Raw genomic sequence first — 115,343 nt, 5'->3', positions numbered from 1 at the left:
ACCTCGGCGCCAGGCCACGCCAGACCTTCATGCAGGTGATCCTGCCGCTGTCGATCCCGGGCATCGCCGCCGGCTCGATCTTCACCTTTTCCCTGACCCTGGGGGATTTCATCGTGCCCCAACTGGTGGGCCCGCCGGGCTACTTCGTCGGCAGCATGGTCTACGCCCAGCAAGGCGCCATCGGCAACATGCCGATGGCGGCGGCGTTCACGCTGGTGCCCATCGTGCTGATCGCCATCTATCTATCTGTCGTCAAGCGCCTGGGGGCTTTCGATGCACTCTGACTCCAAGGCTTCGTGGGGCTTGCGGATCGCGGCATGGGGCGGGCTGGTGTTCCTGCATTTCCCGATCCTGATCATTTTCCTCTATGCCTTCAACACCGAAGACGCTGCGTTCAGCTTCCCACCCAAGGGCCTGACCCTGAAGTGGTTCAGCGTCGCCTTCTCGCGCCCGGACGTGCTGGAGGCGATCAAGTTGTCATTGCAGATCGCAGCCGTCGCCACCCTGATTGCCATGGTGCTCGGCACACTCGCGTCGGCGGCACTGTACCGCCGTGATTTTTTCGGCAAGCAGGGTATTTCGCTGATGCTGATCCTGCCGATTGCGCTGCCGGGGATCATCACCGGCATCGCGCTGTTGGCGACCTTCAAGACCCTGGGCATCGAACCCGGTATGTTCACCATCATCGTCGGCCACGCGACCTTCTGCGTGGTGATCGTCTACAACAACGTCATCGCCCGCCTGCGCCGCACCTCCCACAGCCTGATCGAAGCGTCGATGGACCTGGGCGCCGACGGCTGGCAGACCTTTCGCTACATCATCCTGCCTAATCTGGGGTCGGCCCTGCTGGCCGGCGGAATGCTGGCGTTTGCCTTGTCGTTCGATGAAATCATCGTCACCACGTTCACCGCCGGTCATGAGCGCACGCTGCCGCTCTGGCTGCTCAACCAGCTCAGCCGCCCTCGCGATGTGCCAGTGACCAATGTGGTGGCGATGCTGGTGATGTTGGTAACGATGCTGCCGATACTCGGCGCGTATTACCTGACGCGCGGTGGGGAGAGCGTGGCGGGGAGTGGTGGGAAGTAACCCAGGCCCCAATGAAAACTATCCCATGTGGGAGCGAGCCTGCTCGCGATGACAGATCAGCATTCAACAGAGATGTCGACTGTTGCACCGCCATCGCGAGCAGGCTCGCTCCCACAGGAAAACAACAGCGTTCAAGAGGACACGGACATGCAAACCAAACTGTTGATCAACGGCCATCTGGTGAACGGCGACGGCCCTGGCCAGGCCGTTTTTAATCCGGCGCTGGGCCGGGTCCTGGTGGAAATCAATGAAGCCAGCGAGGCCCAGGTCGATGCCGCCGTGCGCGCCGCCGACAGCGCCTTCGATGCCTGGTCGCAAGTGCCGCCCAAGGACCGCTCCTTGCTGTTGCTCAAGCTGGCCGATGCCATCGAGGCCAATGGCGAAGAACTGGCCAGGCTCGAATCGGATAACTGCGGCAAGCCATTGAGCGCCGCGCTGAACGATGAAATCCCGGCGATCGCCGACGTGTTCCGTTTCTTCGCCGGCGCCAGCCGTTGCATGAACGGATCGGCGGGCGGCGAGTACCTGCCGGGGCACACCTCGATGATCCGTCGCGACCCGGTGGGCGTGATCGCTTCCATCGCCCCGTGGAACTACCCGTTGATGATGGTCGCCTGGAAAATCGCCCCGGCCCTGGCCGCCGGTAATACGGTGGTGCTCAAGCCGTCGGAACAGACGCCACTGACCGCGTTGCGCCTGGCGGAACTGGCGTCGGAAATTTTCCCGGCAGGTGTGCTCAACGTCGTCTTCGGTCGCGGGCAAACCGTCGGCCAGCCGCTCGTCACGCACCCGAAAGTCCGCATGGTCTCCCTGACCGGCTCCATCGCCACCGGTTCGAACATCATTTCGAGCACCGCCGAGAGCGTCAAGCGCACGCACATGGAGCTGGGCGGCAAGGCCCCGGTGATCATCTTCGATGACGCCGACATCGACGCTGCGGTGGAAGGCATCCGCACCTTCGGCTTCTACAACGCCGGCCAGGACTGCACGGCCGCCTGCCGCATCTATGCCCAGCAAGGCATCTACGACAAATTTGTCGAAAAACTCGGCGCCGCCGTCGCCAGCATCAAGTACGGCCTGCAGAACGAGCCCGATACCGAGATGGGACCGTTGATCACCGCCCAGCACCGCGACCGCGTGGCCGGCTTCGTCGAGCGCGCCATCGCCCAACCCCATATCCGCCTGGTCACCGGTGGCAAGGCCGTGGACGGCAACGGCTTTTTCTTCGAACCGACGGTGCTGGCCGACGTCCAGCAGGATGACGAAATCGTCCGCCGCGAGGTGTTCGGCCCGGTGGTGTCCGTCACGCCATTCCTCGACGAAGCACAAGTGCTGGCCTGGGCCAACGATTCGGACTACGGCCTGGCCTCATCGGTGTGGACCGCCGACATCGGCCGCGCCCATCGCTTGTCGGCGCGCCTGCAATACGGCTGCACCTGGGTGAATACGCACTTCATGCTCGTCAGCGAAATGCCCCATGGCGGTCAGAAACGTTCTGGCTATGGCAAGGACATGTCGATGTATGGGCTGGAGGATTACACGGTGGTGCGGCATGTGATGTTCAAGCATTGACACAAGACAATGTTGGCAACACATGCCAACGCCTGCCCTGCGTTCGTCCTGCTAAGGTTTTCGTCGATCGGTGCACGCTCGCCGGTTGACGGAAAACCTGGTACCGCCTAGGGTGTCTACAACGTATACATCTTGGAGATTCCCCATGGCCTCGCCCGTTTTGTCCTTCCGCGTGGAGGAAGGTTTGGCCCAACAGCTGGACTTGCTGGCTGCCGCCACCGACCGCGACCGTCAATATCACCTGAAGCGTGCATTGGTTCGATACGTAGAGGCCGAGTCCTGGCACCTGCAAGCGATCAGCGAAGGCATAGCGGATGCCGACGCCGGGAATCTGACCGATCTGGATGCCGTGAAGGCTAAGTGGGCAAAGCGTGCCGAGCATCGTACTGACCAACAAAGCACAGAGTGACCTCGACTCGATCCACGAACGTTACCAAAGCGCACTCGGCGCCGAAGGCGCTGACGATGTCATCGCCACGATTCTGGAATCGCTGCGGCAATTGCAACGTTTTCCCGGCTCGGGGCGTCCTTCGGTGGTCCCCGATATTCGGGAGCTGGTGCTGACGCGCTACCCGTTCGTTGCCCCCTATCGGCTCAAGGGCGGACAATTACAGGTCCTTCGGATACTGCATCAACGCAGCGAACGCCCTCAAGACTGGTCAGTGCAATAAGGGCGGGCGGCTGCTAACCCCGTTGCGACGACTTTCAAAACCGCGAAACACGGCCCAACGCATCCATCAGATAACGCATGGCGATCCGGTCGCTTTCCGACAACTCTCGATAACGCTCGACCAGCCTCGCTTCCTCCAGGCTGAGCGGGCGCTTGCTCCGTGTTCTGGTCAGGCCAGGAGAGATCCCCAGCATTTCGGTAATGCTCTGTATTCTGGTCATGGGTTGTCCTTCGTTACGTCGATTCAGGGCATGGAAAGACAGTCTTAAGGTAATTGATCAAAAAATTCCCGAATTCTCACAAAAACAGAAATAACTGTAAGAATTTTTAACCAAGCCACGCTTTCCCATCTCTCCAAGCGGGCATTTCCCCTATGATTTTGCGTTTCGGTGAACCGATCCAGCTCTCAGGCATCTGTTCTAACGTTCGTCGCGTTTGGCCAAAGGCATGTCCGAACTCCTTTACCAGTCTCTGTTGCCAGGATCGGCTCGGGATTGTCTTCAGATAAGGTTGTATTTATGCACCGCAGGAATCTGCTCAAGGCCTCCATGGCCTTCGCCGCCTACACCGGACTGTCGGCCTCCGGGCTCATGGCCGCACGTGCCTGGGCTGCCGATCAGACCGCCGACGGCGAAGCCCGTCCCTTCGATTTCAACCAATTGAAAGACCAGGCCCTGCGACTGGCCGCAAGCCGCTACGTCGACACCAAGCAAGTCCTGCCGCCGACGCTGGCCCAGATGTCCCCCTTGCAGTTCAATGCCATTCAGTACGATGCCAATCATTCGCTGTGGAATGACCTGGACGGCAAGCTGGACGTGCAGTTCTTCCATGTAGGCATGGGCTTCAAGCAGCCGGTGCGCATGTACAGCGTCGACCCGAAGACCCGCATGGCGCGTGAAGTGCACTTTCGCCCGGAACTGTTCAACTACGAGAAGACCACGGTCAATACCTCGCAGCTCACCGGCGACCTCGGTTTCGCAGGCTTCCGGGTGTTCAAGGCACCGGAGCTGGACCGGCACGACATCGTTTCGTTTCTCGGCGCCAGCTACTTCCGCGCGGTGGACGCCACCGGCCAGTACGGCTTGTCTGCCCGCGGCCTGGCCATCGACACGTATGCGAAAAAACGCGAGGAATTCCCCGACTTCACCAAGTTCTGGTTCGAAACGCCGGACAAGAACAGCACCCGCTTCGTGGTCTATGCCCTGCTCGACTCACCGAGCGCCACCGGTGCCTACCGCTTTGACATCGACTGCCAACCTACCCGGGTGGTGATGGAAGTCGATGCGCACGTCAACGCGCGTACCGCCATCGAGCAGCTGGGCATCGCGCCGATGACCAGCATGTTCAGTTGCGGCACCGTCGAGCGACGCATGTGCGACACCATTCACCCGCAGATCCACGACTCCGATCGCCTGGCCATGTGGCGCGGCAACGGCGAATGGGTCTGCCGTCCGCTGAACAACCCCGCCACCCTGCAGTTCAATGCGTTCGCCGACAACAACCCGAAAGGTTTCGGCCTGGTGCAGACCGACCATGATTTCGAGAGTTACCAGGACACCGTGGACTGGTACAGCAAACGGCCAAGCCTGTGGGTCGAACCAACGACCGCTTGGGGCGAAGGCTCGGTCGACCTGCTGGAAATTCCTACTACCGGCGAGACCCTGGATAACATCGTTGCGTTCTGGACGCCGAAAAAACCGGTCGCTGCCGGCGATTCGTTGAACTATGGCTACAAACTCTACTGGAGCGCCCTGCCACCAGTCAGCACGGACCTGGCCCGCGTCGACGCCACCCGTTCCGGCATGGGCGGCTTCATCGAAGGCTGGGCTCCCGGCGAACACTACCCCACCGTCTGGGCACGGCGCTTCGCGGTGGACTTCACCGGGGGCGGTCTCGATCAATTGCCACCGGGCACCGGCATCGAACCGGTGGTGACCTGCTCCCACGGCGAGGTCAAGGATTTCAACGTGCTGGTGCTGGACGCGATCAAGGGTTATCGCATCACCTTCGACTGGTACCCGACCGACGACCGCGTGGATCCGGTGGAGATGCGTCTGTTCATTCGCTCCAAGGACCGGACGTTGAGCGAGACCTGGTTGTACCAGTACTTCCCGCCTGCGCCGGATAAGCGTAAGTACCCCTGAGCCCTGCTGCGTCAGAAATGACGCCTTCGCGAGCAGGCTCGCTCCCACAAATGAATCACAGGGCATTCTACTGTGGGAGCGAGCCTGCTCGCGATGAGGCCGGTACAAGCACCAATTTTTTCCAATCAGACAAACAAACAGCCCCGGCCAATCGACCGGGGCTGTTTGTTTTATCAGCCGCTCAGTCGCGCAGATCCGATTCATGGATCGGCTGGTCCCGATGCGTCGCCCGCTGGTACTGCGCCGGCCAGGTGGCCTTGCGTCCGCCCAGGTCATCATCGGCATGCAGCGCCCAGTACGGATCGCGCAACAGCTCGCGAGCGAGGAAGATGATGTCGGCCTGGCAGGTGCGCAGGATGTGTTCGGCCTGGGCCGGCTCGGTGATCATGCCGACCGTGCCGGTGGCGATTTCCGACTCCTTGCGCACCCGCTCGGCGAAGCGCGTCTGGTAGCCCGGGCCGGTGGGAATCTCGGCGTTGGCGGCGGTACCGCCCGACGACACATCAATCAAGTCCACCCCCAGCGCCCGGAATCGCCGCGCCAGTTCCACGGTTTCATCGGGGTTCCAGCCGTCTTCGACCCAGTCGGTGGCGGATACCCGAACAAAAACCGGCAGCTCCTCCGGCCATACGGCCCGGACCGCTTCGGTCACTTGCAGTACCAGGCGGATACGATTTTCAAACGACCCACCGTATTGATCCCGACGCTGGTTGCTCAACGGCGACAGGAACTGGTGCAGCAGGTAGCCGTGGGCTGCATGGACCTCGACGACCTTGAAACCTGCCGTCAGGGCGCGTTTGGCCGCGTCGACGAACGCCTGGATGACATCGGCGATCTGTCCTTCATCGAGCTGCTTCGGTTGAGTGTGCTGGGGGTCGAAGGCGATCGGCGAAGGGCCGACCGGAACCCAGCCGCCCTCTTCCGGCTTGACGCTGCCATGCTTGCCCAGCCAGGGCCGCCAGGTGCTTGCCTTGCGCCCGGCGTGGGCCAGCTGGATGCCGGGCACGGCGCCTTGGGCGGTTATGAACCGGGTGATGCGTTGCAAAGGCTCGATCTGTTCATCGTTCCACAACCCGAGGTCCTCGGCGGTAATCCGGCCATCAGCCGTGACGGCGGTGGCTTCGGTGAACACCAGGCCGGCACCGCCCACGGCACGACTGCCGAGATGCACCAGATGCCAGTCGTTGGCCAGGCCATCGGCGCTCGAGTACTGGCACATCGGCGAAACCGCGATGCGATTGGGCAGGGTCAGTTGGCGAAGGGTATAAGGTTCCAGCAGCAGACTCATGGGGCACCTCTCGAATCAGTGGGCAGGCTCCAGGGTTCTGTTTGAAAAGTCGACGAGTGACAAACGGTGCAACACCCGCCCCCGCGGGCAAAATAATCGACAAGACGTCACAAGGCCTATCAAGCAGTGCTTAGAGACTAGTCGACAACCAGGGAGGAGGAAGGGTTCAGAGTCAAAAACCGCCCTGGTGAAACCAGGCTGCGGCTTCAAGGCTTGTGTGAACTCCCGTGGCGAGGGAGCTTGCTCCCTCGCCACGGGGTTCGCCTGGGGGGACGGTAAGGCTACCGCGGCTCGATATGGGCAATCATCAACTGCACCGTTTCCTGGCCACGGAACTCGTTGAGGTCGAGCTTGTAGGCCAGCTCTACCCAGCGCACGGTGGGGTTGGGCCAGATTTCCCGATCGATGCCGAAGGCTATGCCATCGAGTTTCACCGAACCACACTCAGTCTTGAGAATGACCTTCAGGTGCCGTTCACCCACCACTCGCTGCTCGACCAGCTGGAACACGCCGTGGAACACCGGCTCCGGAAAATGCTGTCCCCACGGCCCGGCATGACGCAGTGCCCGGACCAGTTCCAGGTGGAACTCTTCCACCGCCAGGGAGCCATCCGACAACAGCCGCCCCGTCAGGTCTTCTTCACGCAGTTGCCGGCGCACCTCCGCGTCAAAAGCCTCGGCAAACAAGGCAAAGTTCGCCTCCGGCAACGTCAGCCCCGCCGCCATGGCGTGACCGCCGTATTTGCTGATCAGGGTCGGATGCTGCGCCGCGACGACGCTCAACGCATCGCGGATATGAAATCCCGGCACCGAGCGGCCCGACCCTTTGAGCAGGCCGTCCCCGGCATCGGCAAAAGCAATGGTCGGACGGAAATAGCGCTCTTTCATGCGTGACGCCAGGATCCCGATGACGCCCTGGTGCCACTGCGGATCGAACAGGCACAAGCCGAACGGCATCGACTCCACCGGCAGATCCTTGAGCTGGGCCATGGCTTCACGTTGCATGCCCTGTTCGATGGATTTGCGGTCCTGGTTCATGCCATCCAGCTGCGCCGCCATGTCCCGCGCCAGCGCCGGGTCGTCGGTGAGCAGGCACTCGATGCCCAGGCTCATGTCGTCCAACCGCCCCGCCGCATTCAGGCGCGGCCCGAGGATGAATCCGAGGTCGGTGGACGTGATGCGCGAGTGATCGCGCTTGGCTACTTCGAGGATGGCCTTGATGCCGGGCCGGGCGCGTCCGGCGCGAATACGCTCCAGGCCCTGGTGCACCAGGATCCGGTTGTTGGCATCCAGCGGCACCACGTCGGCGACGCTGCCCAGCGCCACCAGGTCGAGCAGTTCGCCGATGTTCGGTTGCGGCTTGCTGGCATACCAACCGAGGCTGCGCAGACGGGCCCGCAGCGCCATCAGCACATAAAAGATCACCCCGACGCCCGCCAGTGCCTTGCTCGGGAACTCACAACCGGGCTGGTTCGGGTTGACGATGGCATCGGCCGCCGGCAATTCGAGCCCCGGCAAGTGGTGGTCGGTGACCAGCACCTTGAGGCCGGCCGCTTTCGCCGCTGCCACGCCTTCCACGCTGGAGATGCCGTTGTCCACGGTGACCAACAATTGCGGCGCGCGTGTCAGGGCGACTTCGACGATTTCCGGCGTGAGGCCATAGCCATACTCAAAGCGATTGGGCACCAGGTAGTCGACATGGGCCGCACCGAGCAGGCGCAGACCAAGCATGCCCACGGTAGTGGCGGTCGCGCCATCGGCATCAAAATCGCCGACGATGAGGATGCGCTGGCGTTGCTCCAGCGCCACCACCAGCAGGTCCACCGCGGCATCAATCCCCTTGAGTTGCTGATAAGGAATCAGGCGCGCCAGGCTCTTGTCCAGCTCCGCTTCGGACTGCACGCCACGTGCTGCGTAAAGACGGGTCAACAACGGCGGCAGGTCACCGAGAAACGGCAGGGTGGCGGGTAACTGGCGGGGTTCTATGCGCATGGGGTAACGGTGTTTTCTCTATCAATCATGAAAGTGTGGCGAGCCCTTGTGGGAGCGAGCTTGCTCGCGATGACTGATGTACTGCCAACAGAGATGTCGACTATAAGATTGCCATCGCGAGCAAGCTCGCTCCCACAGGGTTCACTCAATATCTGGTCAACGGCTCAACCACGCTCGCCCAGCAGCCATTGCAACTGAACCTCATGCTGGCCACGGTCGTCGGTCACGAAAATCGTCCCTTCGCTGATCATCACGTCCCACTTGATCACCCGTGGCATGTCCTTGGCCAGGGTTTCGAGCACTTCCTGGGGGACGGCGGCGATGTTGACGTTCTTCAGGTTCTTCACCGCGGGGATCACCTTGCCTTCCCACACCCGCAGGCTGCCGTAGGCCAGCAGGCTGGTGCGCTCGGTGCGGCGCGAGCACCAGGTCAGGCGATCGGCATCCGGCTGGCCGACTTCGATCCAGTGCAGCACACGGTCATCCAGACTTTTTTCCCACAGCGCGGGTTCGTCGACATCCGACAGCCCACGACCAAACGCCAGCAGCTCGTTGTACCAGAACGCGTAGGCCAACAGGCGTACGGTCATGCGCTCTTCGGTTTCCGAAGGATGACGGGCAATGGTCTGCTTCACATTCTCGTACACGCTGCGGTCGAGGTCAGTGAGGTTCAGTTCAAACTTGTAGGTCGTGGACGGCTGGGCCATGAACGGGCTTCTTGATACGAGGAAAGGCGGCAAGTCTAACCGATGCGACGGCTAATCCACGAATTGCCGACCATCAACCTGCGGCGACGACGGTCGGCCTATGATAAAACGCTCTATTCGTTCTGCCTTTGTCCTACAGGATCCGTCATGTCGCTTACTGCCAAACCTCTTGCCGGCGTCAAGGTCATCGAACTCGGCACACTGATCGCCGGCCCTTTTGCCTCGCGGATCTGCGGTGAATTCGGTGCCGAGGTCATCAAGGTCGAATCGCCGGACGGCGGCGATCCGCTGCGCAAGTGGCGCAAATTGTATGAAGGCACGTCCTTGTGGTGGTTCGTCCAGGCACGCAACAAAAAGTCCGTGACGCTGAACCTCAAGCACCCCGAAGGCCTGGCGATCCTGAAAAAACTGCTTGGCGAAGCCGACATCCTGATCGAAAACTTTCGCCCCGGCGTGCTGGAAAAGCTCGGCCTGGGCTGGGACGTGTTGCACGCACTGAATCCGAAGCTGGTCATGGTCCGGCTATCAGGCTTCGGCCAGACCGGGCCGATGAAGGATCAGCCCGGGTTCGGCGCCGTCGGTGAGTCGATGGGCGGACTGCGCTACATCACCGGCTTCGAGGATCGCCCACCGGTGCGCACCGGTATCTCCATCGGCGACTCGATCGCCGCGCTCTGGGGGGTGATCGGCGCGCTGATGGCCTTGCGTCACCGGGAGGTCAACGGCGGAACCGGCCAGGTGGTGGACGTGGCGCTATACGAAGCGATTTTTGCCATGATGGAAAGCATGGTGCCGGAGTTCGACGTGTTCGGTTTCATCCGCGAACGCACCGGCAACATCATGCCCGGTATCACGCCGTCGTCCATCCACACCAGCGCCGACGGCAAGCATGTACAGATCGGCGCCAACGGTGACGCCATCTTCAAGCGTTTCATGCAGGTCATTGGCCGGGACGACCTGGCGAACGACCCGCAGCTCGCCAGCAACGATGGCCGTGACGAACGCCGCGACGAGTTGTATGGGGTCATTGATCGCTGGGTTAACTCGCTGCCGTTGGATGCCGTCATCGACCAGTTGAACCAGGCCGGCGTGCCGGCGAGCCGGATCTTCAGTGCCGAGGACATGTTCAGCGACCCGCAATTTCTCGCCCGCGAGATGTTCCTGCAAGCCAGGCTGCCGGATGGCAAGGCGTTCAAGATGCCGGGGATCGTACCGAAGCTTTCCGACACACCAGGGACAGCCGAATGGGTCGGGCCAGCATTGGGCGAGCACACGGCACAGGTGCTCGGTGAGCTTGGCTACGATGCGCAGCAGGTCGCCAGGCTGCGCACCGATGGTGCCGTCTAAGGAGCAAATCTTCGGATAGAGGAAGATCCACGCTGGGAGCGAGCCTGCTCGCGAAGGCATCGGACCAGTCGACATGCTATCGACCGACAAACCGCTTTCGCGAGCAGGCTCGCTCCCACAAGGATTCTGTCTTGGCTGACGCAGAGCATCCTGGCCATAAACACCAGGCAAAAAGAAACCCCGAGAAGTGGGGAGACAACTCGGGGTTAAACGTGACCCTTAAAGGTCCGTACAACAAGCTACAAGCACCGGAGCACAATGCTTGCTCTTGTTGGTAAAAAGTCTGACTCGCTAGAACGTAGGAAGGTTCCCGCGGGATGTCGCTCAATTAGCAGCAAGCATGACCTTGTCGCGCGCCACATTACGTAACGCCGCGATGACACACGGCTCCAGGCGCCCCTCGGCAATCAGCACATCGCGATGCAGGCCGTCGACCACGTCGGTCAGCTGGCGTTTGTCGGTCAGCTGGGCCTGGTTGAACAGCCGTTCGACCATGATGGCCCCCGAGGAATTCTTCAGCGTTACCAGGCATTCGCCTTTGGTACCGGAGGGCGTGAGCGTAACCTGATACGGGCTCAAGGCTTCATTGAGCAACAGGCTGATACTTTCCATTCGATCACCCTTCAATAGTCCGAAAAAAAACAACTGCACATTAAGTGACCCCGCGGCCCGGCAGAAAGTTCGCCAGCGCAACGAACCGGCACAACGGCGACCTGTTCAACCGAGCATGCGCGTTCAATATGACAGCTGGATATCAGCCTCAGCGGATGCCATCGATCAAACCGGCAGCCGCTTGGAACGATCCCTCCGGCGTCCAACCTCGATCCAACCGCCCAGGACACCGCGCAACCGACCATCGGCGGCATAAAAGGGCACCGACCAGTGATAGATGTCCTGCAATCCACCGCGCAACATCAGCTGGCGGTCGACAAACCGAGGCTGACGGGTTCGCAGCTGCTCCATCAGCTCCCCGTGCAACAGTTCGGCAGTTGCAGACGGCATCGCCGCGGACTCTGTCAGACGCGTGCCTCGCAGCGTCTCGAAGCGAGTCGCAAACCGCTCCTCATAACTTTTGTTGCACATGATCAGCCGCCCTTCGAGATCTCGAATGAAGATCGGATCGGGAATGGCATCCATCAAGGCGCGCTGGAACGTCAATTGGTCGTTGAGTACGGTCTCGGCCTTGAGGCGCTGTCCGATCTGGCCCTGCAAGCGGCGGTTCCAGAGCAGCGACAACAGGCCGAACACCCCTGCCGCGATCACACACCAATAGCCCTGCAGGGGGATGCGCGACCAGAACGACGGTTCCTGATCAGGTGTTTTCTCGGCGAACCACTTGAAACGTAGCGCGCGCATGTCTTCGGCGGGAAACGCTTCCAGCGCCTTGTTGAGGATCTCCAGCAATGTTTGGGAATCCTGCCGTACAGCGAGATAGTCGGGTTCCCACATGCCTTCGAGACTGCCTCCCACTTGCAGCTGCCCTGAAGGATAGAGGTGCACGGCGGTTTCGCTTTCGATGGTGGCATGGGCTTCGCGATTTTCCACTAACGCCCTGGCCTCGGCAGGGGTCATCACCGTGCGCAGCGCTATGGTCGGATGCTCACGGCGGATTTCCGCTTCCAGGGCATGCCGCGCCGGCAACGCCAGCACCTTGCCCGCCAACTGATCCAGCGAACGAAGCGCGGGCTCCCCCTCACGGCCAACGAATACCCAGTCGAAACCGCCGAACGCATGGCTGAAATTCAGCACAGCCCGGCGCTCGTCATTCATCGCCAGGACGCTAGACATGTCGGCTTCGCCGTTTTCCAGCATCTCTATCAATTGATCGGCAGAGAACGACTCCCGATGGATGAATTCAAGTCCGGTCATTTGCTCGATGGCATGGAGCATGTCAGCGTTCAGGCCGCTCCATTCTCCCTGTGCATTCTTGAACAGATACAGCGGGATTTGCATCGACGCCACAACGACACGCGGGTTCTGCCTGATCCAGTCCAGCTCCCGGGCGTCGAGCACCAGTCTTTCGCCCGCTTCGAGCGGTGACTGCCCGGGAGTCGTCGACGGGTCAGCGCCGCCCCATTGGCTCCAGTACATCAGGGCCAGGCCCATCATCAAACAAAACGTCGGTTTGCATCGGTTAACGAACAGCATCTGCACTTCCTTCGAGATAACTCACCCGTCCTTCCTTGGGCGAAACCCGGCCATTTTGGCATGCAGAAACCAAGAAGCCCGTCAGGAGACGGGCTTCAAGATGTGACAGTTTCCAGCGATCAGAGCGGCTTGCCGCGGTTGCCATGCTGGCTGACAAAGGCCTGCACGGCCTTCAGATCATTAGGCAATACGGTGCAACGCTCATCTCGCTCAAACAAATCAGAAAGATGTGCAGGCAGCTCAAGCGCTTTTCCTACGCCAGCTTTCTCCACTGCTTCTGGAAACTTCACCGGGTGAGCGGTGCCCAGGATGACCATCGGAATATCCAGGCTGCGGCGGCACTCGCGCGCCGCTCGCACCCCGATGGCGGTGTGCGGATCGAGCAACTCCCCGCTCTGCTCGAACACCTCGGCGATGGTTTCGCAGGTCTGCGCGTCATCCACCGCCAGGGAATCGAACAGCTTGCGGGCTTCGGTCCAGCGCTCGGCCTCGACGCTGAAACCACCGCCCTGGCGGAAGCTGTCCATCAGGCCGGCAATCGCCGCGCCATTGCGACCGTGCAGGTCGAACAGCAAACGCTCGAAGTTCGACGACACCATGATGTCCATCGACGGCGACAACGTCGCGTGCAGGGTTTCCTTCACGTACTGGTTACCGCTCATGAAGCGGTGCAGGATGTCGTTGCGGTTGGTGGCGACGATCAGCTGGTTGATCGGCAGCCCCATGTTGCGTGCCAGGTAACCGGCGAAGATATCGCCGAAATTGCCGGTGGGTACCGAGAATGCCACCGAACGGGCCGGGCCGCCCAACTGCAGGGCCGCGTGGAAGTAATAGACGATCTGGGCCATGATCCGGGCCCAGTTGATCGAGTTCACCGCCACCAGCCGGGTGCCCTTGAGGAAGCTCTGGTCGGCGAAGCTGGCCTTGACCATTTCCTGGCAGTCATCGAAGTTGCCTTCGATGGCGATGTTATGGATGTTATCGCCGAAAATCGTCGTCATCTGCCGACGCTGCACTTCCGAGACACGGTTGTGCGGATGCAGGATGAAAATGTCGACATTCTCGCAATGCTTGCAGCCTTCGATGGCAGCCGAACCGGTGTCGCCGGAGGTAGCACCGACAATCACCACGCGCTCGCCACGTTTTTGCAGCACATAGTCCAGCAGGCGACCGAGTAATTGCAGGGCGAAGTCCTTGAAGGCCAGGGTCGGACCGTGGAACAGTTCCATCACCCATTCGTTACCGTTGAGCTGGCGCAACGGCGCAATGGCGTTGTGGGAAAAGACGCCGTAGGTCTCTTCCAGGATCTTCTTGAAATCGGCGTCCGGAATGCTCCCGGTGACGAACGGGCGCATCACTCGGAAGGCCAGCTCGTGATACGGCAGGCCGGCCCAGGAAGCGATTTCTTCCTGGGTGAAGCGCGGCAGGTTCTCCGGCACATAGAGGCCGCCGTCCGTGGCCAGGCCGGCCAGCAGGACATCTTCGAAATTCAGGGCCGGTGCCTGGCCGCGGGTACTGATATAGCGCATAGGGGCAAACCTTCGGTTTGAGCTTCAAGCCTCAAGCCACAAGCGACAAGTGGAAAGCGCCGGGCTTTCACTTGCAGCTTGCAGCTTGCCGCTCGCCGCTGCTTAGTTCAAATGCTCGACGCGGATACGGACCACCGGGCCAACGACTCCCTGAAGCGCCTCCAACGCCGCGATCGCATCGTTGATGCGTTGCTCGACCACGCGGTGGGTCAGCAGGATCATCGGTACCAGGCCGTCGTGTTCCTCGACTTCCTTCTGCATGATCGACTCGATGTTGATGCCGCGTTCCGAAAGAATGCTGGCAACCTGGGCCAACACCCCTGGATGGTCCTTCGCCTGGATACGCAGGTAGTAGGCACTTTCGCACGCTTCGATCGGAAGAATCGGATGGTCCGACAGCGAGTCCGGCTGGAACGCCAGGTGCGGCACGCGATTCTCCGGGTCGGATGTCATGGCGCGAACCACGTCTACCAGGTCGGCCACCACCGAGGAAGCGGTCGGCTCCATGCCAGCGCCAGCGCCATAGAACAAGGTCGAGCCCGCGGCGTCGCCGTTGACCATCACCGCGTTCATCACACCGTTGACGTTGGCGATCAGGCGATCGGCCGGGATCAGCGTCGGATGCACACGCAGCTCGATGCCGCTGGCGGTGCTGCGCGCCACACCCAGGTGCTTGATGCGATAGCCCAGGGCCTCGGCGTAGTTCACGTCGGCGGTGGTCAGCTTGGTGATGCCTTCGGTGTAGGCCTTGTCGAACTGCAGCGGAATACCGAAGGCGATCGACGCCAGGATCGTCAGCTTGTGCGCCGCATCAATGCCTTCGACGTCGAACGTCGGGTCCGCCTCGGCGTAGCCCAGTGCCTGGGCTTCGGCCAGCACGTCTTCAAAAGTGCGGCCCTTCTCGCGCATCTCGGTGAGGATGAAGTTGCCGGTGCCGTTGATGATCCCGGCCACCCAGTTGATCCGGTTGGCCGACAGCCCTTCGCGAATCGCCTTGATCACCGGAATACCACCGGCCACGGCGGCCTCGAAAGCCACGATCACGCCCTTCTCGCGGGCCTTGGCGAAAATTTCATTGCCGTGAACGGCGATAAGCGCCTTGTTCGCGGTGACCACATGCTTGCCATTCTCGATGGCCTTGAGTACCAGCTCGCGGGCAACGGTATAGCCGCCCATCAGCTCTATCACGATGTCGATCTCAGGGTTCGTGGCCACTTCGAAGACATCGTTGGTAATCGCAATACCGGTCGTCTGGAACTGAGGCTTTGGCGTGCGCATGGCAATTTGTGCCACTTCGATTCCACGCCCGGCACGACGAGCAATTTCCTCGGCGTTGCGCTGAAGTACGTTGAAGGTGCCGCCACCGACGGTACCTAACCCACAGATGCCTACTTTGACCGGATTCACTCTTGACTCCCCATGAAACGGCCGACACAAGGTCGGCCGTGAATACAGCCGCGCAGCAACGCGACTTTGTGTTTAACGGCCCGGCGAAGGTTTTCGCCAGGCCGTGATCTTCTGCAGCGCACTGGCCACGATCATTTCGCCCCAAGGGCCAGTTTGGCGACTTGCGGCGCCGGCTGGTAGCCCGGAATCACCTGGCCATCGGCCAAAACGATGGCCGGCGTGCCGTTCACACCAATGGACTGGCCGAGGGCGAATTGCTTGGAGACCGGGTTCTCGCACTTGGCGGCCTTGATTTCCTTGCCGTCGACCATTTTGTCCATGGCCGCTTTCTTGTCCTTGGAGCACCAGACTGCCTGCAATTGCTCATCACCCGGCGAGCCGAGGCCCTGACGCGGGAACGCCACGTAGCGCACCTCGATGCCGCGCTTGTTCAGCTCTGGCACTTCGGCGTGCAGTTTGTGGCAGTACGGGCAGGTGGTGTCGGTGAACACGGTAATGTGCGACTTGGTTTCGCCCACCGCCGGGTAGACCACGGTTTCGGCAACCGGGATACCGTTGATCAATTTGGAGATGCCTTGGCGCTCGGTGATCTCGGTGAGATTCACCGGCTTGCCGTCCTTGAGCGCGAACAGGTTGCCCTGGACGATGTACTGACCGTCGGCGCTGGCATACAGCACACGGCTGCCCTGGAGCTTGACTTCATACAGGCCGGACATCGGGCTGGCGGAAATGGCCTCGATCGGCACTTCAAGCTCGAGGTTGGCGAGGCTTTTGCGGATCGCCTGGTCGGCCGCGTCATCGGCGATGGCAAAGGTACTGGCCAACGCAATGGCGGCGGCGGTGAACATCTGGATCAAACGCATGAGGACTCCTGAGGCGGACAAATAGGCGGGGACACCGAGGCATGGATTCGGGTTCCAGCCGCCCACTGTGCAAACCGGGAAAGCCTACCACATAAGGCCCGCATGGCCGAATGCCGGTGATACGAGGTATTGCTGATTGCTTTCTGTAGGAGCGAGCCTGCTCGCGAATGCGGTACATCAGTGGAATCAAGGATAACTGACACACTGCCTTCGCGAGCAGGCTCGCTCCCACAGGGTTCTTTATTCAGCCGCGCGGATGGTGCCGGGCATGCAACTCCTGCAACCGCGCCCGGGCCACATGGGTATAGATCTGGGTGGTGGACAGGTCGCTATGCCCCAGCAGCATCTGCACCACCCGCAGGTCGGCGCCGTGATTGAGCAGGTGCGTGGCGAAGGCATGGCGCAGCGTGTGGGGCGAAAGCGATTTGTTGATCCCGGCCACCTTGGCCTGGTGCTTGATGCGGTGCCAGAAAGTCTGGCGGGTCATCTGCTCGCCGCGCAGGCTGGGAAACAGCACGTCGCTGGGACGCCCGCCCAGCAAGTCATGACGGGCATCGCGCATGTAGCGTTCGACCCAGACGATCGCTTCTTCGCCCATCGGCACCAGGCGCTCCTTGCTGCCCTTGCCCATCACCCGCAGCACGCCCTGGCGCAGGTTCACTTGTTCCAGCGTCAGGCTGATCAGTTCAGTGACCCGCAAGCCACAGGCGTACAACACTTCCAGCATGGCCCGGTCGCGCTGACCGATGGGATCGCTGAGGTCCGGTGCCGCCAACAGCGCCTCGACGTCCGCTTCCGACAGGGATTTGGGCAGCGGACGCCCCAGTTGCGGCATTTCCACGCGCAAGGTCGGGTCCACCGCGATCAGCTTTTCCCGCAGCAAATAGCGATAGAACCCACGCAAGCCAGAGAGAAACCGGGCAGTCGAGCGTGGCTTGTAGTTTTGCTCCAGGCGCCACGCCAGGTGATCGAGGATCAACTCGCGTCCGGCATTGGCCAGCTCCAGGTTGTTTTCCTGGAGCCAGCCGTTGAACAGGGCAAGATCGCTGCGATAGGCATTGCGGGTGTTATCGGACAGCCCCTTCTCCAGCCACAGGGCATCGAGAAACTGGTCTATCAGCGGGTGATCGATGGCTGGCATAAAGACTCTTGAAAATACGGGCGTACACGGATTCAACGGGAATGAAGCCATGCAGGGTGCGCAAAGACCAAATCGCAGGCAACAAAAAAGCAGCCCGCAGGCTGCTTTTTTTGCATCGGAAGCTGGACTTAAGCCAGTTTTTCCTTGATGCGAGCTGCTTTACCGGACAGGTCACGCAGGTAGTACAGCTTGGCTTTACGCACGTCACCGCGACGCTTCACAGCCATGCTGTCGATTTGCGGGCTGTAGGTCTGGAAAGTACGCTCTACGCCGACACCGTTGGAGATTTTACGAACGGTGAATGCACTGTTTACGCCGCGGTTACGCTTGGCGATAACAACGCCTTCGAACGCTTGCAGACGTGCACGGTCGCCTTCCTTCACTTTCACCTGAACGACAATGGTGTCGCCCGGGGCAAAGGGAGGGATTTCTTTGGTCATCTGCTCTGCTTCGAGTGCAAGGATGATTTTGTTAGTCATGCTGTGCTCCTAAGGCAAGTCATCGGACTTACCATCGATACGTTGTTAACTATCGTCCCGCTCGCGGATGTATTCCTCGAGCAGCTTCTTCTCTTCTCCAGAAAGCGAGCGGCTTTCCAGAAGATCGGCGCGTCGTTCATAGGTCCGACCAAGGGACTGCTGTAAACGCCAACGCCGGATGTGCGCGTGGTTGCCACTTAGCAACACGTCGGGAACACGCTGATCCGCATACACCTCCGGTCGGGTGTAGTGCGGGCAATCCAGCAGACCATCCGTAAAGGAATCTTCCTCGGCGGAATCCGCATGCCCTAAAGCTCCAGGCAGCAGTCGTGTAACCGCATCGATCAGGACCATCGCCGGCAGCTCACCGCCAGACAGTACATAGTCGCCAATCGACCACTCTTCATCGACATGAGCTTCAATGAAACGCTCGTCAATGCCTTCGTAACGGCCGGCAATCAGGATCAATGCATCCGATTTCGCCAGCTCGCGTACCGCCGACTGAGTCAGCTGACGGCCTTGGGGCGACAGGTAGATCACCTTCGCACCCTCCCCGGCTGCCGTCCTGGCCTGAACCAGCGCATCCTCCAGGGGCTTGATCTTCATCACCATGCCCGGACCACCGCCAAACGGGCGATCGTCCACAGTGTGATGTCGATCCGTGGTGTAGTCCCGCGGATTCCAACAAGTGAGCTGCAACAGCTCCTGTTTCACCGCGCGGCTGGTTATGCCGTACTCGCTGATGGCGGAAAACATCTCGGGAAACAACGTGATGACTTCAACGCGCAGATTAGCCACGTCTAGAAGTCCGCATCCCATTCCACCTTCATCTCGCCTGCTGCAAGGTCAACGGCCAACACGCATTGCTCGGTATAGGGCAACAGGCGTTCGCGATCATCCAGGCTGCCGACGCAAGGCTTTACCACCATGACATCGTTCGAACCGGTCTCGAGCAGGTGATCGATCTTCCCGAGCAGTTGCCCGAGGTGGTCGATGACCTTCAGACCTACAAGCTGGTACCAGTAGTACTCGCCGTCGGTCAGTTCAGGGAACAGGTTGCGCGGCACGCAGATCTCATAACCGGCCAGAAGACGCGCTTCTTCACGATCATCGAGACCCTTGAGCTTTGCGACCAGGAACTTGTCGTTCCCACGTCCGCTGACCAGCTCAACCTGTTTCACGCTACCTTCGCGCTTGAGCGTCCAGGTTTTGTAGTCCAACAGGTTTTTGATCGGATCAGTAAAGGAGTAAACCTTCACTTCGCCGCGAACGCCATGAACAGAATAGATCTTGCCGACAACGATCAGATCATCAGCATCTTTTGGCGTCGCGTTCATATTGCTCAGGCCGCAGCCTTAGCCGATTCCTTCAACAACTGAGCAACACGCTCAGAAGGCTGTGCACCAACGCTCAGCCAGTAGGCTACGCGCTCTTGGTTCACGGACAGACGGATTTCCTGACCACGGGCAACAGGGTTGAAGAAACCAACCTGTTCCTTGTGGGAACCGTCACGCGGATTGCGGCTGTCGGTTACGGTCAGGTGGTAAAACGGGCGCTTTTTGGAGCCGCCAAGGGCAAGACGGATTGTTAGCATGTGAACATCGTTCCTGTAGTCGGTGCTGCAAATCTAAATGCACAGCGGGCATAGGTGCCCGAAAGGCCGCATATTCTAAGGAATATCCGGACTTTTGCAAATGACTTTTTCCGGCGCATGGCGCCGTGCAATCAAGATTTGCCGTAGAGCCGTCATAAAAAACGGCAGGTAGCTCCCGCATAGCACGGGTTTGCTGAAGATCCCCGCATCCGTGCGGGGCAACGCCGACATGACAGCCGGCGCAGATTCTTTACATTTTCGGCATACCGCCGCCGGGCAACATACCGCCCATGCCGCGCATCATCTTGGCCATCCCGCCTTTGGCGGAGAACTTCTTCATCATCTTCTGCATCTGCTTGTGCTGCTTGATCAAGCGGCCGATGTCCTGCACCTGCGTGCCGGAACCCATGGCGATACGACGTTTGCGCGAACCGCTGATCAGGTCAGGGTCGCGGCGCTCGGCCGGGGTCATGGAGTTGATGATGGCCTCCATCTGCTTGAACTGCTTCTCGGCCGCGCCCTGTGCATTGCCCATTTGCGCCAGGTTCACGCCACCGATGTTCGGCAGTTTGTCCATGAGGCCGCCGAGGCCGCCCATGTTCTTCATCTGTTGCAGCTGGTCGCGGAAGTCTTCGAGGTCGAAGCCCTTGCCCTTCTTCAGCTTCTTGGCGAGTTTGTCGGCCTTATCCTTGTCGAGGGTCTGTTCGGCCTGCTCGATCAGGCTGAGCACGTCGCCCATGCCGAGGATACGCGAGGCGATACGCTCGGGGTGGAACGGCTCGAGCGCCTCGCTCTTCTCGCCCATACCGATGAACTTGATCGGCTTGCCGGTAATCGCGCGGACCGACAGCGCGGCACCGCCACGGGCGTCGCCGTCGACCTTGGTCAGGATCACGCCGGTCAGCGGCAGTGCGTCGCCGAAGGCCTTGGCGGTGTTGGCCGCGTCCTGGCCGGTCATGGCGTCAACCACGAACAGGGTTTCCACCGGGTTGATCGCGGCGTGCAGCGCCTTGATCTCGCCCATCATCTCTTCATCGATGTGCAGGCGACCGGCGGTGTCGACGATAACCACGTCGATGAACTTGAGCTTCGCTTCCTTTATAGCAGCCTGGGCGATGTCCACCGGCTTCTGGCTCAGGTCGGACGGGAAGAACGTCACGCCGATGTCGTTGGCCAGGGTTTCCAGCTGCTTAATCGCCGCCGGGCGGTAGATGTCCGCGGACACCACCATCACCGACTTCTTCTTGCGCTCTTTAAGGAAGCGCGCCAGCTTGCCGGCAGTGGTGGTCTTGCCCGCGCCCTGCAGGCCGGCCATCAGCACGACCGCCGGAGGCACGGCGCTCAGGTTGAGGTCTTCGTTGGCGGCGCCCATCAGGCTTTCGAGTTCGGCCTGGACAATCTTCACGAAGGCCTGGCCCGGCGTCAGGCTGCGCGACACTTCGGTGCCGACGGCGCGTTCCTTCACCGAATTGACGAAGTCCTTGACCACCGGCAGGGCGACGTCGGCTTCGAGCAACGCCATGCGCACTTCGCGCAGGGTGTCTTTGATGTTGTCTTCGGTCAGTTTCGCCTTGCCGGTGACATGGCGCAGCGTCTGCGAGAGACGGTCGGTTAGGTTTTCAAACATGCGCGATCCTTTCAGGCCCAGATAAGACCGGGATAATGGCGGCCCAGACCGTGAAATATGTGCTCGGCGAGCCTGCGGCGTGGGCAGGTCGCGGATTATAGCGAAGAAGCGTGCGACGTACACCTCGCCGTCGGTTGCGGTGGTCTTTCGTGCGGTGGGGGTTCTATGCCAAACTCAGCGCCTTTCGGGCTTGCCTAACAGGATTTATGCTCCCCTTGTCACCCAGTTTGCTTGCTTCCCTCGCCGCCGCTTGTCTTTATGCCGCTGCGACCTTCTATCAGGGCACCCGCCTGGCCTCCGGCGCCAAGGCGAACAAGCGCCTGCTGGTCACGCTCGGCGTGCTGGCGGTGCTCGTCCACGCGGCCAGTCTTGTCACCCACCTGATGACGCCGATCGGCCTGGGCCTGGACTTCTTCAATGCCGCCAGCCTGATTGCCGTGGCCGTGATTGCCCTGACGCTGCTGGCCTGCTCGCGCATCCCCGTGGAAAACCTGCTGGTGCTGCTGTTCCCGCTGGGACTGGCCACGGTGCTGCTGGCGCAGTTCGCGCCGTCGGGTACCGTGCAGATCATCGACGAAGAGCCAGGCATCCTCGCTCATATCCTGTTGTCGATCCTCGCCTACGGCCTGTTCACCATCGCGGTGTTCCAGGCCTTGCTGTTGCTGGTACAGGACCATCAGCTCAAGCACAAGCACCCGTCCGGGCTGATCCGCAATTTTCCGCCGCTGCAAACCATGGAAAGCCTGCTGTTCGGTTTCCTCTGGGCCGGCTGGACGCTGCTGTCGCTGTCGCTGATTTCCGGCTGGCTGTTCGTCGAAAACCTGTTCGCCCAACACCTGGTGCACAAGACATTGTTGGCGTGCCTGGCGTGGATCGTGTTCAGCGTGCTGCTGTGGGGGCGTAATCGTCTCGGCTGGCGGGGCCACAAGGCAATTCGCTGGACCCTGGCCGGATTCTGCCTGCTGATGCTCGCCTACTTCGGCAGCAAGCTGGTCCGCGAATACATCCTGCATGTCTGACGGACGACACTGATGGATAGGCTGCCCTTGGGGCCATTGTTTGCGGTCATGGTCGTACTGATCCTCTGGTCGGCGCTGTTCACGGCCATCGAAGCGGCCCAACAGTGTCTGCTCGCGCAGCGCAGAGCGTCGCGCGTTGGCGACAAGCCACTGGCGAAGCTGAAGTTCCCTATCGCCAGTCTGATCCTGACTAACACCCTCTGTCGTGCCCTGGCCGTGGTGATCGGCACCTGGCTGGCAATTTTTACCTGGCTGGAAAACGGCCCATGGCTGGCATGGCTTGGCAGCAGCGCAACCTTGCTGGTTTTTGCCGACTACCTGCCTCGCACCGTGGCGGCCCGCCACCCTGACGCCGTGCTGGGCCTGGGTAACAGCCTGCTCGCCCTGCCGCTGAAGATTGTCTACCCGGCCGCCTGGCTGCTCGATGGTTTCAGCCAGTTGCTGCTGCGCCCCTTTGCCCGCAAGACCGGCACCGTCCAGCACAGCGACGATGAGATGCCCGCACCGGCCCGTGCTGAACATGAACAGGAACACAGCGGCCGGGTTCATCCGGTATCCGGTATCCATGCGCTGGACAACATCACCGTGAACGACATCCTCGTGCCCCGCAGCGAGGTGGACGGGATCAACCTCGACGACCCCATCGGCGAGATCATCGAACAGCTGCGCCTGAATCGTCGGACCCGACTGCCGGTGTTCCACAGCGATATCAACCAGGTCGAAGCGGTGCTCAATACTCGCCAGATCCGCCACCTGCTGGCGGACGCGAGCCTGACCAAGGAAGCGCTGCTGGCGGCCTGCCACGAGCCGTACTTCGTCCCCGAGAGCACGCCGCTGCAACTGCAGTTGCTCAACTTCCACAAGCAGCAGCGACGCCTGGGCATGGTGGTGGATGAATACGGTGAAGTGCTGGGCATCGTGACTCTGGAAGACATTCTCGAGGAAATCGTCGGCGAGTTCGAAAGCGAGCACAGCCTCGACAACCCCCATGTCCATCCCCAGCCCGATGGCCGTCTGATGATCGAAGGCGCGGCGTCGATCCGCGAGTTGAACAAGACCCTCGGCTGGCACTTGCCTTGCGATGGCCCGAAGACGCTCAACGGCCTGGTCACCGAAGCGCTGGAAACCATTCCCGAAAGCCCGGTCTGCCTGAAAATCGGCCGCTACCGGCTGGAAATCATCGAGACCGTCGACAACCGCGTCAGCCAGGTGCTGGTGTGGCATAACAGCTCGGTGCCCGCTGCTATCTAACCGCCGTACCCGTGGCGAGGGAGCTTGCTCCCGCTGGGCGGCGCAGCAGCCCCAAAGCATCCACCCCAACCTGCCTGACACACCGAGTGCTCAGGTTTCAGGGCCGCTCCGCGCCCCAGCGGGAGCAAGCTCCCTCGCCACAAAAGCCAAGCACACGCTTCGATATTGTTTGCAGGCTCTCTTGTCGATTCGTTAGCCCCCTTCCTATACTCAACCCGCTTACCCAGCCCCGCCCGAACCCAGTGCCTACCCGGCACTCAGACCGTTCCGGGCAGTCCACCGGCAATATCCGCTGCAACCCTGCGACTGTTCCTACCCGAAACAGCGACAGCGCCCCAACCCACATCCCTGGGTGTTCGACCATAATAATTCGCTCCAACGGAGCACATGACTGTCAGGGATAACCGCATGACCACCACCACTTGCAATGACGCCGTGGCGAACCAACCGACCAACTCGGCCACCCGCGTGGCAACCGCGAGTTTCATCGGCACCGCCATCGAGTTCTACGATTTCTACGTCTACGCGACCGCTGCCGCCCTGGTGATCGGGCCGGTATTCTTTCCGCAAACCTCGGGCACGGCACAGATGCTGTCGTCCTTCCTGACGTTCGGCATCGCCTTCCTCGCCCGCCCGCTGGGCTCGGCGCTGTTCGGCCATTTCGGCGACCGGATCGGGCGCAAGTCCACCCTGGTGGCGTCGCTGCTGTTGATGGGCGTGTGCACCACCCTCATCGGCGTGCTGCCCGGCTACGCCAGCATTGGCGCGTGGGCGCCGATTCTCCTGTGCCTGCTGCGTTTCGGCCAGGGCCTGGGGCTGGGCGGCGAATGGGGCGGCGCGGCGCTGCTTGCCACCGAGAACGCCCCGAAAGGCAAGCGCGCCTGGTTCGGCATGTTCCCCCAACTGGGCCCCTCCATCGGCTTCCTGGCGGCCAACGGCCTGTTCCTGACCCTGGCCATGACCCTCGACGACGAGCAGTTCCGCTCCTGGGGCTGGCGGATTCCGTTCCTGCTGAGCGCCGCCCTGGTCATCGTTGGCCTTTATGTGCGTCTCAAGCTCCATGAAACGCCGGTCTTCGCCAATGCCGTGGCCCGTCAGGAACGGGTGAAGATCCCGCTGGTCGAGCTGTTCGGCCAGTATTGGGCGCCAACATTGCTCGGCGCGGCCGCGATGGTGGTGTGTTACGCCCTGTTCTACATCTCGACGGTATTTTCCCTGAGCTATGGCGTGTCCACCCTCGGCTACAGCCGCGAGACCTTCCTCGGCCTGCTGTGCTTTGCCGTGCTGTTCATGGCCGCCGCCACCCCGCTATCGGCCTGGGCCAGCGATCGCTACGGGCGCAAACCGGTACTGGTTATCGGCGGCGTCCTGGCGATTGCCTCGGGCTTCCTCATGGAACCGTTGCTGACCCACGGCTCCACTGCTGGCGTGGCATTGTTCCTGTGCATCGAACTGTTCCTGATGGGCGTGACTTTCGCCCCCATGGGTGCGCTGCTGCCGGAGCTGTTTCCGACACACGTGCGCTACACCGGCGCGTCGGCGGCCTACAACCTGGGCGGCATCGTCGGTGCGTCGGCGGCACCGTTCTTTGCCCAGAAACTGGTGGCGATGGGCGGCTTGAGCTACGTCGGTGGATACGTTTCCGCAGCGGCGGTGCTCAGCGTGATCGCGGTGCTATGCCTGAAGGAAACGCGCCATAACGACTTGAATCGCATCGGTTGAAGGGGGTGGCGAGGGATGATTCCCTCGCTACATCAACCTGTCGCCAGCCTGAACGCAGGCCATTGAAATAACCCCTGACAATTATCCAGCATTGAAACAACCCCTCACCTGCCCCATCTAAGACCCATACTCCATTGCGCAGGTGCCCCATGAGCGACCAGCACTCGACCGAAGCCAACAACGAATACGCAGATTCAGAACACATCGAACACACCGTTTCCGGTACGGGCCTGGCCCTGCCCGGCCAGAGCCTGCCGGACAAGGTCTACATCATCCCGATCCACAATCGTCCGTTCTTCCCGGCCCAGGTACTGCCGGTCATCGTCAACGAAGAACCGTGGGCCGAGACCCTGGAGCTGGTGGCCAAGTCCGATCATCATTCCCTGGCGTTGTTCTTCATGGACACGCCTCAGGAAGACCCGCGCCACTTCGACACCTCGAAACTGCCGCTGTACGGCACGCTGGTGAAGGTCCACCACGCCAGCCGTGAAGGCGGCAAATTGCAGTTCGTTGCCCAGGGCCTGACCCGCGTACGCATTCGCACCTGGCTCAAGCACCATCGCCCGCCGTACCTGGTGGAAGTCGAATACCCGCATCAGCCAAGTGAGCCGACCGACGAGGTCAAGGCCTACGGCATGGCGCTGATCAATGCGATCAAGGAACTGCTGCCGCTCAACCCGCTGTACAGCGAAGAGCTGAAGAACTACCTCAACCGCTTCAGCCCCAACGACCCTTCGCCGTTGACCGACTTTGCCGCCGCGCTCACCTCCGCCACCGGCAGTGAATTGCAGGAAGTGCTCGATTGCGTGCCGATGCTCAAGCGCATGGAAAAAGTCCTGCCGATGCTGCGCAAGGAAGTCGAAGTGGCGCGACTGCAGAAAGAGATTTCCGCCGAGGTCAACAGCAAGATCGGCGAACATCAGCGCCAGTTCTTCCTCAAGGAGCAACTCAAGGTCATCCAGCAGGAGCTGGGATTGACCAAGGACGATCGCAGCGCCGACCTGGAACAATTCGAGCAGCGCCTGGAAGGCAAGGTACTGCCGGCCCAGGCACAGAAACGCATCGAAGAGGAAATGAACAAGCTCTCGATCCTGGAAACCGGCTCGCCGGAATACGCCGTCACCCGTAACTACCTCGATTGGGCAACATCGGTGCCGTGGGGGGTGTATGGCCAGGACAAACTTGACCTCAAGCACGCCCGCAAGATTCTCGACCAGCACCACGCTGGCCTGGACGACATCAAGGACCGCATCCTGGAGTTCCTCGCGGTGGGCGCCTACAAAGGCGAGATCAGCGGTTCGATCGTCTTGCTGGTCGGTCCACCGGGCGTGGGCAAGACCAGCGTCGGCAAGTCCATCGCCGAATCCCTCGGACGGCCGTTCTATCGTTTCAGTGTCGGCGGCATGCGCGACGAGGCCGAGATCAAGGGCCACCGACGCACCTACATCGGCGCCCAGCCGGGCAAGCTGGTGCAGGCGCTCAAGGACGTCGAAGTGATGAACCCGGTGATCATGCTCGACGAAATCGACAAGATGGGCCAGAGCTACCAGGGCGACCCGGCTTCCGCGCTGCTGGAAACCCTCGACCCGGAACAGAACGTCGAATTCCTCGACCACTACCTGGACATGCGCCTGGACCTGTCGAAAGTGCTCTTCGTGTGCACTGCCAACACTTTGGACTCGATTCCCGGCCCGCTGCTGGACCGCATGGAAGTGATTCGCCTGTCGGGCTATATCACCGAAGAAAAAGTCGCCATCGCCAAGCGCCACTTGTGGCCCAAGCAACTGGCCAAGGCCGGCGTATCCAAGGGCAGCCTGAGCATCAACGAAAGCGCCCTCAAGGCACTGATCGACGGCTATGCACGGGAGGCCGGCGTCCGTCAGTTGGAAAAACAGCTGGGCAAACTGGTGCGCAAGGCGGTGATGAAGCTGATCGACGAGCCGAAAGCCGTGATCAAACTCGGGCCGAAAGATCTCGAGGCCTCGTTGGGCAAACCGGTGTTCCGCAACGAGCAGGTGCTGTCCGGCATTGGCGTGATCACCGGCCTGGCCTGGACCAGCATGGGCGGCGCGACCCTGCCGATCGAGGCAACGCGTATCCATACGCTCAATCGCGGCTTCAAACTCACCGGGCAACTGGGCGAAGTGATGAAGGAATCGGCTGAAATTGCCCACAGCTACGTCAGTTCGCACCTGAAGCAATTCGGCGGTGATCCGAAGTTCTTCGACGAGGCTTTCGTTCACCTGCACGTACCGGAAGGCGCCACGCCCAAGGACGGCCCGAGTGCCGGCGTGACCATGGCCAGCGCCCTGCTGTCCCTGGCGCGCAACCAGCCGCCGAAGAAAGGCGTGGCCATGACCGGCGAGCTGACCCTGACCGGGCATGTCCTGCCGATTGGCGGCGTACGCGAAAAAGTCATTGCGGCGCGCCGGCAGAAGATCAATGAACTGATCCTGCCGGAGGCCAACCGGGGTAACTTCGAGGAACTGCCGGACTACCTCAAGGAAGGCGTCACGGTGCATTTTGCCAAGCGGTTTGCGGATGTGGCGAAGGTGTTGTTCTGACGGTCCTGTAGCGCCTATACCGGCGCCTTCGCGAGCAGGCTCGCTCCCACAGGGAAATCGGTGTGGATCACGAATCAAGTGAACGACACAAATCCACTGTGGGAGCGAGCCTGCTCGCGAATGGCCTTCAGCATCAACACACCCTCATCTGACACACCCGGTAGCATCTTCGGTTATGCTCGCCGTTCGTCGTGAACGCCGGAGCCCTTATGTCTCTCACCCGCCTGCTCGTACCCGTCAGCCTCGCCTTGTTGAGCGCCTGTGCCATGCAACCGAAACACAACGTGACGGTGGAGAAAACGGGCCAGTGCCCGGTTCGGCTCAATAATGGGCAGACCTTGATCCTGAGCCTGCCGACCAACCCCAGCACCGGCTACCGGTGGACGGTCCAGGATTCAGCCGGCGGCGTGTTGAAGGCATTGGGCCCGGAGGTCTATCGCAACCCGGAAGACGCCGGCATCGTCGGCGCCGCCGGGGTGTCAACCTGGCGCTTCCAGGCGTTCAACGCCGGCACCGGGCGGTTGCGCCTGACTTATCAACAGCCCTGGGCGCCCGAAGTACCGCCCGTGGAAACCTTCGACTGCGCCATTTCGGTGAATTGAACGTGGGTTGGCTGATACTCGTGCTGATGGGTGCGGCCACCTTTCTCCATCAAAAACATCACTAGACAGAGATTGAATGTGCGAGCGAGCCTGCTCGCGACAGCAATCTGTCAGCCAACCGAACGACTGGCTGAACCATCGCCATCGCGAGCAAGCTCGCTCCCACAGGTTTTTTGGTTAAAATGCCGGCCTTTTCACTATCCCTGCCGCCGGAACCGTCGTGAGCAAAGAACCCGATCGCCTATTCGCCCAGCCCTTGGCCCAGGTGCCCGACTTCGCCTTCAATGAAGACGTGGTGCGAGTGTTCCCGGACATGATCAAGCGCTCGGTGCCAGGCTACCCGACCATCGTCGAGAACCTCGGCGTGCTCGCCGCACAGTTCGCCCAGCCCAACAGCGTGCTGTATGACCTCGGTTCGTCCCTGGGCGCGGTGACCCAGGCGCTGCGCCGTCATGTGCGCACCGACGGTTGCCGGGTGATCGCGGTGGATAACTCGGCGGCCATGGTCGAGCGCTGCCGCGAATACCTCAACGGCCAGGACTCGATGTTCCAGGAGCTGTTGCCGGTGGAAGTGATCGAAGGCGACATCCTTGCGCTGGCGTTCCAGCCGGCCTCGGTGGTGGCGTTGAACTTCACCCTGCAATTCATCGCACCCGAACAACGCACCGCGTTGCTGACCCGTATCCGTCAGTCCTTGCTGCCCGGCGGCGCCTTGATCCTCTCGGAAAAACTGCGCTTCAACGATGCCGAGGAACATGCCCTGCTGACCGACCTGCACGTGGCGTTCAAGCGCGCCAACGGCTACAGCGAACTGGAAATTGCCCAGAAACGCAGCGCCATCGAAAACGTCATGAAGCCCGACAGCCTCGAAGAACACCGCGAGCGCCTGCTGGCGGCCGGCTTTTCGAAAGTCGTGCCGTGGTTCCAGTGTCTTAACTTCGCCTCGTTGATTGCCTTGCCATGATTGATCTGTCCCCCCTCGCCCGCCATCTGGCCGGCACGCCCCTGGCCGACTGGGCCGCGACACTGCAAACGCAGCTCGATATCAAGATGGAAAAGGGCCACGGCGACCTGGAGCGTTGGCAAAGCGCCCTCGATGCGCTGCCAGCCTTGCAGCCCACCACCGTGGATCTGCTGAACGGGCTGACGCTGGACGCGGATTGCCCTGACGAAACCCGCGCCCAGATGCGTACCGCGCTGATGGGTCTTTCTCCGTGGCGCAAGGGCCCGTTCGATCTGTTTGGCGTGCACGTGGACACCGAATGGCGCTCGGACTGGAAATGGTCACGCGTCGCCCCGCACCTGGACCTCAAGGGCAAGCGCATCCTCGATGTCGGCTGCGGCAACGGCTACTACATGTGGCGGATGCTCGGTGCCGGCGCGGACACGGTGATTGGCGTCGACCCGAACTGGCTGTTCTTCTGCCAGTTCCAGGCGGTGCAGCGCTACCTGTCACAGCCCAACGCCTGGCACCTGCCGTTCCCATTCGAAGCTCTGCCGCCGGAGCTGGAAGGTTTTGACACGGTGTTCTCCATGGGCGTGTTCTACCACCGCCGTTCGCCGATCGAGCATCTGTTGGCCTTGAAGGACTGCCTGGTAAAAGGTGGTGAGCTGGTGCTGGAAACCCTGGTGATCGAAGGCGACGAACACCAGGTGCTGGTGCCCGAGGACCGCTACGCGCAGATGCGCAACGTCTGGTTCCTGCCGTCGGTCCCGGCCCTGGAACGCTGGCTACGCCGTGCCGGGTTCAGCGATGTGCGCTGCGTGGACGTCAGCCTGACGACCGTGGAGGAACAGCGCGGCACCGAGTGGATGAAGTACCAGTCGCTGAGTGATTTCCTCGATCCTGCCGACCACAGTAAAACCATCGAAGGAATGCCGGCGCCGATGCGGGCGGTGATTGTGGCGCGTAAGTAACCCAAATCTTTCAAGCACCGGAAATCCTTGTGGGAGCGAGCTTGCTCGCGATGACGGCGGCACATCCAACATGAATGCAAGCTGACCCAACGCCATCGCGAGCAAGCTCGCTCCCACAGGGGCAGTGTTCAGTCTGAAGGCTTTGCTCGCCTGGCCTTGAAAAACTCGCTCAACACCGCGCTGCATTCCCCCGCCAATACCCCACCCTCGAACATCACCCGATGATTCAGAAAACCTTGGCTGAAAAACTGCCCCTGGCTCTGCACGATCCCAGCCTTGGGTTCCAGCGCCCCGTAGACGACCCGCGCGATGCGTGAGTGGACGATGAGGCCGGCGCACATGCTGCACGGTTCCAGCGTCACGTACAGCGTGCTGCCAGGCAGGCGATAGTTGCTCACCGCCTGGGCCGCGGCGCGGATGGCGACCATCTCCGCGTGGGCGCTGGGGTCGTGGCCGCTGATCGGGCAGTTGAAGCCACGCCCGATGATCTCACCGTCGTGCACCAGCACCGCGCCCACCGGGACCTCGCCCAGCGCAGCACCTTGCGCGGCGAGGGCCAGGGCTTCACGCATGAAATCCTGGTCGCGGCTGCGGTCGATGATCCGCGCGGGACGAATCTGGCGCATCACGCCACCTCGATGGCGGCCATCAGGCCGGTTTCCATGTGATCGATCACATGGCAGTGGAACATCCACACGCCGGGGTTATCCGCCACCAGCGCCACCTGCGCCCGCTCGTTCTTGCCCAGCAGGTAGGTGTCGGTGAAATACGGAATGACCTTGTGCCGGTTCGACGCAATCACCTTGAAGCTCATGCCATGCAAATGGATCGGGTGTTGGTACTGGGTCATGTTCTTCAATTCGAAAATATAGCTCTGGCCTTTCTTCAGCGTGGCAATCGGTCGATCGGCGCAGGTCTTGTCGGTGATATCCCAGGCCTTGCCATTGATTTGCCACAGGCTCGGCGGCTTGCCATTGTCGATATTGACCGAGACCGAACCGACCCATTCGAAATTGAAGTTGAGTTTCTCCGCATTGGCCAGGTCCGGCTCGGCCACCGGGTTAGCCGGCAGCGCCGGCGGCCACTGGGTCGGTGCGTCATTGTTGGGCACCGAACGCAGAGTCCCCAGGCGCACCGGGCCATTGCGCAACGACAACTCTTCACCGGCCGGCGGCGCCTTGATCGCCAGGCAGATGCGCATACCCGGGCCCAGCCAGTACTCCTTGCCCAACGGGCGCGGCGCGACGGGATTGCCGTCGAGCGCATAGATCTGCGCCTCGACGCCGGGGATATTGATGCGGTAAGTCAGCGTGTTGTCGAGGTTGAGCAAACGCACCCGGGTAATCTGCCCGGCCGGCAAATCAATCACCGCCTGGGGCACGCCGTTGATCGTCGACAGCCGCCCGGCGGTGCCGCCACGCGCCGCCTCGCGAGGGATGCTGAACGCGACGAACTCGCCCTGCTCATCCACATGCCAACTCTTGAGGCTCAACGTCTGCTCGTATTTGAAGCCGGTAGGCTCACGCTCTTCGATGATCAACGGCCCTACCAGCCCGCGTCCGAGCTCCTCGCTGCTGTTGACGTGCGGGTGATACCAATAACTGCCGGCGTCCGGCACGCGGAATTTGTAATCGAAGTACTCGCCTGGCAACACCGGCAGTTGCGAGACATACGGTACGCCGTCCATCTCCAGCGGCAAGCGGATGCCGTGCCAGTGAATGGTCGTCGCGACCGGCAAATGGTTGATGAATCGCACCCGCAACCACTCGCCCTGGCGCACCCGCAACTCGGTGCCCGGCGCCGACGGACCAAAGGCCCAGGCCTGGGTCTTGTGTCCGGCCACCAGCTCCACATCCAGCGGCGCCGCGATCAGCTCATAGTCGTGACCGGCCTCGGCATCGGCCATCTTGCCCAACCAATACCGCGACGCGCCTCCCGCACCTACGCCAACGACAACAAGACCGGCCAGGCCACCGAGTATTTGGCGACGGGTAAAGGACATGAACGCGACTACCTCTTGAATCTGCGACGGGCCGGTGGGGCCCGGAAAAGGCGAATACGATACACCTGCAATTGAGAAAGATTAAGTGAAGGATTGTCGCGGGCCGCGCTCGGACGATGACCGCTGTCACCCAACCAGCGCTTCCAACTCCTTGGAACCCACCTCGGCTAGCCGTCGGCCTTCCTTCGCAACGTTGACCTGCAAGGCCACCCGGGCCACATCCAACACACCCGAGGCAAACGAATAACTGCCCCGGGCCTGCAGCCAGGTCAGAATGTCCGCCAGATGCCAGATCGATGCAGTGCCCTCATGCACGGGCGTCGGAAAGCTGCCCGGGTGAGTCAACATCAGCTTGCGCATGTTCTGCCGAGACACCCCTATGATCTCGGCGACATCGGTCAGCCCGACCAGATCAGGCGCAACCTCGATCAGTCTGGCCGACGGTACCGCGCGACGAACGTCCTCTAGCGCGCCAAGCACCGCGTCAGCGGCATCAGGCGCATCGCGAGTGAACTCAAGCGCCAGCCGCCCTGGCTGTCCGATACCTACCAGGGCATCGTCACACCCCGCTTCGCCCAACCGCTCAACCAGTTCCTCCATGGCACAGCCGTCGTCGGCAAGCTGATATTTCAAGGTAAAGATGAATTCCATTGTTCTATTCCTGCCTGAGCGCTTCTTCGAGCTCTTTCTTCGGGTGCGAGGGACGAATCATCCGTGATCTCCAGTATTCGCGCGGCCGGAAAGGTTGTCAACCGACAACCTCGTTCACTTCGAGTGGCTGCGATACCCGCACGGCCATAACGCCCGATGATAAGCGCGTCTCGGCGCTCACTGAGACGGCAATCGTAGCGAAACGTGACGGGGAAACTGCATGGCAGAGGCCTTCGACGGGCTTTCCCGGGCGATATCGACCAATCACACCAATACCCACGCCCGCGTGAAGGCATCGATGATGCTGTGCCTGATCCTGGCAGCTAACGATTAGGGAGGGATAAAAACGATTAGATAACAAGAGCTGTGCGCAAAAACGATTATTTCAACAACCGGCTCGTCAGAGCTGAGAAAGAGGCTGAACCCGCCCCTTTCTCCCTCCGATCACAAAATCGACGTTGCATCGACTCAGGACAACAGGGGGGTTACCCCTGTTGAGGTTCGGTTATTCCCACTCAATCGTCGCCGGTGGCTTGCTCGACACGTCATACGTGACGCGGGAGATGCCTTCGATTTCGTTGATGATGCGCCCGGACACGGTTTCCAGCAGTTCATACGGCAGGTGTGCCCAGCGAGCGGTCATGAAGTCGATGGTTTCCACGGCGCGCAGGGCCACGACCCAGGCGTAGCGACGGCCATCGCCGACCACGCCGACCGATTTCACTGGCTGGAATACCACGAATGCCTGGCTGACCTTGTGGTACCAGTCGGCCTTGCGCAGTTCTTCGATGAAGATGTGGTCAGCGCGACGCAGCAGGTCGGCGTATTCCTTCTTCACTTCGCCGAGGATCCGCACGCCCAGGCCCGGGCCGGGGAATGGGTGGCGGTAGACCATGTCGTAGGGCAGGCCCAGTTCCAGGCCGAGGCGACGCACTTCGTCCTTGAACAGTTCGCGCAGCGGCTCGACCAGTTTCAGGTTCATCTCTTCCGGCAGGCCACCGACGTTGTGGTGGGACTTGATCACGTGGGCCTTGCCGCTCTTGGCGCCGGCCGACTCGATCACGTCGGGGTAGATGGTGCCCTGGGCCAGGTACTTGATGTTGTCCAGCTTGCAGGATTCGGCATCGAACACGTCGATGAAGGTGCGACCGATGATCTTGCGCTTCTTTTCCGGGTCGGACTCGCCGGCCAGGTTATTCAGGAACTGCTCTTCGGCGTTGGCGCGGATCACCTTGACGCCCATGTTCTCGGCGAACATGGCCATCACTTGCTCGCCTTCGTGCAGGCGCAGCAGGCCGTTGTCGACAAAGACGCAGGTCAGCTGGTCGCCGATGGCCTTGTGCAGCAGCGCGGCAACCACCGAGGAATCGACACCGCCGGACAGGCCGAGCAATACGTTGTCGGTGCCGACCTGGGCGCGAACCTGGGCGATGGCATCTTCAGCGATCTTGGAAGGCGTCCACAGGGCTTCGCATTCGCAGATGTCGAGGATGAAGCGCGACAGGATGCGGCCGCCCTGCTTGGTGTGGGTCACTTCCGGGTGGAACTGTACGCCGTAGTAGCGGCGATCGTCGTTGAACATGCCGGCGATCGGGCAGCTCGGGGTGCTGGCGAGGATGTGGAAATCTTCCGGCATCTTCGTGACCTTGTCACCGTGGCTCATCCACACGTCGAGGCCGAACAGGCCGTCGGCGTCGATGTGGTCTTCGATGCCGTCCAGCAGGCGGCTCTTGCCGACCACGTCGACGCGGGCATAACCGAACTCACGCAGGTCGGAACCTTCGACCTTGCCGCCCAGTTGCTCAGCCATGGTCTGCATGCCGTAGCAGATGCCGAACACCGGTACGCCGAGGTCGAACACCGCTTGCGGGCAGCGCGGGCTGTCGGCTTCGTGCACGGACTCGGGGCCGCCGGCGAGGATGACGCCTTTGGGAGCGAACTCGCGAATCGCTTCTTCATCCATGTCGAACGGATGCAGCTCGCAGTACACGCCGATTTCACGCACGCGGCGGGCGATCAGCTGGGTGTACTGGGAACCGAAGTCGAGGATCAGGATGCGGTGAGCGTGAATGTCGAGGGCCATGACTCATTCTCATGTAGTGAATCAGAAACAACTCGGGGCTGAATGAACAGCCCCGGTGATTAACGTTTTGCTGGAAGCCTTAACCTACACGGTAGTTCGGCGCTTCCTTGGTGATCTGTACGTCGTGGACATGGGACTCGGCCATGCCGGCGCCGGTGATGCGCACGAATTCCGGCTTGGTGCGCATCTCTTCGATGTCCGCGCTGCCGGTGTAGCCCATGGAAGAACGCAGGCCGCCCATCAGTTGATGGATGATCGCGCTCAGAGTGCCCTTGTACGGCACGCGACCTTCGATGCCTTCCGGCACCAGCTTCTCGGCACCCGCGGAGGAGTCCTGGAAGTAACGGTCGGAAGAGCCCTGGGCCTGGGACATGGCGCCCAGCGAACCCATGCCGCGATAAGCCTTGTAGCTACGGCCCTGGAACAGTTCGATCTCGCCCGGCGCCTCTTCGGTACCGGCGAACATCGAACCCATCATCACGCAGTAGGCACCGGCGACGATGGCCTTGGACAGGTCGCCGGAGAAGCGGATACCGCCGTCGGCGATCAGCGGCACGCCAGTGCCTTCAAGGGCGGCGGCGACGTTGGCGATGGCGCTGATCTGCGGCACGCCGACACCGGCAACGATGCGGGTAGTGCAGATCGAGCCTGGGCCGATACCGACCTTGACCGCGTCGGCGCCAGCTTCGGCCAGGGCCTTGGCGGCTTCGCCGGTGGCGATGTTGCCGCCGATCACCTGTACGTCAGGGAAGTTCTGCTTGACCCAGCGAACGCGGTCGATCACGCCTTTGGAATGACCGTGGGCAGTGTCGACCACCACCACGTCAACGCCTGCATTGACCAGGGCGGCGACGCGATCGCCGGTGTCCTTGCCGGTGCCGACCGCCGCGCCAACGCGCAGACGACCCTGGTCGTCCTTGCTCGCCAGCGGATAAGCCTTGGCTTTTTCGATATCGTTGACGGTCATCATGCCTTTGAGGGCGAACTTGTCATCGACGATCAGCACGCGCTCGATGCGGTGCTTGTGCAGCAATTCACGGACTTCGTCCTTGCTGGTGCCTTCCTTGACCGTGACCAGACGCTCTTTCGGCGTCATCACCTGGCGAACGCTGGCGTCCAGGCGATTCTCGAAACGCACGTCACGGGAGGTGACGATGCCGACCAGGTCGCCATCGTGCAGCACCGGAACGCCGGAGATGTTGTGCATGCGGGTCAGTTCGAACAGATCCCGGACCGTGGCGTCAGCCTCGATGGTGATCGGATCCTTGACCACGCCAGCCTCGAACCGCTTGACCTTGCGCACTTCGGCGGCCTGCTGTTCGATGGTCATGTTCTTGTGGATGATACCGATACCGCCTTCCTGGGCCATGGCAATGGCCAGACGGGCTTCGGTCACGGTGTCCATGGCGGCGGAAACCAGCGGGATATTCAGTTCGATGCCACGGGTGAGACGGGTTTTGAGACTGACTTCGTTAGGCAGTACCTCGGAATAACCGGGCACTAGGAGAATGTCGTCGAAGGTCAGAGCTTCTTGGCTGATACGCAGCATCGCGGGGGCTCCCGAGCGGGAAAATGGAAGCGCGCCATTATACTCATGGACCCCGTCTGGCTCAATGTAAAACTCTGTCTATTATTGGCGGGGTGATTGAGGGGCTGAAACCACAGTCCTTGTGGTACACCAAACCCTGTGGCGAGGGGATTTATCCCCGCTGGGGCGCGAAGCGGCCCTAAACCCAGGCCCTGCGGGACATCGGGCAGATTGAGTCGACTGCTTTGGGACTGCTGCGCAGTCCAGCGGGGATAAATCCCCTCGCCACAAAAGCATCCTGTGATGTACCTATCTACAACTCCACCCTCACCCAACTCACCGGCTGGTCCAGCCAATCGGCGAACTCATCGATGAACTCCTGCCTGAACCCCGCCTCCAGCCAGTTATTGAAGATGAAGCCCAGGTTGGAGAAGGCGCAGGGCTGCAGGAACAGGAACCCGTTGATGTCATCCTCATGCCCGCATTCAGGGCAGGTGAAGTTGTCGGTGCGACCCGGCATCCACTCCTCCAGGCTTTCGAACAGCGCTTCGCCAATTTCCTTGCGGCACTCGGCGCAGCCGGCCTCTTCAAGAAAACCCTTGGCCGGCGTGTAGATGCAGCGCTTGGTGATGATCTCCAGGCCGTTGACCGGCTCGCCGAACGGCAACGCGTCGGGATGCAGGACCACCTGGCGGGCGCCGGGAGCGATGGCGTGGGCCATGCGATTGCCAGTGCGACCGCAAGTGGTCAATTGCTCTTCGACGATGTTCTTGCGCACCAACCAGCGCACGATCGCCCGAGCCCGGGGCTCGTGAACCGGCAAGGTGGAAATTTTCGGGACGATGATGCTTTGCGAATTCATGGCGAGGCCTGGCTGTTTCCCTGGCGGGTCTTGTAAAAGGCCGGCAGCTTAATCTCTGGCCCGGCCAGGTCAAGCACTCAGATAGCGCCCGATCAATGCCAGGCCGCTGGCGAGCACCAGCCAGGTGACCAGTCGCACAAACGCCTCTCGCGACATCTTCATGGTCAAGCGGCGCCCAACCCACAGCCCTAGCGCCATGGCCGGCAACAAACACAGCGCCAGTACCAGCAAGGGTAGCTCGGCATACACCCCGGCGACGACGAACAGGCTCAAGCGCACCACCGTGCTGCAACTGATCAGCGCACTCTGGGTCGCCCGGGCCGCCTCCTTGGACAGGCGGCTGTTGAGGTAGATGGCATATAAAAAGCCACCGCTGCCGAACAACGCGCCGAACAATCCGCCGACCGTGCCCATCGGCAGCGCCCACAGCGCCGACAGCTGCGTCGGTCGGGTCTTTATCCACAGGCTGTAGATCGCATAGGCGCTGATGAACAGGCCCATCAACAACAGCAACAGGTCGGATTTGAGGTTGAGCAGGAAAATCACCCCGAGGGTGCAACCCACCGCCATGCACGGCAACAATCGCAGCAACTCGGGCCGGGCGACGTCCCGACGCGATGGCAACAAGTTGCCGAATGCCGCGACAAAATCCAGCAGCACCAGCAGCGGGATGATTTTCGCCAGTGGCATGTACAGCAGCAGGATAGGCGCGGCCACCAGCGCCGTGCCGAACCTGGCGATGCCGAACACGATGTAGGCCAGGGTAATGGCCAGCCCGATCACCAGCCATTGCGTGGGGGCGAAAGCCCACTCACCCAACCACGAGAAAAGATCCATCCGGCACGTCCTTGTCGAGAGCACCGGCGACTTTAGCCAGATTTATTGCGGCATATCCACTATTACCGTGGCGCGCCATCGCGAACACCTGGCTTGCCGCAGGCGCCTGCGTGCCAGGTGCCCCCTGCGCTCAATGCGCTCAATGCGCTCAATGCGCTCAATGCGCCAGCATGTTGTGATGCACGCTGTACATGATCCACAGCGACAGCCCCACCAACAGCGCAATCACCACGGTCGAGAACACCAGGGCCGTCAGGTTCCAGCGTTGTTGCGATGAGAAGTTCAAATGCAGGAAATAGATCAGGTGCACAACGATCTGGATCACCGCAAAGATCGCCACGATCCCGGCCGTCAAGGGCTTGGGCAATGTGGGATACATCACCAGGGCGAACGGGATAACGGTGAGGATGACCGACAGAACGAAACCGGTGAGGTAGGATTTTGCGCTGCCGTGGCTGGCATCGACGCTGCTTTGATGACTGCTCATTACATCACTCCAAACAGATAGACCACGGTAAACACACAGATCCAGACCACGTCGAGGAAGTGCCAGAACAGGCTCAGGCAGCCCAGGCGGGTGGCGTTGACGGTGGTCAGGCCGTTGCGTTGCACCTGGAACATCAGCACGGCCATCCACAGCAGCCCCGTGGCGACGTGCAGGCCGTGAGTACCCACCAGCGTGAAGAAGCCGGTGAGGAAGGCGCTGCGGCTGGGGCCGTAGCCTTCGGCGATGAGTTTCTGGAACTCATGGATTTCCATGCCGATGAACGCCAGGCCCAGGACGAAGGTCAGGCCGAGCCAGGCCAATACCCTCTGCTTGTTCCCGGCGCTCAGCGCGAGCATGGCGAAGCCGTAGGTGATGCTGCTGAACAGCAGGATGAAAGTTTCCGTGAGGACGTAGGGCAATTCGAAGATATCGGCGGCGCCGGGCCCGCCGGCGACGCTCTGACCGAGTACCGCATAGGTCGCGAATAGCGTCGCGAACAGAATGCAGTCGGTCATCAGGTAGATCCAGAACCCGAACAGGGTCATGGAGCTTGCGTCCGAGTGACCGTGTTCGGATTCCGGCGCGGTGGCGTGTGGCTGAACGAGATTGGACATGGATCAAGCCTCCGCCAGTGCCTTGATACGTTGGTTTTCGATGCGCGCTACCTCTTCGGCGGGCACGTAGTAATCGATGTCGTCGTCGGCGCTGCGCCAGATCACCCCACCGATGGTCGCGACCAGCCCGACGATGGCCAGCCACCAGATATGCCAGACCAGGGCGAAGCACATGATCAGGCTGAACAGGCTGATGACCAGGCCCATCGCGGTGTTGCGCGGCATGTGGATGGCTTGGAAGTCGGCTTCGACGGCGGTCTTCTGGCCGCGCTCCTTCATGCCCCAGTAGGCGTCGATGCCCTCGACCACCGGTTGTTGGGCGAAGTTGTAGAACGGCGGCGGCGAGGCGGTGGACCATTCCAGGGTGCGACCGTCCCACGGATCGCCTGTCAGGTCACGGTTCTGGTGACGCTGGCGAATGCTGAAATAGAACTGCAGGATCTGGCAGACCACGCCGCAGAGGATGATGCCGACGCCGAGCAACTCCAGCTCCAGCCAGGGCCGCCATTCGGGTACGTCGAAATGGTTGAGGCGCCGGGTCATGCCCATGAAGCCAAGGAAGTAGGACGGCATGAAGGCGAAGTAGAAACCGATGATCCAGCACCAGAACGCTGCCCGGCCCAGGCGATCGTGAAGCTTGAAGCCGAACGCCTTGGGGAACCAGTAAGTCAGTCCACACAGGTAGCCGAACACGGCGCCGCCGATGATCACGTTATGAAAGTGCGCGATCAGAAACAGGCTGTTGTGCAGCAGGAAATCCGCCCCGGGCACCGCCAGCAGCACCCCGGTCATGCCGCCGATGCTGAAAGTGACAATGAAGCCGACGGTCCACAGCATCGGCGTTTCGAAGCGCACGCGCCCGCGATACATGGTGAACAGCCAGGTGAATATTTTCACCCCGGTGGGCACGGCGATGATCATGGTCATGATGCCGAAGAACGCGTTGACGCTCGCCCCCGAGCCCATGGTGAAGAAGTGGTGCACCCAGACGATGAACGACAGGATGGTGATGACAATCGTCGCCCACACCAGCGAGTGATACCCGAACAGACGCTTGCGGCTGAAAGTGGAAGCCACCTCGGAGAAAATACCGAACGCCGGCAGGATCAGGATGTATACCTCCGGGTGGCCCCAGGCCCAGATGAGGTTGACGTACATCATCGGGTTGCCGCCCAGCTCGTTAGTGAAGAAGTGCATGTCCAGATAGCGGTCGAGGCTGAGCATGAACAGCGTCGCGGTGAGGATCGGGAACGACGCCAGAATCAGCACGGCGGTACACAGCACCGTCCAGGTGAACACCGGCATGCGGAAAAGGGTCATGCCCGGCGTGCGCATTTTCAGGATGGTGACGAAGAAATTTACCCCGGTGAGCAGCGTCCCGACGCCGGATATCTGCAATGACCATATGTAGTAGTCCACCCCGACCCCGGGGCTGTAGGACAACCCGGATAACGGCGGATAGGCGACCCAACCGGTGCGCGCGAACTCGCCGATCGCCAGGGAAATATTCACCAGCATCGCGCCGGCCACGAACAGCCAGAAACTCAACGCGTTGAGGAACGGGAACGCCACGTCCCGGGCGCCGATCTGCAACGGCACGACGATGTTCATCAAGCCCACCACCAGCGGCATCGCCATGAAAAAAATCATGATCACGCCGTGGGCAGTGAAGATCTGGTCGTAGTGTTCCGGCGGCAGGTAACCGGGCGAACCGTCGGACGCCATGGCCTGTTGCGTGCGCATCATGATCGCGTCGGAGAAACCGCGCAGCAGCATTACCAGCGCCACGACGATGTACATCACGCCGATGCGCTTGTGGTCCACCGAGGTAAACCACTCTTTCCACAGATAGGTCCATTTGCGGTAGTAGGTGATGGCGCCCATGCCGGCCAAGGCGATCAGGCCCACCACTGCCAGCGTCCACATGATGATCGGCTCATCCGTCGGGATCGCCTCAAGCGTCAGTTTTCCAAACATGTCTTACTCCTGCGCGGATCTTTGAGTCCCGACGGGAGACTCGATGCTGCCCTGCATGTCGTGCATCCGATGCTCTACTTCACGGGAACGATTCATGCCTTCGTACTTGTCGATGATGCTCTGGAACAAGTCCGGCTGGACCGATGCGTAATGCTCCACCGGATGCTTGAACGTCGGCTTGGCAAGCCGGGCATAACTGTCCTTGTCCAACCGCCCCTGCCCTGCCCGCACATTGGCGACCCACTTGTCGAAGCCCGCCGCATCGGTAGCGAGTGTCCGAAAGTGCATGTCGGAAAATCCCGGGCCGTTGTAGTTGGCGGCGATGCCCCGGTACTCCCCGGCCTCGTTGGCGATCAGGTGCAGTTGGGTCTGCATGCCGGCCATGGCGTAGATCTGCCCGCCCAGCGCCGGGATGAAAAACGAGGTCATGGCGCCGTCCGAGGTCACGCGAAAGTTCACCGGTGTGTCCAGCGGCATGGCCAGTTCGTTGACCGAAGCAATGCCCAGCTCCGGATAGATGAACAGCCATTTCCAGTCGGTCGCGATGACCTGCACCACCAGCGGCTTGACGTCCGAATCCAGCGGTCGGTACGGATCCAGCGCATGGGTCGACCTCCAGGTGACCACGCCGAGAATGATGATGATCACCAGCGGGACGCCCCAGACCACCGTTTCGATCTTGCGTGAATGCGCCCATTCTGGCGTGTACCTGGCCTTGGTGTTGGAGGCGCGGTACTTCACGGAAAAGACCAATGCCATGACGATGACCGGTAGCACCACCAGCAACATCAACAGCGTCGAGAGAATGATCAAGTTGCGCTGGTCAACGCCGACCTGTCCCTTGGGATTGAACAACACCATGTCGCAACCGCCGAGCAACAGCATCCCGCCGACCAGCAACAACCTTGATAGATGCCAAGGCAGTCGAATTCGCATGTCTTACGCTTCGCTTATTGAGTGGCTGTCAGTTGCCGGGCGATCCTGTCTTTGATCGACAGGCGCTGTTCCTTGAGTCTGCGGATGTCGTCGTCCTCGACGTTGCCCGCCGATATCGATTCGGCCGCCAGGACCTGGTTATCCACGTCCGTGTATTCGTCCAGCAGCCGATCAAGTTCCGGGTCTTGCTGGCGACGCTGTTGGACCGTTTCTTTGCTGCAATTCAAATCCTGGTAGAGATCATGAGAAGCAGGCATGGCCTTCTCCTTTTAGCAGGTTGTCGGGTACACGATTTTTAGAATTGGCCCTTCCGGCTAAGTTGAGAGAAACATCTGGAAACGGTGACGAACGGCACTACGGAAAAAAAAAGCCCACGAAACGTGGGCAAAAGGGAAGCAGTTATTGCGCCTTGGCGGCTCAGGACGATTGTTTACCAGCCGCCGGCGACATGGCAGTGGAATCCACCCGGACCGTGTGCGCCTGGTTTACCGCCCGCTCCCATTCCCTGGCATCGTGACTGCAGAGAATCTCGACGTGCCCGTTCTGGACTCGCGCCAACTCGCGAAGACGATCCTGATTGCGCATCCGTGCTGAACGGTAGGTGTCCATCATGTATTGGTAGAACCTCAGCCCCGGCGGGCAATGGCGCTCGGGTTGATGGACTTCGTCATGGAAAAAATAGGCATCACCCGCGTGCAGCAGCCAACCGTCCGGAGTGCGCAGGGCAATCCCGGCATGTCCGGCGGTGTGCCCCTGAAGCGGCACCAGGAAAATGTCCTCTTCCTCGGCGCCGATCAGTGCTTGCACCGAATCGAAGCCGAACCAGGTATCGCCTTCGGGGGCATAGAACTCCCAGCTATCGACGCCCTGCCACTGCCGCGCCTGGAACCGTCGCCGGCTTATCCAGGTGTCGGCGCTGCGGGCCGTCGCCATCTCGTCGCGCATTACATGCACCCGGGCCTGGGGAAAATCCTGGAGCCCGCCGGCGTGATCGAAATCCAGGTGCGTCAGCAGGATGTGCCGTACATCGTTGGCCTCAAAACCCAGGCGCCGCACCTGCTCCAAAGCCGTGAGGCGATGCTCGAACTGGATGTTGTTGAACACTCGAAAGAATCGGCTCAGGCGTTGCGGTGTCTGCACATCTCGCTGGCCAAACCCGGTGTCCACCAGGACCAGGCCGTTGGTGTCGGTTTCAATCAGCAGGCAATGACACACCAGGCACGCCGTCAGCCCCCGGCTGTAACCATCGAACAGCGCCCCGCCTACCGGGCACATGCACCCGCAGTTCAGGTGGTGGATACGCATGGATGGCCTCCTTTCGCAGGGATATTCGTCTCTTGAAATAGATTGGAAGCAGGCGAGGTGAATTCCGCGCAGGCGACGGGCGGCGCAACGCATAAGCTGTGGAAACGGGCCCGCTCGAAGCAGGCGACTCCGCTTGACTGGAGGTACGCAGGAGGAAATTTCTACATACATGGAGATTCGCAAGCGAATCCCCTTATCATGCCGCCCATGATTAAAGATCCCTTTGCCCGACTGGGCCTGGACCGCGAGGTCCTGACTGTCAGCCAGCTCAACGGCCGTGCGCGGGTGTTGCTCGAAGACGTGTTCAGCAACATCTGGGTCGAGGGCGAGATCTCCAACCTCGCCCGCCCCGCTTCCGGCCACGTGTATTTCACGCTCAAGGACAGCGGCGCCCAGGTGCGTTGCGCGCTGTTCCGACAGAACGCCGCGCGGGTGCGCCAGGCATTGAAAGACGGGCTGGCGGTGAAGGTACGCGGCAAGGTCTCGCTGTTCGAGGGCCGTGGCGACTATCAGCTGATCCTCGACACCGTGGAGCCGGCCGGCGATGGCGCCCTGCGCCTGGCGTTCGACGCCCTGAAGGAAAAGCTCAGCGCCGAAGGCCTGTTCAGTGCCGAGCGCAAGGTGCCGCTGCCGGCCCATCCGCAACGCATCGGCATCATCAGTTCGCCCACCGGCGCGGCGATCCGCGACATCATCAGCGTGTTCCGTCGCCGCGCGCCGCAGATTTCCCTGACGCTGATTCCAACCGCCGTGCAAGGCCGTGAAGCCACCGCACAGATCGTCCGCGCCCTGAAACTGGCCGATGCCCGTGGCTTCGATGCGCTGATCCTGGCTCGGGGCGGCGGTTCGCTGGAAGACTTGTGGTGCTTCAACGAAGAAGCCGTGGCTCGTGCGGTAGACGCCTGCGTCACGCCCATCGTCAGCGCGGTAGGCCATGAGACCGACGTCTCCATCAGCGATTTCGTCGCCGATGTGCGCGCCCCGACTCCGTCCGCCGCCGCCGAACTGCTCGCACCGGACGCCGGCGACCTGGTGCGTCGGGTCGAAAGCCTGCACCGGCGCCTGGTGATGCGCATGCGCGACCGCCTGATGCGCGATCAACTTCGCCTCGAGGGCCTCACCCGCCGCCTGCGCCATCCCGGCGAACGCCTGCGCCAGCAAGCCCAGCGCCTCGACGACCTGGACATGCGCATGCGCCGCGCCTTCGAACGCAGCCTCAATACCCGCCGCGAACGCCTGATTCGCCTGGAAACCCGCCTGGCCGGGCAACATCCGGGCCGTCAGCTGGCCATGTTGCGCCATCGCCTCGACAGTCTCGCCGAACGCCTGCCCCGAGCCATGCGCGAAGGCCTGAAAACCCGCCGCGTACAGTTGCACAATCAGATGCAGACGCTGCATATCGTCAGCCCGCTGGCGACCCTGGGTCGCGGCTACAGCATCCTGCTCGACGAACGCGGCCATGCAATCCGCAACGCCGGGCAAACCCGCACCGGCCAGCGCCTGACCGCCAGGCTCGGCGAAGGCGAACTGCTGGTGCGCGTCGAAGACAACCACCTGACACCGGTCACCCTTTCTCTACTGGATTGATTCATGCCGCGATTTCTCGCTCCCCTGCTCTTGCTGTGCCTGGCCGCCAACGCCCACGCTGACAGCTACATCACTCGCCTGCTGAACAAGCCGGTGCCCGGCGGCGTGGCCGTGGTGGATCTGGGCAGCGCGGCCCAGGCGCCGAAAGCCACGTACCAGGGCAAACCGGTGCTGGTGGTCAAGGAACAGCAGAACTGGCTGGCAATTGTCGGCATTCCGCTGACCGTCCAACCCGGCACCCAGCAGATCAGCAGCGGCGGCACCAACCAGCCCTTCGTGGTCGGCTACAAGAAGTACCCCGAGCAGCACATCACCCTGAAAAACAAGCGCCAGGTCAATCCGGACCCGGCGGATCTGAAGCGCATCGAGGCCGAGCTTGCGGTGCAGTTGAAGGCCTACCGCAGCTTCAGCCCCAACATCCCCAGCAACCTGCTGCTGGACAAACCGGTGAACGGCCCGCTGTCGAGCAAGTTCGGGGTGCGCCGCTTTTTCAACGGCGAAGAGCGCAACCCGCATTCCGGCCTGGACTTCGCCGTGCCCGCCGGCACGCCGATCAAGACCCCGGCCGCTGGCAAGGTGATACTCACCGGCAACTACTTCTTCAATGGCAACACCGTATTCGTCGACCACGGCCAAGGCTTCATCAGCATGTTCTGCCACATGTCCAAGATCGATGTGAAGGTCGGTGAGCAACTGGCGCGCGGCACCGTGGTCGGCAGGGTCGGCGCCACCGGCCGCGCAACCGGGCCGCATATGCACTGGAACATCAGCCTGAACGATGCGCGGGTGGATCCGGCGATTTTTATCGGGGCGTTTCAACCCTGAATATTTGCGGTGCGGCTACTGGCCTCTTCGCGAGCAGGCTCGCTCCCACAGGGATCCGCGTTGCGCTACGGACCTGATGTGGGAGCGAGCCTGCTCGCGAAGACGGCAGTCGTATCGCCCCCACCTCAGAAATTGCGAAGCTCAAAACATCAACGCAATTTCCATAATATTTAATCCAGAAACCAGCGATTAAATCTCGCAAACCCGCCCAAAAACAGAACTTCTCCCAATTTTCCCCGACTGCTTGCAACCCCCCGGCCACGCGGTTAGGGTTGAGGGCATGAAAACCTCTCACACCCTCATTCAGCTTCGCCAGCACCGCAGCCTGTGCCTCGTCAGCGCACGACTGCCGGGCTGAATCGCGGCACCTCGTCCAGGCGTGAAGCCAACCCGTTCGAACCACCGGCAGGCCGCCTTTTCCCGGCCACGACAATAAGGATTTCCCCATGAGCATGCTCAAAGACCCGTCTTCGAAGTACCGCGCCTTCCCGACCATCAACCTGCCGGATCGCACCTGGCCGTCGAAGACCATCACCGCCGCGCCGATCTGGTGCAGCTCCGACCTGCGCGATGGCAACCAGTCGCTGATCGAGCCGATGGATGCGGCCAAGAAGCTGCGCTTCTGGAAAACCCTCGTTGCAGTGGGCGTGAAGGAAATTGAAGCATCGTTCCCGGCCGCTTCGCAGACCGACTTCGACTTTGTGCGCACCCTCATCGAAGAAGGCCACATCCCGGATGACACCACCATCCAGGTGCTGACCCAGGCCCGTGAAGACCTGATCGCTCGTACCTTCGAGTCCCTGCGTGGCGCGAAGAAAGCCATCGTCCACCTGTATAACGCCACCTGCCCGTCGTTCCGCCGCATCGTGTTCAACCAGGACAAGGAAGGCGTGAAGGAAATCGCCGTGAACGCGGCCAAGCTGTTCGTCAAATACGCCGCCCAGCAGCCGGAAACCCAATGGCAGTTCGAGTACTCGCCGGAAACCTTCAGCGCGACCGAGCTGGAGTTCGCCAAGGAAGTCTGCGACGCGGTGATCGAAGTGTGGAACCCGACGCCTGAGCGCAAGGTGATCCTCAACCTGCCGGCCACCGTCGAAGTCGCCACTCCGAACATCTACGCCGACCAGATCGAGTGGTTCCACCGCAACATCACCCGGCGTGACAGCGTGCTCATCAGCCTGCACACCCACAACGACCGTGGCACCGGCGTGGCCGCCACCGAGCTGGGCCTGATGGCCGGCGCCGACCGTGTCGAAGGCTGTCTGTTCGGCAACGGCGAGCGCACCGGCAACGTCGACCTGGTGACCGTGGCGCTGAACCTCTACACCCAGGGCATCGACCCTGAGCTGGACTTCTCCGACATCGACGGCGTGCGCAAAGTCGTCGAGGAATGCAACCAGATTCCGGTCCATCCACGTCACCCGTATGTCGGCGACCTGGTCCACACCGCGTTCTCCGGCTCGCACCAGGACGCAATCCGCAAGGGCTTCGCCCAGCAGAAACCGGACACCCTGTGGGAAGTGCCGTACCTGCCGATCGACCCAGCCGACATCGGCCGCAGCTACGAAGCGGTGATCCGCGTGAACAGCCAGTCGGGCAAGGGCGGCATCGCCTACCTCCTGGAGCAGGAATATGGCATCAGCCTGCCGCGTCGCATGCAGATCGAGTTCAGCCAGGTGGTACAGCGTGAAACCGATCGCCTGGGCCTGGAAATGACTGCCCAGCAGATCCACGCCCTGCTCCAGCGCGAATACCTGCAAGCCAACACTCCGTACGCGCTGGTCAGCCATCGCCTGCAGGAAGAGAACGGCAACAGCGCCGTGGAAGTGGAAGTCGCCAGCAAGGGCCAGGGCGAGACCAACCTGCACTGGCGTGGCAGAGGCAACGGCGCGCTGGAAGCGCTGGTGGCCGGGCTGCCGATTCCGGTGGAAATCATGGACTACAACGAACACGCCATCGGCGCCGGCACCAACGCCAAGGCTGCGGCGTACATCGAACTGCGCGTCAATGGCGAACGTGCGGTGCATGGCGTGGGCATCGATGAAAACATCACCACGGCGAGCTTCAAGGCGCTGTTCAGCGCGCTGAACCGCTCGCTGAGCCAGCCGGAAGCCAAGGCGGCTTGATCGGTCGCTGAAAAACAAAAGGCCCCGGGGTGTGAACCTCGGGGCCTTTTGTTTGGCTGGTGGTTTGCGCTGTCTGTCAGGGCCTCATCGCGAGCAAGCTCGCTCCCACAATAGTCGGCGTTATGCAAAACAATGTGGGAGCGAGCTTGCTCGCGATAGCGGCCTAACAGGCAACACAAATATCAGGCATGGGTATCGATCGAAACCGTCATCGCCTGCAGCAGCGCGGCCTGCAAAGTCTGCAATGTGGCCTGGGTTCCCATGATCTGGGTCTGGATCGCCATGGCCTGCTGGGCTTTCTGCTCCTCATTGGCTCGGCTTTTCTGCACGCGGGCCAACTGGGCCTGCTGGTCGGCCAGCAACTTTTCGGTCCGCTCGATCTGCTTCTTCAGTTGCTCGATGATATCGCTGCCGTTGCTGCCGCCAACACCGGCGATATTCGCGCCGCTGGTATCGACTTTCAGTTCCTTGTCCTTGTCTTCGTCGGTGTCAGGCGATACCACCGGACTGACGGCTTTTTCTTCCTCGGCGCCCCTGATGGAGACTTTGGGGGCCGACAACGGATATGGGTTTACGGTCGTTGCGCTGATACTGGTCATGGGGACTTCTCCTTGGCTGACCTGTTATCGGCGTGCAATACCGTTCCTTGAGGGCTGAATCGTTTCAATAGACGAATTCGAAGCGATCAGCGTCCAGGTTCGCCGGGAAGCGTGTGCGATACGCCGCCAGGTCCGCCGCGCTCAGGCACACCGTGAACACGCCGTCGGCCTCGCCGGCACTGAGCAGCGTCTCGCCCTGGAAGTCCAGCACCTGACTGTCACCGGTATAAGCGAAGCCCTTGCCGTCGGTGCCGATCCGGTTCACCGCCGCCACGTAACAGAGGTTTTCGATAGCCCGTGCCGGCAGCAGCCGGTTCCAGTGCTGGCGCCGGGCGCCCGGCCAGTTGGCGGTGTACAGCAACAGGTCGGTGTCCTCGGCATCGCGACTCCACGCCGGGAAGCGTAGGTCGTAGCAGATCAGCGGCCGAATGCGCCAGCCCTTGAGCTCGAACAACACCTGCTGGTCACCCGGTGTGTAATGGTTGTGCTCGCCGGCCATGCGAAACAGATGGCGCTTGTCGTAATGCAGCACCTCGCCATCCGGACGCGCCCACAGCAAGCGATTGCGATGGCTGCCGTCGGCGGCCTGGATGATCACGCTGCCGGTTATCACTGCGTCCAGCTTTGCCGCCTGGGCCTTGAGCCACTGGCTGGCGGGGCCGTTCTCCGGTTCGGCCAGGGCCTCGGACTCCATGGAAAAACCGCTGGTGAACATTTCCGGCAGGATGATCAGGTCCGCCCCGCGCGCCTGTTCGAGCAGCGCGTCGAAATGTTCCAGGTTGGCCCGGCGGTCATGCCAGGCCAGCGTGGTCTGGATCAAGGCAATGTTCAGATTGGGCAACGCGCTTAGATCACGCATAGTTTTTCCGCCGCTTCACGCAGCGTCTCCTCGCGTTTGGCAAAGCACAGGCGCACCAGGCGCTGACCCTGCGGCGGGTTCTGGTAGAACACCGAAATCGGAATGGTCGCCACGCCGTGTTCGCGGGTCATCCACAGCGCCATGTCGACGTCATTGAGGTCCGGGCGGATCTGCGAATAATCCACCAACTGGAAATACGTGCCGGCGACACGCTTGAAGCTGAAGCGCGACGGCGCCAGCAGATCGCAGAACAGGTCGCGCTTGGCCTGATAGAAATCCGGCAGCTCATCGACGTGCTCCGGATGTTCGGCCATGTAGTCGGCCAACGCGTACTGCAACGGTGTCACGCCGCAGAAACTGACGTACTGGTGAACCTTGCGCAGCTCCGCCGTCAGGGCCGCTGGTGCGACGACGTAGCCGGTTTTCCAGCCCGTGACGTGGTAGGTCTTGCCGAACGAACTGACGACGAAGGCGCGGCGGTAGAGTTCTTCGTGGGCAAGGACGCTGACATGGGGCACGTCGTCGAACACTAGGTGTTCATAGACTTCGTCGCTGATCAGGTAGATGTCGCGATCGCGAATCAACGCCGCCAACTGGTCCAGCTCGGCGCGGCTGATCAATGCGCCGCTGGGGTTGTGCGGCGTGTTGAGGATGATCATCCGTGTGCGTGGGCTCAGGGCTTCGCCAAGCTTCTGGAAATCGATGGCAAAGTCGTCCAGGCCCAGTTGCACATGTACGCAACGCCCGCCGGCCAGTTGCACGGCAGGTTCGTAGCTGTCGTACGCTGGGTCGAAGACGATCACTTCGTCGCCGCTGTGTACCACCGCCGCGATGGCGCAGAAAATCGCCTGGGTCGCGCCGGGGGTCACGGTGACTTCCTGATCGGCGTCGACACTGGCGCCATAGCTGCGGGCGATCTTCGCCGCGATCTGCTGGCGCAGGGCTGGCAGGCCGGTCATCGGCGAATATTGATTGTGGCCTTGGGCGATATGCCGGCCCACTGCATCACGCAGGGCCTGCGGGCCATCGAAATCGGGAAACCCCTGGGACAGGTTCAGCGCACCGGTCTGCGCGGCAAGCTGGGACATCTGGGTGAAAATGGTGATGCCGACATTCGGCAACTTGCTGGTGATCATCGAGGGTTCCCTGGGTCTGCACCCGGCTCTGGCGCGGCGCGGGAGAGGTCGAGGATAGCCCAATCGCCGGGCATGAAAAAGGGTGCCCGTGGGCACCCTCTTCAATTGCCTGAACAACCTGTGGGAGCGAGCTTGCTCGCGATTGCGGTGGATCAGTTACATCAATGTTTAATGTACTGCCGCTATCGCGAGCAAGCTCGCTCCCACAGTTGATCTGCAGTGACTACAGGTCAGCGCTTGTCGCGGCGCTTTTTGTCGGCCTTCTTGTGGTGCGACATCAAGCGGCGCTTCTTGTTGACCTGGCGGTCGGTAAGCGTGTTCTTGTTGCCTTCGTACGGGTTCTCGCCGCCCTTGAACTCGATGCGGATCGGCGTACCGACCAGTTTCAGGACGCGACGGTAAGTGTTCTCCAGATAACGAACGTAGGACTTGGGCACCTTCTCGATCTGGTTACCGTGGATCACGATGATCGGTGGGTTGGCACCGCCCAAGTGGGCGTAGCGCAGCTTGATCCGACGGTTGTTGACCATCGGTGGCGCATGCTCGCCGACCGCGTCTTCAAGGATCTGGGTCAGGCGGTTGGTCGGCCAGCGGGTAACCGCCGACTTGAACGAGTTCTGCACCGAGGCGTAGAGGTTGCCCACGCCGGTACCGTGCAGGGCCGAGATGAAGTGGATGTCGGCAAAGTCGACGAAGAACAGCCGACGCTGCAGTTCGACCTTGACGTAATCGCGCTCGCTCGGCGTCATGCCGTCCCACTTGTTGATCGCGATGACCAGTGCACGACCGGCTTCCAGGGCAAAGCCCAGCAGGTTCAAGTCGTGATCGACCACGCCTTCGCGGGCGTCCATCACAAAGATCACCACGTTGGCGTCCTTGATCGCCTGCAGGGTTTTGACCACGGAGAATTTTTCGACTTCTTCGTGGATCTTGCCGCGCTTGCGCACACCGGCCGTGTCGATCAGCGTGTACTTCTCTTCGTTACGCTCGAAGGGAATGTAGATGCTGTCACGGGTGGTGCCGGGCTGGTCGTAGACGATGACCCGGTCTTCACCGAGCATGCGGTTGACCAGCGTCGACTTGCCGACGTTCGGGCGGCCGATGATAGCGATCTTGATGCCGTCCTTTTCGCTCGGACCCGGAATGCGCTTGGCTTCCTCGCCCTCGGCAACGATTTCTTCCTCGCCCTCTTCCGGCTCGTCTTCGTCGTCCTTGGGGAAATCAGCCAGGGCGATTTCCAGCATCTGGGTGATGCCGCGACCGTGGGCACCGGCGATCGGAATCGCCTGGCCCATGCCCAAAGGTGCGAACTCGGCGCGAGCCATGTCCGGATCGATGTTGTCGACCTTGTTGGCAACGACGTAGGAACGCTTGTTACGTTTGCGCAAATGCTCGGCGATCATCTGGTCGGCGGCGGTAAAACCAGCCTTGGCGTCTACCAGGAACAGCACCACATCGGCTTCTTCGATGGCGAGCAGCGACTGCTCGGCCATTTTTTCATCCATGCCGTGTTCATCACCGGAGATGCCGCCGGTGTCGACCAGAATATAGGTACGCCCTTGCCACTTGGCCTCACCGTATTGGCGATCACGGGTCAGACCGGACAAGTCGCCGACGATAGCGTCGCGAGTCCTGGTCAGGCGGTTGAACAAGGTGGACTTGCCGACGTTCGGTCGGCCCACCAGGGCGATTACGGGAACCATGCGGCTCTCCACTTCGTTATTTCAGAAAATACAAAAGCCGCTGCGAGGCAGCGGCTGGTGCTCGGGGGCCACCTTGTGGGAGCGAGCCTGCTCGCGAAAGCAGTGAGTCAGTCGACATACAGGCCGCTGGACCAGCGCGTTCGCGAGCAGGCTCGCTCCTACAAAGGTGAAGCCGCTTGGGAATTAACCCAAGCATAGTCTTACTTGATGGTCAGGGCTTCCAGTTTGCCACTGTTGCCATACACATAGATCATGTTTCCCACCACCAGCGGACGGGCACGCAGGCCGTCGCTGTCGATGCGCTCGCGACCGACGAAACGACCGTCGACCTGGCTGAGCAGGTGCAGGTAACCTTCCAGGTCACCCACTGCAACGTAGCTGGAGAACACTTCCGGGGCCGACAGTTGACGACGGGCCAGGGAATCGTTGCTCCACAATGCGGTGGTGGAACGCTCGTCAACGCCTTCGACGGTGCCCGAGGACAGGCTGACGTAGACGCTGCCGAAACCTTGGGCGACACCGGCGTAGCTCGACGCATCGCGCTGCCACAATGGTCGACCGCTTTCCAGGTCCAGCGCCGCAACGCGGCCCTGATAACTGGCGACGTACAGCGTACCGCCGGACAGCAGCAGGCCGCCGTCGATGTCGACCACACGCTCCAGCTCCGAACGACCTTGCGGGATCGCTACGCGCTGCTCCCAGACCGGTACGCCGTTGGAAATATCCAGGGCCACGACTTTACCGGTCGACAAGCCAGCCACCGCGAGGCGGTTGGTGACGATCGGCGCGCTGGTGCCACGCAGAGTCAGTACCGCCGGAGTGCTGTCGTACAACCAGCGCTGGTTGCCGGTGGCGGCATCCAGGCCAATCAGACGGTCATCCTGGGTCTGCACCACCACCACGTCACCGTTGGTGGCGGGCGGCGCGAGCACTTCGCTGGTCACGCGGGCGCGCCATCGCTCTTCACCGCTGCTCGCGTCCAGAGCGACGATCTCGCCCTTGAGCGTGCCGATCATGACCAGCCCGTAACCCACGCCAACGGCGCCGGACACAGGCAGCTCAAGATCCTTTTCCCATTTGACGTCGCCGCTCATGCGATCCATGGCCATGACCACGCCTGTCACGTCGCCGGCATAGATGGTGTCGCCGTCGATGGCCGGTACCAGCATGTTGTAGGTTTCACCCTGGCCGTCACCGATGGAGCGGCTCCATTGCTTCTGCAGCACGACTTCTTCTTTGAAGTCGGTCAGTTCGGCCGGAGGCAGTTCTTTCTTGCTGTTGCTGCTGCAACCCGCGGCCAGAATGGCCAGGGCCAGCAATGCTGCATGTTTCCAACGGATCACGTCACGCATCCCCTTTGGCCAGGTCGTCCAGCTTGATTTGCAGGCCACCGACTGCGGCTTCATCCGACAGCGCAGCCTTGGCTTTTTGGTAGGCCGCATGGGCCTCATCGGCGCGGCCCAGCTGTACCAGCAGGTCGCCCTTGAGTTCTTCGCGGGTCGCCAGGAACGCCTTGTCGGCGTCGCCGTCGAGCAGCTTCAGCGCGTCTTCGGCCTTGTTTCTGTGCCGCCAGCACCTGCGCCAGGCGCTGACGCGCGACTTCGCCCAGGGTCGGGTTGGCCGGTTTGTCGACGATGGCTTTCAGCTCGGTGACCGCGTCGTCCAGCTTGCCGCTGTCAACCGCGACCTTGGCCACGAACAGGCTGCCGTACTGGGCGTAGGCGGTGCCGCCGAACTCTTTGTTGAGCTTGCCGGCCAGGTCCGCCACGCGCGCCGCGTCAGGCTTGCCGTCCGGGGTCAGCGTGGTTTCCAGCAGTTGCTGGTAAAGCACCGAGGCACCTTGCGACTGGTTGCTCTGGTATTTCTGATAGGCCTGCCAGCCGAACACGATGACCAGCGCCAACAGGCCGCCGGTGACCAGCGGCTTGCCGTTGCGCGTCCACCAGTCCTTCAAATCCGCCAGCTGTTTCATCTTCGGTACTCGACACCCCAATACTCCTTAATCGCTAAATCGGCTGTTTGACAGCTTCAACCCTGCACGACGCAGGTGGCCAGGTGTGCAGCAAGCGCATCCCAGGCAATACTTTGTTGTTCGCCCTGGCCACGCAGGGGTTTGAAACCTACCACTTGTTGGGCCAGTTCGTCGTCACCAAGAATCAGGGCGTACAGTGCACCGCTCTTGTCGGCCTTCTTGAATTGGCTCTTGAAACTGCCGGCGCCGGCGTTGATCTGCAGGCGCAGGTTGGGCAACTGATCACGCACTCGCTCGCTCAGGGCCAGTGCGGCCAGTTCGGCGGCCTCGCCAAAGGCGCAGAGGTACACATCGACCTGGCGGGCCAGTTCTTCCGGCACCTTGTCCAGCGCTTCAAGCATCAGCACCAGGCGCTCGATACCCATGGCAAAACCCACGCCCGGGGTCGGCTTGCCGCCCATCTGCTCCACCAGCCCGTCGTAGCGGCCACCGGCACACACGGTGCCCTGGGCGCCGAGCTTGTCGGTGACCCACTCGAAGACGGTCTTGCTGTAGTAATCCAGGCCACGGACCAATTTGGGGTTGATCACGTAAGGGATGCCAACGGCGTCGAGACGTGCCTTCAGCCCTTCGAAATGCGCGCGGGATTCGTCGTCGAGGTAGTCGGCCATTTTCGGCGCGTCCACCAGGATCGCCTGGGTCTCCGGGTGCTTGGTATCAAGCACGCGCAGCGGGTTGGTCTTCAGGCGGCGCTGGCTGTCTTCGTCGAGCTTGTCGACATGGGCGGACAAAAATTCCACCAACGCCTCGCGGTAGCGGCCACGGGATTCGCTGGTGCCCAGGCTGTTGAGCTCGAGCTTGACCGCATCGCGCAGGCCCAGCTCGCCCCACAGGCGCCAGGTCATCACGATCAGCTCGGCGTCGATGTCCGGACCTTCCAGGTTGAACACTTCGAGGCCGATCTGGTGAAACTGGCGATAACGACCTTTCTGCGGACGCTCGTGGCGGAACATCGGGCCGATGTACCAGAGTTTCTGCACCTGGCCGCCGCCGGTGATGCCGTGCTCAAGCACTGCACGCACGCATGCTGCCGTGCCTTCGGGGCGCAGGGTCAGGGAATCGCCGTTGCGGTCGTCGAAGGTGTACATCTCCTTTTCGACGATGTCGGTCACTTCACCGATGGAGCGCTTGAACAGCTCGGTGAACTCGACGATGGGCATGCGGATCTGCCGGTAACCGTAGTTATCCAGCAGGCGTGCGACGGTGCCCTCGAAATAGCGCCACAGGGGCGTCTGCTCGGGCAGGATGTCGTTCATGCCACGAATGGCTTGCAGAGACTTGCTCACGTGTATTCCTTAATCTTGCGACTTAACCGCGCGCGATGACCGCTGCGTCGGCTTCGACCTTTTCGGCCGCTTTCTGGCGGATCAGCTTTTCCAGCTCATCCACCAGATTGTCATTCGTCAGTTTCTGCGACGGCTTGCCGTCGATGTAAATCAGGTTCGGCGTGCCGCCCGTCAGGCCAATATGGGCCTCCTTGGCTTCGCCGGGGCCGTTGACCACGCAACCGATCACCGCGACATCCAGCGGCACCAGCAGGTCTTCAAGACGCCCTTCCAGCTCGTTCATGGTCTTGACCACATCGAAGTTCTGCCGCGAGCAGCTCGGGCAGGCGATGAAGTTGATCCCACGGGAACGCAGGTGCAGGGACTTGAGGATGTCGTAGCCGACTTTCACTTCCTCGACCGGGTCCGCCGCCAACGAGATGCGGATGGTATCGCCAATCCCTTCGGCGAGCAGCATACCGAGGCCGACGGCAGATTTCACCGTACCCGAGCGCAACCCACCGGCTTCGGTGATGCCCAGGTGCAAAGGCTGGACGATTTCCTTGGCCAGCAGGCGGTAGGCTTCGACAGCCATGAACACGTCGGAGGCCTTCACGCTGACCTTGAAGTCCGGGAAATTCAGGCGTTCGAGGTGCTCGACATGGCGCAGCGCCGATTCCACCAGGGCGGCCGGAGTCGGTTCGCCGTACTTCTTCTGCAGGTCTTTTTCCAGGGAACCGGCGTTGACGCCGATGCGGATCGGAATGCCCCGGTCACGGGCGGCATCCACCACCGCGCGCACCCGATCTTCGCGACCGATGTTGCCCGGGTTGATGCGCAGGCAGTCGACGCCCAGCTCGGCCACGCGCAAGGCGATGCGGTAGTCGAAGTGGATATCCGCCACCAGCGGCACCTTGACCAGCTGCTTGATCTTGCCGAACGCCTCGGCGGCGTCCATGTCCGGCACGGATACACGGACGATGTCGACGCCGGCGGCTTCAAGACGATTGATTTGCGCGACCGTGGCGGCCACGTCATTGGTGTCGCTGTTGGTCATGCTCTGCACAGCGATTGGCGCATCGCCGCCCACGGGCACGTTACCGACCCAGATTTTCCGGGATTCGCGACGCTTGATAGGAGATTCGCCGTGCATGACTTATTGACCCAACTTCAGGCGAGCGGTCTCGCCACTGGTGAACGGAGCCACATCGACCGGCTGGCCGTTGTAGCTGACCTGCGCGCCACGGGCATAGCCCAGGCGTACGGCAAACGGCGGCCTGCCGTTGACGGACGTGCTGTCGCCCTTGCGCTTGAGGCCGCTGAACAGGACCTTGCCGTTGCCGTCGGTGATCTGCGTCCAGCAATCGGCGGTGAACTGGATCTGTACCTGGCCATCGCCGGGCGCAGGAGCCGGGGCCGCCGGGGTTGCTGGCGCTGCTGGCACGGCCACGGTTGGCGCTGGCGTGGCAGGAGCAGGAGCCGCCGGGTTGGTCGGCGCGCTGCCGGCATGGGCCGGAGCCGTGGGGGCGGCAGGCGTTGGGGCTGGCGCGGGAACGGATGGCACGACAGGCTCGGCACCCGCGGCGGCATCGGTCTCGCCGTTATCCTGGCCTTGAGGCAATGCCAGGGCAGTTTCACCCTCGGTCTGCCCTTCGACAACAGCCTGGTCTTCCGGCTCATCCAGCGGATGAATCTGGGTGGTGCCGTCGGCGCCTTCGACTTCGACATGCTCAGGGTTCATCGCAACCGGCTCCTTGCTGCGCAAGGAAGCCTGATCCTGCCACCAGACGAAACCGCCACCGATCACCGCAATCAGCAGCAACAGGCTGACGATACGCAAAATGGTGTGGGAGACGCGCACTGGCTCCTCGATACGGCCCAGGCTGTGCACACTGCTGCCTTGGGCGTCGGAACCGGTGTATTGATCGAATTGCTGGACCAGCATGGTCTGGTCCATGCCAAGCAACTTGGCATAGGCGCGGATGTAGCCCCGGGCGAAAGTATGCCCAGGCAATTTGTCGAACGCGCCGGCTTCCAGGTTGCTCAGGGAAGTCACGGTGAGATTGAGCTTGAGGGCCACTTCGGCCAGCGACCAACCATTGCTTTCGCGGGCTTGACGCAGGGTCTCACCGGGATTTACGCGAGTCGCTGCTACAACTTCGGGATGCGCCGCTTTCATCATTGCTCCGACAGGTATTGCTGATATTCCGGCGTACCGGGATAGAGTCTTTTGAGTTGCAGGCCATAACTGGCGGCCTTGTCACGATCTTCAAACACATGCGCCAGCCGAACGCCGAGCAATAGACTACGTGCATTTTGCTCGCTGAGCAGGCTAAACCGCTCGTAATAGTCGCGAGCGGGCACATAATGCCTGTCTTCGTAAGACAACTCAGCCATTTCCAGCAACGCGCGCGGTTGCTGGCGGTTAAGCCGCAGGGCCTTTTCAAGCTGCTGGCGGGCCAGGTCACGCTGGCCGAGTTTCGCGGCGGTCATGCCGAGGTTCTCGAACACCCGCGAACGCTCAGGGTAAAGGGTATCGGCGGCCGCTTGCTCGAAGCGCTCGTAGGCTTCCTTGTAGCGCGCCTGCTCGTAGAGGAAGCTGCCGTAGTTGTTGAGGATCCGGGCGTCTTGCGGGCGGGCGGACAACGCCTTGCGAAAGTGTTCGTCGGCCAATTCCGGCTCCATCTCGGCCTGGAACACCAGGGCCAGCGCCGCATTGGCATCGGCGTCCGAGCTGTCCAGCTCCAGGGCCTTCTTGAGCGGCACCTTGGCCCGTTCGGTCATGCCCTGTTGCAAATAGCCGATGCCCAGCTGCACATAGGCCTCGCGCGCTTCGTCACGGCCCTTGCTGGTTTTCATCGGGTTATAGTCGCCCGACAGAACACAACCGGAACAAAGGCCGGCCAACAGCAACAGCAGCGCAAAGCGCAGGGACATAGAGTTCCTCTCTTAATGACTGTTCGCAGCGTTCTGTACTGCATCGTCCGCGGCGTTCAATTCGCGCACGGCAATGTAGCGTTCGCTGCGACGGGTGCGATCCAGCACCTGTCCTACCAATTGGCCACACGCGGCATCGATGTCTTCGCCACGGGTGGTGCGCACGGTGACGTTGAAGCCAGCGTGGTGAAGCTGATCCTGGAACCGACGAATCGCATTGTTGCTCGGACGCTCGTAGCCGGAATGCGGGAACGGGTTGAACGGGATCAGGTTGATCTTGCACGGAATGTTCTTGAGCAGCTCGATCATCTCGACCGCGTGTTCAACCTTGTCATTCACTTCCTTGAGCAAGGTGTACTCGATGGTCAGCACACGTTTTTCGCCCAGGGACGACATGTAGCGCTGGCACGACTCCAGCAGCATCTTAAGCGGATATTTCTTGTTGATCGGCACCAATTGGTTACGCAATGCGTCATTCGGTGCGTGCAGCGACAACGCCAGCGAGACGTCGATGTGCTTGGCCAGCTCATCGATCATCGGCACCACGCCGGAGGTGGACAGGGTCACGCGGCGCTTGGAGATGCCGTAGCCCAGGTCATCCATCATCAGGTGCATGGCGGCGACGACGTTGTCGAAGTTCAGCAGCGGCTCACCCATGCCCATCATCACCACGTTGGTGATGGCACGGTCGACGGTTGCCGGGACGCTGCCAAAGGATTTGTTGGCAATCCACACCTGGCCGATCACTTCGGCGGCAGTGAGGTTGCTGTTGAAGCCTTGCTTGCCGGTGGAGCAGAAACTGCAATCCAGGGCACAGCCTGCCTGGGACGAAACGCACAAGGTGCCGCGCTTGCCCTGGGGAATGTAGACGGTCTCGACGCAGCTGCCGGACGCCACGCGCACCACCCACTTGCGGGTGCCGTCGCTGGAAATGTCCTGGCTGACCACTTCGGGGCCGCGAATCTCGGCAACGGCCTTGAGCTTTTCGCGCAGGGCCTTGCCGACATTCGTCATGGCGTCGAAATCGTCGACGCCAAAGTGGTGAATCCATTTCATCACCTGACCGGCACGGAAACGCTTCTCCCCGATCGAGTCGAAGAATTTCTCCATTTCCGGCTGGGTCAGGCCCAGCAGGTTGGTTTTGCCGTTCGATGTAGTCATGGATTCACCTTCACTCAAAAGCCTGGGCTTAGCGAGTGGTTACTTCAGTAGCGGAGAAAAAGTAAGCGATTTCGCGAGCAGCGGCGGCTTCGGAGTCCGAACCGTGGACGGCGTTGGCGTCGATGGATTCAGCGAAGTCAGCACGGATGGTGCCGGCAGCAGCTTCTTTAGGGTTGGTAGCGCCCATCAGCTCACGGTTGCGAGCGATGGCGTTCTCGCCTTCCAGCACCTGAACGACAACCGGACCGGAAGTCATGAAGGCAACCAGTTCACCGAAGAAACCGCGCTCGCTGTGCTCAGCGTAGAAGCCTTCGGCTTCGGCTTTGGACAGTTGCTTCATTTTCGAAGCTACAACGCGCAGGCCAGCGTCTTCGAAGCGGGTAACGATCTTGCCGATCACGTTTTTAGCAACGGCGTCAGGCTTGATGATGGAGAAAGTACGTTGAACAGCCATGGTGTAACTCCAGAAACGGTAATTTACGAAAAATTAAACCCGCGAATTATACGCGGGTTCTTGGGTATTGCCTAACCTGCGAGGCGATCAGTCCAATTCTGCGGCCCAGAGCTCCTGAACCGCTTCCAACACCTTCTCGCCGACTCGGCCAGAGGTGGCATCGAAGCCAGGCAGCTCAAGGATCATCTGCTGCAGACGGACGAAACCTACAGAGTACGGATCGAGACCCTCGTGGGCTTCGGCCAATTCTTCCGCGATGCGTTGTACATCATTCCAACCATAGCTCATGACAGTGTCACCATCAGTGCGGCGCTTCGGCCGCATGGTTAAGCGAATATTTCGGAATCTCGACAGTCAGGTCTTCAGTGCCGACGATGGCTTGGCAGCTCAGGCGCGATTGTGCCTCCAGCCCCCAGGCCCGATCGAGGAAGTCTTCTTCCAACTCATCTGCCTCTTCCAGCGAATCGAAGCCCTCACGAATGATGCAATGGCAGGTCGTGCAAGCACAGACGCCGCCACAGGCACTCTCGATCTCGATATGGTGCTCATGGGCCAGCTCAAGAATGGATATCCCGGGCTCGGCCTCCACGACCATGCCCTCAGGACAGAACTTCTCGTGGGGCAGAAAAATCACCTGCGGCATCAGTTATTCCTCGATTTCATTCAGGTTGCGCCCCGCCAGGGCGGCTTTCACCGTCGAGTCCAGGCGGCGGGCAGCAAAGGCATCGGTGACTTGCGACAGACGCTTGGTCTGCTGCTCGATGGCATATCCATCGATGCCCTTGATCAATTCGGAGAGTTCTTGCATCTGCATTTCGATAACCATGCGCTCCTCGGCGTCGAGCAAGCGCTCGCCGTCGGCTTCGAGGGCGGCCTGCACGGCTTCGATCAGGCGCTGGGCGTCGACCTGCTGCTCGCGCAGCACACGGGCGACTTTGTCGTCGCTGGCGTGCTGGAACGAATCCTTGAGCATCTTGGCGATTTCGCCGTCGGTCAGGCCGTAGGACGGCTTGACCTGGATGCTTGCCTCGACGCCCGAACCGAGCTCGCGGGCGGAGACATTGAGCAGGCCATCGGCGTCGACCTGGAAGGTCACGCGAATCTTCGCCGCGCCGGCGACCATCGCCGGGATGCCGCGCAATTCGAAACGCGCCAGGGAGCGGCAGTCGCTGATCAATTCACGCTCGCCTTGCAGCACATGAATCATCATGGCCGACTGGCCGTCCTTATAAGTAGTGAAGTCCTGGGCGCGGGCGACGGGGATGGTGGTGTTGCGCGGGATCACCTTCTCCATCAGGCCGCCCATGGTTTCCAGGCCCAGGGACAACGGAATCACGTCGAGCAGCAGCAATTCGCCGCCGTCGCGCTTGTTGCCAGCCAGGGTATCGGCCTGGATCGCGGCGCCGATGGCGACCACCTGGTCCGGGTCGATTTCAGTCAGCGGCTGGCGGCCAAAAGCTTCGGCAACGGCTTCGCGAACCCGAGGCACGCGGGTCGAACCACCGACCATGACCACGGCCTTGACATCTTCCAGCTCGACGCCGGAATCACGCACGGCACGGCGGCAGGCCTTGAGGCTGCGAGCGACCATGGGTTCGATCAGGGCATTGAAAGCTTCGCGGGTCAGCGTGGCTTTCCACTCACCGTAAGCGACCTCAACGCTGGCGGCGTCGGTCAAGGCTTCCTTCGCGGCGCAGGCGGTTTGCAGCAGATGGCGCTGGGTACCCGGATCGAGATCAGCGGACAAGCCAGCCTGCTCGATGATCCAGCCGGCAATAGCGTGATCGAAGTCGTCGCCGCCCAAGGCGCTGTCGCCACCGGTGGCGAGGACTTCGAAGACACCGCCGGTCAGGCGCAGGATCGAAATATCAAACGTGCCGCCGCCCAGGTCGTAAATGGCGACGAGGCCCTCGGCGTGCTGGTCCAGGCCGTACGCCACCGCAGCCGCCGTCGGCTCGTTGAGCAGGCGCAGCACGTTGAGACCGGCGAGCTTGGCCGCGTCCTTGGTGGCTTGGCGCTGGGCGTCATCGAAATAGGCCGGAACGGTGATCACCGCGCCCACCAATTCACCGCCCAAAGCGGCTTCGGCGCGCTGACGCAGGACCTTGAGGATATCGGCGGAGACTTCTACCGGGCTTTTCGGGCCCTGCACGGTTTCGATGAACGGCATGTGGGATTCGCCGCCGACGAAGCGGTACGGCAGTTGATCGCCCAATTGTTTGACGTCGGACAGACCACGGCCCATCAAGCGCTTGACCGACACGACGGTATTGAGTGGATCGGTGGCGGCGGCCAGCTTGGCCGACTCGCCGACTTCGACGCGATCGGTGTGGTAGCGCACGGCAGACGGCAGGATCACCCGCCCCTGCTCGTCGGCCAGCGGCTCGGAAAGACCGCTGCGCAAAGCAGCGACCAGGGAATTGGTGGTACCCAAGTCGATCCCGACAGCCAGGCGACGCTGGTGCGGTTGTGGACTTTGGCCGGGTTCGGCGATCTGCAGTAGGGCCATCGTAATCAGGACTTATCTGTAATCAGGCGTGCGACCGGAGCGGCACTGGGTTAATCGTCGAGGCGCTCTTCCAACTGGCGCACTTCGTAGGTCAGCTTGTCGAGGAACTGCATGCGCCGCATCAGGCGTTCGGCCTGTTCGCGTTGCGCAGCGTCGTTCCAGCAGGCGGCGAAGCTCTCGTTGAGTTCTTGCTGGGCGTCTTTCAGGCGACGCTTGAAGACCGCGACACCCGCCAGGTCGGCGCTGTCCTGCAGGTCTTCGAGCTCCTCGCGCCATTGCATCTGCTGCAACAGGAACTCGGGATCGTGCACCGTGACTTCCAGGGGCAACTCATGACCGCTGATGGCGAGCAGGTAACGCGCGCGTTTGGCCGGACTCTTGAGCGTCTGGTAGGCCTCGTTGAGGTTCGCCGACTGCTCGAGCGCCCGCCGCTGCTCAGCCTCGGAGGCATCGGCAAAGCGGTCGGGGTGGACACCACGGGCCAGCTCCAGATAACGCGCGGACAACTGATCGAGGTCCAGCTGGAAAGCCGGCTGCAACTGGAACAACGCAAAATGACAAGGAGTACCCACGAGCAGCCTCAGATATTGAAGCTTTCGCCGCAGCCACATTCACCGCGCACGTTGGGGTTGTTGAACTTGAAGCCTTCGTTCAACCCTTCCTTGACGAAATCCAGCTCGGTGCCGTCCAGGTACGTCAGGCTCTTGGGGTCGATGATCACTTTCTGACCATGACTCTCGAACACCTGGTCGTCTTCACCGACTTCGTCGACGAATTCCAGTACATAGGCGAGGCCAGAACAACCCGTGGTGCGAACACCCAGGCGGATACCCTCGCCCTTGCCGCGCCCCGCAAGAGAGCGCTGGATATGGTTAGCTGCCGCTTCTGTCATCTGGATAGCCATGGAAAACTCCTTACCGTAACGCGGATCAGATCAAGCCTTTCTTCTGCTTGTAATCGCGAACGGCGGCCTTGATGGCGTCTTCAGCGAGTACCGAGCAGTGGATTTTCACTGGCGGCAAGGCCAGTTCTTCGGCCAACTGAGTGTTCTTGATGGTTTCGGCTTCGTCGAGGGTCTTGCCTTTCATCCACTCGGTTGCCAGGGAGCTGGACGCGATGGCGGAGCCGCAGCCGTAGGTCTTGAACTTGGCATCTTCGATGATGCCTTGCTCGTTGACCTTGATCTGCAGGCGCATCACGTCGCCGCACGCCGGGGCGCCGACCATGCCGGTGCCGACGTCAGGATCCTGCGCGTCCATCTTGCCGACGTTGCGCGGGTTCTCGTAGTGGTCGATGACCTTTTCGCTATATGCCATTTGCTTCAATCCTCATCAGTGGAGCCGCTCTGGTGGCGACTTCTCAGTGCGCCGCCCATTCGATTTTCGAAATGTCGACGCCGTCTTTGTACATGTCCCACAGCGGCGAAAGAGCACGCAGCTTGGTAACGGCCTCGCAGACTTTCTGCGCGGCGTAATCGATTTCTTCTTCGGTAGTGAAGCGGCCGAAGGTGAAGCGGATCGAGCTGTGAGCCAGTTCGTCGTTGCGGCCCAGGGCACGCAGTACGTAGGAAGGCTCCAGCGACGCCGAGGTGCACGCCGATCCGGACGATACGGCCAGATCCTTGAGCGCCATGATCAGCGACTCGCCTTCAACGTAGTTGAAGCTCAGGTTCAGGTTGTGTGGAACGCGGGCGGTCATACTGCCGTTGACGTAAAGCTCTTCGAGGTGCTCGACCTGCTTGAAGAAACGGTCGCTCAAGGCTTTGATACGGACGTTCTCGGCGGCCATGTCTTCCTTGGCCACGCGGAAGGCTTCGCCCATGCCAACGATCTGGTGGGTCGCCAGGGTACCGGAACGCATGCCACGCTCGTGACCGCCGCCGTGCATGGTCGCTTCGAGGCGAACACGCGGCTTGCGGCTGACGTACAGGGCGCCGATGCCTTTAGGGCCATAAGTCTTGTGGGCCGAGAACGACATCAGGTCGACTTTCAGCTTGGACAGGTCGATGTCGACCTTGCCGGTGGACTGCGCGCCGTCGACGTGGAACAGGACGCCCTTGGAACGGGTCAGTTCGCCGATGGCCGCGATGTCGTTGACGGTGCCGATCTCGTTGTTCACGTGCATGATCGAAACCAGGATGGTGTCGTCGCGCAGGGCGGCTTCGACCATGGCCGGAGTGATGATGCCATCTTCACCGGGCTCGATGTAGGTGACTTCGAAGCCTTCACGCTCCAGTTGGCGCATGGTGTCCAGGACAGCCTTGTGCTCGATCTTGGAGGTGATCAGGTGCTTGCCCTTGGTGTGGTAGAAATGCGCGACACCCTTGATTGCCAGGTTGTCGGACTCGGTGGCACCGGAGGTCCAGACGATCTCGCGCGGGTCGGCATTGACCAGGTCGGCGACCTGGCGACGGGCGTTTTCGACCGACTCTTCGGCTTTCCAGCCAAACACGTGGGAACGCGAGGCCGGGTTGCCGAAGTTTCCGTCGACCAGCAGGCATTCACTCATCTTTTGCGCGACACGCGGATCAACCGGGGTGGTCGCAGAGTAATCAAGGTAAATCGGCAATTTCATGGACTCTCTCCTAAATCAGGCTGGCTGGCGTTCCGCGTGCTCTGCGGCAGTCATTCGACGGCGGACGCTTCAATCTTGTCCAGGTGCGGCGCCTTGCCATTGCAACGGCGCTGGTCCTGACGCTGGGCTACTTCTTGCACCTCACGGCGAGTCACAAGGTCGGCCAAGCTGATACCACTCAGAAATTCGTGAATCTGCAGGCTCAAGTCGCACCACAGATGATGGGTCAAGCAAGTATCGCCGCCGTGGCAGTCGCCCAGCCCTTGGCATTTGGTCGCATCGACCGATTCGTTCACGGCATCGATCACCTGGGCGACCTGGATGCCTTGCATCTCGCGCGACAGCTGGTAGCCGCCACCGGGGCCACGAACGCTGGAGACCAGGTTGCTGCGGCGCAGCTTGGCGAACAGCTGTTCGAGGTAGGACAGGGAGATGCCCTGGCGTTCGGAGATATCGGCCAGGGACACCGGCCCGTGCTGCGCATGCAATGCCAGATCGAGCATTGCGGTCACGGCGTATCGGCCTTTTGTAGTCAGTCGCATGGACAATTACCACGAAGTTCGGAATGGGGGCGAGTATGCAATTCCCGAGTATTTAAGTCAAGTATAAGACCTAGTGCTTTACTCGGGTTTACCCGCAAAAGAGCGCGCGCATGATAGCAAAGGTAGGCGGTTAACGACCAGCTGTACCGCGTTATCGTTCTTCGCGAGCAGGCTCGCTCCCACAGGGGATTGGCGGTGCAGCACAGATCCAGTGTGGGAGCGAGCCTGCTCGCGAAGAGACCTGCCAGGTTTCAGCTAGCCTGGCTTTGGTCCTTGTCCTTCACGCACGCAAAGTCTTCCTCGCGCAGTTCCGGCAGATCCTTGGCACAATAATCGCTCCCCAGCTCCTTCAGGGCGCCGCACATCCCCTCCAGGCGCCCGTCCACCGCTTGCAGATGATCAAGCAACTGGTTGATGGCGCGCGCCACCGGGTCGGGCATGTCTTCGCCGACACCGTAGGCGTCGAAGCCGATCTTCTCGGCCATGGCCTTGCGCCGGGCGTCCTGCTCTTCGTCCGGCTTGACGATGATCCGCCCCGGAATACCCACCACGGTGGCGCCGGGCGGCACAGCCTTGGTGACCACGGCGTTGGAGCCGACTTTCGCCCCCGCGCCCACGGTGAACGGGCCGAGCACCTTGGCGCCAGCACCGACGACCACGCCGTTTTCCAGGGTCGGGTGGCGCTTGCCTTTGTTCCAGCTGGTGCCGCCGAGGGTCACGCCCTGATAGAGCGTGACGTCGTCGCCGATCTCGGCGGTCTCGCCGATGACGATGCCCATGCCGTGGTCGATGAAGAACCGCCGGCCGACCTTGGCGCCCGGATGGATCTCGATGCCGGTCAACCAGCGGCCGAAGTTCGAGACCAGCCGCGCCAGCCATTTCCATCCCATGTTCCACAAGGCGCCGGACAGGCGATGGATCCAGATGGCGTGCATGCCGGGGTAGCAGGTCAGCACTTCAAAGGCATTGCGCGCCGCCGGGTCACGATGGAAGACGCTCTGGATATCTTCACGCAAACGTTCGAACATTTTATTCCTTCCGCTTAATCAGCTCGCCACGGGCCGCTTTCTGGGTTTCCGTGAGGATGCCGCGCAATATATTCATTTCCGCCCGGCTCACCGAGCTTCGTCCGTACAGCCGACGCAGGCGCGCCATCAAGTGCCGAGGCTTCTCCGGGTCGAGGAATTCGATGTCCACCAGGGTCTGCTCCAGGTGTTCATAGAATCGCTCCAGCTCGTCCATGGTCGCCAGTGTCTCACTGCGCGGCGACGTCGCCTCGAATTTTTCCACCTTGCTGGGCTGGCCTTCGGCTTGCAGCCAGGCCATGCGCACTTCATAGCTCAACACCTGCACCGCCGCCCCGAGGTTCAGCGAGCTGAAGCCGGGGTCGGAGGGGATATGCACGTGGAAATGACATCGCTGCAGCTCTTCATTGGTGAGGCCGGAATCTTCACGACCGAACACCAAGGCGATTTCCGCGCCCTGCCCCGCCTCCTCGACCACCTTGGTGCCGCATTCGCGAGGATCGAGCAGCGGCCAGGGGATACGGCGGTCGCGGGCGCTGGTGCCGAGCACCAGGTTGCAACCCACCAAGGCGTCTTCCAGGGTAGCGACGACCTGGGCATTGGCGAGGATGTCACCGGCGCCGGATGCCCGCGCGTCGGCTTCGTGATGGGGAAACGAGCGCGGCTCGACCAGCACCAGCCGCGACAGGCCCATGTTCTTCATGGCCCGCGCAGCTCCGCCGATGTTACCCGGATGGCTGGTATTGACCAGGACGACACGAATGTTCTGCAACAAGGGAGGCGCTCTCGAACATATAAAAGGGAGCAAATCTTACCTAAGCACCTACCGTTAAGCTATGAAAGCGAACACCAACCTTCTCCTGAGAAAAGTTTCTGATAGAATGCGCGGCTTTCTTTAACAACCTTAGGTGACACATCCATGCAGCCCATGCTGAATATCGCGCTGCGCGCCGCCCGCAGCGCCAGTGAACTGATCTTCCGCTCCATCGAGCGCCTGGATACCATCAAGGTCGATGAAAAAGATGCCAAGGACTACGTGTCCGAGGTTGATCGCGCCGCCGAACAGAAAATCGTCGACGCCCTGCGCAAGGCTTACCCGAACCACTCCATCCTCGGCGAAGAGACCGGCATGCACGCCGGTACCGGCATCGAAGGTGAAGAGTACCTGTGGATCATCGATCCGCTGGACGGCACCACCAACTTCCTGCGCGGCATTCCTCACTTCGCTGTCAGCATCGCCTGCAAATACCGTGGCCGCCTGGAACACGCCGTCGTGCTGGATCCGGTTCGCCAGGAAGAATTCACCGCCAGCCGTGGCCGTGGCGCCCAACTGAACGGCCGTCGCCTGCGCGTCAGCGGCCGCACCAGCCTGGACGGCGCCCTGCTGGGTACCGGCTTCCCGTTCCGTGATGACCAGATGGACAACCTCGACAACTACCTGGGCATGTTCCGCGCCCTCGTCGGCCAGACCGCCGGCATCCGCCGCGCCGGCGCCGCGAGCCTGGACCTGGCTTATGTAGCTGCCGGTCGTTTCGATGCGTTCTGGGAGTCGGGCCTGTCCGAGTGGGACATGGCGGCAGGCGCCCTGTTGATCCAGGAAGCGGGCGGCTTGGTGAGCGACTTCACCGGCGGCCACGACTTCCTTGAAAAAGGCCACATCGTTGCCGGCAACACCAAATGCTTCAAGGCTGTGCTGACGGCGATCCAGCCGCACCTGCCGGCCTCGCTGAAGCGCTAAGCCGCTCGGCTCAAGAGAAGCACCCTTCGGGGTGCTTTTTTTTGCCTGCCGCTCCACCCGGATACAGGTAATCCGTGGCGAGGGAGCTTGCTCCCGCTCGGTTGCGCAGCGGCCGCAAGATCTTGGGTCTGCTGCGCAGCCCAGCGGGAGCAAGCTCCCTCGCCACGATGGGTTACAACTTGAATATGGAGCAGACTGAGCCACCGCTTTCGCGAGCAGGCTCGCTCCCACAGGGGATTGGGGGCGGTAAGGAGTGCGGGCAAAAAAAAGCACCCCGGAGGGTGCTTTTTCATAGCGGTTGGATTACTGGGCCGGTTCGTTCTGGCCCAGGATCAGCTGGCCTTCCTTGCTGACCGGGATCTGGTTGCCCGGGTCGCGGTCCATGCGGACTTTGCCTTCCTTGCCGTCGAGCATGTAGCGAACGTCGTAGCCTACAACCTTGTCGCTGATGTCATTGACGGTGTTGCAGCGAGTCTGGGTGGTGGTGTACGTGTCGCGCTCCTGCATGCCTTCCTGAATCTTGTTACCGGCATAACCGCCGCCGGCCGCACCCGCCACGGTGGCGATCTTCTTGCCGGTGCCGCCGCCGATCTGGTTGCCCAACAGGCCACCGGCCACGGCGCCGAGCACGGTGCCGGCGATCTGATGTTGATCCTGAACCGGCTTCTGCCGGGTCACTGTCACGTCCTTGCACACTTCACGCGGGGTCTTGATCTGGGTCTTGACCGGTTCCACGGCCAGTACTTGCGCATACTCAGGGCCACTTTTTACCAAGCTGTAGGTGGCGACCGCACCACCGGCTGTTACACCGACAGCACCCAATACCGCACCAACCAGCATCGATTTGTTCACTTGAACCTCCAGGCCATTACAAGCGGATTAATCCGCGCTTCTCCCAGCCTTGGAGCACAAAAAAAGGCGCGAGTTCAACTCGCGCCTTTTGAGCGGTGACGGACGGAAGACCGGGCCTTACGGGCGGTCGTCCACCTCGGTCTCGGTGGCCGCTGGAGGAATCAGATCCTCGGAGCTCAGGTTCAACCAGATCAGCACCACGTTGGCGATGTAGATCGAGGAGTAGGTACCCGCCATCACACCGATGAACAGCGCGATGGAGAAGCCGAACAGGTTGTCACCGCCAAACACCAGCAGCGCGACAATCGCCAGCAAGGTGGAGATCGACGTCGCCATGGTCCGCAGCAGGGTCTGGGTGGTCGAGATGTTGATGTTCTCGATCAACGAGGCCTTGCGCAGCACACGGAAGTTTTCACGCACCCGGTCGAACACCACGATGGTGTCGTTGAGCGAGTAACCGATGATCGCCAGCACCGCCGCCAGCACCGTCAGGTCGAAGGTGATCTGGAAGAACGACAGGATACCCACGGTCACGATCACGTCGTGGATCAGCGAGACAATCGCGCCGACCGCGAACTTCCACTGGAAGCGGAAAGCCAGGTAGAGCATCACGCCGCCCAGCGCCAACAGCATGCCTAGGCCGCCCTGGTCGCGCAGCTCCTCACCCACCTGCGGGCCGACGAACTCGACGCGCTTGACCTGGGCCGGATTATCGCCACCGGCCTTCTGCAAGGCTTCGGCGACCTGGTGGCCCAGTTGCGGGTCTTCACCCGGCATACGCACGAGCAAATCGGTGGTGGCGCCAAAGCTCTGCACCACGGCATCGCTGTAGCCCGAGCTCGCCAGTTGCTCACGCACCTTGGTGACGTCGGCCGGACGCTCGTAGGTTAGCTCGATGAGCGTACCGCCGGTGAAGTCCAGGCCGTAGTTCAGGCCCTTGGTGGCCCAGCTGAACAACGCCAGGACCGTGAGGAACAATGTGACGCCGAACGCAATGTTGCGAACGCCCATGAAGTTGATTGTACGTAACATGGCAGCCCCTTAAATCCACAACTTCTTGAAGTCACGACCGCCAAAGATCAGGTTGACCATTGCGCGGGTCACCATGATGGCTGTGAACATCGAGGTAAAGATCCCGAGGGACATGGTCACTGCGAAGCCCTTGACCGGGCCGGTGCCCATGGCAAAGAGAATCCCACCGACCAGCAACGTGGTCAGGTTGGAGTCGAGAATCGCGGTGAATGCCCGGCCGAAGCCTTCGTTGATTGCCCGCTGGATCGACATGCCCGCGGCAATCTCTTCACGTATCCGCGAGAAGATCAGCACGTTGGCGTCCACCGCCATACCCATCGTCAAGACGATACCGGCGATACCCGGCAGGGTCAGCGTGGCGCCCAGCAACGACATCAGGGCCAGCAACAGCACCATGTTCACCGCCAGCGCAACCGTGGCGATCAGGCCGAAGAAGCGGTAGATGGCGATGATGAACAGCGACACGAACAGCATGCCCCACAGGGACGCATCGACGCCCTTGGTGATGTTGTCGGCACCCAGGCTCGGGCCGATGGTGCGTTCTTCAGCGAAGTACATCGGCGCGGCCAGGCCACCGGCACGCAGCAGCAGGGCCAGCTCCGAGGATTCGCCCTGGCCGTTCAGGCCGGTGATGCGGAACTGGCTGCCCAGTGGCGACTGGATGGTCGCCAGGCTGATGATCTTCTTCTCTTCCTTGAAGGTCTGGACCGGTACGTCTTTCTCGACGCCGTTGACTACCTGTTTGGTGTAGGTGGTGGTCGGCTTCTGCTCGATGAAAATCACCGCCATGCTGCGCCCGACGTTGCTGCGCGTGGCGCGGCTCATCAGTTCGCCGCCGTGGCCGTCGAGACGGATGTTCACCTGTGGACGACCTTGCTCGTCGAAGCCCGCCTGGGCGTCGGTCACCTGATCACCGGTGATGATCAGGCCGCGCTCGATCTGCGCCGCCGGACGACCGCCTTCGCGGAACTCGAAGCTCTCGGAAGTCGCCTTGGAAGCACCCGGCTCAGCGGCCAGGCGGAATTCCAGGTTGGCGGTCTTGCCGAGGATACGCTTGGCTTCGGCAGTGTCCTGCACACCCGGCAACTCAACCACGATGCGGTTGGCGCCCTGGCGCTGGACGATCGGCTCGGCCACACCCAGCTCGTTGACGCGGTTACGCACCGTGGTCAAGTTCTGCTTGATGGAGTATTCGCGGATTTCCGCCAGCTTGGCCGGGGTCATCGCCAGACGCAGCACCGCCTGACCATTGAGGTCGGCCGGCACAATGTCGAAATCGTTGAAATTCTTGCGGATCAGGGCACGGGCCTGTTCGCGGGCATCTTCATCGCTGAAGCCCAGCTGAATGGCACCTTCGAACTGCGGCAGGCTGCGATAGCGCACGCGCTCTTTACGCAGCAGGCTCTTGACGTCGCCTTCGTAGACTTTCAGACGCGCGTCGAGGGCTTTTTCCATGTCCACTTCCAGCAGGAAGTGCACACCGCCGGACAAGTCCAGGCCCAGCTTCATCGGGTGGGCGCCAAGATTGCGCAGCCACTGCGGGGTGGTCTGGGCCAGGTTCAGGGCCACAACGTAATCGTCGCCCAACGCCTTGCGAACCACATCCTTGGCCGGCAACTGGTCTTCAGACTTGACCAGGCGCAACAGGCCGCCCTTGCCGTTTTCGGCGATGGACGCAGCCTTGACCTCGATATTGGACGCCTTGAGCGCAGCGCTCGCGCGGTCCAGATCGGCCTGGGTGACCTGCAACGCCGTGCTGGCGCCGCTAACCTGAATGGCCGGGTCATCCGGGTAGAGATTGGGAGCGGAATAAATCACACCGACCGCCAGCACCGCCAGGATCAGTAGGTATTTCCACAGAGGGTATTTGTTCAGCATCACGCCGCCCGCTTATGACGCGGGGCGCCTTGCGCGCCCCGTCGATTGAAGAGAAGTTGTTACTTAGATCGCTTTCAGCGTGCCTTTTGGCAGCGTGGCCGCGATGGCGCCCTTCTGAAACTTCATTTCAACAGTGTCGGACACTTCCAGAACCACGAAGTCATCCGCCACTTTGGTGATCTTGCCGGCGATGCCGCCGGTGGTGACCACTTCATCACCTTTCTGCAAGCTGCCGAGCAGGTTCTTCTGCTCTTTGGCGCGCTTGGCCTGTGGACGCCAGATCATCAGGTAGAAGATGACCAGGAAGCCGACCAGGAAAATCCACTCGAAACCGCCACCCATAGGGCTGGCTGCAGCAGGTGCAGCCGCGTCAGCCATGGCATTAGAGATAAAAAAGCTCATTTAGCACTCCAGTTGCAAATATTGAATCTAGGGATCGGAAAACTCAGTCCAAAGGCGGAACAGGCAACCCGCGCTTGGCATAGAAGGCCTCGACAAAGGCGGCCAATGTACCCTGTTGGATAGCCTCGCGCAAACCAGCCATAAGCACCTGATAATGGCGCAAATTGTGGATGGTATTGAGCATGCTGCCGAGCATTTCGCCGCACTTGTCCAAATGATGCAGATAAGCGCGGGAGAAGTTCTGGCAGGTATAGCAATCGCACGTCGGATCGAGCGGCGAATCATCATGGCGATGGAACGCGTTACGGATCTTCAGCACACCAGTGTCGATGAACAGATGCCCATTGCGGGCATTACGGGTTGGCATCACGCAATCGAACATGTCCACCCCGCGGCGCACACCCTCAACCAGATCTTCCGGTTTGCCAACGCCCATAAGGTAACGAGGTTTGTCAGCGGGCATCTGGCCCGGCAGGTAATCGAGCACCTTGATCATTTCGTGCTTCGGTTCACCCACCGACAGGCCGCCAATCGCCAGGCCGTCGAAGCCGATCTTGTCCAGGCCTTCGAGCGAGCGCATGCGCAAATCCTGGTGCATGCCGCCCTGCACGATGCCGAACAGCGCCGCCGTGTTTTCGCCGTGGGCATTCTTCGAACGCTGGGCCCAGCGCAACGACAGCTCCATCGACACCCGCGCCACGTCTTCATCGGCCGGGTACGGCGTGCATTCGTCGAAGATCATCACGATGTCCGAGCCCAGGTCGCGCTGCACCTGCATCGACTCTTCCGGGCCCATGAACACCTTGGAGCCGTCGACCGGCGAGGCGAAGGTCACGCCCTCCTCCTTGATCTTGCGCATGGCGCCGAGGCTGAACACCTGGAAACCGCCGGAGTCGGTCAGAATCGGGCCTTTCCACTGCATGAAATCGTGCAGGTCGCCGTGGGCCTTGATCACTTCCATACCCGGACGCAGCCACAGGTGGAAAGTGTTACCGAGAATGATCTCCGCGCCCGTGGCAACGATGTCACGCGGCAGCATGCCCTTGACCGTGCCGTAGGTGCCCACCGGCATGAACGCGGGGGTTTCCACCGTACCGCGGGGGAAGGTCAGACGACCGCGACGAGCCTTGCCATCGGTAGCAAGCAACTCGAAGGACATGCGACAGGTGCGACTCATACGGTTTCCTCGGGCCCGCGTGGCGCGGGGTTACGGGTGATGAACATCGCATCACCGTAGCTGAAAAAGCGGTACCCATGCTCGACGGCGGCCTGGTAGGCGGCCATGGTCTCGGGATAACCGGCGAACGCCGAAACCAGCATCAACAGCGTGGATTCGGGCAAATGAAAGTTGGTGACCAGGGCATCGACCACGTGAAACGGCCGGCCCGGGTAGATAAAGATATCGGTGTCGCCACTGAACGGCTTGAGCACGCCATCGCGCGCGGCGCTTTCCAGCGAACGCACGCTGGTGGTCCCCACCGCCACCACCCGGCCACCGCGGGCGCGACACGCCGCCACGGCATCGACCACTTCCTGGCTCACTTCCAGCCATTCGTTGTGCATGTGGTGATCTTCGATGCGCTCCACGCGCACCGGCTGGAACGTGCCGGCGCCGACGTGCAGCGTCACGAAAGCCGTCTCCACGCCCTTGGCGGCAATCGCCTCCAGCAACGGCTGATCAAAATGCAGCCCCGCCGTCGGCGCCGCCACCGCCCCCAGGCGCTCGGCGTACACGGTCTGATAACGCTCGCGGTCCGAACCTTCGTCCGGGCGGTCTATATAAGGAGGCAACGGCATGTGCCCGACACGGTCGAGCAGGGGCAACACCTCTTCGGCAAACTCCAGCTCGAACAACGCATCATGCCGCGCCACCATCCGCGCCTCACCGCCGCCGTCGATCAAGATCGACGAGCCCGGCTTGGGCGACTTGCTCGACCGCACATGGGCCAGCACCCGATGCCCGTCCAGCACCCGCTCCACCAGAATCTCCAGCTTGCCGCCGGAGGCCTTCTGGCCAAACAACCGCGCCGGAATGACTCGGGTATTGTTGAACACCATCAAATCGCCCGGGCGCAAATGCTCAAGCAAATCAGTGAATTGACGGTGAGCCATGGCACCGCTGACCCCGTCCAGGGTCAACAGTCGACTGGCGCGACGCTCGGCCAGAGGGTGGCGAGCGATCAGCGAATCCGGGAGTTCGAAGGTAAAGTCAGCAACACGCATGATGGGGTTCGTCTAGCAGGGCCGGAAAGTCTAGCGGAATTATCAAAAATTCACCATGAAACGTGATTGACCAACGGTAGGCACCTCTCTATACTTCGCCGCCATTGAGCCCTGATGGCGGAATTGGTAGACGCGGCGGATTCAAAATCCGTTTTCGAAAGGAGTGGGAGTTCGAGTCTCCCTCGGGGCACCATCTTAAAGAAAGACCTTGAAATTCAAGGTCTTTTTTTTCGTCTGCAGGAAAGTGGCTTGGCTGTGATCAGCGCAAATCCCACCTCAGGGCGCCGCCTTTTGTGGCGAGGGGATTTATCCCCGCTGGGCTGCAAAGCAGCCCCAAATACCCAACCCCTAATGTGAAAGGATCTGTGGCAAGAAGAACTGGTGATAGGGAAAACCCGTGGCGAGGGAGCTTGCTCCCGCTTGAGCGCAAAGCGCTCACAAAAAAGTCACTGCCCACACCGATACTCCGAGTTGCCATGGCCAAGGCATAACCACCACCCCACCCTCCTCAACCAGTCACCAAGGATCTCACCCCATGGAATTGCTGCTGGAAACGGTCGCTCTTTACTCGCTCAAGCTGGCTTATGAGACGGAGGGTCATAGCCCGATTCTGCGGGATGATCCGTTGATGGGGGGTTGTGATCGGGAGATTTTTGGGTTGTTGGTGCGGCGGGGGGATTTGGTTGGGATTCAGAGGGAGATTGGGCGGTGTTTGGATTTGGCGTTGGGGGCGGTTGGTGGGGTGGATTCGGTGTTGGGGCGGGAGTTGGGGCGGTTGGCGCAGGATTTAGCGGCTGTGCACACGATGGACGGACTTTACGCTCCGGCTGTCATGCTTAGGAGTTATCTGCGCGATGTTCTTTGAGCAGGACATGGCACATAAATAAATCTGCCCCTTTTCCCAATACCGGATAGGTCATCGAAAGTAACGGTGGAAATCACAAGCTTTGAAAGAATGGAAAGCAAAGCACGGTACTGACGTCGTTGAGAGATGGCGAAAGAAGTAAAAGAGCCACACCAAAAAGGGCCCAAGTGGGCCTTTTTTAAAAAAAACTCACAAAGCAACTTGTGAATGGCAGCTTCATAAATCTCTCTTGATGCTTCTCGCTACAACAAATTCAGCTTCACGCTCATACGACTCCGCCATATCACGCAGCGAGGTTGAAAGGCGATGATACCCTGCCTCCTCTAAATCGCTTGCTTTGGACCTGCACCCTTCGGCTAAAACCTTCTCCCCTGCACCCGTAGGATCAACCCAATGCGCTCCGCGCTGATTGTACAAAGCGGTTCTATAACCATCCCTCATGGGCTCTGCATATTTTGCGTTTAATACAGTGGCTACCGAGCGATGAATCCAAAGTCCATCGGGATCCTGCGGTGCATAGATGAGACAATGGCCGGTCATGGACATTGCCACTTCCAGATGCCCAGACGTGGTGCATATCTCTTTCACGGAGATAATCCAATTCTTGAAAAAGTCTCCGTCAAATTCATCGTCTAGCACCAACCCCGGCAGATGCTGCCAATTATTTAAAAGACGGTAGGCATTGGTCGCGACCCTTTGCTGCCCTTCATCAAGAGGAGTTGATTCATCAGTCTCGTTCTGATTCTTAGGTTTGAAAACAAGACGTATGACCTCACAAAAAAAATCAGGTTCTTGGGCGAGTTTTTTCCACAAAAAAACAGGTGAGGCATCGCTATGTTTGTCCAGCAACGGCAAGTATGCCCATTCGACACTAATTACATCATTCAAATTCACGCCAGAATGACACTGTAGCGCTTTAATAACTTTCGTAGTCTGATATGAGTCATTAGAACTTTGAGGCTCGTCTGAGCGAAGTGCTGCCAAAAGTGCTTTCACTGCTAATTGAGGATTGAATGGCGATTTTCTATGGATGCAAACACTAATACACCTTAAAGCTGCGTTCGGGCGATCATTAATGATGAGCTTCTCAATGGCAAAATCAATATTTTCAGACTCCTCAAAAAAATGAGCAGAAGTGGTCCGCCAATACTCACCATCGTCAGATGCGAGTAATCGCGTCACGTACTCCCAAGTTTTTTCATTGAAAGGTAAATATGATAAGAAAAGCCCCTTGTCAAATGGTGTCCATTTCGACAAATCAAGCTTGTCAACCCAAGACCAACCTAGCGAGTTAAACCGACTCAACACAAACCCTTCGACAAAACTTACAATCTTGCTATCACTGCCACTTATTAAGTCGGGGAGAATTATCGAATCCACTTGACCAGAAGCAATTTTTCCATATGCGAGCCCCACTCGCCAAGAAGACTTTACAACTAAAGCAAAATTTATGATGGATGCATAACCACCTAAAGTTTCGATTTCGACCAAAGCATTTTCACGGCTTAGACTAAGGCGCTGGCTTTTTTCTTCAAAGCTCCCTTCTTCCTCATAAAAATCAAAATCCCTTTCACTGAATAGGCGGCGATGGATAAAGGCTGGCGATGTTGGAGATAGTTTTTCCGCCGTGCCAGCAATTCTATTGATTCGTTCCAATGACATTGCCCATTCAGAATCACTGAATCTTCGATGTTTAGAAACGACATCAACCAACTTGTTCCACAAAACAACGATATCGTCCTCAGACAAAAGTGTAGGCGCCTCGTTTTCTAAACAACTTAGAAACCTTTCACCGGCCTCTGTAGGCAGGCGTTCAATGCAATCTAGTACATCTAAAAATCTTGCAGGGTCACTTGTCACTTCGTCCACGAGCATATCTGCATATCGTAGAACCTGAGAATGGTATTCTGATGTTCTTACTCCATCCGCCCAGTCATCTGGAATCGTTTCTCTCCACTCAGGTTTCCGAGTGCCCGAAGATGATGAGTGGGAGCTAGGCAAGAGAGCCAATAGAAGCTTCCAGCCCACGACGGGCTGTTCATTTACTATAAGTAATACTGCTACATATCTTTGTTTTAAAAAAGCACAGGTTTGTGGATACCAAGGGAGAAAAATATCTCTTAGTGAGTTTGCTGGACGATTTGCCCACTGACTACCTGGGTCGAGCATGCATAATTCTGCAAGGCAACATACCGCCCTATTTAAATAAACAGGATCCCATGCTAAAGTCTCTAACGACCACAACAAGGCGCTAATATAATTTTGACCCGTTATTCCGTCACCCTCTTGGCGAAACAATATCTCGAGCGGACCATTTTCATGTGCCAATGCATCCTCAACAGCCTTGAGAAAAATACTGGGTGCAGCTTCCGCAAACAAGGGCAATAAACCCCCTAAACTAGCCCACTGTACCCAGCCAGCACCGGATAGCGTTTCATAAACGATACTAGAGACAGTTACCTCCGCTTTATTAGGCTTACAAGAAATCAACGCTTTAGCATGATTACCTAATAGAGCCAGGGTTTCGGCCAACCCTCTTCTCAGCTCTTGCGAATGAAGTAAAACCTTTCCGTGAACAGCTGCCGCGTAACGTTCCTCAACCGGAAGATCAAACTGAGGATCTGCCTCTGTGAATACCGAAACAGCGACCGTTCTAAAACGCTCGAGATGTTCGTCAAATATTCTTGGACCTAACGCATACCAGCCTTCAAAGCGTAAGCTAAATTTCCAATCTCCATATTGATGAATTAGGGGAGTGCCCGAGGCGAGTGCTGCAATTCGCATTAACTCAATCCACTCCCCGTAAAATTTTCCCGTTAGGTTTTCCACAATAGTACGATCAGCGGAGCATTCATCAGCCCAAGTCCCAAGCATCATCGCAACTGCTAATTCCGATGCGACAGATCCTTCAGCCCATTCAGGCATCAATGAAAGGTTTTGGAGGCACCGGAGTAAGGATCCGAGATTTCCGGCACACTTTTGGGCCAACGAGCGCGCTCGTTCCTCTGCGTATCCCGAGAGAGTGAGTGCTTCTTTAACATCCTGCGAACGAGGATTGGGCAACGACGCACTCGCAGGGTCTGGAATACCGCCCGCGGCGCCTCCAAAAATAACTGCGTGTCCTGCACGCCTTGCCATTTGGATCAACCTGGTGCCTGAATCTCCGCTCAGATCTAGCCCTGAGTCTGCAATCAAGAAGAGTTTTTCTCTCTGAAAGGATAAAGCCTTCCAACTTTCCACCGTCGACACAACGAGACAGCGTCCAGCGGCATCAGCTCTGAACTCGTCACTCTGCTCAGCCAAATATGCAGAGACAAAATCCACAACCTGATCTGGGTAGCGCGTGGTGAGTTTTAATTGAATTGCATTCCCAACAAAAATTTCATGAATTTTTGAGCAGGCTTCATCCCTGCCTGTAAGAAAGACGCGGGGCGTCAAGGATGGTGGCTCACCAATAGAGCGAATCGAGTTCCAGCGCTGGTCGGGTGTCTCGATGGCTTGGGGCAACCCATTGATTATATTTGCAAGCCATAGCTCCACCGCCGGGAACTGGCAAATCCAGTCAATTAGCTTTGTGCCGTCAATGACTCTTACTTCGGCCCATTCATCTCTGGCTATTCGATCCTCTAGCCACCGCCCTTGAGCGTCCTCCTTCCAAGTGTGTTCCCAATCCCTTCTGCCAGAGAGGGGCGTGACAAATACAAAGCTCGACTGTCGCCGAATATTTTCGGGGATTGCCTCGACCAAGCCGTTGTAGTCAGCGGTAGCTTTATCACCCGCGCTTTGAGCCCAGTGCCTACCTCCCAAAATGATCTTCCTTCCGGTACGAACGGATCAAAAGATAGATTCACACGCAACACACCATCCGGACCGTGTTGACCGATGCTATCTCCCAATGGAAACCGGCGCTCCAGCGGGGCCGGACATGACGCAGCCACCAAACGCCAAATTAATTCAACTATTACTCCCTGAGCATCACGAGCGTTTCCACGAACCCATTCGTCCAGCTGATTTTCGGTGAGGATCATCCCTGCCTGCTCCTAGATTTTTTCGCCCAATACTCGATGCCCAATAACGTGGCTCGCATGGAGAGATAGCACCAAGTCCATATAACAACCTAATCAGTACCTCGCACAGGCATTCAGTTAAGAAGAACTACCTATAGCGCATACTTGGTAGCAAGGCCAGTGGGGAAGGTGCGAACGAGCTTTTTTTCCTAGTCATATGCCTATTTATCGAGGATCCTTACCCCCCCTGAACTCCCATCGCCGTGAGTAGCTTCCCTAGAGAGGCCACAACCTGCGTCCCAAACTGTTTGGGGATAATCGGCTGTACAACACTGCACATGTATCTGTCAGCCCTGAAATAGGAAACGTAAGGGGTGTAGATAGCGTGAATGATATCCACGAAGTCGCTGGCTTTCATCACGCGGGGACGTTCTTTAAAAGAGTTCTGAAGCGAGTCATAGAACGTATTGATGCAGACATAAAGGCCAGGACAATAATCCTCAATATCTTTTGTGTTATGGCATGCCGATGCACCGGGCACAAGAAGTGTGAGCAAGCGGTTCACTATGTCGATCAATCCTTGTTGTTTCAATTTCTCCCACCTTGTGCCGCTTACGCCTTTAATGGCTGCAGCACGATCACTCTCTGGCAGTCTGGCCATTTGCTCCCGTAATTCCGTGATCGTCACGCCGCAGCTCTCCATCAGTTGCCGAGCAGGACGCCTCACCCATTCCACGATAGGGCCCAATTGCTGATGATGGTGGATAAACCATTGGACCATGTAACTGGGGTCGCGCAGGCTTTCTAGGAAAGCTTTATCGGCTTCCTCCCGAGTCGCTCGGCCTAAAACGTAGTTCTTAAGCACCGCAAAATCACGAGGTCGCATCGGCGCCTTACTGATCAGCTCGCTGTAATCCGCCTGACCGAAGCGTTTTTCAACATCGCCACGAAGTCTGCCATTTTTGTTGGTTGTGCCTGCCTTGACCATCCTCCGCATTTTGCGATTGAGCACATGTTTTTCCATTTCCTGCCGTAATTTTCCAGCAACGTCTAGCTCATCGATAGGGTTCATGAGTGACCCCATTTCTGGAAACCACTCACCATTTCTATCAAGAGCGTTCACAGGTTGCGAGCTTCGCATGACCAATCTGGAAAGCTCAGCCTTCATAAGCCGATCAAACGAGATCAATGTATTACGTCCGCATAGGTCCACCATCAAGCTAGTGCGCGCCACTGCGGCAGCGGAATACTGCTGATCCAAAGGAGACATCTCTGAGATGTGTGCTCCGGAGAACACGAAAAAGACCTCTCCACTAAGCCTGAGCGCTTTTAGAGTTGCCAAGTGCTCCGCTTCCGACTCACTGAGGTGAGGTTTACTCAAGGCGGAGTAATCGCAACTATCGAGGTAGACGAGCGTTGGTTTGATAGGCTGCAATCGTCAATGACCATATGGATTCGAATTTGAACAAGTGCATGCGGTGCACTAGATCTCCTGTGCTGCTATAGACCCTTAAAATAAATGCTTTTGGCCGATAGTAGACCGTGGCAACCTCTGCGTTTAACCGGCTGCAAACCTTTCGCTAATTTTCCTTCGAGCCTGGATTGACTATAGCGTTACACCGCTCGACATCGTTACACCTTACACGCCGGGAGCTTCCAGCATGTGTAACTCTAAAATTATCTATTAAATTCAATGGGTTAATCGATTCTGTTACACCTGTTACACCTGTTACACGACACTCCATAGGTACCTTCCCGCCCCCCGTAAGCAATGGGGTCCATCAGCGGAGAAATTCCAGCAGGAATCGGGGTCCCTGAGGCAGTATCACACGGGGTCGGAAATCCGCGTGATCGTGTTAGCGAAAAAGTGCACAGCTTAGTGAACTGGTGGTTCACCTGAGCATTTGCCCTATCGTTTGGTAGCTCCGGGGACCCTGGGCATCTCGAATGGATACGGGGCAAAGAACCCGCAGCATCTTGTTAGCGACCGAGTTTTTTACGTCGGTTGACAGGTTGACGTGGTTGACAGCGCCCCCAAGGTTGACCGGGTTCAACCGTTCGCTATCAACAACACAATGGCTCACCTTTACCGTTGCGGTAACGATCCCCTTTTTTCGTCAGGATCCTTTCAATTTCAACGTTGAAATTTCAGTAAGCTGCAATCTCTGTCGCTACCAAGATCCCGCGGGTTACCGACCCCGTGAACCACGTAAATCCCCAGGGTCCCCGGCGTCTTTCCCGCATACGAAATCGACGTGGTGTGCTAAAAATCGCACCCAGCTCGTAAATGGATATTACCGTCCATCCACCTACTTGGAAGAAGGTGCACCATGACTGACTCTCTAGCTGACATCGACGCTTTAGCGTTGAAGTGCAGAGCGGAACGCTCTCGGGACTACATTGCAGAATCTATTCAGTGTTATCGAGCTGGGGCTTATCGCTCCTCCATTGTTCACACCTGGATCGCCGTAGTATTCGATCTGGTGGACAAGATCAGAGAGCTTGCTCTAGCCAACGATCCCATTGCGGTTCGTATCAATGCAAAGTACGAAACCTACATTACCCAGATCAACCAAGGTAATGATCAGGGGGTCAAAAATGCACTTGAGTTCGAACGTACGATTCTGTCGATATGCAGAAGAGAGTTGGATTTTTTCAACCACCAACAAATTACGGATCTTGAGCGCCTGCGTGAAGACCGTCACCAGTGCGCACACCCTTCGTTCCAAAGAGCCGGCGTGCCGCATCGCCCCTCAGCCGAGCTAGCCAGACTACATCTCAGAAACGCAGTCGAACACGTGCTCTCCCAACCTCCGATCCAGGGTCGTCCTGCTATCGCAGAGATCATCACAACCATCGCATCAGAGTATTTTCCTAAAGATCGATATCAGGCTGCGACCGCGTTGCGCCAGACACCTTTGGCCAATCCCTCAGAAGCATTGGTTCGGGGACTCGTTGACGAATTAGTATTTAAATACGCTGAGGCAGATAGCCCTTTGTATGGAAAAATTCAGGTCGGGGCTGCCTTATCTTCACTGCTGGATACCCACCGGGACATTGCAGAAACCAGAATTGCCCAAAAGTTGAGCACACTTGTTCGCCGTGTTGACGACAACGGACTTCCTGCCGTAGCACGTCTTATTGCGGCAATACCCGAAGCAGTTGCTCTCATCGACGAGGCAGCGCGCCTCCGGCTGCGTGAGTTTGTGCGGGTAGGTCCAGACCTAGACGTTCTCCCAGCAATGGCGGGATTGGGACGTCATCCGTTAATAATCGAAATTGTCCGAGCCAGGATTCTTCGTTTTGGGACAGGTTTGCTCGTGACCGCTATTCAGGAATACGAGCTCGCTGACCTAGCAAAGGAACGCGTATTTGTCATAATTTCAGAATCCAGCAACTGGCACGAGACGAACGACGTCTTTGATCGGTTGGTTTCGCCTTTGTTTTCCCATCTGACAAGGGATGACATCGAGAGAGTGATCCGCATGCCTACTGAAACGACCGCGGATCTAATTGGCTCCAACAGATTCGAACAATTCATCGACCAGGTAAGTCGCACGGGAATCATCCCAGAAGCAGAACTGGATACGTTACTGGGTAACAATCGCATGGAGTACCTCGTGCGTGAACGGCAACGTGAGCGTCAACGTGTTGTGCCTCAAGCCTGAGTGCGTCAGGAGCTAGCAGCATGTATCCCTACCTGTATCCCTAATAGTATAATTCCGCTACAAGGCACGAATTATATGAAACGCTCGAGTCTTCCTCGGGCACAAAAAAGGTCTTGCCGGGCAAGACCTTTTCGAATCTAGATTGCGCGTGACGCTGCCGCCTACCTCTCCTCCACAATATCCAAAGCCCTATTCGCCAACAGCTCACTCAACTCAATCACCTGCAAAATCCCCAACGCAACATGCCGCCTCGACCCTTCCAGATCAAACGCCAAATCACTGATCATCGCATTCGCCGAAGCCAGGCTCTCGCTCAGATTCGCAAGCAAGCACTCCGTATCCACATCCGGATCAATAAGGAAAAGCGTGCTGTAGTTGCCGGAGGCTTCACCCTCAGGCTTGGGTTTCAGATAGAAATTCAACGCGCGGTTGGTGGCGTCTTCGAGTTTCTTGTTGGGGGCGGATTGGGCGCGGGATACGGATTCGTCTGCCGCAGGTGGGTTTGGGGTGACTTTTGCCATCGTCTTGCTTCCTGTATTTGGAGCCATCACCCGCTCGCTGCTAAACGATGGGAGGCAGCTGTACGCAGGTTAGCAGACCGGGGAAACAAGAAACCGGCGCGTCCGGGGACGCCCTGCGCACAGCCACCATCAAGTGCAGGAAGGAGATTCCTGACTGGATGACGCCTTGCACAACCTGTTTCACCACGAGCTGCTAAACCCGATCACTGATGAGCAGTGACAGGACTCAGACTACCGACGCGGCCCGGGGCGCACAAGCCGGCGGATTCTGGCGTAGTTGTAGGTAAAGGCGCAAGGTGATGTGGGCTTACGGGCGGGGGGCGTCCGGTGTCTGACAGACCCGGCTGACGCAACGGCAATCCATCGCCCCTGAACCATGAGGCAGCACTCCGGTTCACCTGGGCAGTTACTGTTTCAGGTCTTCAATCAGCTTGCCGACTGCCAGATCGGACACGCGGGAAAACGCCGCGCGCAGTGCTTCGGGATCGGTGGCGTATTGTTCAGGGGTGTAAGCGAGGGTATTGCTTTCATTGAAGGGCGAGATGGTATTGAAGTTGCGCCAAACCGATGTAGCGCCGCGCTTCATGAATCCGTTCACGCCAATGACCGGGTAAAGCACGGTGCTGTAGTTTTTCAGGCTCAGCCCCCACTGCATGACCATAATTTCGACGTCGGCATCCGCTTTCTCGCCTTCAGCCACAATGGTGAACAGCCCTTCTTGCTTGATGCGCCTTTCGAAGCTTTCACGCACCAGCGTGCCCACATCGATACCGTGGGCCTGCATGTTGTTCAGGATCGCTTGGGAAATATCCGCCGTCGTGCCGTCTGCCGCCTTGGTGCCCGCGACCGATCCGGCGCCGGTCAATGCGCTGGTGGCAGCGCTGGATGCTCCGGCCGCCATGCCGGTTGCGGCACCTGCTCCGGCACCCAAGCCTGCTCCCCAGGCCTGAGTCATGCTGGTGTACTTGAAGTTCTGCACCGCAAAGTACACCGGAAGGATCTTGATGGTTTTGATCTGGTGGCGGTCTTCGACACTCAACGACTTGGTGACACACCCGGAAAGCAGGGCGACCGAAAGCAACGCGAGAAACAGCTTTTTCATGGGAGGGAAAACCGATTACATGGATGAATGAAAGCCCTGGGGTGCAAGACCTACCAGTCTTTCAATAGAGGCGGTCTTCTTCCTTCATCCGATAAATCTGACCGAACGTCATGAAGGAGATCCCGAGAAACACTAACGTCAGCAACACCCCGCCAGCCATGATGATGAAGCCAGAGCGATACGTATGAAGCTCGGTGGCGATGCTGCTGATTCGAGGAAGCCAGCGTGAGTAAAGCAGCGGAGCGTCCCCGCCTACTTCGAACTGATGGTGTTCGTTATAGCGTTGGTCCGCGTAATCGTCTTCGTGGACTTGCTGATCACTGTCGGTATAGCGGTAGTGAATGATCATGCCGTTTTCATTCATCGGAATGCTTTCAAGTTGCGTCACGGTGCCTTTCACCTCGACAGCACTCCATTGAATGGCCCCATAGATGGTCCCGGAGTGTTTTGCCAAGGAGGCCAGGAGCAGCAACACACAGCAAGCCACGGTCAGCAGAACTATTCGGTTATAGAGATGATCTTTTTCAGCTTCACGTGGGTAGAACATGCTCGATCCTTCGTTTGATGTTTCTTGCGCAACACTATCGGCGTCCGATCCGACTACTTGAATTTTGAGTCCGTGCTTCGCCCCTTTTGTCAGGGCGCCGGGGATGGGAGATCAGGAGGACTGGTGCTCTTCGGATAAGAAAGGTCCCGCTGTACACGCAATGCGGTTCACTTGAGAGAATGATGTACCTGTGGCGAGGGAGCTTGCTCCCGCTCGGCTGCGAAGCAGTCGCAACCGGCGGGGGCGTCGTGCCTGATGCTCAGCATTTGGCAGGTTTTGGGCCCGCTTCGCGGCCCAGCGGGAGCAAGCTCCCTCGCCACGGGCTTGGTGTTTTTCTTGAGGACAGTGGTTTCTCTTGGGGAATGGTGGGTGATCGGTATGCCCTCAGAAGCGGCGATGCTTACACTTCGGCGTGCTGATTGACTGCCACGACTTGGACTTCGCCCAATCCTGCGCGCGTGTCGGCAGGCAGGGCTTGTTCATCCTGGAACTGCGAGGCTGGGAGGCGTGAAATGGATACCTATAAACCGCTGCACTGCGACCTGCATGACTATGTGGAGATCGCTTGCCTGTGCGGCTACATGCTGGATATTGAGCTGATCGACCGCCAGCACCTGACGGCCCGCGCGATCACCACACGAACCGCCAGCACACGGGAGGAATTTCTCGAAGTCGAAACCGCTGACGGTTGCCAGGAGATTCGCCTCGATCGCTTGTTGGCGATTACACCGCTGGATAAGCACGCCAGGTTTGGCCGGGTTGTGCTGGCGGTGGATGGTCACGCCGCCCTTTGAAGTTGTGCATAGGTCCCACAGGGCGGATTGCGTCCTGAAAGGCCGGACCCGCTTGAATATTCGTTGACTGAAGCACCGCTATCGCGAGCAAGCTCGCTCCCACAAAGGGGTGAGTGTTGTGCCTGGGACTCAGTAGACTTCCAGTTACCTGTGACGAGGGAGTATCCACCGCGTCCGAGCCACTGGGCTATCGCGCACCGAACCGGGCCCTGTGGCGAGGGGATTTATCCCCGTTGGGCTGCGCAGCTGCCCTAAAAATGAAGCCAGTCTCCCTGACACACTGAGTTGTCTGGTTTGAGGGCTACTTCGCAGCCCAACGGGGATAAATCCCCTCGCCACAAAGGAAGGCACTCGACTAGCCGAGGAGCGCCGACTGGCGCTGATACAACCCACGCAAAAATCTTCCTAACCTTTCCCCTCCCGCAAAGCCCCCATCCCCTCCAGCAAACGCCCCTCCACTCCCCCACCCCGATAATGCCCCCCTCCACTCACCCCCAACCGCTGCAACCCGAGCACCGTGTACCTCCCATGAACCTACGCACCTTCATTCGCAGCTACTGCCTCAACTCCAGGCTCGCTACGAATGCCCTGACCCGCCTGCATAAATTCCTTTCTTCCCTGGCCGCCTATCTGGCGCAGCAGGGTTTTGATTCCAGGACCTGGCCCGCGCCCCGTGACGAAGGTGCGCTGGACCGTTACCTCAGCGACGTTTGCCCGGAGCTGGCCGCGACGGTGTTCAGCCATGCCCGCGACGGGGTGATCATGGTCGATGCGTTTGGTCGGATCATCGGCGTGAACGAGGCGTTTACGCGGCTTACCGGTTACGCGCAGGACGAGGTGCAGGGGCGGGAGTTGAATTCTCATCGCATGGTGCGGCGGCTCGCGGCGTTTTATGCACCGATGAAGAATGCGCTGGATTTCCACGGGCATTGGTCCGGTGAGATTCAAAGCAGCCACAAGGACGGCCGGGAGATGACGTCGCGGATCAGCATCAGTGCGGTGCATGACCGTCACGGCAACGTTCAGCACTATGTGGCGCTGTGCAGCGACATGACGCAGATGAAGCAGCGCTTGCAGTTGCTGGAGCGGGATGCGCGGTATGACGCGCTCACGCAATTGCCCAATCGCTTGTTGCTGGCCGAGCGGATGCGCCAGGCGTTGGGCAAGGCGCGCCTGCATCAGCAGAAGGTGGCGATCGCGTTTATTGACCTGGATGGGTTCAAGGCGCTGAACGACAGTTATGGCCATGACTGGGGCGATCGGGTGTTGCAGATTGTCGCGGCGCGGATCAACGCGACGTTGCGTGAAGGCGACACGCTGGCGCGCCTCGGCGGTGACGAGTTTGTCGCCGGGCTGGTGGGTTTGCAGGAGGTGGAGGACAGCGAGTCGTTGCTCAAGCGGATGCTGGCGGCGGCGAATGCGCCGATCCTGATTGGTGCGCAGACGGTGGAGATTGCCGCGAGTATCGGCGTGGCGTTTTATCCGGAGCATGGGCTGGAGGTCGATGCGCTGATCAGCAAGGCGGATCAGGCCATGTACCTGTCGAAGAAGGCTGGCGGCAATCGTCTGGCGTTTTGTCCGACGCGGTTCATTTCGGTCAATAGCGAAGTCTGACGGTGGTGCCGAGGGTGCGTTCGCTGCCGGTCATGACGCCGTAGTCGCCAGCGCCGAGCAGTGAATAGACGGCGGTGATGTAGTGGCGGTCGAAGACGTTGCGCACCCAGCCTTCCACTTCCCACGCGCGGTCCTGGCTGCGCAGGCCAAGGCGCAGGTTGGTCAGGCCGTAGCTCGGTTGATAGCTGCCTTCGCCGCCTTCGAGGGTGCCGTAGTAGCCGGTGCGAAAGCTGTAGTCGATGCCGCTGAAAGCTTCCAAACCATAGGGCAGCGGATGGCTGTGGTCGAGGCCGCTGCTGAGGCTCCATTCCGGTGCGTTGTAGAGGCGGTCGCCGCTGAGGTCGCAGGTCCATTGGCCCGAGGCCGGCGGGCACGGCGCGTTGGGGAAGCTGCGGTAGCGCGCATCGCTCCAGGCCAGGCCGAGGCGCCCGGTGAGTTGCGAGGTGAGTTGCCAGGCGGAATCCAGTTCGATGCCGCGCAGGCGGACTTTGCCGACATTGATCAGGTTGTCCCGCAGCGGCGGCGCGAACAGCGAGGTCGGCGGGCTGTAGGTGAGCGCCTGGTAGTTGTCGACGTCGGTCTGGTAGACGGCAAGGTCGAGCAACGCTCGCTCATCCCAGAAGCGCGTTTTCACGCCCAACTCCAGGGACGTGGCCCTCTCCGGCTCGAAGGTCGGCGCGGTGAACGGGCCGACCACGTCGAAGTTGATGCCGCCGGCCTTGTAGCCCCGCGACCAACTGACGTAGCCCATCACCGCGTCGCTGAAACGGTAGCTGGCGCTGGCGAGGCTGGAGACGTTGTGTTCTTCGATCGAGTCCTCGCGGTAGTAACCACGGCCGAGGGCGATGTCGCGCAGCAGTTGACCACCGGCCTGGAACACCGGGGGCAAGCCGGTCAGCGGGGCGAGATTACTGACGTCCCGGGAGATCCAGCCGTCCTTGCGCTCATGGCTGTAGCGCAGGCCACCGGTGAGTTCCAGCGGGTCGATCGGACGCCAGGAAAGCTGGCCGAAGATCGCTCGGCTGTCGCCCTTCTGCTCGCCGTCGAAACGTTGTCGGGCGCCGTTGAGCAGCATCGAAGGCACCTGCCCTGGATTAGTGAAATTGATGCCGAAGAGTTTTTTCAGTTGGTCGAGCTGATCGCCGACGAACCAGGGTGCGGCGTCCTTGCCGAATTCGGCGTCGATCTCACGGTCGAGCTGCTGGCGCAGATAGTAGAGGCCGGCGACATAGTCGACGGACGAACCGGCCGTGCCGGACAGGCGCCATTCCTGGCTGAACTGCCGATGGCCGAGCTCGGTTTCGGACTGCGCCACCGCCAGCGCGGTGCTGTCGCCGTCACGGGTGGCGCGGTAGTCCCAGTCGCGGTAGGCGGTGATGCTGGTGAAGCGCAGCGCCTCGTCGAGGTCCCAGTTCAATTCCAGCGACACGCCGTTCTGCAGGGTTCGCGGACGGCCCGGCGCGTCGATGCGGGTCTCGCGTTTGTAAGGATCGGGCTCCGCCAGCGGATAACCGACGAACTGGGCGCGCTTGCGGGTTTGCTGGCTGTAGTGATTGGCCAACAGGACGTTGCCGGCTTCGTTTTGCTCGGCGTAGTCGGCGATCAGGCGAGCGCTGAAATCGGCGTTCGGCGTCCACAACAGTTGGCCGCGCAGGCCCTGGCTGTCGGCGTCGCCGAGGCGGCTGCCGTCTTGCAGGTTTTCGACGCTGCCCTCGGCGGCGCTGTCGAAAACGTTGAGCCGCCCGGCCAGCACGTCGTCCTGCAGCGGCCCGGAAATCGTCCCGCGAAACTCACGCAAACCGCGCTCGCCATAGCTGGCTTCGAGGTTGGCTTCGGGCTGGAAGGTCGGCTGGCGAGTGATTATGTTCAGGGCGCCGGCGGTGGTGTTCTTGCCGAACAAGGTGCCTTGCGGCCCGCGCAGGACTTCGATGCGCTCGATGTCCATCAGCTCGGTGAAGGCCATGCCCTGGCGCGCCTGGTAGACGCCATCGACATAGGTGCCGACGCTGCCTTCCAGGCCATCGTTGTACGCGGTCGCACCGAAGCCGCGCAGGCCGACACCGGCGTAGCGGGCGTCGTGACCAGAGACAATCAGGCCGGGCACGCGCTGTTGAATGTCTCGAAGCGAGTGCAGGCCGGCCTCGTCGAGTTGCTCGCCGTAGAGGACGTTGATCGGGATGGGCACGTCCTGCGGGTCCTCTTCGCGGCGTCGGGCAGTCACCGTGGTTTCGTCGAGCGTGAGGGCGCTGGGCGCCTCTTCGCCAGCGGTCACCGACGCCCAGGGCCATGCCGAAAGACTGCCGATCAGGAGCAACCGGTAACGCAAACCCGGCATCCTAGAACTCCCGAGCCAACGCACGACGCGTTGTGTCCGGGCAGGCCAGCGCCTTGACCCACGCCAGCAGTTCGCGGCTGTCGGCGGGTTTGAGCAGTACCGCGTTGAACTCCAGGTCCTCTGGATAATCCTGCGGCCTGCGTGGCGGCACCGCCGAATAAAGCATCACGGGCAGAGGGTGCCGGCGCTTGCGCACCTGTCGCAGCAGTTCCCAACCGTCCATCCCGGGCATCATCTGGTCGCTGATCAGCAGGTCGACCGGTTGTTCGGCCAGGCAGGCCAAAGCCGCTTCGCCGCTGGTCGCCATGCTCACGTCAAACCCGTAGCCGGCCAGCAGGTCGTAGAGCCATTCGCTGTTCTGCTCGATGTCGTCCACCAGCAGCACATGCTTGCCCTGGCCGTCGAACGGCGTGGCGTTGTTGTCGACGATGCCGTTTTCGAGGTCGTGCTCCTCGGCACATTTGAGTTGCAGGCGAAAACTGAAGTGACTGCCCTGCCCGGTGGCCTGGGGCTCGAGGCGACTGTCCATGCGTTCGAGCAATTGCGTGACGATGGACAGACCGAGCCCGCTGCCTTCGTAGCGCTGCGCATTGCGGCCGCGGCGGAACGGTTGCAGCAGTTGTTCGAATTCTTGCGGGTCGATGCCGATGCCGCTGTCGATCACGTTGAAGTGCAGTTCCACGGTGTCTGCGCTGGCGCCTGGACCCGCGCTCACTTCGAAGCGAATCTGGCCGTTGCGGGTGAATTTTGCCGCGTTCGCCAGCAGGTTCATGAGGACCTGGCGAAGGCGTTTGAAATCGGCCTCCACCAGCGGCGGCAGGTCATCGGCCAAGTCCGCCTCGAAACTGTTGCCCTGGCGCGCGGCGAGGAAACCCGCCTCGTCGGCGATCTCTTTGAGGAAGCCGTACAGGTAGCCCGGCGCGAGGGTCAGTTGCATTTGCTCCAGCTCGCCCCGGGAGAATTCGAGCATCTCGTCAATCAACTCCAGTTGCTGGCGGGCGTTGCGTTCGATCGTCGCTTGATAGTCGCGGTTGGGCCCGGCGTGCAGCAGGCGCGCGTAGTCGATGATGCGCACCAGCGGCGAGCGCAGGTCGTGGCTGATCCGCGCCATCAACGCGCTGCGGGCCGCCAGGGATTCACGCAGTTGCGAGGTGCGCAGCGCCACGGTGCTTTCCAGGCGCTCGTGTTCGGCCTGGCGTTGTTGTTCGAGGGTGGACAGGGCGTGCTTCTCGCGGTGGCGGCTGCGGCTGACTTCCATGATCAACGTGCACACCAGCAACACCACGCCCGGCAGGGTGGACGACAAGCTGTACTTGCTTTGCGGCGACTGCCAGGGCAATTGTTCCTGAGGGAAAAAGATCCGCATCAGCAGTTGCCCAAGCAATAGCGCCGGGACCAGCCAGGCCATCCAGCTGTAGCTCAGGCGTCTGCGCCAGGCCATGAACAGCGTGGCGAGCAGCACGCCATAAAAACTGAACAGGGCTATCTGGACTAACAGCGCGCCCTGGACCGGATCGATCTTCAACCACCAGAGTCGGCCGAAAACACAACCCAACAGCGGCACCCAATAGCTCCAAGCGATGATCCTGGGCAGTTGCGACACCTGCAGCAACACGCGGAAGTAGGCCAGGAACAGTACGAAGGCGATCGCGCTGGCACAGGTCAGTAGCTCACGCGTCCAGCCCAGCGCGCTGGGCCAGTAGATCAGGTAGCCGTTGAGGATGCAGGTCAGCAGGATGTAGCTGAGGACCGCGCCGGCGTTCACGCTGAGCAGTCGCGAACGGAGGATCCCGCCGACGATCAGGCCGAACGGGACGACCAGCAGGACGATGCCGAGGGTCAGCCCGTCGCTCAGATACGTCTGTTGCTGACTGCGCAGCAGCGCCGGTTCGGACCACAGCTCCGGCTCCAGCAGCATCTGGAAATTGCTTGTCGCCCGGACGAACACCGTGGTGCTCTGCCCTGCCGCCAACGTTACCGGGAACGCCGGCTGACGCGCCGCTGGCTGCGGCCATTCGGCCAAGGGATAGGCGCCGCCGGCATGGGCGTCATGCCCCGGCTGGTAGACACGAATGTCTTCCAGGCGCGGCGCCCCGACGACCAGCATGCGCGAGCATGCCTCAACACTCGAATTGGTGAACTGCCATTTCAACCAGAACGCGGACCGGCTATAGCCTTGGGTCGGCCAGTGCGAAGTTGCGGCGTTGAAATCATTTTCGGGCAGTTGGGCGACTTGTTCCAGGCTCAGGCTGGCCTGGGCGTCTTCGAAAATCTGCGCCGAGGGCATCAGGTCCAGCTGGTCAGCCCGGCAGATATCCACAGGCGCCGCGCGCAGCAGGCCTGTGGATAACAACATTATCGTCAGCAAGAAAAACTGTAGTAGCCGCATCAGGCGCGCCCGGCCGACTCGATTTCGCTAAGGCCCAGGGTTTGCTGGCGAAACTGACTGGGCGTCATGCCGATTCGCTGGCGGAACGCCGTGGTGAAATTGCAGGCGTTGCGAAAACCCACCAGTTCGGCGACGTCTTGCACGCTCATGGCGCTTTCGGCGAGCAGATCCTGGCCGCGCCGCAAGCGGGCGTCGCGGATGTAGGCAAACACGGTCATCCCCAGGTGTTCGCGAAAAATCGCCGAGAGGCGTTTTTCATGGGTGCCGACTTTTTGCGCGAGAATGCCGAGGGACGGCATGTCATCCAATTGGTTTTCGATCAGGCGCATCGCCGCGCGCAGCACGATTTCATCGCCTTGCGGTTCCGGATCGGCCGGGCTTTCGTGGAGGGCCGGTGGCGCTCGCCAGGTCAGTTGCAGGTGGATCTTGATCCGCGCCAGCACTTCTTCGGGGGCGCAGGATTTGGGAATGTAGTCCACCGCGCCGACCGTCAGCCCTTCGAGGCGCTCCAATGAAGTATTCGCCGACGACAGGAACAGGATCGGCGTATGCCGGGTGGCCGGTGCCTCGCGCAACAGCCGGCACAGGCTGAAGCCGTCCATTTGTGGCATGTGCACATCCAGCACGATCAGGTCCGGGCGCAGGGCAAGTGCCCGTTGATAGCCTTGATAGGCGTCGCTGGCGAGCGAGATGCGCCAGGGCTGGGTCTTCAACAGGATGAGCGTGGCGCGGATGTCTTCAGGGACATCGTCGATCAGCAGAATATGCGGCAACGCATCGGACGCCGCCGAGCCCCCCGCCGCCGCTGCCGGCCTTTCGTATCGTCCGTTGTCCATTCGCCAGGTCTCTTGTTGTGTTCAGCCAGGTCACTGTCGCGAATTGCCAAGCGAGGAATTATGTACCGGGCCGGCAACAAATCGATATAGCGGCAGGTAAAGCGAGAACTGAAGCTATCAAATTTTTGAGGGGCGATAAACGGTCGTCTCGTTTGCGGGCGACCAAGGATGCGGGGGCTGCCGTTCACTAACCCCGTGGCGAGGGAGCTTGCTCCCGCTGGGCTGCGCAGCAGCCCCAAAGCAGCAAACCCAATTTTCCTGAACACACCGAGGTGCCTGGTTCAGGGGCCGCTGCGCAGCCCAGCGGGGATAAATCCCCTCGCCACAGGGGTTGTGTGAATCTTGAATGAACGGTATTACCACCGCCGATTCGCGGGCAGGCCCGCTCCCACAGGGATTCGGTTTCTATTTTCAGATCCGGTGGAGGATGGCAAGCAAGATTGGCTGCGCCTGGACATCAGCCCAGGCGAGTTTTGACAGCGAACGACGCCCCCTTGTGGCGAGGGGATTTATCCCCGCTGGGCTGCGCAGCAGACCCAAAGCAGCAAACCCAATTTTCCTGACACACCGAGGTGCCTGGTTCAGGGGCCGCTGCGCAGCCCAGCGGGGATAAATCCCCTCGCCACAGAGGAAAGACGCTCAAATTGCCGAACTGTTTTTCATAGGGCCGCTGCGCAGCCCAGCGGGAGCAAGCTCCCTCGCCACGGGGTTAGTGTGAATCCTTGGATGAACAGTGTTACCACCGCCGATTCGCGGGCAGGCCCGCTCCCACAGGGATTCGGTTTCTATTTCAGATCCGGTGGAGGATGGCAGGCAAGATTGGCTGCGCCTTCAGTCCAGGCGAGTTTTGGTTGAAGCCAACAGGCGAGATGGCCGACGCAGTTGATGCCATTCACTCAACCCGTGGCGAGGGAGCTTGCTCCCGCTGGGCTGCGCAGCAGCCCCAAAGCAGCAAACCCAATTTTCCTGGCACACCGAGGTGCCTGGTTCAGGGGCCGCTGCGCAGCCCAACGGGGATAAATCCCCTCGCCACAGAGGTAAGGCGCTCAAATTGCCGAACTGTTTTTCATAGGGCCGCTACGCAGCCCAGCGGGAGCAAGCTCCCTCGCCACCGCTTTATGCAATCAGAACGAATAACCGATCTGAGCGAGCAGTTGCGGGTTTTCCTGGCGTGTATCACTTTGCGCTTCGCCGCCGGAGTGGCGCCATGCGACCGTTGCGTCGAACGACAGCTGGCCGTATTGAGCGCGCAAGCCGACACCGCCGCCGGAGATGCTGCGGGTGTTCTCCTCGTCGGCCCACTCGTTGTGGTTGATGCGCACCTTGCCGGCGTCCCAGAACAGGTACGGCGTGAGCTTGTCGATCGGGTAGCGAAGCTCAATCTGGGTCAGCATGCCTTCGTCGCCCGAGCCTTCGCTTTGTGGATAAGCGCGTACGCCATCGATACCGCCGAGACTGAAATCTTCGGAGGAGTCGAGGTTGTCCTTGCTCCACTGGCCAAGGAAACGGGCGAAGAGCGTGAAGTTGGCTGGCAGCGCTTGCAGGCGGGCGAGGTCGACATTCACTTTGCTGAAGTCGCCTTCAGTCTGGGCGGTCTGACGGTCGCCTTCGCGCAGGGCCGAATCCAGCTTCAGGTCACCGTAGGTCAGCGTTGCGCCGCCGTAGGTGATGCCGCCGCCGAACAACGTGTCCCTGACGTCAAACTGCAAGCTGATGGGCAGCGAGTTGCTGCTTTTCTCAAAGCTCAGGCCGAGCACTTCGTATTTGTCTTCAAGGTCCTTGTGCTGGTACTGCCCGGCCAGCATGAGGTTCGCCTGGTTGCTGCGCAGCAGTGGATAGCTCAGGCCGATGCTGCTGACTTCGGCGGTACCGGTCGCACCCAGGTCGGCGAATTCGGCGCCCAGGTCATAAGAGCTCTGGGCGTAACCGACGTTGCCACGCAGGCCAGAGGTGCCCAGTGGCATCGAGTAACCGAGGCTGCCGAAATACAAGTCTTCATCGGTGGCCATCACCGCGGCGCTGAGGCGATCGCCCAACATCAGCGGGCTGTTCCAGTCGCCTTGTACCGTTAGGCGATTGCGCCCCGAATAACGGTTGCCGTGGTTGTCCAGCGTGGCCTTGCCCTCGAAGGTCTCGGTTTTACTTACCTGGGCATTGAGGTCACCGGTGCCAAGCGCTTCACCCGGACGGATGACCGGACGCACCGCCACGCCCGGCAAGTCGGAAAGCACCAATATGCTGCGCTCCAGGCGCTCACGCTCGATCACGTCGCCCGGCTGCAAGTCATCCAGGAACGGCTGCGCCTGGGCGGCCAGTTTTGCATCGTTGTTGACGGCGGTGACTTTGCCATAGCGGCCTTCGATCACGGCGATGGTCAGCTCGCCTTTCTCCATCCGTTGTGCCGGCAGGTAGGCGCGGGCGAAGGGGTAGCCTTGCTCGCGGTAGTAAAGCGTGACCTGCCGGGCCACTTCCCGCAGCGCATCCAGGTCCAGGGCCTGACCGATGGCCGGGGCGACGACGCGTTGCAGTCTGGCCTCGTCGATGCGGGTGTTGTCGGTGAAGCGCACGGCGTTGAGCTGGACTTTGGCGCCGCCGACTTTTTCCTGTGTCGGCTGTGGTGCCTCGACATCCAGGCGAATGCTTTGCGGCAGCTCCTGCTGCGGAATCGGCAGTTCCTGCAGGATACGACCGGCGTCGGGGATCGGGCGTGCCGGCAGAGTCGCCGCCCAGGCCGGGGAGGTGGACAACAACGCCAGACCGGCGGCGCAGGACATCAGTTTGTTATGCATTGGATCAATCTCGAAAAATTCGGCTTGCCTGGGCCCATGACCACGTCCGCGGACGTGGCCAGGGGGCTCCTTCAAATGAAAAGGTGAATGTCAGGGTTCAGGGACGCATGGCCAGACTTGGCAAGCGCACACCGCCACGCACGACGAACACGGTCTGCGGCGGATAGGCCGCACACGCGCCGCCGGCGGATACCCCGCCGTCGGAGCAGACGTTCCCGGCCAGTTCCCGCTCGCTGTCGGCGTCCTCGGCCTGGGCGGCCGAAACGCTGTCGCCCGCATTGCCGTTCGCCCGAGTACCGCCCTGGTCCACCAGCAGGAGACCGCCGTCCTCGACGCCGTAGTCAGACCAGTCAGCCGGTTTCGGCTGGGCCGGATCGAGCTCCGGGGCATGCGGCGAGTTCTGCTGCGCGCCAACGCGAGTTGCATCGGCGACGCTCTGCCGGACGGCCTCATAGTCAATGGAGGAGGTCACGGTGAGGTTGGCGTTGGCCGGATTGCTGACGATCAGGTAACCCAGGTCAGCCAGCCCACCGATGTTGATCAGGTGCGAGCCCGGGCCGGAAGCCCCCACCGAGTACAACGGGTTGCCAAGCATCTGCTTGGTGTCGCCGTTCCACAGACCGTTGGCGTCATAACCGCCGATACCGCCGCCGTCGAAGGTGGTGCTGCCGTCGAACACCTTGGTCTGGGTGGTCGTACCGTTGGTGGAAACCACCAGGGTCGGTTGCTCGCGGTACACGGCATGCACGCCGCTGTTGCCCAGCGCCCTGCCGAAGTTGCTCTGCTGCTCGTCGCTGTTGTAGCGGAAATTGCCGCTGCCACTGCCGACCACATCGACCATGCGGGTGCTGCCGGCGAGGCTGCCGGTGTAGATCACTGCCCGACCACCAACGCCGGTAGACACCGTCACGCCGGCATCAGCCTTCACGTCACCGCCCGCGGCCACGCCCGCCGAAGCCGATTGACCGGCGTTAAGCACGATCGCATCGGAAGCGTTGCTGGTGGTGCTGACGCTCTCGGCCAGGGTGATATTGCCGGTCGTCGTAACGACCTGAACCTTGCCGGTGTTGCCGATGCCGACAATCTGGTCCAGCTGGGTGCCGTCCAGCGCCGTCTCGGTCAACCTGCCGACGGTGACGTCGCTGCGGTTGACGAAGTTGACGTCCTTCGCGCGGCTGGCGATATCGCCGACCCAGTTGCTGGCATTGCGCAGGTCGAAATCGCCGCCCTTGAGTGCCAGGCCATCGGCGGTGATGTTGCCGTTGGCGTCCTGGGTGGTCTTGCCACTGATGTTCAGGAACACGTTGCCGCTGGTGGCGAGCCCTTCGTTGATCGCCAGATCGCCTTGGGTGCCGATGCTCACGTCACCGCTGTTGTTGACGCCGGTGGTGGTCCTGACCACGGTGCCGTTGCCATCGGTTTCAGTCAGCTTGCCGACCTTGAGGTTACCGGTGTTGTTGAAGGCGACCTTGCCCACCTCGCTGGCGATATCACCGACCACGTTGCCGTTGTTGCGCAACTCGAAATCGCCGCCGTTGAGAGCCAAACCATCGGCAGTGATGTTGCCGTTGCCGTCCTGGGTGGTTTTGCCAGCGACGTTGAGGAACACGTTGCCACTGGTCGCGAGCCCTTCGTTGATCGCCAGATCGCCTTGGGTACCGATGCTCACGTCGCCAGTGTTGTTCACGCCGGTGGTGGTCTTGACCACGTTGCCGCTGCCGTCGGTTTCAGTCAGCGTGCCGACCTTCAGGTTGCCGGTGTTGTTGAACGCGACCTTGCCGGCCTCGCTCGCAATGTCACCCACCACGTTGCCGTTGTTGCGCAACTCGAAGTCGCCACCGTTGAGCGCGAGACCGTCTGCAGTGATGTTGCCGTTGCCATCCTGAGTGGTTTTGCCAGCGACGTTGAGGAACACGTTGCCGCTGGTGGCGAGCCCTTCGTTGATTGCCAGATTGCCTTGGGTGCCAATGCTCACGTCACCCGTGTTGTTCACGCCGGTGAGGCTGGTCTGCGTGCCGTCGGCATGGGTCGCGGTCAGCGTGCCCACCTTGAGGTCGCCGTTGTTGTCGAAGCGGACTTTGCCCGCCTCGCTGGCGATATCGCCGATCACGTTGCCCGAGTTGTTCAGCGCGTAGTTGCCGCCCAGCAGCACCAGGCCACTGGCATCCAGCTTGGCCCCGACGTCGCTGGATTGGGTGGTGTTGCCCCCTACTTCCAGGGTGATGATGTCGTCGGCACGGGTTTCGCCATTGTTGGCGTCATCGCGTGGGCCGTTTTCGATGGTGATGCCTTTGGCCAGCGTCAGGTCGTGATCGGTTTTCAGGGTGACCGCCTCATCGGAGGTGATCCCCACGGTACCGTCCACGACGCCCACGGTCAGGTCGCCGTTACCGGCGAATTTCAGGCTGCCGACATCGGCGGCGATAACACTCACGTCATGCCCGCCCTTGCCCAGGTTGAAATCACCTTCGCCGCGCAAGGCCAGTTCGTCCGCAGTGATGGTCGCGCCAGTTGCCTGGGTCGCGCCTTTGCCCGCGTCGACGCTAAGGGTCAGGCCCTTGCCGGTGGCGCCGTCCTCGTCCGTGCCTTCGGGATCCTTGAGCGCCAGATTGCCCAGCAGGTCCAGGACGCCGTTGGCGACCAGGGCCAGGTCGTCCTTGAAGGTCGCGCCCTCGTCGTCGACGGTGATATTGCGCGTCTTGTCGTTACCGATGACGACCTTGTCGAAGCCATCCTGGATATTGGCCAGGTCGGCGTCGGACAGCACCAGCGGATCGTTTGGCCCGGTCACTTCCGGATCGTCGCTGCCGCCCAGGTGGATATCCAGGCCATCGGTCTTCTGCTGCAGGGTGAGGCTTCCGCCACCGGCGACGCTCGCGGCGAGGTCGATTTCGTCGGCGCTCAGGCTGGTATCGCCCTGGGTGACCAAGGCCTGGCCGACTGTGAGGGTGTCGGAGACAAGGTTCAGGTCACCGGTCTGGGTCATGCCGGCAACCGGTACGCCTTGCGGGTTTGCCGGAGTCTGGCTGTCGGGAATGGTCACGACGCCGACGGTCAGGTCATCGACATCGGCAAAGCTGACCGTGCCGGTGTTGCTGGCGATGGTATTGACGTCGTTGCCGGCGTTGTCCAGGTCATGGACGGCACCGTTACCCAACAGCACCAGGCCATCGGCAGTAATGGCGCCGCCAGCGGTCTGGTCGATCTTGCCGCCATTGCTTTGCAACGCCAGCACCGGAGCCGGTTTGTTGTCGTCGTTACCAGTGCCCGGTGCATCCGCCACGGTCAGTTGGTCATTGATGTGGATATTGCCGGTACCGGCATCGAGGACCAGGCTGTCGTTGAAGCGCGTCTGCTCGATGACGTTGATGTCACCGGTCATGTCCGCGCCACCGATCTTGACGGAGGTGAACCCGTCGCTCAGTGCGCCGATGTCGGTGCCGGTCAGCTCCAACGCTCCGGGGGCATCGCCGGTGCTGCCACCCACGGCAATGTTCTTGCTCGGGGTGTTGGTTTCAAGGGCGATGCTGCCGTTGCCGGTGACGCTGCCAACGCCACCGTTGAAGTTGATATCGTCCGCCTTGATGGCCAGGTTGTTATCGGTGCTGTTGAGGCTGCCGTTGAACGTGATTGAACTGCCCTGCAGGCCTTTGCTGCCCGAAGTGTTGGTCTTGATGTTGTCGACGTACAGCGAGCCACCGACCTGCTTGCCGGCGGTCTGGTCGAAGCTGCCGGAAACGAAGACGAACTTGTACGTGCCGGCCCTATCAGCCGTTGCCGTGCGGGTTTGCCAATTCACCGCGCCGGTACCGTTCCCCGTTTCGTTCAGGATGATCTGGTATTCGCCGGTGTTGACGTTCAACAGATAGCCGAAGACATCGTAGGTGTCGCCGCCCGCGACCGGTTTGTAATCAAAACTGACCGCCTCCCCTGCCGCCAGCGAAACCGTGCCCTCGCTCACGACCGACGGGCCGCGCATGATGCAGCCGGCGGGTGCGTTGAGGCAGTTGGAATTGTTCTCGGTACCCAGCAGCAGCGCAGCGCCGCCGTCCTTGCCCTGGCCAGCGGCGGCAACCGGGGTGAGCGGTTTGTAGTTCATGTCGCCCTGGTCGCCAGGCGAAACACTCGGCGCATTGCCGTTGGTGGGCGAGGTGGTCGGGAGCGTCGGGTCATCCGGCGATACTACGCCGTCGACCACGGTGACGCCGGTGAAGAACTGGGCGATGGACGTCTGCCAACCGACCAGGCCGTTCTCGAAGTCGGCGTTCAGGAACTGCGAAGTGCCCAGCTCGACGGCACCGGTGTAGACCTGTTCGCCAATGGTGAAGGCTTTCGCGCCGTTGATGTAGGTTTTGCCGGCGCCACTGGTGGTCGCGTACAGCGCGCCCAACGCGCTGTTACCGCCAACCATGTCGCTGAAGATGATCGAACCTGAACCTGCATCGACGCGCAGTTGGCGGTTGTTGGCTACCGCGTCGGAGTCCACCACGCCGGCAAACACGACGTTGCCGCCGTTGCTTTTCAGGCTCACATCGGTGTTGAGCGCGACTTTGCCGTTGAGAATCAATGCCAGGCTGTTGCCATTGCCGGCGCCACTGGCGTCGATATCACCGTTGAGGAAAATATTGCCGAAGACGTAGCGGCCGGTTCCGCCGTCGTTGTGTCCGGACTGCAAGGTCAGCGTCCGCTCGCCGCTGATGCTCGACGGGGTGTAGTCGCCATTCCAGTGGATGCTGTTGTCAGCCTTGATCGCCACATCGGTGCCGCCGGCCAGGGCCGTATCGATCGCGTTGAAGCCAACCGTGGCTTCTGTCCCGTTGGCGCCGCCGGTCAACCCTCCGTCACCCGGCCCCACCGTGACGCTGTCCGGGTCGAGCAACCACAAGCCGCCCTTGCCGTTTTTAGCCGAAGCATCGGCCGCCTTGCTCACCGCCAGCTTCGCACCGCTGGTCTCGATCTTGCCGCCGTCGCCGCCCTTGGCGCCGCCGGTGGCTTTCAGGGTGCCGTCCACGCGGGTCACGCTGCCCGGCTTCTTGACATCCGACCAGGCCACCACGGTACCGCCCTTGCCGTTGTCGGTGGCCGATGCGTCGAGCACGGCACCTGCGGCGATGGTGGTCTGGCTGGCCTGTTTGATCGACGGGTCCTTGCCTTGCCAGCTGCCGCCCACATTGATTTCGCCGCCACCCTTGGCGCCGGTGGCGTCGAGCTCGGCACCCGCCTTGATCGCCACGCGCTCGCCGGTCACGACGATCTTGCCGCCCTTGGCGGTGTCGGAGGACACATCGATACGCCCAGCGACTTGCACATCGCCATGGTCCCCCATCAGCGTGACCAGGCCATTTTCACCGATGTCCAGGGAACGCGCTTCGATCAACCCGGTGTTGTTGATGACGGTGCTTGCGAGGGTTTCCGCCGCACGGGCGGTCAGCAGGATGCGCCCGGCATCGGCACGAATGGCGCCGCCGTTTTCGATCAACGCTTGAAGCGCGCCTTCTTTCACTTCCAGTTGCACCGGCCCGCCCAGGTCGAGCGTCACGACACTGCCGGCGCCGAGCAGTACATTGCCCTTGTGCGCGGTGATGTTGCCTTCGTTGACGATTTTTGCGGCGATCAAGGCAATGGTGCCGCCCTGCGCTGTATTGATGTTGCCCTGGTTGACCACCGAGGCGGCACTGTTGCCACTGAAACGGTAGTTGCCAGCGAGGAAATCTTCGGTGCTCAAGTTGAGCGTGGAGGCCACCAGGCCGCCCACATCAACCTGTGCGCCGGGGGTAAACAGTACGCCGTTGGGGTTGACCAGGAACACCTGGCCGTTGGCTTTCAGCGCGCCCTGGATTACCGATACATCCGAGCCCAGCACACGGTTCAAGGCGACCGACGCCTTGCCAGGCTGGACGAATTCGACGGTGTTGCCTTTGCCGATGGAAAAGCCCTGCCAGTCGATCGCGAGCTTGTCGCTGCCCTGATGAATGGACATGTTGTTGCCATTCTGCTGAATGCTGCCGTTACCCGCGACAATGTTCCCTCCGGTGGGCAACGCTCCCGCCGCCGCTACCGAGGCGAAAAGTCCGCCGCCCACGCCGATGACGAGGCTGAGCGAGGTACGGCTTTTGTCCTTGCCGTGGCTCTTGACCAACTCGGATGCCACCTGCCATGCGCCCATCACGGCATTCCAGACGACTCGGTAAACTCTGTTCATTTTTGTTCACTCATCCTTAATACGGCGGGCCGTGCCATGACGACCAGGCGGTTCGCTGTCGACAAATCAAATGGAAAACCGCCTCCGGACGGATGACGGCTCGAAAATCCCCACAGTGCTCCGCGTCATCATCTCTGCCGCCTGCGGAGCGCACCTTTGCTTGAGCGCCCACGGCTTTTGATTGAAGGGATCGAGTGAACTTTTTTTCACAAAGGCTGGGTAAAGTGCAGTGGATGGAGGCTGGTCGCCTCGTCGCGGGCGACCTATGCTGACGCGGTCCCACTTCGACAGGCAGATGTTGATGATCCGATGCAAGCGCGCCTACGAAACCGCCAGCGCCGAGGACGGCGTGCGGGTTTTGGTGGACCGCTTGTGGCCACGTAATTGTCGCAAGGACGCATTGGCAATTGCTGACTGGCTGCCGGAGGTGGGGCCTTCGCATGAGTTACGCAAGGCGTTCAAAGCGGGGACGCTTTCATTTGCCGAGTTCAGCGCGGCCTATCGGGGTCAGCTGGCGGCGCGGCCAGAACACTGGTGGAAACTGGTAGATGTTGCGCGGTGTGGGACGTTGACGTTGGTGTATGCGGCCAAGTCGACGGTTGAGAACAATGCGGTGGTGTTGGCGCAGTGGCTGGAGGATGAGGTGGAGAAGCAGGCGGATTCGAGTTCGCCGGTTTGTTATCTGGGGGAGTTTCCGGAGTTTTGAGTCACTGAACTACCTGTGGGAGCGAGCCTGCTCGCGAAGGCGGCGGTACATCCAACACCTTTGCAAGCTGACCCACCGCTTTCGCGAGCAGGCTCGCTCCCACAGTAGTCTGTGCCCGACCAATCAATCAAATCGGCTTATTGGTTTGCTTGAGGTGGGTGGTGTGCAGCTAGGATACGCAGAGAAACCACAAGGAAACAGCGGTGATGGCAGCTCGTTTTGACCCATTGGTTCATATCGATTGGAAAACACCGGGCAGCGACTTGCTCGGGCTGTTGCAGCATTACTATCCCGACGTCGGTGTGTTTGCCGGCCCGGGGTTCGAGGTTTTGTTGGATGAGCTGTCCAACGAGATGCCCGAGGTCTGCTTCGAGGCGTTGGCACCGGTGTTGGCGGGTCAGGGTTATGACTTGTGGAACCTGGATGCCGGTGGCGACGATTATCGGCCGGTGATTTTTCCTTCCGATCAGCGTGAGGCGTTTGCCCAGCATTGGCAAAGCCCCCACGGGGAGCCGAGGATCACGGCGACGTTGATCGAGCCACCTGCGGTGAAAGCGCGCAAACCGGCCAAACCCAAGCGCGGCAAAGTCAAATGGTTGCAGGAAGTCCATGACTATCCCGGCCCCACCTATGTTCATGCATACAACTACCGCAACGGTTGGGCCGCGATAACCGAGCAGGACGAAGACCGTTGGCTGTGCTTTCTGATCGACTACAACCAATGGCCGCCCGCCGAACAGGACATGCTCGAACAGCGCACCGATGGCGTGGACGGCGCCGATCTGCGGCTGATCGACGCCAACGCCCAGCGCAGCCTGTGGAGGCGCCAGGTCAAACACGGCGATTACAGTGCGGATGATCGGTTCAAATACGAGGTCCTCCGGGGCGATATCATCGAAGAGTTCGGCCCTGCCGGAATGCACTGGCAGGCATTCGAAGAGCCTTGTGTCGTGGTCGACGAGGAGATTTTCGAGCGCCAGCGCATTTACCAGCCCGAGCATCTGACGCGAATCTGGCGGATCACGGGGGACAGCAGCGAGGTGATCTTCGAGGATTCGGAGGAGCTGACAATCCTGCCCATCGGCCCCCGCCGCTTGTTGTTCATGCAGCACAACGGCAAGCGCTGCTGGGTCTGGAACCTGGACCCGCCGCACCGGGCCGTCCCCGCCAAACCGATGCCAGCCGAAGCCTACAAGCTGCGGCCAGCCACGGCGTATCTGGGCGGTGACGAGATTCTGCTGTTCAGCGAAGGCGCGCGGCAGAACCTCGAGCACGCGGGGTATCAGGAGACAGTGTTGCTGGCGTGGCGCTTCAACTTCATCACCGGCGCCAAGACCCAGGCGACGCTGGACGGCTTCGGCAGTGAGCTGCGCCAGGACACCCGCCTGCTGGTCACCCAGCCCAAACAGGTGATCACTTTGCGCACGTTTCATGGCCAACTTCACGTCGCGCGTGGGCATGGCGACTGGTGGGTGTGGAGCTACCGCGCCAACACTTTCGGCACACACACGCTGGCGTGGTTCTGGAACCAACGGAGCAACGAGGTACTGAAGCTGACGTCCAAGGACCTGCCGCGAATCAAACCGGAGATTCGTTATGTGCCGGCGCAGGATCGGTATCTGGCGTTCGAGACGGAGTTTGTGGCGCGCTTGCCGGTCTTCAGCGACATGGTCGAGGCCAAGGGCTGTGAAGTGTTGAGCTTCGAGTGAACCACCGCTGCCGCACCGCGATCCGTTGAACCACATCAATCCCCTGGCGAGGGAGCTTGCTCCCGCTCGGCTGCGCAGCAGTCGCATAACCTGCCAACCATTTTCGTCTTGCGTACCGCCGGGGGCTGCTGCGCACCCCAGCGGGAGCAAGCTCCCTCGCCACGGGGATGATGTACTGCTCAGATCTGTAGCGTTTTTCCAAGCCAGACATATGCCGCAAAGGTCCTTGCATTGCTGGTCAGGGAACGCCTCACCAGAATGGCCCGCCTACTTGAAACGCAAAGGAACGCAATGCGCTTGATAAGGTGGGGGGAAAAAAGCTTTGAGTCGACCGTGGCTGCCGATGTTGCCGCGCTTACGGTCGAGAGCGCGCTGATGAACGGCCTCACCGTCTATGGGCCGGATCAGTATCGAATACACTCGAGAGTCCACGGAGGCATCGATATCGTCAAGGCCGTCAGGAACGGCGACTTGTTATTGGTGAGCATGGCGTTCGTCGGCTCGGGCGCTGGTTCGATGCCGCGCCACAAACCGGAGCCTGAACCGGTTCGCAGGCCCCCGGAACGATGGCCGCAGCCCAAGCCACGCGAAGACCTGGTGTTTGCCAAATCCTGCAGCGCGGAAAACTGGTGCAACACAGGCGCCGGCACCACCCGCGAACCGGCCTCGAATTTCGGCCGGATCATGGTGGCGGGCGCCATGCTCATGCCCTCGGCGAGTACCGCCATTGCCTCGGCCCTCGGCGCTGACCTGGCGCTGGGCCGCATCGCTGGCGGCGGGATCATGCAACAGCGCCTGACCTGGGCGCTACGCGGTGCCGGCGGCCCAGCCAGCGTCTTCGTCCTGGGCATGCTCCCGGCGAAGATGAACGACGGCACGCTGTACACCGATGACCAGCTACGCCGCCTGAGCCACGCCACCACCCGCGTGCGCTTCCAATTACGCCGCGATGCCGAAGGCGTGCTCCAGGTATATGGCATCCACAGCGGCCCGTCCGGCGACGACTCGGTGCGCACCGTACAGGTGACCTGGAACGCCGGCCAGACCGCCATGGAAGCCAAGCTCAACGACGTCACCCTTATCTGGACACCCCAGGAGACCCCGCATGGCTCGCTTCCGCCGCTGACCTATCCGGAGGATATTGGCAAACAGCTGGACACGATCTTCGTCCATCCGATAGCGGAGGATGTCGACAGCCAGATTGGTGGGTTGCCCGGTGAAGACATCACGGCCGAAGACTGGATTCTGGTATTTCCGGCGGATACGGGGCTGAAGTCGCTTTATGTAGTGTTTACCCGGCCCTTTGGTGGGGATCATAGTTATCATCCTGCTCCAAAATTGCTGGCTGCGTTTCCTGATGCACGTCATGTCCGGTTCAAATCACGGGTGCAAGGTGGCGGCAGCTCTCGCAGGCGTTGGAAAGATAAGAAGGGGCGTATCTACGAATGGGATTCTGAAAACGGTAGAGTGGAACTGTACAACAAGCAGGGCGAGCATTTGGGGGAGTACAACGCCGATACCGGCGCGCAAACCAAACCGGCCAAACCCGGCCGCAAAGTAGAGAAATAGGAGTTCTTATGTACCTATCTATCAGTGGATTCTTACCGGACGGGGAAGAAGATGATTCGCTTCAATTCGATCTCGATTTGGATGAATCCTTCAATGGTCAAATCGTGCAGCTTTTAGGCCATGGAAGTCTTAACGCAATGGCTGAAGGGGAATGGCTGCTGACGAATGAACAGGTCACAGAAATTTCTAAAATTATCGGCGTACCTCTCCCAACAAATCTGGATTTGTTTATTGGTGTCCTAGCCTAGCTGGCGTCCATCTACCGCACCGCCTCCCCCTGTGGATAAACATCACTGACATTCAGCGATAACTGCGCAGCTACTTCGTAGCCATCGGCCTTGGTGAAGTTCAACTGGAATTCCTGGTACGCGGGGCCCTTGGTCCAGCGGTTGACTTGCAGGTCCTGATACCGGGAGCTTTCTCCCGGCGCAAGCTGGCCGAACTGTGGATAACCCGCGTCGGCAAAAATCCTGTCTGCGTCGAACCAGTCCAGTTCTCTTCCAAGGTTCACCGCGGGTCCCACCGCCGCCCACGCCTCTGGCGTGACTTTCTGGCCAACGTCGACGAAGAGCACTTTGCTTTCTTTCGCAGCGATCAGGAATGGCAAGGTCATCGGCATTCCCGTGGAGTCGAGCAGCTTGGATTTCATGCCGATGTACTGCCCGCCGCCCTCCTCCCGGCGCTCCCATATTCGCCAGTCAATGACGCTTTCCGGATTGAAGCTGTTGTTGGTCAGGATGATCTTGTAACGCTGTTTGAAGAGTACCGGGAAGTCGGCGTGGGGCTTGAAGAACGAAATTTTGTCGTGTTCAGCACCGACACGGACAATGATCGGCGTCTTGCGACTGGCGATGCCGTCCTGGTATTGCTGGTAGCTGAAGTAGGCGGACGCAATGGAGACGACCAAGGCGAGTGTTGCAATGACATCCGTTCGGGTGAGGGTCTTGAACCATTTGATCATGGGTGGGCTATCCGGGCATGGGCAATCGGTGGGCTGGCGCGCAACTGCCAACCTTGACGGAAACCGCCGCATCCCCAAGAGGACGCGGCGAACGACAGTAATACCGCACCGTCAACTTGGGTGCTAACTCAAGCGCTTCACCTCAAGGCGCCCACAAGGCGGTCCACTGAGTTGCTCGCCCGTTTCCAGGCTGAACACCGAAAAGTGCAAGGGGCAGGTGATGCTTTTACGCTGCTGATTGATCACCCCGTGCTCCAGCCATCCGGCGCGGTGTGGGCAAGTATGCGGCACTTCAAAGTGCTGATCGTCGATTACGACGGCGAACGTGCCCGGACGATAGAATTCAGATGGCTCGCTCAATCATGCGCTCCTTGTCGAAGTGTTTTTGGCGCCTGGCCTTATCGACGGCCGCATCAAACGCGGCGTTAGTGATGTCACGTCCCATGCAGATGCCCTCCCACGCCTTGACAGGATCGAGGTCGCCCGCCACGTCCATCGCTTTGAGCAACCGCTGGCCTTCAATGGCGTGGAAAACATCAATATGGACATGCTCGGAATAGTAGGTGTGGGCTTTGATCTGCAACCGCGAGCAGATCGACGTGTAGCATTCAAAAAAGAATGGCACGACGGTTTCGAAGTAGGTGATGACGCCGGCGAAGTACGACGGATCATCCGCCCTCATCGTCAACCAGCAGAACATGTTGGGAAACGAGAAACCGGCCGGCGCGTTGACGTCGATATAGAAGGCCAGGTCAGTGGGCATCTGCAACTCATTGAGCAGATCGATATACAACGTGGTGTGGGACCGCTTGAGGTTACCGGACCCGAACTCGTCGATCATCATGCGTAACATCGGCATTTGCGCGGCCAGGCTGAGACGGGGCATGAGGTGGTAAAAGACCTGCGCCTCGGTCAAGCCATCCAGGGCGAATTCCTGCACCAGGATCTTGAATTCCTCAAGGTTCATATGCTCGCTGACATACACCGCGCTGGGCGGCACCTCGCTGCGGTCGATCTCCACCAGTTCAGCCAGTTGCTTGCGTAACGTGGCGAGATCAGTCGGCGGATTGGCGGTCCGCGTCTTGTCGATGGTCGACTCGATCCAGTCACGCTCGAAGGCCAGGATATGGCTTTCCAATGGCTTGAGCTGCTTGATGCAGGCGCGATTTGCCAGGAACAGTTGTTTCTGCAGGTCGCTCATGCCATGACCTCCTGCTCTGCGAAGACTCGGTCGGTGCTGATGACGCCGCGTGCCTTGAGTTCCTTTTTGACATGAGCGTACCAATCGTCCGCGGCCAGTTCGAATTGCTCATTGAGCGTCGCCACCAGGCCACCGACCATGGTTTGTCGGGCACTGATCGCCAGCCGGCAAAGCGCTGGCTCAAGATTGGCCAACGACACGACATTGCCGTCGGACTCCAGCTCTCTCGCCAACAGCATTTCCCAACCGATGAAGTAATCCAGCCCCTCGTTGCGCAGGCGCTCGATTTCACTCTGGACGCGCGGCTGGGAAGGTGAATCCTTGATGCCGATGACTCTCGGTAACTGGGCGATGGCAAGCAAGGTGTCGAAGCTTTTTTCATTACCTGAGAGGGCCGACTCGTTGTAGATGAAGATATCCAGCGACGTGGCGTCATGGACCGCCCGGTAGTGATCGATCATGTCTTGCTGGCTGGTGCCTGAAGCGAAAGGCGAAGTAAACATGACCGCCTGGGCCCCATGGGTTTGCGCCAACCGCGCATATTCGATGACTTCGGCGGTGGTCGCCCGTTCAATGCCGGCGATGACGGTTTTATCTTGCGCGTGCGCCAGCGTCAGCTCCAGCATGCGCTGCCAGTCGCGCTTCCCAAGCCGCCAACCTTCACCGGATGTCAGGCACGGGATGTAGCCATCGACAAACGGCCGCGAACTATGCAGCAACTTGCGCACGCTGGCTTCGCAGACATGCGAATGCTCATCAAGGGGCGTAATCAACGGTACATAGATGTGCTTAGCCGACATGCTGGAAGTCCTCCTGGCCGATGGTCATTTCCATGGACTGCTCGTACAAGCGCTGAAGTTTTTCAGGAAATGCGGATTGCGAAACCGAGGGCGGAAACGTCTTCAGGAATGGCTTGAGTAAACCCACCTCGCGCAGCGACTCGTCATGGGTGAAAAAAGGTTGTTGGTGCTCAACGACATGAGCCACCAATAACTTTTTTTCCACGCTCAGGTGCGCCCAGTCAGGCTCCAGGCAGGCGCGTTTCAGAACCTTGTTGCAATAGCCCTGACGCTGGATATCCATGTCTGTATGGAGGACATCCATGAAGGGGTAATAGACGTCCTGCAAGTGCCGGCTTTTTTTCCAGATAATGGCATCACAGATACCAATCTGACCGAAACTCATCTGCACCTGACGCGAATAAAACGCGCCGAAAAAACCCAGCGACCTGGCCCGAATCTCAGGGTCGCTATGGTGCATGCCCATGAAAACAGTAGCGTCGATAACCGCCATGGAAGCTTCAGCCATGATAGTTCTCCAAAGCGCGTGCGATGGTTTCGACCGCCTGTTCGAACTCCTCGGGTTTGCGTGCCAGTGCCAGGCGGATATATTTCTGCCCCGCCTGCGGCTGGCTCCAATAAAAGTACTTGCCCGGCAGGACGTAGACTTCGTACGCCATCAGGTAGGCCTGCAGATCATCGGCAGTAACACCGTCACGCAGGATCTCGAACCAGGCGACACTGGTTTCGATCTTGGGCGTCAGGTAATTCAGGAAGCTGCCCTGCAGATGGCGTCGGGCGGCAGCGCGGTTAACGTCAAGTACCGAGCGCACCGATTCGAAATCATCATCACTGCTATCGCGAATGTATTGAGTCACGACATTCAGGATGAAGGGCGACACGTTCAACAATACGCTGGTCACGATGCTGTAGATGTCAGCGTTGATGGCCTGGCTGGACATGATCGTGGCGCATTTGGTGTCCTGTAGCGGCCAGGTTTTCCCGGTGTCTTCCATGATGATGTACTGGGTACCGATGTCATCGAGGATGGCATAGGCATCAACGCGACTGCCCCCGGCCGCCTTGATAAACGCCGCGAAGCAGAAGTCCAGGATGAGCAGCTTGCCGTGGTCCTTGCAATAGCGCGCCACTTCGACAAAGGTGTCGGCGCCCTCGGCGAACATGCTGGTACCGGTCGGGTTGTTGGGGTCGACCAGGAAAATCGCATCGACATTTGCGGCCGCCGATTGAAGCTTCGCATAGACATCGGTTGACGATTGCAAAAGGGCTTCGTCCAGCGGCGTCAACGGCACTTCCATGTGTTTGAGCAGGTCATGCAGGTTGTCGAAGCATGGTTCGATCAAGCCGACACTCATGTTGCGTTTGCGCAGGTAGGTCGCGGTGATGTGCATCGCGATCGAGGCTGCGTAAACCAGATAGATTTCATCATGGCGCTTGAGCGCGTGCTCCTGGCCATGAAAGGTAAAGAACGCCTGGATGAATTCCTGCTCGCTCTGGTACTGGCTTTGGCCTTGAGCGCGATACCAGAGTTCGGGAAGCCGATTGACGATCTCTTGTTGGGTGACACTTTGGTCCTGATGGGTGTGGGCGTCAGCCAGATTGAAGCGGGTCTTCAAGGCAGAAATTTCATGTTGGGTGATATCTTCTTTATCATCCAGACGGGTCATGACACTCATGTTGTTATTCCTATAGGTGCTAAAGATGCTTATCCCATTTGGCTGGCTCACGGCGCCGTGGATAAACCCTGTTCTATAGTTATCATTGTTTTATTGTCCGACAACTGTACTTGGGTGCAGCTTTAATTTTTGCGCCTGTATCTAGGTACAGCTGCTTTTTTTGAATGGTGTGCCATGCTCTGCGCGCGCTAACAGTTCAAATATCAAATACGCAAGGACATTGCAGGGCATATGGACAAGGTCAGCTTTCACGCCATCAACTACTCAGACGCCTCGGAAGACTTACTGGCTGACCTGTATGGCTTGAGGAAGGAAGTTTTTTCCGATCGACTTGACTGGCGCGTCACCACTCACCTGGGCAGGGAGATTGATGAGTATGACACTGTCTGCGCAACTTACCTGGTAGGTTTTTATGCGGGCCGCCCCCTGAGTAGTTTGCGCCTGATCAATACGTTGAATCCTTATATGGTCGAAGGTCCATTCCGAAACTTCTTCAACTGCGAACTTCCTAAAGACCAGGCGATCGCCGAGTCCAGTCGTTTTTTTGTTGATAAGACCCGCTCCCGAGCCATGGGACTGAGTCAGGTGCCGCTGACCGAGATGCTGCTTCTGGCCATGCACGACCATGCTGCTCGGCAGAACCTGGATTCGATCATAACGGTGGTCAGCCACGCCATGTCGCGCATCGTCCAAAGAGCGGGTTGGCACTACGAGGTGTTGGATACCGGCGAAGCTTCCCCCGGCGAAAAGGTTCTGCTGCTCAGAATGCCGGTGCGCCCCGAGAACGACTGGAGCCTCAGGCAAACGATAGAGGCAAGGCAGCGTCGTGGCGTATCCGCTGCCGAAAAACCGCCGTTGACCTGCCAGATTCAGACCAACCCCAGGCTGACCGCTTTGTAGACGGCTTGCTTGGCGTTGCAAACGCTAAGCTTGTCGACAATGTTGGCCATATGGAATTTCACGGTGCGCACGGAAATGGCATGAATGGCGGCGATTTCGCTGTAGGCCTTGCCCATGACCACCCATTTCAATACGCCAAGTTCCCTGTCCGACAGACCGGCCTCAGTCAACTCGGGAAACAGCTCGCTCAAGGAAAAACAATCAGTCAACCTGTGTTGAAACTGAATGAGCGTCATCTGGATCTCGGCCGCCCTGCGCATCATGGTTTGCTCAAAATCCTTACGCCGCTCGGTGTTGCTGATGCTCAGTGCAGCGAACAGGCCATTGGCATCATGCAAGTTGAACGTGAAGCCGTCGGATATCTGATATTTTTCCGAGGATGCAAATACCGCCTGGCCTTGATCAGTCGCCTTGGACTCAAGCGCTTCATGCCAGAAGAAAGGTGCTATGCACTTCAAACCGTGCTTGATGACCGGGTCGACAAGATGATAATTCTCGGCCTTGTACACATCGAGCCAGCGTTTGGGGTAGTTGGAGAAAATCCTCGGTTTTACCTCTCGCCCCTTGTACATGACAAAGTAAGCATAATGGCAGCCGTCCAACGGACGCAGGCATTTCTCAAATGTACTCTTGAGTCTTTCATCCAATTCAGACCCGGTATTTATGACTCGCCGGCCTTTTACAGCTTGACTGCTCATAAAAATTCCCTTTTTTATGGATTACTTATTGTCTTGTTTTTCCTGTTGTCGCGTGATGAAGAGCATTCAATCCAAGTATCAATTCGTAGTAAAGCCAAAATCACTACTACATACTCGGTGATCCGAACGAAGCAAGACTTGACGCGGCTCAACTCTCAGGCGGAGTCACCTTTTCTTGCCGATCAGGCGACTCGCTCCGGCGCAGCAAGCCATCAACTTGCAGGTGTTTCTCGAGACTCTGCCAGCCCGGCTTGCACGGCAGGGCGGGACTCGATCATTTTGAGCCAGCGCAGCACGTGAGGGAACGGCGTGATATCCAGTTCCAGTTCTTCAGAAGTTCGCAGCCAGGGGAACGCCGCGATATCGGCAATGGAATACTGGTTGCACGCCAGGTAGCTGCGCTCGGCCAATTGCTTGTCCACCACGCCATACAGACGCAAGGCTTCTTTGCGATAACGCGCGATCGCTTCCTCGTTATGCGTGGTGCTGCCGTGCAAGAACCACCAGAGCTGGCCGAGCATAGGGCCGATGGCCCCTACCTGGAAGAACAGCCACTGCTGGACTGCAAGCTGGTCGGCAGCTGTATCAGGCAGCAGGCAAGCGTACTTCTGCGACAGATAACCCAGGATGGCGGCGGATTCGAAAACCGAAACCCCAGCTTGGTGATCGACGATGGCGGGTATTTTCCCGTTGGGGTTTATGGCGAGGAACTCCGCTGAATGCTGCCGTCCTTCAGCCAGGTTGAGCTTCACCAATTGGTAATCGATGCCCGCCTCTTTCAGGAAAATACTGATTTTCTGCCCATTGGGTGTATCAGCCGTATACAGCGTGATGGGGGAAGCCGCGTTCATGAGGAACTCCATTCCAGGTCAATTTCATTGCATTTGCAATCATATTGAGCCGTGCCGTATGGTGCAAGCACGACGGAACGCACGGAGATTGTGGAATGATCGGCTTTTCCAGCTTCAGTAAAACACCAGAGACCCGCCTGGCCGCTCAGGCCTGTATCGATAAGATCCGAACGCTTTCAGCGCTGCACATGGATGGTTTCTCCTCGCCGCTCTACACCATGATCGATATCGCCAATCGCCTCGAAAGGGACCCTGGAACAGCCAGGCATGTCTGGGTGATCCGCGCCAACAAGCAACCCCAGGTCGAGCACTGTCACACCCGCATCAGCGCCTGGCCCCTGCGCCTGAGCCCCGACGCCCGTGCCAGTGAAAAACCGTTGCTCTACCTGACCAGCTCGGCGACATCGGCCGAACTTTGCGCGCTGTCGAACGAGTCCGCGAACCGGGGAATCTTGTGTAACGACATCGAGACCCTGCCCTCGCGATGGCCCAAGGGGGCTCACCCGTGGTTACCGCTCTGGCTGGCGGCCAACCCACAATGCCTGCCATTCGATCCGGCCAGCGGTGCCGAAGCGCACGCCATTGCCCTGGCCGCTTTGGAGAGCCTTTACGTGGAGGGCAACGACGGTTTTTATTACATGGCGCTTCACGACGAGCCCAACGATTTCCTCGGCCCTGTTGGCAACATCAGTGCAAGCCAGGCGCTCAAGGGGATGTACAAGCTCACCGAGATCGAGACGGAGGTCGGGGCGCCCCGGGTTCGCTTGCTGGGTGCCGGGCTGGCATTGCAGTCGGTGGCGAACGCGGCGCAAATGCTGGCTGAACACTGGGGAGTGGCAAGTGAGTTGTGGAGTTGCCCCAGCTACACCCGCCTGGCCCGTGATGCGGACACCGCACGACGCTGGAATCGACTGCATCCCGAGAAGCCGAAGCGCTCGTCGCATTTGCTCGATTGCCTGGGCAAAACGGGCAGCCCGGTCGTCGCGGTGACGGGTTACGCCCAACACGTTGCCGATCAGATTGGCGCGCACCTCACGTCACGGTTCGTGGCACTCGGCGCCGATTCGACCGGAGTCTCCGCGCAAGCCGTGGATAAACACTGGATCGTGGTGTTGGCCTTGCAGGCGCTGGCTCAGGAGGGCGTCATCGAACAGGCCTGCGTCAAGCAAGCGATGAGTCGGTACCTGCTGCAAT

General features: G+C 60.2%; 101 protein-coding genes, 1 tRNA gene and 1 pseudogene (2 of these 103 running past the window's edge). 29 read left to right on the top strand and 74 right to left on the bottom strand.

Annotated elements, in window-relative coordinates:
- The 5 genes from PSH78_RS05640 to PSH78_RS05620 all read left to right on the top strand — a co-directional run.
- Nucleotides 1–284 carry the 3' portion of an ABC transporter permease gene (locus PSH78_RS05640; RefSeq protein ID WP_305499043.1) on the top strand. It extends 664 nt beyond the left edge of the window, so only the last 284 of its 948 coding nucleotides appear in the window; its start codon lies beyond the left edge, outside the window; its stop codon occupies nucleotides 282–284.
- The gene (locus PSH78_RS05635) at nucleotides 274–1,086 is read left to right on the top strand and encodes an ABC transporter permease (RefSeq protein WP_305499042.1); all 813 of its coding nucleotides are present in this window, start codon (nucleotides 274–276) and stop codon (nucleotides 1,084–1,086) included. Before PSH78_RS05640 ends, PSH78_RS05635 begins: the two co-directional genes overlap by 11 nt.
- Before the next feature lie 147 nt (nucleotides 1,087–1,233).
- Entirely contained in the window at nucleotides 1,234–2,658 is a 1,425-nt protein-coding gene (locus tag PSH78_RS05630) for a gamma-aminobutyraldehyde dehydrogenase (RefSeq protein WP_305499041.1), read from the top strand.
- A gap of 145 nt (nucleotides 2,659–2,803) precedes the next feature.
- Nucleotides 2,804–3,067, top strand: a complete 264-nt coding sequence (locus PSH78_RS05625) for a CopG family ribbon-helix-helix protein (protein WP_305499040.1) — start codon at nucleotides 2,804–2,806, stop codon at nucleotides 3,065–3,067.
- The gene (locus PSH78_RS05620) at nucleotides 3,030–3,329 is read left to right on the top strand and encodes a type II toxin-antitoxin system RelE/ParE family toxin (RefSeq protein WP_305499039.1); all 300 of its coding nucleotides are present in this window, start codon (nucleotides 3,030–3,032) and stop codon (nucleotides 3,327–3,329) included. Before PSH78_RS05625 ends, PSH78_RS05620 begins: the two co-directional genes overlap by 38 nt.
- Before the next feature lie 34 nt (nucleotides 3,330–3,363).
- On the opposite strand, the gene PSH78_RS05615 is transcribed toward PSH78_RS05620, so the two are convergent.
- Nucleotides 3,364–3,549 carry a hypothetical protein gene (locus PSH78_RS05615; RefSeq protein ID WP_305499038.1) on the bottom strand — a complete coding sequence of 62 codons (186 nt, stop codon included), beginning with the start codon at nucleotides 3,547–3,549 and terminating at the stop codon, nucleotides 3,364–3,366.
- 297 nt (nucleotides 3,550–3,846) lie between these two features.
- On the opposite strand from PSH78_RS05615, the gene PSH78_RS05610 reads away from it, so the two are divergent.
- Nucleotides 3,847–5,472 (top strand): glucan biosynthesis protein D, encoded by a 1,626-nt coding sequence (locus tag PSH78_RS05610; protein ID WP_305499037.1) that lies wholly within the window; start codon nucleotides 3,847–3,849, stop codon nucleotides 5,470–5,472.
- 181 nt (nucleotides 5,473–5,653) lie between these two features.
- Here PSH78_RS05610 and PSH78_RS05605 read toward each other — a convergent pair whose 3' ends face one another.
- From PSH78_RS05605 to PSH78_RS05595, 3 genes are all read right to left on the bottom strand, one after another.
- On the bottom strand, nucleotides 5,654–6,760 hold the full coding sequence (locus tag PSH78_RS05605) for an NADH:flavin oxidoreductase/NADH oxidase (RefSeq protein WP_305499036.1): 1,107 nt from the start codon (nucleotides 6,758–6,760) through the stop codon (nucleotides 5,654–5,656).
- Nucleotides 6,761–7,041: 281 nt separating this feature from the next.
- Nucleotides 7,042–8,751, bottom strand: coding sequence for a single-stranded-DNA-specific exonuclease RecJ (gene recJ / locus PSH78_RS05600; protein ID WP_305499035.1), 1,710 nt, complete (start codon nucleotides 8,749–8,751; stop codon nucleotides 7,042–7,044).
- Between the two features lie 164 nt (nucleotides 8,752–8,915).
- Nucleotides 8,916–9,458, bottom strand: a complete 543-nt coding sequence (locus tag PSH78_RS05595) for a YaeQ family protein (protein ID WP_047227511.1) — start codon at nucleotides 9,456–9,458, stop codon at nucleotides 8,916–8,918.
- Between the two features lie 147 nt (nucleotides 9,459–9,605).
- Between PSH78_RS05595 and PSH78_RS05590 the strand changes: the two genes are divergently transcribed.
- Nucleotides 9,606–10,805: a CaiB/BaiF CoA-transferase family protein gene (locus PSH78_RS05590; protein WP_305499034.1), complete on the top strand. Its 1,200-nt coding sequence runs from the start codon at nucleotides 9,606–9,608 to the stop codon at nucleotides 10,803–10,805.
- Nucleotides 10,806–11,129: 324 nt separating this feature from the next.
- On the opposite strand, the gene PSH78_RS05585 is transcribed toward PSH78_RS05590, so the two are convergent.
- From PSH78_RS05585 to ffh, 11 genes are all read right to left on the bottom strand, one after another.
- A complete protein-coding gene (locus PSH78_RS05585) occupies nucleotides 11,130–11,417 on the bottom strand; it encodes a DUF3509 domain-containing protein (protein WP_305499033.1) in 288 nt (95 codons plus the stop codon).
- A gap of 165 nt (nucleotides 11,418–11,582) precedes the next feature.
- Entirely contained in the window at nucleotides 11,583–12,953 is a 1,371-nt protein-coding gene (locus tag PSH78_RS05580) for a transporter substrate-binding domain-containing protein (RefSeq protein ID WP_305501182.1), read from the bottom strand.
- Between the two features lie 119 nt (nucleotides 12,954–13,072).
- Nucleotides 13,073–14,482, bottom strand: coding sequence for a threonine synthase (thrC, locus tag PSH78_RS05575; protein ID WP_305499032.1), 1,410 nt, complete (start codon nucleotides 14,480–14,482; stop codon nucleotides 13,073–13,075).
- A 102-nt stretch (nucleotides 14,483–14,584) separates the two neighbouring features.
- A complete protein-coding gene (locus PSH78_RS05570; protein WP_305499031.1) occupies nucleotides 14,585–15,889 on the bottom strand; it encodes a homoserine dehydrogenase in 1,305 nt (434 codons plus the stop codon).
- Nucleotides 15,890–16,020: 131 nt separating this feature from the next.
- Nucleotides 16,021–16,752 carry a DsbC family protein gene (locus tag PSH78_RS05565; RefSeq protein WP_305499030.1) on the bottom strand — a complete coding sequence of 244 codons (732 nt, stop codon included), beginning with the start codon at nucleotides 16,750–16,752 and terminating at the stop codon, nucleotides 16,021–16,023.
- A 244-nt stretch (nucleotides 16,753–16,996) separates the two neighbouring features.
- Nucleotides 16,997–17,893, bottom strand: a complete 897-nt coding sequence (xerD, locus tag PSH78_RS05560; protein WP_305499029.1) for a site-specific tyrosine recombinase XerD — start codon at nucleotides 17,891–17,893, stop codon at nucleotides 16,997–16,999.
- A gap of 128 nt (nucleotides 17,894–18,021) precedes the next feature.
- A complete protein-coding gene (gene rplS / locus PSH78_RS05555) occupies nucleotides 18,022–18,372 on the bottom strand; it encodes a 50S ribosomal protein L19 (RefSeq protein WP_305499028.1) in 351 nt (116 codons plus the stop codon).
- Between the two features lie 45 nt (nucleotides 18,373–18,417).
- Nucleotides 18,418–19,191, bottom strand: coding sequence for a tRNA (guanosine(37)-N1)-methyltransferase TrmD (trmD, locus tag PSH78_RS05550; protein ID WP_305499027.1), 774 nt, complete (start codon nucleotides 19,189–19,191; stop codon nucleotides 18,418–18,420).
- Nucleotides 19,173–19,709 carry a ribosome maturation factor RimM gene (rimM, locus tag PSH78_RS05545; RefSeq protein WP_058544503.1) on the bottom strand — a complete coding sequence of 179 codons (537 nt, stop codon included), beginning with the start codon at nucleotides 19,707–19,709 and terminating at the stop codon, nucleotides 19,173–19,175. Before rimM ends, trmD begins: the two co-directional genes overlap by 19 nt.
- Before the next feature lie 5 nt (nucleotides 19,710–19,714).
- Entirely contained in the window at nucleotides 19,715–19,966 is a 252-nt protein-coding gene (gene rpsP / locus PSH78_RS05540) for a 30S ribosomal protein S16 (protein ID WP_003185073.1), read from the bottom strand.
- 250 nt (nucleotides 19,967–20,216) lie between these two features.
- Nucleotides 20,217–21,593, bottom strand: a complete 1,377-nt coding sequence (gene ffh / locus PSH78_RS05535) for a signal recognition particle protein (protein WP_135843856.1) — start codon at nucleotides 21,591–21,593, stop codon at nucleotides 20,217–20,219.
- Between the two features lie 206 nt (nucleotides 21,594–21,799).
- Between ffh and PSH78_RS05530 the strand changes: the two genes are divergently transcribed.
- The 7 genes from PSH78_RS05530 to cmoB all read left to right on the top strand — a co-directional run bounded on the left by PSH78_RS05530 (nucleotide 21,800) and on the right by cmoB (nucleotide 30,668).
- Nucleotides 21,800–22,612: an inner membrane protein YpjD gene (locus PSH78_RS05530; protein ID WP_305499026.1), complete on the top strand. Its 813-nt coding sequence runs from the start codon at nucleotides 21,800–21,802 to the stop codon at nucleotides 22,610–22,612.
- A 12-nt stretch (nucleotides 22,613–22,624) separates the two neighbouring features.
- Complete coding sequence (locus PSH78_RS05525) at nucleotides 22,625–23,863, top strand: HlyC/CorC family transporter (protein WP_305499025.1); 1,239 nt, start codon at nucleotides 22,625–22,627, stop codon at nucleotides 23,861–23,863.
- A 408-nt stretch (nucleotides 23,864–24,271) separates the two neighbouring features.
- Complete coding sequence (locus PSH78_RS05520) at nucleotides 24,272–25,585, top strand: MFS transporter (RefSeq protein WP_305499024.1); 1,314 nt, start codon at nucleotides 24,272–24,274, stop codon at nucleotides 25,583–25,585.
- Nucleotides 25,586–25,734: 149 nt separating this feature from the next.
- Nucleotides 25,735–28,149, top strand: a complete 2,415-nt coding sequence (gene lon, locus PSH78_RS05515; protein WP_305499023.1) for an endopeptidase La — start codon at nucleotides 25,735–25,737, stop codon at nucleotides 28,147–28,149.
- 209 nt (nucleotides 28,150–28,358) lie between these two features.
- Complete coding sequence (locus tag PSH78_RS05510) at nucleotides 28,359–28,751, top strand: protease inhibitor I42 family protein (protein ID WP_305499022.1); 393 nt, start codon at nucleotides 28,359–28,361, stop codon at nucleotides 28,749–28,751.
- Nucleotides 28,752–28,971: 220 nt separating this feature from the next.
- A complete protein-coding gene (gene cmoA, locus PSH78_RS05505; protein WP_305499021.1) occupies nucleotides 28,972–29,715 on the top strand; it encodes a carboxy-S-adenosyl-L-methionine synthase CmoA in 744 nt (247 codons plus the stop codon).
- Entirely contained in the window at nucleotides 29,712–30,668 is a 957-nt protein-coding gene (gene cmoB, locus PSH78_RS05500; protein WP_305499020.1) for a tRNA 5-methoxyuridine(34)/uridine 5-oxyacetic acid(34) synthase CmoB, read from the top strand. The genes cmoA and cmoB overlap by 4 nt, the downstream gene beginning before the upstream one ends.
- A 128-nt stretch (nucleotides 30,669–30,796) precedes the next feature.
- Here the strand turns inward: cmoB and tadA are convergent, their stop codons facing one another.
- From tadA to PSH78_RS05435, 13 genes are all read right to left on the bottom strand, one after another.
- Nucleotides 30,797–31,294 carry a tRNA adenosine(34) deaminase TadA gene (gene tadA, locus PSH78_RS05495; RefSeq protein ID WP_305499019.1) on the bottom strand — a complete coding sequence of 166 codons (498 nt, stop codon included), beginning with the start codon at nucleotides 31,292–31,294 and terminating at the stop codon, nucleotides 30,797–30,799.
- Nucleotides 31,294–32,670, bottom strand: coding sequence for a multicopper oxidase family protein (locus PSH78_RS05490; protein WP_305499018.1), 1,377 nt, complete (start codon nucleotides 32,668–32,670; stop codon nucleotides 31,294–31,296). Before PSH78_RS05490 ends, tadA begins: the two co-directional genes overlap by 1 nt.
- Nucleotides 32,671–32,796: 126 nt before the next feature.
- Nucleotides 32,797–33,321 carry an AlpA family transcriptional regulator gene (locus tag PSH78_RS05485; RefSeq protein ID WP_305499017.1) on the bottom strand — a complete coding sequence of 175 codons (525 nt, stop codon included), beginning with the start codon at nucleotides 33,319–33,321 and terminating at the stop codon, nucleotides 32,797–32,799.
- A gap of 505 nt (nucleotides 33,322–33,826) precedes the next feature.
- Complete coding sequence (guaA, locus tag PSH78_RS05480) at nucleotides 33,827–35,404, bottom strand: glutamine-hydrolyzing GMP synthase (protein WP_305499016.1); 1,578 nt, start codon at nucleotides 35,402–35,404, stop codon at nucleotides 33,827–33,829.
- Nucleotides 35,405–35,483: 79 nt separating this feature from the next.
- The gene (gene guaB, locus PSH78_RS05475; protein ID WP_305499015.1) at nucleotides 35,484–36,953 is read right to left on the bottom strand and encodes an IMP dehydrogenase; all 1,470 of its coding nucleotides are present in this window, start codon (nucleotides 36,951–36,953) and stop codon (nucleotides 35,484–35,486) included.
- A gap of 292 nt (nucleotides 36,954–37,245) precedes the next feature.
- On the bottom strand, nucleotides 37,246–37,794 hold the full coding sequence (locus PSH78_RS05470; RefSeq protein ID WP_305499014.1) for a sugar ABC transporter ATPase: 549 nt from the start codon (nucleotides 37,792–37,794) through the stop codon (nucleotides 37,246–37,248).
- A 69-nt stretch (nucleotides 37,795–37,863) separates the two neighbouring features.
- Entirely contained in the window at nucleotides 37,864–38,631 is a 768-nt protein-coding gene (locus tag PSH78_RS05465) for a sulfite exporter TauE/SafE family protein (RefSeq protein WP_305499013.1), read from the bottom strand.
- Nucleotides 38,632–38,788: 157 nt separating this feature from the next.
- Nucleotides 38,789–39,118, bottom strand: a complete 330-nt coding sequence (cyoD, locus tag PSH78_RS05460; protein WP_305499011.1) for a cytochrome o ubiquinol oxidase subunit IV — start codon at nucleotides 39,116–39,118, stop codon at nucleotides 38,789–38,791.
- Entirely contained in the window at nucleotides 39,118–39,732 is a 615-nt protein-coding gene (gene cyoC, locus PSH78_RS05455; RefSeq protein WP_305499010.1) for a cytochrome o ubiquinol oxidase subunit III, read from the bottom strand. The genes cyoD and cyoC overlap by 1 nt, the downstream gene beginning before the upstream one ends.
- A gap of 3 nt (nucleotides 39,733–39,735) precedes the next feature.
- Nucleotides 39,736–41,709 carry a cytochrome o ubiquinol oxidase subunit I gene (gene cyoB, locus PSH78_RS05450; RefSeq protein ID WP_305499009.1) on the bottom strand — a complete coding sequence of 658 codons (1,974 nt, stop codon included), beginning with the start codon at nucleotides 41,707–41,709 and terminating at the stop codon, nucleotides 39,736–39,738.
- Nucleotides 41,710–41,712: 3 nt separating this feature from the next.
- On the bottom strand, nucleotides 41,713–42,645 hold the full coding sequence (gene cyoA / locus PSH78_RS05445; protein WP_305499008.1) for a ubiquinol oxidase subunit II: 933 nt from the start codon (nucleotides 42,643–42,645) through the stop codon (nucleotides 41,713–41,715).
- A 14-nt stretch (nucleotides 42,646–42,659) separates the two neighbouring features.
- Nucleotides 42,660–42,902, bottom strand: a complete 243-nt coding sequence (locus PSH78_RS05440; protein WP_305499007.1) for a YdcH family protein — start codon at nucleotides 42,900–42,902, stop codon at nucleotides 42,660–42,662.
- Between the two features lie 160 nt (nucleotides 42,903–43,062).
- Nucleotides 43,063–43,950 carry an MBL fold metallo-hydrolase gene (locus tag PSH78_RS05435; RefSeq protein WP_305499006.1) on the bottom strand — a complete coding sequence of 296 codons (888 nt, stop codon included), beginning with the start codon at nucleotides 43,948–43,950 and terminating at the stop codon, nucleotides 43,063–43,065.
- A gap of 207 nt (nucleotides 43,951–44,157) precedes the next feature.
- Between PSH78_RS05435 and xseA the strand changes: the two genes are divergently transcribed.
- The 3 genes from xseA (at nucleotide 44,158) to leuA (ending at nucleotide 48,488) form a co-directional block, all read left to right on the top strand.
- The gene (gene xseA / locus PSH78_RS05430) at nucleotides 44,158–45,537 is read left to right on the top strand and encodes an exodeoxyribonuclease VII large subunit (protein ID WP_305499005.1); all 1,380 of its coding nucleotides are present in this window, start codon (nucleotides 44,158–44,160) and stop codon (nucleotides 45,535–45,537) included.
- Nucleotides 45,538–45,540: 3 nt separating this feature from the next.
- Nucleotides 45,541–46,362, top strand: a complete 822-nt coding sequence (locus tag PSH78_RS05425; protein ID WP_305499004.1) for a peptidoglycan DD-metalloendopeptidase family protein — start codon at nucleotides 45,541–45,543, stop codon at nucleotides 46,360–46,362.
- 446 nt (nucleotides 46,363–46,808) lie between these two features.
- Nucleotides 46,809–48,488 carry a 2-isopropylmalate synthase gene (leuA, locus tag PSH78_RS05420; RefSeq protein ID WP_305499003.1) on the top strand — a complete coding sequence of 560 codons (1,680 nt, stop codon included), beginning with the start codon at nucleotides 46,809–46,811 and terminating at the stop codon, nucleotides 48,486–48,488.
- Nucleotides 48,489–48,670: 182 nt separating this feature from the next.
- Here the strand turns inward: leuA and PSH78_RS05415 are convergent, their stop codons facing one another.
- The 22 genes and pseudogenes from PSH78_RS05415 to trmJ form a co-directional block, all read right to left on the bottom strand.
- A complete protein-coding gene (locus tag PSH78_RS05415; protein WP_305499002.1) occupies nucleotides 48,671–49,087 on the bottom strand; it encodes a hypothetical protein in 417 nt (138 codons plus the stop codon).
- A gap of 64 nt (nucleotides 49,088–49,151) precedes the next feature.
- Nucleotides 49,152–49,946, bottom strand: a complete 795-nt coding sequence (locus PSH78_RS05410; protein ID WP_305499001.1) for an amidohydrolase — start codon at nucleotides 49,944–49,946, stop codon at nucleotides 49,152–49,154.
- Nucleotides 49,934–51,082, bottom strand: a complete 1,149-nt coding sequence (locus PSH78_RS05405; RefSeq protein ID WP_305499000.1) for a pyridoxal phosphate-dependent aminotransferase — start codon at nucleotides 51,080–51,082, stop codon at nucleotides 49,934–49,936. Before PSH78_RS05405 ends, PSH78_RS05410 begins: the two co-directional genes overlap by 13 nt.
- Nucleotides 51,083–51,312: 230 nt before the next feature.
- Nucleotides 51,313–52,785: a ribosome biogenesis GTPase Der gene (der, locus tag PSH78_RS05400; RefSeq protein ID WP_030139585.1), complete on the bottom strand. Its 1,473-nt coding sequence runs from the start codon at nucleotides 52,783–52,785 to the stop codon at nucleotides 51,313–51,315.
- A gap of 200 nt (nucleotides 52,786–52,985) precedes the next feature.
- On the bottom strand, nucleotides 52,986–54,137 hold the full coding sequence (bamB, locus tag PSH78_RS05395) for an outer membrane protein assembly factor BamB (protein WP_305498999.1): 1,152 nt from the start codon (nucleotides 54,135–54,137) through the stop codon (nucleotides 52,986–52,988).
- A pseudogene (locus PSH78_RS05390) lies at nucleotides 54,130–54,773 on the bottom strand (YfgM family protein). The gene bamB and the pseudogene PSH78_RS05390 overlap by 8 nt, the downstream one beginning before the upstream one ends.
- 40 nt (nucleotides 54,774–54,813) lie before the next feature.
- Nucleotides 54,814–56,103 (bottom strand): histidine--tRNA ligase, encoded by a 1,290-nt coding sequence (gene hisS / locus PSH78_RS05385; RefSeq protein ID WP_305498998.1) that lies wholly within the window; start codon nucleotides 56,101–56,103, stop codon nucleotides 54,814–54,816.
- 22 nt (nucleotides 56,104–56,125) lie between these two features.
- Nucleotides 56,126–57,235 carry a flavodoxin-dependent (E)-4-hydroxy-3-methylbut-2-enyl-diphosphate synthase gene (gene ispG / locus PSH78_RS05380; protein WP_305498996.1) on the bottom strand — a complete coding sequence of 370 codons (1,110 nt, stop codon included), beginning with the start codon at nucleotides 57,233–57,235 and terminating at the stop codon, nucleotides 56,126–56,128.
- Nucleotides 57,236–57,238: 3 nt separating this feature from the next.
- Complete coding sequence (locus tag PSH78_RS05375; protein WP_305498994.1) at nucleotides 57,239–58,261, bottom strand: RodZ family helix-turn-helix domain-containing protein; 1,023 nt, start codon at nucleotides 58,259–58,261, stop codon at nucleotides 57,239–57,241.
- Nucleotides 58,261–59,019: a type IV pilus biogenesis/stability protein PilW gene (gene pilW, locus PSH78_RS05370; protein ID WP_305498992.1), complete on the bottom strand. Its 759-nt coding sequence runs from the start codon at nucleotides 59,017–59,019 to the stop codon at nucleotides 58,261–58,263. The genes PSH78_RS05375 and pilW overlap by 1 nt, the downstream gene beginning before the upstream one ends.
- Nucleotides 59,020–59,031: 12 nt before the next feature.
- The gene (rlmN, locus tag PSH78_RS05365) at nucleotides 59,032–60,180 is read right to left on the bottom strand and encodes a 23S rRNA (adenine(2503)-C(2))-methyltransferase RlmN (RefSeq protein WP_305498991.1); all 1,149 of its coding nucleotides are present in this window, start codon (nucleotides 60,178–60,180) and stop codon (nucleotides 59,032–59,034) included.
- 28 nt (nucleotides 60,181–60,208) lie between these two features.
- Nucleotides 60,209–60,634, bottom strand: a complete 426-nt coding sequence (gene ndk / locus PSH78_RS05360) for a nucleoside-diphosphate kinase (protein ID WP_042727994.1) — start codon at nucleotides 60,632–60,634, stop codon at nucleotides 60,209–60,211.
- An 87-nt stretch (nucleotides 60,635–60,721) separates the two neighbouring features.
- Nucleotides 60,722–60,922 (bottom strand): Fe-S cluster assembly protein IscX, encoded by a 201-nt coding sequence (iscX, locus tag PSH78_RS05355; protein WP_305498989.1) that lies wholly within the window; start codon nucleotides 60,920–60,922, stop codon nucleotides 60,722–60,724.
- 13 nt (nucleotides 60,923–60,935) lie between these two features.
- Nucleotides 60,936–61,277, bottom strand: a complete 342-nt coding sequence (gene fdx, locus PSH78_RS05350) for an ISC system 2Fe-2S type ferredoxin (RefSeq protein WP_039592120.1) — start codon at nucleotides 61,275–61,277, stop codon at nucleotides 60,936–60,938.
- A 3-nt stretch (nucleotides 61,278–61,280) separates the two neighbouring features.
- Nucleotides 61,281–63,143: a Fe-S protein assembly chaperone HscA gene (gene hscA / locus PSH78_RS05345; RefSeq protein ID WP_305498986.1), complete on the bottom strand. Its 1,863-nt coding sequence runs from the start codon at nucleotides 63,141–63,143 to the stop codon at nucleotides 61,281–61,283.
- Between the two features lie 50 nt (nucleotides 63,144–63,193).
- Nucleotides 63,194–63,715 carry a co-chaperone HscB gene (gene hscB / locus PSH78_RS05340; protein ID WP_305498984.1) on the bottom strand — a complete coding sequence of 174 codons (522 nt, stop codon included), beginning with the start codon at nucleotides 63,713–63,715 and terminating at the stop codon, nucleotides 63,194–63,196.
- 8 nt (nucleotides 63,716–63,723) lie between these two features.
- Nucleotides 63,724–64,047: an iron-sulfur cluster assembly protein IscA gene (gene iscA / locus PSH78_RS05335; protein WP_003185155.1), complete on the bottom strand. Its 324-nt coding sequence runs from the start codon at nucleotides 64,045–64,047 to the stop codon at nucleotides 63,724–63,726.
- A 25-nt stretch (nucleotides 64,048–64,072) separates the two neighbouring features.
- A complete protein-coding gene (gene iscU, locus PSH78_RS05330; protein WP_003185157.1) occupies nucleotides 64,073–64,459 on the bottom strand; it encodes a Fe-S cluster assembly scaffold IscU in 387 nt (128 codons plus the stop codon).
- A gap of 43 nt (nucleotides 64,460–64,502) precedes the next feature.
- Nucleotides 64,503–65,717: an IscS subfamily cysteine desulfurase gene (locus PSH78_RS05325; protein WP_305469825.1), complete on the bottom strand. Its 1,215-nt coding sequence runs from the start codon at nucleotides 65,715–65,717 to the stop codon at nucleotides 64,503–64,505.
- Nucleotides 65,718–65,767: 50 nt separating this feature from the next.
- The gene (iscR, locus tag PSH78_RS05320; RefSeq protein WP_030139599.1) at nucleotides 65,768–66,259 is read right to left on the bottom strand and encodes a Fe-S cluster assembly transcriptional regulator IscR; all 492 of its coding nucleotides are present in this window, start codon (nucleotides 66,257–66,259) and stop codon (nucleotides 65,768–65,770) included.
- A gap of 251 nt (nucleotides 66,260–66,510) precedes the next feature.
- Nucleotides 66,511–67,287 carry a serine O-acetyltransferase gene (gene cysE / locus PSH78_RS05315; protein WP_305498982.1) on the bottom strand — a complete coding sequence of 259 codons (777 nt, stop codon included), beginning with the start codon at nucleotides 67,285–67,287 and terminating at the stop codon, nucleotides 66,511–66,513.
- A gap of 1 nt (nucleotide 67,288) precedes the next feature.
- Complete coding sequence (trmJ, locus tag PSH78_RS05310) at nucleotides 67,289–68,059, bottom strand: tRNA (cytosine(32)/uridine(32)-2'-O)-methyltransferase TrmJ (protein ID WP_305498980.1); 771 nt, start codon at nucleotides 68,057–68,059, stop codon at nucleotides 67,289–67,291.
- 144 nt (nucleotides 68,060–68,203) lie between these two features.
- On the opposite strand from trmJ, the gene suhB reads away from it, so the two are divergent.
- Complete coding sequence (suhB, locus tag PSH78_RS05305) at nucleotides 68,204–69,022, top strand: inositol-phosphate phosphatase (protein WP_003185165.1); 819 nt, start codon at nucleotides 68,204–68,206, stop codon at nucleotides 69,020–69,022.
- A 303-nt stretch (nucleotides 69,023–69,325) separates the two neighbouring features.
- Here the strand turns inward: suhB and PSH78_RS05300 are convergent, their stop codons facing one another.
- The 6 genes from PSH78_RS05300 to queA all read right to left on the bottom strand — a co-directional run bounded on the left by PSH78_RS05300 (nucleotide 69,326) and on the right by queA (nucleotide 75,409).
- A complete protein-coding gene (locus PSH78_RS05300; RefSeq protein WP_014336691.1) occupies nucleotides 69,326–69,874 on the bottom strand; it encodes a glycine zipper 2TM domain-containing protein in 549 nt (182 codons plus the stop codon).
- Between the two features lie 117 nt (nucleotides 69,875–69,991).
- On the bottom strand, nucleotides 69,992–70,906 hold the full coding sequence (gene secF / locus PSH78_RS05295; RefSeq protein ID WP_305498978.1) for a protein translocase subunit SecF: 915 nt from the start codon (nucleotides 70,904–70,906) through the stop codon (nucleotides 69,992–69,994).
- A gap of 9 nt (nucleotides 70,907–70,915) precedes the next feature.
- On the bottom strand, nucleotides 70,916–72,784 hold the full coding sequence (gene secD, locus PSH78_RS05290) for a protein translocase subunit SecD (protein ID WP_305498976.1): 1,869 nt from the start codon (nucleotides 72,782–72,784) through the stop codon (nucleotides 70,916–70,918).
- 63 nt (nucleotides 72,785–72,847) lie between these two features.
- A complete protein-coding gene (yajC, locus tag PSH78_RS05285; RefSeq protein ID WP_305498975.1) occupies nucleotides 72,848–73,186 on the bottom strand; it encodes a preprotein translocase subunit YajC in 339 nt (112 codons plus the stop codon).
- 43 nt (nucleotides 73,187–73,229) lie between these two features.
- Nucleotides 73,230–74,345 carry a tRNA guanosine(34) transglycosylase Tgt gene (gene tgt, locus PSH78_RS05280; protein WP_305501181.1) on the bottom strand — a complete coding sequence of 372 codons (1,116 nt, stop codon included), beginning with the start codon at nucleotides 74,343–74,345 and terminating at the stop codon, nucleotides 73,230–73,232.
- Between the two features lie 14 nt (nucleotides 74,346–74,359).
- The gene (gene queA, locus PSH78_RS05275; protein ID WP_305498973.1) at nucleotides 74,360–75,409 is read right to left on the bottom strand and encodes a tRNA preQ1(34) S-adenosylmethionine ribosyltransferase-isomerase QueA; all 1,050 of its coding nucleotides are present in this window, start codon (nucleotides 75,407–75,409) and stop codon (nucleotides 74,360–74,362) included.
- Nucleotides 75,410–75,517: 108 nt separating this feature from the next.
- Here queA and PSH78_RS05270 point away from each other — a divergent pair.
- Both PSH78_RS05270 and PSH78_RS05265 read left to right on the top strand, forming a co-directional pair.
- A tRNA-Leu gene (locus PSH78_RS05270) sits at nucleotides 75,518–75,602 on the top strand.
- A 342-nt stretch (nucleotides 75,603–75,944) separates the two neighbouring features.
- The gene (locus PSH78_RS05265; RefSeq protein ID WP_305498971.1) at nucleotides 75,945–76,274 is read left to right on the top strand and encodes a hypothetical protein; all 330 of its coding nucleotides are present in this window, start codon (nucleotides 75,945–75,947) and stop codon (nucleotides 76,272–76,274) included.
- Nucleotides 76,275–76,490: 216 nt separating this feature from the next.
- Here PSH78_RS05265 and PSH78_RS05255 read toward each other — a convergent pair whose 3' ends face one another.
- Both PSH78_RS05255 and PSH78_RS05250 read right to left on the bottom strand, forming a co-directional pair.
- Entirely contained in the window at nucleotides 76,491–80,081 is a 3,591-nt protein-coding gene (locus tag PSH78_RS05255) for a hypothetical protein (RefSeq protein ID WP_305498970.1), read from the bottom strand.
- Between the two features lie 438 nt (nucleotides 80,082–80,519).
- A complete protein-coding gene (locus PSH78_RS05250; RefSeq protein ID WP_305498968.1) occupies nucleotides 80,520–81,623 on the bottom strand; it encodes a hypothetical protein in 1,104 nt (367 codons plus the stop codon).
- Nucleotides 81,624–82,611: 988 nt separating this feature from the next.
- Here PSH78_RS05250 and PSH78_RS05245 point away from each other — a divergent pair.
- The gene (locus PSH78_RS05245; protein ID WP_305498966.1) at nucleotides 82,612–83,949 is read left to right on the top strand and encodes a hypothetical protein; all 1,338 of its coding nucleotides are present in this window, start codon (nucleotides 82,612–82,614) and stop codon (nucleotides 83,947–83,949) included.
- A gap of 161 nt (nucleotides 83,950–84,110) precedes the next feature.
- On the opposite strand, the gene PSH78_RS05240 is transcribed toward PSH78_RS05245, so the two are convergent.
- From PSH78_RS05240 to PSH78_RS05230, 3 genes are all read right to left on the bottom strand, one after another.
- Complete coding sequence (locus PSH78_RS05240; RefSeq protein ID WP_305498964.1) at nucleotides 84,111–84,470, bottom strand: DUF6124 family protein; 360 nt, start codon at nucleotides 84,468–84,470, stop codon at nucleotides 84,111–84,113.
- Nucleotides 84,471–84,876: 406 nt separating this feature from the next.
- The gene (locus tag PSH78_RS05235; RefSeq protein ID WP_305498962.1) at nucleotides 84,877–85,572 is read right to left on the bottom strand and encodes a hypothetical protein; all 696 of its coding nucleotides are present in this window, start codon (nucleotides 85,570–85,572) and stop codon (nucleotides 84,877–84,879) included.
- A 61-nt stretch (nucleotides 85,573–85,633) separates the two neighbouring features.
- A complete protein-coding gene (locus tag PSH78_RS05230) occupies nucleotides 85,634–86,119 on the bottom strand; it encodes a hypothetical protein (protein WP_305498960.1) in 486 nt (161 codons plus the stop codon).
- A gap of 512 nt (nucleotides 86,120–86,631) precedes the next feature.
- On the opposite strand from PSH78_RS05230, the gene PSH78_RS05225 reads away from it, so the two are divergent.
- Together PSH78_RS05225 and PSH78_RS05220 are read left to right on the top strand one after the other, a co-directional pair.
- Nucleotides 86,632–86,913 (top strand): Rho-binding antiterminator, encoded by a 282-nt coding sequence (locus PSH78_RS05225; RefSeq protein WP_305498959.1) that lies wholly within the window; start codon nucleotides 86,632–86,634, stop codon nucleotides 86,911–86,913.
- 528 nt (nucleotides 86,914–87,441) lie between these two features.
- The gene (locus tag PSH78_RS05220) at nucleotides 87,442–88,527 is read left to right on the top strand and encodes a sensor domain-containing diguanylate cyclase (RefSeq protein ID WP_305498957.1); all 1,086 of its coding nucleotides are present in this window, start codon (nucleotides 87,442–87,444) and stop codon (nucleotides 88,525–88,527) included.
- On the opposite strand, the gene PSH78_RS05215 is transcribed toward PSH78_RS05220, so the two are convergent.
- The 5 genes from PSH78_RS05215 to PSH78_RS05195 form a co-directional block, all read right to left on the bottom strand.
- Entirely contained in the window at nucleotides 88,511–90,862 is a 2,352-nt protein-coding gene (locus tag PSH78_RS05215) for a TonB-dependent receptor (RefSeq protein WP_305498956.1), read from the bottom strand. The two genes, PSH78_RS05220 and PSH78_RS05215, sit on opposite strands and share 17 nt — an antisense overlap.
- 1 nt (nucleotide 90,863) lies before the next feature.
- Nucleotides 90,864–93,218, bottom strand: a complete 2,355-nt coding sequence (locus PSH78_RS05210) for a 7TM-DISM domain-containing protein (protein ID WP_305498955.1) — start codon at nucleotides 93,216–93,218, stop codon at nucleotides 90,864–90,866.
- Nucleotides 93,219–93,250: 32 nt separating this feature from the next.
- Nucleotides 93,251–94,087, bottom strand: coding sequence for a helix-turn-helix domain-containing protein (locus tag PSH78_RS05205; RefSeq protein WP_305498953.1), 837 nt, complete (start codon nucleotides 94,085–94,087; stop codon nucleotides 93,251–93,253).
- Nucleotides 94,088–95,211: 1,124 nt separating this feature from the next.
- On the bottom strand, nucleotides 95,212–96,876 hold the full coding sequence (locus PSH78_RS05200) for a ShlB/FhaC/HecB family hemolysin secretion/activation protein (RefSeq protein ID WP_305498951.1): 1,665 nt from the start codon (nucleotides 96,874–96,876) through the stop codon (nucleotides 95,212–95,214).
- Nucleotides 96,877–96,973: 97 nt separating this feature from the next.
- The gene (locus tag PSH78_RS05195; protein WP_305498950.1) at nucleotides 96,974–103,078 is read right to left on the bottom strand and encodes a filamentous hemagglutinin N-terminal domain-containing protein; all 6,105 of its coding nucleotides are present in this window, start codon (nucleotides 103,076–103,078) and stop codon (nucleotides 96,974–96,976) included.
- A 301-nt stretch (nucleotides 103,079–103,379) separates the two neighbouring features.
- Between PSH78_RS05195 and PSH78_RS05190 the strand changes: the two genes are divergently transcribed.
- The 4 genes from PSH78_RS05190 to PSH78_RS05175 all read left to right on the top strand — a co-directional run bounded on the left by PSH78_RS05190 (nucleotide 103,380) and on the right by PSH78_RS05175 (nucleotide 107,310).
- On the top strand, nucleotides 103,380–103,784 hold the full coding sequence (locus tag PSH78_RS05190) for a DUF488 domain-containing protein (RefSeq protein WP_305501180.1): 405 nt from the start codon (nucleotides 103,380–103,382) through the stop codon (nucleotides 103,782–103,784).
- Nucleotides 103,785–103,990: 206 nt separating this feature from the next.
- Nucleotides 103,991–105,493 (top strand): hypothetical protein, encoded by a 1,503-nt coding sequence (locus PSH78_RS05185; RefSeq protein ID WP_305498948.1) that lies wholly within the window; start codon nucleotides 103,991–103,993, stop codon nucleotides 105,491–105,493.
- A gap of 291 nt (nucleotides 105,494–105,784) precedes the next feature.
- Entirely contained in the window at nucleotides 105,785–107,062 is a 1,278-nt protein-coding gene (locus PSH78_RS05180; protein ID WP_305498947.1) for a colicin E3/pyocin S6 family cytotoxin, read from the top strand.
- Nucleotides 107,063–107,070: 8 nt separating this feature from the next.
- Nucleotides 107,071–107,310 carry a pyocin S6 family toxin immunity protein gene (locus PSH78_RS05175; protein WP_305498945.1) on the top strand — a complete coding sequence of 80 codons (240 nt, stop codon included), beginning with the start codon at nucleotides 107,071–107,073 and terminating at the stop codon, nucleotides 107,308–107,310.
- An 11-nt stretch (nucleotides 107,311–107,321) separates the two neighbouring features.
- Here the strand turns inward: PSH78_RS05175 and PSH78_RS05170 are convergent, their stop codons facing one another.
- The 6 genes from PSH78_RS05170 to PSH78_RS05145 all read right to left on the bottom strand — a co-directional run bounded on the left by PSH78_RS05170 (nucleotide 107,322) and on the right by PSH78_RS05145 (nucleotide 111,700).
- Nucleotides 107,322–108,023, bottom strand: coding sequence for a hypothetical protein (locus tag PSH78_RS05170; protein ID WP_305498943.1), 702 nt, complete (start codon nucleotides 108,021–108,023; stop codon nucleotides 107,322–107,324).
- A gap of 123 nt (nucleotides 108,024–108,146) precedes the next feature.
- Nucleotides 108,147–108,383 carry a Rieske 2Fe-2S domain-containing protein gene (locus tag PSH78_RS05165; RefSeq protein WP_305498941.1) on the bottom strand — a complete coding sequence of 79 codons (237 nt, stop codon included), beginning with the start codon at nucleotides 108,381–108,383 and terminating at the stop codon, nucleotides 108,147–108,149.
- A complete protein-coding gene (locus PSH78_RS05160) occupies nucleotides 108,367–109,224 on the bottom strand; it encodes an iron-containing redox enzyme family protein (RefSeq protein ID WP_305498939.1) in 858 nt (285 codons plus the stop codon). Before PSH78_RS05160 ends, PSH78_RS05165 begins: the two co-directional genes overlap by 17 nt.
- Entirely contained in the window at nucleotides 109,221–110,024 is an 804-nt protein-coding gene (locus tag PSH78_RS05155; protein WP_305498938.1) for a dihydrodipicolinate synthase family protein, read from the bottom strand. Before PSH78_RS05155 ends, PSH78_RS05160 begins: the two co-directional genes overlap by 4 nt.
- Nucleotides 110,014–110,532 (bottom strand): DUF6190 family protein, encoded by a 519-nt coding sequence (locus PSH78_RS05150; RefSeq protein ID WP_305498937.1) that lies wholly within the window; start codon nucleotides 110,530–110,532, stop codon nucleotides 110,014–110,016. Before PSH78_RS05150 ends, PSH78_RS05155 begins: the two co-directional genes overlap by 11 nt.
- Nucleotides 110,525–111,700 carry a pyridoxal phosphate-dependent aminotransferase gene (locus PSH78_RS05145; RefSeq protein ID WP_305498936.1) on the bottom strand — a complete coding sequence of 392 codons (1,176 nt, stop codon included), beginning with the start codon at nucleotides 111,698–111,700 and terminating at the stop codon, nucleotides 110,525–110,527. The genes PSH78_RS05150 and PSH78_RS05145 overlap by 8 nt, the downstream gene beginning before the upstream one ends.
- Nucleotides 111,701–111,931: 231 nt before the next feature.
- Between PSH78_RS05145 and PSH78_RS05140 the strand changes: the two genes are divergently transcribed.
- Nucleotides 111,932–112,600 carry an acyl-homoserine-lactone synthase gene (locus PSH78_RS05140; RefSeq protein WP_305498934.1) on the top strand — a complete coding sequence of 223 codons (669 nt, stop codon included), beginning with the start codon at nucleotides 111,932–111,934 and terminating at the stop codon, nucleotides 112,598–112,600.
- Here PSH78_RS05140 and PSH78_RS05135 read toward each other — a convergent pair.
- Both PSH78_RS05135 and PSH78_RS05130 read right to left on the bottom strand, forming a co-directional pair.
- On the bottom strand, nucleotides 112,570–113,298 hold the full coding sequence (locus tag PSH78_RS05135) for a LuxR family transcriptional regulator (protein WP_305498933.1): 729 nt from the start codon (nucleotides 113,296–113,298) through the stop codon (nucleotides 112,570–112,572). The genes PSH78_RS05140 and PSH78_RS05135 overlap by 31 nt on opposite strands.
- A 212-nt stretch (nucleotides 113,299–113,510) precedes the next feature.
- The gene (locus PSH78_RS05130) at nucleotides 113,511–114,149 is read right to left on the bottom strand and encodes a glutathione S-transferase family protein (RefSeq protein ID WP_305498931.1); all 639 of its coding nucleotides are present in this window, start codon (nucleotides 114,147–114,149) and stop codon (nucleotides 113,511–113,513) included.
- Between the two features lie 95 nt (nucleotides 114,150–114,244).
- On the opposite strand from PSH78_RS05130, the gene PSH78_RS05125 reads away from it, so the two are divergent.
- Nucleotides 114,245–115,343, top strand: partial view of a pyruvate dehydrogenase gene (locus PSH78_RS05125; RefSeq protein ID WP_305498929.1) — the 5' portion only. Its footprint extends 2 nt past the window's final position; the window shows 1,099 of its 1,101 coding nt (coding positions 1–1,099); it begins with the start codon at nucleotides 114,245–114,247; its stop codon straddles the right edge of the window (only 1 of its three bases is visible, at nucleotide 115,343).

It is taken from the genome of Pseudomonas sp. FP198, assembly GCF_030687895.1.
Lineage (GTDB): Bacteria > Pseudomonadota > Gammaproteobacteria > Pseudomonadales > Pseudomonadaceae > Aquipseudomonas.
This window is presented reverse-complemented; position numbering and strand designations above follow the sequence as displayed.

Coding starts and splice junctions, on each gene's coding strand:
- PSH78_RS05635 (WP_305499042.1), top strand. CDS start 274: ATGCACTCTGACTCCAAGGCTTCGTGGGGCTTGCGGATCGCGGCATGG.
- PSH78_RS05630 (WP_305499041.1), top strand. CDS start 1,234: ATGCAAACCAAACTGTTGATCAACGGCCATCTGGTGAACGGCGACGGC.
- PSH78_RS05625 (WP_305499040.1), top strand. CDS start 2,804: ATGGCCTCGCCCGTTTTGTCCTTCCGCGTGGAGGAAGGTTTGGCCCAA.
- PSH78_RS05615 (WP_305499038.1), bottom strand. CDS start 3,549: ATGACCAGAATACAGAGCATTACCGAAATGCTGGGGATCTCTCCTGGC.
- PSH78_RS05610 (WP_305499037.1), top strand. CDS start 3,847: ATGCACCGCAGGAATCTGCTCAAGGCCTCCATGGCCTTCGCCGCCTAC.
- PSH78_RS05605 (WP_305499036.1), bottom strand. CDS start 6,760: ATGAGTCTGCTGCTGGAACCTTATACCCTTCGCCAACTGACCCTGCCC.
- recJ (WP_305499035.1), bottom strand. CDS start 8,751: ATGCGCATAGAACCCCGCCAGTTACCCGCCACCCTGCCGTTTCTCGGT.
- PSH78_RS05595 (WP_047227511.1), bottom strand. CDS start 9,458: ATGGCCCAGCCGTCCACGACCTACAAGTTTGAACTGAACCTCACTGAC.
- PSH78_RS05590 (WP_305499034.1), top strand. CDS start 9,606: ATGTCGCTTACTGCCAAACCTCTTGCCGGCGTCAAGGTCATCGAACTC.
- PSH78_RS05585 (WP_305499033.1), bottom strand. CDS start 11,417: ATGGAAAGTATCAGCCTGTTGCTCAATGAAGCCTTGAGCCCGTATCAG.
- PSH78_RS05580 (WP_305501182.1), bottom strand. CDS start 12,953: ATGCTGTTCGTTAACCGATGCAAACCGACGTTTTGTTTGATGATGGGC.
- thrC (WP_305499032.1), bottom strand. CDS start 14,482: ATGCGCTATATCAGTACCCGCGGCCAGGCACCGGCCCTGAATTTCGAA.
- PSH78_RS05565 (WP_305499030.1), bottom strand. CDS start 16,752: ATGCGTTTGATCCAGATGTTCACCGCCGCCGCCATTGCGTTGGCCAGT.
- xerD (WP_305499029.1), bottom strand. CDS start 17,893: ATGCCAGCCATCGATCACCCGCTGATAGACCAGTTTCTCGATGCCCTG.
- rplS (WP_305499028.1), bottom strand. CDS start 18,372: ATGACTAACAAAATCATCCTTGCACTCGAAGCAGAGCAGATGACCAAA.
- trmD (WP_305499027.1), bottom strand. CDS start 19,191: ATGGGATGCGGACTTCTAGACGTGGCTAATCTGCGCGTTGAAGTCATC.
- rimM (WP_058544503.1), bottom strand. CDS start 19,709: ATGAACGCGACGCCAAAAGATGCTGATGATCTGATCGTTGTCGGCAAG.
- rpsP (WP_003185073.1), bottom strand. CDS start 19,966: ATGCTAACAATCCGTCTTGCCCTTGGCGGCTCCAAAAAGCGCCCGTTT.
- ffh (WP_135843856.1), bottom strand. CDS start 21,593: ATGTTTGAAAACCTAACCGACCGTCTCTCGCAGACGCTGCGCCATGTC.
- PSH78_RS05530 (WP_305499026.1), top strand. CDS start 21,800: ATGCTCCCCTTGTCACCCAGTTTGCTTGCTTCCCTCGCCGCCGCTTGT.
- PSH78_RS05525 (WP_305499025.1), top strand. CDS start 22,625: ATGGATAGGCTGCCCTTGGGGCCATTGTTTGCGGTCATGGTCGTACTG.
- PSH78_RS05520 (WP_305499024.1), top strand. CDS start 24,272: ATGACCACCACCACTTGCAATGACGCCGTGGCGAACCAACCGACCAAC.
- lon (WP_305499023.1), top strand. CDS start 25,735: ATGAGCGACCAGCACTCGACCGAAGCCAACAACGAATACGCAGATTCA.
- PSH78_RS05510 (WP_305499022.1), top strand. CDS start 28,359: ATGTCTCTCACCCGCCTGCTCGTACCCGTCAGCCTCGCCTTGTTGAGC.
- cmoB (WP_305499020.1), top strand. CDS start 29,712: ATGATTGATCTGTCCCCCCTCGCCCGCCATCTGGCCGGCACGCCCCTG.
- tadA (WP_305499019.1), bottom strand. CDS start 31,294: ATGCGCCAGATTCGTCCCGCGCGGATCATCGACCGCAGCCGCGACCAG.
- PSH78_RS05490 (WP_305499018.1), bottom strand. CDS start 32,670: ATGTCCTTTACCCGTCGCCAAATACTCGGTGGCCTGGCCGGTCTTGTT.
- PSH78_RS05485 (WP_305499017.1), bottom strand. CDS start 33,321: ATGGAATTCATCTTTACCTTGAAATATCAGCTTGCCGACGACGGCTGT.
- guaA (WP_305499016.1), bottom strand. CDS start 35,404: ATGGCCCTCGACATTCACGCTCACCGCATCCTGATCCTCGACTTCGGT.
- guaB (WP_305499015.1), bottom strand. CDS start 36,953: ATGCTGCGTATCAGCCAAGAAGCTCTGACCTTCGACGACATTCTCCTA.
- PSH78_RS05470 (WP_305499014.1), bottom strand. CDS start 37,794: ATGAATTCGCAAAGCATCATCGTCCCGAAAATTTCCACCTTGCCGGTT.
- PSH78_RS05465 (WP_305499013.1), bottom strand. CDS start 38,631: ATGGATCTTTTCTCGTGGTTGGGTGAGTGGGCTTTCGCCCCCACGCAA.
- cyoD (WP_305499011.1), bottom strand. CDS start 39,118: ATGAGCAGTCATCAAAGCAGCGTCGATGCCAGCCACGGCAGCGCAAAA.
- cyoC (WP_305499010.1), bottom strand. CDS start 39,732: ATGTCCAATCTCGTTCAGCCACACGCCACCGCGCCGGAATCCGAACAC.
- cyoB (WP_305499009.1), bottom strand. CDS start 41,709: ATGTTTGGAAAACTGACGCTTGAGGCGATCCCGACGGATGAGCCGATC.
- cyoA (WP_305499008.1), bottom strand. CDS start 42,645: ATGCGAATTCGACTGCCTTGGCATCTATCAAGGTTGTTGCTGGTCGGC.
- PSH78_RS05440 (WP_305499007.1), bottom strand. CDS start 42,902: ATGCCTGCTTCTCATGATCTCTACCAGGATTTGAATTGCAGCAAAGAA.
- PSH78_RS05435 (WP_305499006.1), bottom strand. CDS start 43,950: ATGCGTATCCACCACCTGAACTGCGGGTGCATGTGCCCGGTAGGCGGG.
- xseA (WP_305499005.1), top strand. CDS start 44,158: ATGATTAAAGATCCCTTTGCCCGACTGGGCCTGGACCGCGAGGTCCTG.
- PSH78_RS05425 (WP_305499004.1), top strand. CDS start 45,541: ATGCCGCGATTTCTCGCTCCCCTGCTCTTGCTGTGCCTGGCCGCCAAC.
- leuA (WP_305499003.1), top strand. CDS start 46,809: ATGAGCATGCTCAAAGACCCGTCTTCGAAGTACCGCGCCTTCCCGACC.
- PSH78_RS05415 (WP_305499002.1), bottom strand. CDS start 49,087: ATGACCAGTATCAGCGCAACGACCGTAAACCCATATCCGTTGTCGGCC.
- PSH78_RS05410 (WP_305499001.1), bottom strand. CDS start 49,946: ATGCGTGATCTAAGCGCGTTGCCCAATCTGAACATTGCCTTGATCCAG.
- PSH78_RS05405 (WP_305499000.1), bottom strand. CDS start 51,082: ATGATCACCAGCAAGTTGCCGAATGTCGGCATCACCATTTTCACCCAG.
- der (WP_030139585.1), bottom strand. CDS start 52,785: ATGGTTCCCGTAATCGCCCTGGTGGGCCGACCGAACGTCGGCAAGTCC.
- bamB (WP_305498999.1), bottom strand. CDS start 54,137: ATGCGTGACGTGATCCGTTGGAAACATGCAGCATTGCTGGCCCTGGCC.
- ispG (WP_305498996.1), bottom strand. CDS start 57,235: ATGCACGGCGAATCTCCTATCAAGCGTCGCGAATCCCGGAAAATCTGG.
- PSH78_RS05375 (WP_305498994.1), bottom strand. CDS start 58,261: ATGAAAGCGGCGCATCCCGAAGTTGTAGCAGCGACTCGCGTAAATCCC.
- pilW (WP_305498992.1), bottom strand. CDS start 59,019: ATGTCCCTGCGCTTTGCGCTGCTGTTGCTGTTGGCCGGCCTTTGTTCC.
- rlmN (WP_305498991.1), bottom strand. CDS start 60,180: ATGACTACATCGAACGGCAAAACCAACCTGCTGGGCCTGACCCAGCCG.
- ndk (WP_042727994.1), bottom strand. CDS start 60,634: ATGGCTGTTCAACGTACTTTCTCCATCATCAAGCCTGACGCCGTTGCT.
- iscX (WP_305498989.1), bottom strand. CDS start 60,922: ATGAGCTATGGTTGGAATGATGTACAACGCATCGCGGAAGAATTGGCC.
- fdx (WP_039592120.1), bottom strand. CDS start 61,277: ATGCCGCAGGTGATTTTTCTGCCCCACGAGAAGTTCTGTCCTGAGGGC.
- hscA (WP_305498986.1), bottom strand. CDS start 63,143: ATGGCCCTACTGCAGATCGCCGAACCCGGCCAAAGTCCACAACCGCAC.
- iscA (WP_003185155.1), bottom strand. CDS start 64,047: ATGGCTATCCAGATGACAGAAGCGGCAGCTAACCATATCCAGCGCTCT.
- iscU (WP_003185157.1), bottom strand. CDS start 64,459: ATGGCATATAGCGAAAAGGTCATCGACCACTACGAGAACCCGCGCAAC.
- PSH78_RS05325 (WP_305469825.1), bottom strand. CDS start 65,717: ATGAAATTGCCGATTTACCTTGATTACTCTGCGACCACCCCGGTTGAT.
- iscR (WP_030139599.1), bottom strand. CDS start 66,259: ATGCGACTGACTACAAAAGGCCGATACGCCGTGACCGCAATGCTCGAT.
- cysE (WP_305498982.1), bottom strand. CDS start 67,287: ATGTTCGAACGTTTGCGTGAAGATATCCAGAGCGTCTTCCATCGTGAC.
- suhB (WP_003185165.1), top strand. CDS start 68,204: ATGCAGCCCATGCTGAATATCGCGCTGCGCGCCGCCCGCAGCGCCAGT.
- secF (WP_305498978.1), bottom strand. CDS start 70,906: ATGTTACGTACAATCAACTTCATGGGCGTTCGCAACATTGCGTTCGGC.
- secD (WP_305498976.1), bottom strand. CDS start 72,784: ATGCTGAACAAATACCCTCTGTGGAAATACCTACTGATCCTGGCGGTG.
- yajC (WP_305498975.1), bottom strand. CDS start 73,186: ATGAGCTTTTTTATCTCTAATGCCATGGCTGACGCGGCTGCACCTGCT.
- tgt (WP_305501181.1), bottom strand. CDS start 74,345: ATGTCCTTCGAGTTGCTTGCTACCGATGGCAAGGCTCGTCGCGGTCGT.
- queA (WP_305498973.1), bottom strand. CDS start 75,409: ATGCGTGTTGCTGACTTTACCTTCGAACTCCCGGATTCGCTGATCGCT.
- PSH78_RS05265 (WP_305498971.1), top strand. CDS start 75,945: ATGGAATTGCTGCTGGAAACGGTCGCTCTTTACTCGCTCAAGCTGGCT.
- PSH78_RS05245 (WP_305498966.1), top strand. CDS start 82,612: ATGACTGACTCTCTAGCTGACATCGACGCTTTAGCGTTGAAGTGCAGA.
- PSH78_RS05240 (WP_305498964.1), bottom strand. CDS start 84,470: ATGGCAAAAGTCACCCCAAACCCACCTGCGGCAGACGAATCCGTATCC.
- PSH78_RS05235 (WP_305498962.1), bottom strand. CDS start 85,572: ATGAAAAAGCTGTTTCTCGCGTTGCTTTCGGTCGCCCTGCTTTCCGGG.
- PSH78_RS05230 (WP_305498960.1), bottom strand. CDS start 86,119: ATGTTCTACCCACGTGAAGCTGAAAAAGATCATCTCTATAACCGAATA.
- PSH78_RS05225 (WP_305498959.1), top strand. CDS start 86,632: ATGGATACCTATAAACCGCTGCACTGCGACCTGCATGACTATGTGGAG.
- PSH78_RS05220 (WP_305498957.1), top strand. CDS start 87,442: ATGAACCTACGCACCTTCATTCGCAGCTACTGCCTCAACTCCAGGCTC.
- PSH78_RS05215 (WP_305498956.1), bottom strand. CDS start 90,862: ATGCCGGGTTTGCGTTACCGGTTGCTCCTGATCGGCAGTCTTTCGGCA.
- PSH78_RS05210 (WP_305498955.1), bottom strand. CDS start 93,218: ATGTTGTTATCCACAGGCCTGCTGCGCGCGGCGCCTGTGGATATCTGC.
- PSH78_RS05205 (WP_305498953.1), bottom strand. CDS start 94,087: ATGGACAACGGACGATACGAAAGGCCGGCAGCGGCGGCGGGGGGCTCG.
- PSH78_RS05200 (WP_305498951.1), bottom strand. CDS start 96,876: ATGCATAACAAACTGATGTCCTGCGCCGCCGGTCTGGCGTTGTTGTCC.
- PSH78_RS05195 (WP_305498950.1), bottom strand. CDS start 103,078: ATGAACAGAGTTTACCGAGTCGTCTGGAATGCCGTGATGGGCGCATGG.
- PSH78_RS05190 (WP_305501180.1), top strand. CDS start 103,380: ATGATCCGATGCAAGCGCGCCTACGAAACCGCCAGCGCCGAGGACGGC.
- PSH78_RS05185 (WP_305498948.1), top strand. CDS start 103,991: ATGGCAGCTCGTTTTGACCCATTGGTTCATATCGATTGGAAAACACCG.
- PSH78_RS05180 (WP_305498947.1), top strand. CDS start 105,785: ATGCGCTTGATAAGGTGGGGGGAAAAAAGCTTTGAGTCGACCGTGGCT.
- PSH78_RS05175 (WP_305498945.1), top strand. CDS start 107,071: ATGTACCTATCTATCAGTGGATTCTTACCGGACGGGGAAGAAGATGAT.
- PSH78_RS05170 (WP_305498943.1), bottom strand. CDS start 108,023: ATGATCAAATGGTTCAAGACCCTCACCCGAACGGATGTCATTGCAACA.
- PSH78_RS05160 (WP_305498939.1), bottom strand. CDS start 109,224: ATGAGCGACCTGCAGAAACAACTGTTCCTGGCAAATCGCGCCTGCATC.
- PSH78_RS05155 (WP_305498938.1), bottom strand. CDS start 110,024: ATGTCGGCTAAGCACATCTATGTACCGTTGATTACGCCCCTTGATGAG.
- PSH78_RS05150 (WP_305498937.1), bottom strand. CDS start 110,532: ATGGCTGAAGCTTCCATGGCGGTTATCGACGCTACTGTTTTCATGGGC.
- PSH78_RS05145 (WP_305498936.1), bottom strand. CDS start 111,700: ATGAGTGTCATGACCCGTCTGGATGATAAAGAAGATATCACCCAACAT.
- PSH78_RS05140 (WP_305498934.1), top strand. CDS start 111,932: ATGGACAAGGTCAGCTTTCACGCCATCAACTACTCAGACGCCTCGGAA.
- PSH78_RS05135 (WP_305498933.1), bottom strand. CDS start 113,298: ATGAGCAGTCAAGCTGTAAAAGGCCGGCGAGTCATAAATACCGGGTCT.
- PSH78_RS05130 (WP_305498931.1), bottom strand. CDS start 114,149: ATGAACGCGGCTTCCCCCATCACGCTGTATACGGCTGATACACCCAAT.